Annotated in this window: 104 protein-coding genes (1 of these 104 only partly in view); 40 read left to right on the forward strand and 64 right to left on the reverse strand. The window is 68.9% G+C overall.

The window, feature by feature from the left end; genetic code table 11:
* The 3 genes in view from GC106_RS23125 to GC106_RS23135 are tightly spaced (each overlapping or abutting the next) and all read right to left on the reverse strand, a layout consistent with a single transcriptional unit that may run on beyond the window.
* Positions 1–1,135, reverse strand: the start of a protein-coding gene (locus tag GC106_RS23125) for a family 78 glycoside hydrolase catalytic domain (protein WP_173134380.1). It extends 1,589 nt beyond the left edge of the window; only the first 1,135 of its 2,724 coding nucleotides appear in the window; the start codon lies at positions 1,133–1,135; the stop codon falls past the left edge of the window.
* Complete coding sequence (locus tag GC106_RS23130; RefSeq protein ID WP_173134383.1) at positions 1,132–4,689, reverse strand: 2-oxoacid:acceptor oxidoreductase family protein; 3,558 nt, start codon at positions 4,687–4,689, stop codon at positions 1,132–1,134. The genes GC106_RS23125 and GC106_RS23130 overlap by 4 nt, the downstream gene beginning before the upstream one ends.
* Complete coding sequence (locus tag GC106_RS23135) at positions 4,686–5,963, reverse strand: MFS transporter (protein ID WP_246366630.1); 1,278 nt, start codon at positions 5,961–5,963, stop codon at positions 4,686–4,688. The genes GC106_RS23130 and GC106_RS23135 overlap by 4 nt, the downstream gene beginning before the upstream one ends.
* Positions 5,964–6,160: 197 nt before the next feature.
* Here GC106_RS23135 and GC106_RS23140 point away from each other — a divergent pair, with 197 nt between their 5' ends.
* The gene (locus tag GC106_RS23140) at positions 6,161–7,753 is read left to right on the forward strand and encodes an alkaline phosphatase D family protein (protein ID WP_173134386.1); all 1,593 of its coding nucleotides are present in this window, start codon (positions 6,161–6,163) and stop codon (positions 7,751–7,753) included.
* A 5-nt stretch (positions 7,754–7,758) separates the two neighbouring features.
* Here GC106_RS23140 and GC106_RS23145 read toward each other — a convergent pair whose 3' ends face one another.
* The 13 genes from GC106_RS23145 to GC106_RS23205 all read right to left on the reverse strand — a co-directional run bounded on the left by GC106_RS23145 (position 7,759) and on the right by GC106_RS23205 (position 23,278).
* A complete protein-coding gene (locus GC106_RS23145) occupies positions 7,759–8,985 on the reverse strand; it encodes a sugar ABC transporter permease (RefSeq protein ID WP_173134389.1) in 1,227 nt (408 codons plus the stop codon).
* Positions 8,978–9,754, reverse strand: coding sequence for an ATP-binding cassette domain-containing protein (locus tag GC106_RS23150; RefSeq protein ID WP_217280875.1), 777 nt, complete (start codon positions 9,752–9,754; stop codon positions 8,978–8,980). The genes GC106_RS23145 and GC106_RS23150 overlap by 8 nt, the downstream gene beginning before the upstream one ends.
* Positions 9,751–10,797, reverse strand: coding sequence for an ABC transporter substrate-binding protein (locus GC106_RS23155; protein WP_173134395.1), 1,047 nt, complete (start codon positions 10,795–10,797; stop codon positions 9,751–9,753). The genes GC106_RS23150 and GC106_RS23155 overlap by 4 nt, the downstream gene beginning before the upstream one ends.
* 11 nt (positions 10,798–10,808) lie before the next feature.
* On the reverse strand, positions 10,809–11,423 hold the full coding sequence (locus GC106_RS23160; protein ID WP_173134398.1) for a histidine phosphatase family protein: 615 nt from the start codon (positions 11,421–11,423) through the stop codon (positions 10,809–10,811).
* Positions 11,420–12,439: a 2-hydroxyacid dehydrogenase gene (locus tag GC106_RS23165; protein ID WP_173134401.1), complete on the reverse strand. Its 1,020-nt coding sequence runs from the start codon at positions 12,437–12,439 to the stop codon at positions 11,420–11,422. The genes GC106_RS23160 and GC106_RS23165 overlap by 4 nt, the downstream gene beginning before the upstream one ends.
* Positions 12,440–12,442: 3 nt before the next feature.
* Positions 12,443–13,909, reverse strand: a complete 1,467-nt coding sequence (locus GC106_RS23170) for an FGGY-family carbohydrate kinase (protein WP_217280853.1) — start codon at positions 13,907–13,909, stop codon at positions 12,443–12,445.
* Positions 13,902–15,362, reverse strand: a complete 1,461-nt coding sequence (locus GC106_RS49395) for an FGGY-family carbohydrate kinase (RefSeq protein ID WP_173134424.1) — start codon at positions 15,360–15,362, stop codon at positions 13,902–13,904. Before GC106_RS49395 ends, GC106_RS23170 begins: the two co-directional genes overlap by 8 nt.
* A 164-nt stretch (positions 15,363–15,526) precedes the next feature.
* Positions 15,527–16,327, reverse strand: a complete 801-nt coding sequence (locus tag GC106_RS23180; RefSeq protein ID WP_312872797.1) for a DeoR/GlpR family DNA-binding transcription regulator — start codon at positions 16,325–16,327, stop codon at positions 15,527–15,529.
* A gap of 21 nt (positions 16,328–16,348) precedes the next feature.
* Entirely contained in the window at positions 16,349–17,917 is a 1,569-nt protein-coding gene (locus tag GC106_RS23185; RefSeq protein WP_173134427.1) for a dipeptide ABC transporter ATP-binding protein, read from the reverse strand.
* Positions 17,914–18,801 carry an ABC transporter permease gene (locus GC106_RS23190; RefSeq protein WP_173134430.1) on the reverse strand — a complete coding sequence of 296 codons (888 nt, stop codon included), beginning with the start codon at positions 18,799–18,801 and terminating at the stop codon, positions 17,914–17,916. Before GC106_RS23190 ends, GC106_RS23185 begins: the two co-directional genes overlap by 4 nt.
* Positions 18,798–19,754, reverse strand: a complete 957-nt coding sequence (locus tag GC106_RS23195; protein WP_173134433.1) for an ABC transporter permease — start codon at positions 19,752–19,754, stop codon at positions 18,798–18,800. Before GC106_RS23195 ends, GC106_RS23190 begins: the two co-directional genes overlap by 4 nt.
* Positions 19,754–21,379 (reverse strand): ABC transporter substrate-binding protein, encoded by a 1,626-nt coding sequence (locus GC106_RS23200; protein ID WP_173134436.1) that lies wholly within the window; start codon positions 21,377–21,379, stop codon positions 19,754–19,756. Before GC106_RS23200 ends, GC106_RS23195 begins: the two co-directional genes overlap by 1 nt.
* Before the next feature lie 123 nt (positions 21,380–21,502).
* Entirely contained in the window at positions 21,503–23,278 is a 1,776-nt protein-coding gene (locus GC106_RS23205) for a gamma-glutamyltransferase family protein (protein ID WP_173134438.1), read from the reverse strand.
* A 91-nt stretch (positions 23,279–23,369) separates the two neighbouring features.
* Here GC106_RS23205 and GC106_RS23210 point away from each other — a divergent pair, with 91 nt between their 5' ends.
* On the forward strand, positions 23,370–24,254 hold the full coding sequence (locus tag GC106_RS23210) for a LysR family transcriptional regulator (RefSeq protein ID WP_173134441.1): 885 nt from the start codon (positions 23,370–23,372) through the stop codon (positions 24,252–24,254).
* A 15-nt stretch (positions 24,255–24,269) separates the two neighbouring features.
* Here the strand turns inward: GC106_RS23210 and GC106_RS23215 are convergent, their stop codons facing one another.
* From GC106_RS23215 to GC106_RS23225, 3 genes are all read right to left on the reverse strand, one after another.
* Positions 24,270–25,223, reverse strand: coding sequence for a trypsin-like serine peptidase (locus GC106_RS23215; protein WP_173134444.1), 954 nt, complete (start codon positions 25,221–25,223; stop codon positions 24,270–24,272).
* A 123-nt stretch (positions 25,224–25,346) separates the two neighbouring features.
* Positions 25,347–25,592: a hypothetical protein gene (locus GC106_RS23220; RefSeq protein WP_173134447.1), complete on the reverse strand. Its 246-nt coding sequence runs from the start codon at positions 25,590–25,592 to the stop codon at positions 25,347–25,349.
* Positions 25,593–25,740: 148 nt separating this feature from the next.
* Positions 25,741–26,028, reverse strand: coding sequence for a hypothetical protein (locus tag GC106_RS23225; protein WP_173134450.1), 288 nt, complete (start codon positions 26,026–26,028; stop codon positions 25,741–25,743).
* A gap of 233 nt (positions 26,029–26,261) precedes the next feature.
* Between GC106_RS23225 and GC106_RS23230 the strand changes: the two genes are divergently transcribed.
* The gene (locus GC106_RS23230) at positions 26,262–27,473 is read left to right on the forward strand and encodes a cytochrome P450 (protein WP_173134452.1); all 1,212 of its coding nucleotides are present in this window, start codon (positions 26,262–26,264) and stop codon (positions 27,471–27,473) included.
* A 309-nt stretch (positions 27,474–27,782) separates the two neighbouring features.
* A complete protein-coding gene (locus tag GC106_RS23235; protein ID WP_217280854.1) occupies positions 27,783–28,346 on the forward strand; it encodes a CAP domain-containing protein in 564 nt (187 codons plus the stop codon).
* Positions 28,347–28,421: 75 nt separating this feature from the next.
* Here the strand turns inward: GC106_RS23235 and GC106_RS23240 are convergent, their stop codons facing one another.
* The 3 genes from GC106_RS23240 to GC106_RS23250 form a co-directional block, all read right to left on the reverse strand.
* On the reverse strand, positions 28,422–28,940 hold the full coding sequence (locus GC106_RS23240; protein WP_173134455.1) for a hypothetical protein: 519 nt from the start codon (positions 28,938–28,940) through the stop codon (positions 28,422–28,424).
* A gap of 144 nt (positions 28,941–29,084) precedes the next feature.
* Positions 29,085–30,233, reverse strand: coding sequence for a hypothetical protein (locus tag GC106_RS23245; RefSeq protein ID WP_173134458.1), 1,149 nt, complete (start codon positions 30,231–30,233; stop codon positions 29,085–29,087).
* Between the two features lie 93 nt (positions 30,234–30,326).
* The gene (locus GC106_RS23250) at positions 30,327–31,313 is read right to left on the reverse strand and encodes a LacI family DNA-binding transcriptional regulator (RefSeq protein WP_173134461.1); all 987 of its coding nucleotides are present in this window, start codon (positions 31,311–31,313) and stop codon (positions 30,327–30,329) included.
* Between the two features lie 109 nt (positions 31,314–31,422).
* On the opposite strand from GC106_RS23250, the gene GC106_RS23255 reads away from it, so the two are divergent.
* The 10 genes from GC106_RS23255 (at position 31,423) to GC106_RS23300 (ending at position 43,762) form a co-directional block, all read left to right on the forward strand.
* The gene (locus GC106_RS23255) at positions 31,423–32,913 is read left to right on the forward strand and encodes a sugar ABC transporter ATP-binding protein (RefSeq protein ID WP_173134464.1); all 1,491 of its coding nucleotides are present in this window, start codon (positions 31,423–31,425) and stop codon (positions 32,911–32,913) included.
* Positions 32,914–33,049: 136 nt separating this feature from the next.
* A complete protein-coding gene (locus tag GC106_RS23260) occupies positions 33,050–34,042 on the forward strand; it encodes an ABC transporter permease (RefSeq protein WP_173134465.1) in 993 nt (330 codons plus the stop codon).
* Positions 34,035–35,054, forward strand: a complete 1,020-nt coding sequence (locus tag GC106_RS23265; protein WP_173134468.1) for an ABC transporter permease — start codon at positions 34,035–34,037, stop codon at positions 35,052–35,054. Before GC106_RS23260 ends, GC106_RS23265 begins: the two co-directional genes overlap by 8 nt.
* Positions 35,018–36,082, forward strand: a complete 1,065-nt coding sequence (gene rhaS / locus GC106_RS23270; RefSeq protein WP_173134471.1) for a rhamnose ABC transporter substrate-binding protein — start codon at positions 35,018–35,020, stop codon at positions 36,080–36,082. Before GC106_RS23265 ends, rhaS begins: the two co-directional genes overlap by 37 nt.
* Complete coding sequence (locus tag GC106_RS23275; protein WP_173134474.1) at positions 36,082–36,399, forward strand: L-rhamnose mutarotase; 318 nt, start codon at positions 36,082–36,084, stop codon at positions 36,397–36,399. The genes rhaS and GC106_RS23275 overlap by 1 nt, the downstream gene beginning before the upstream one ends.
* A gap of 10 nt (positions 36,400–36,409) precedes the next feature.
* Complete coding sequence (gene rhaI / locus GC106_RS23280) at positions 36,410–37,576, forward strand: L-rhamnose isomerase (RefSeq protein ID WP_173134477.1); 1,167 nt, start codon at positions 36,410–36,412, stop codon at positions 37,574–37,576.
* Position 37,577: 1 nt separating this feature from the next.
* Entirely contained in the window at positions 37,578–38,948 is a 1,371-nt protein-coding gene (locus GC106_RS23285) for a BNR repeat-containing protein (protein WP_173134480.1), read from the forward strand.
* A gap of 9 nt (positions 38,949–38,957) precedes the next feature.
* Entirely contained in the window at positions 38,958–40,979 is a 2,022-nt protein-coding gene (locus GC106_RS23290; protein ID WP_312872798.1) for a bifunctional aldolase/short-chain dehydrogenase, read from the forward strand.
* 12 nt (positions 40,980–40,991) lie between these two features.
* Positions 40,992–42,392, forward strand: coding sequence for an L-fucose/L-arabinose isomerase family protein (locus tag GC106_RS23295; RefSeq protein ID WP_173134483.1), 1,401 nt, complete (start codon positions 40,992–40,994; stop codon positions 42,390–42,392).
* Entirely contained in the window at positions 42,392–43,762 is a 1,371-nt protein-coding gene (locus tag GC106_RS23300) for a rhamnulokinase (protein ID WP_173134485.1), read from the forward strand. Before GC106_RS23295 ends, GC106_RS23300 begins: the two co-directional genes overlap by 1 nt.
* Positions 43,763–43,806: 44 nt before the next feature.
* On the opposite strand, the gene GC106_RS23305 is transcribed toward GC106_RS23300, so the two are convergent.
* On the reverse strand, positions 43,807–45,321 hold the full coding sequence (locus GC106_RS23305) for a serine/threonine-protein kinase (protein WP_312872799.1): 1,515 nt from the start codon (positions 45,319–45,321) through the stop codon (positions 43,807–43,809).
* Positions 45,322–45,624: 303 nt separating this feature from the next.
* Between GC106_RS23305 and fusA the strand changes: the two genes are divergently transcribed.
* Positions 45,625–47,658: an elongation factor G gene (gene fusA, locus GC106_RS23310; protein WP_173134488.1), complete on the forward strand. Its 2,034-nt coding sequence runs from the start codon at positions 45,625–45,627 to the stop codon at positions 47,656–47,658.
* 38 nt (positions 47,659–47,696) lie between these two features.
* Here the strand turns inward: fusA and GC106_RS48010 are convergent, their stop codons facing one another.
* The gene (locus GC106_RS48010) at positions 47,697–49,934 is read right to left on the reverse strand and encodes a tetratricopeptide repeat protein (RefSeq protein WP_246366632.1); all 2,238 of its coding nucleotides are present in this window, start codon (positions 49,932–49,934) and stop codon (positions 47,697–47,699) included.
* 143 nt (positions 49,935–50,077) lie between these two features.
* Between GC106_RS48010 and GC106_RS23320 the strand changes: the two genes are divergently transcribed.
* Positions 50,078–51,889 (forward strand): fibronectin type III domain-containing protein, encoded by a 1,812-nt coding sequence (locus GC106_RS23320; RefSeq protein WP_173134491.1) that lies wholly within the window; start codon positions 50,078–50,080, stop codon positions 51,887–51,889.
* 19 nt (positions 51,890–51,908) lie between these two features.
* Here GC106_RS23320 and GC106_RS23325 read toward each other — a convergent pair whose 3' ends face one another.
* The 4 genes from GC106_RS23325 to GC106_RS23340 all read right to left on the reverse strand — a co-directional run bounded on the left by GC106_RS23325 (position 51,909) and on the right by GC106_RS23340 (position 56,829).
* Positions 51,909–53,201, reverse strand: a complete 1,293-nt coding sequence (locus GC106_RS23325) for a calcium:cation antiporter family protein (protein WP_173134494.1) — start codon at positions 53,199–53,201, stop codon at positions 51,909–51,911.
* Between the two features lie 66 nt (positions 53,202–53,267).
* Entirely contained in the window at positions 53,268–55,340 is a 2,073-nt protein-coding gene (locus tag GC106_RS23330; RefSeq protein WP_173134497.1) for a xanthine dehydrogenase family protein molybdopterin-binding subunit, read from the reverse strand.
* Positions 55,337–56,329 carry an FAD binding domain-containing protein gene (locus tag GC106_RS23335; protein WP_173134500.1) on the reverse strand — a complete coding sequence of 331 codons (993 nt, stop codon included), beginning with the start codon at positions 56,327–56,329 and terminating at the stop codon, positions 55,337–55,339. The genes GC106_RS23330 and GC106_RS23335 overlap by 4 nt, the downstream gene beginning before the upstream one ends.
* Complete coding sequence (locus GC106_RS23340; RefSeq protein WP_173134503.1) at positions 56,326–56,829, reverse strand: 2Fe-2S iron-sulfur cluster-binding protein; 504 nt, start codon at positions 56,827–56,829, stop codon at positions 56,326–56,328. Before GC106_RS23340 ends, GC106_RS23335 begins: the two co-directional genes overlap by 4 nt.
* A gap of 269 nt (positions 56,830–57,098) precedes the next feature.
* On the opposite strand from GC106_RS23340, the gene GC106_RS23345 reads away from it, so the two are divergent.
* From GC106_RS23345 to GC106_RS23355, 3 genes are all read left to right on the forward strand, one after another.
* On the forward strand, positions 57,099–58,730 hold the full coding sequence (locus GC106_RS23345) for a cellulase family glycosylhydrolase (RefSeq protein ID WP_312872800.1): 1,632 nt from the start codon (positions 57,099–57,101) through the stop codon (positions 58,728–58,730).
* A gap of 93 nt (positions 58,731–58,823) precedes the next feature.
* Complete coding sequence (locus GC106_RS23350) at positions 58,824–59,117, forward strand: Rdx family protein (protein ID WP_173134506.1); 294 nt, start codon at positions 58,824–58,826, stop codon at positions 59,115–59,117.
* 25 nt (positions 59,118–59,142) lie between these two features.
* Complete coding sequence (locus tag GC106_RS23355) at positions 59,143–60,396, forward strand: kynureninase (protein WP_173134509.1); 1,254 nt, start codon at positions 59,143–59,145, stop codon at positions 60,394–60,396.
* Here the strand turns inward: GC106_RS23355 and GC106_RS23360 are convergent.
* The 4 genes from GC106_RS23360 to GC106_RS23375 all read right to left on the reverse strand — a co-directional run bounded on the left by GC106_RS23360 (position 60,338) and on the right by GC106_RS23375 (position 64,470).
* Positions 60,338–61,351: a YncE family protein gene (locus tag GC106_RS23360; protein WP_173134512.1), complete on the reverse strand. Its 1,014-nt coding sequence runs from the start codon at positions 61,349–61,351 to the stop codon at positions 60,338–60,340. The two genes, GC106_RS23355 and GC106_RS23360, sit on opposite strands and share 59 nt — an antisense overlap.
* Positions 61,348–61,965, reverse strand: coding sequence for an MBL fold metallo-hydrolase (locus GC106_RS23365; protein WP_173134515.1), 618 nt, complete (start codon positions 61,963–61,965; stop codon positions 61,348–61,350). The genes GC106_RS23360 and GC106_RS23365 overlap by 4 nt, the downstream gene beginning before the upstream one ends.
* Before the next feature lie 51 nt (positions 61,966–62,016).
* Entirely contained in the window at positions 62,017–63,513 is a 1,497-nt protein-coding gene (locus GC106_RS23370) for a protein kinase domain-containing protein (RefSeq protein ID WP_246366633.1), read from the reverse strand.
* Positions 63,514–63,729: 216 nt separating this feature from the next.
* Positions 63,730–64,470, reverse strand: coding sequence for a cytochrome P450 family protein (locus tag GC106_RS23375; RefSeq protein WP_173134518.1), 741 nt, complete (start codon positions 64,468–64,470; stop codon positions 63,730–63,732).
* 74 nt (positions 64,471–64,544) lie between these two features.
* Here GC106_RS23375 and GC106_RS23380 point away from each other — a divergent pair, with 74 nt between their 5' ends.
* Both GC106_RS23380 and GC106_RS23385 read left to right on the forward strand, forming a co-directional pair.
* Positions 64,545–65,252 carry an ArsR/SmtB family transcription factor gene (locus GC106_RS23380; RefSeq protein ID WP_173134520.1) on the forward strand — a complete coding sequence of 236 codons (708 nt, stop codon included), beginning with the start codon at positions 64,545–64,547 and terminating at the stop codon, positions 65,250–65,252.
* Positions 65,239–66,225: a prenyltransferase/squalene oxidase repeat-containing protein gene (locus GC106_RS23385; protein WP_173134523.1), complete on the forward strand. Its 987-nt coding sequence runs from the start codon at positions 65,239–65,241 to the stop codon at positions 66,223–66,225. The genes GC106_RS23380 and GC106_RS23385 overlap by 14 nt, the downstream gene beginning before the upstream one ends.
* Before the next feature lie 54 nt (positions 66,226–66,279).
* Here the strand turns inward: GC106_RS23385 and GC106_RS23390 are convergent, their stop codons facing one another.
* Positions 66,280–67,191 (reverse strand): hypothetical protein, encoded by a 912-nt coding sequence (locus GC106_RS23390; RefSeq protein WP_173134526.1) that lies wholly within the window; start codon positions 67,189–67,191, stop codon positions 66,280–66,282.
* A gap of 112 nt (positions 67,192–67,303) precedes the next feature.
* Here GC106_RS23390 and GC106_RS23395 point away from each other — a divergent pair, with 112 nt between their 5' ends.
* The 8 genes from GC106_RS23395 (at position 67,304) to GC106_RS23430 (ending at position 74,789) form a co-directional block, all read left to right on the forward strand.
* Positions 67,304–69,481 carry a HAMP domain-containing protein gene (locus tag GC106_RS23395; RefSeq protein ID WP_173134529.1) on the forward strand — a complete coding sequence of 726 codons (2,178 nt, stop codon included), beginning with the start codon at positions 67,304–67,306 and terminating at the stop codon, positions 69,479–69,481.
* 2 nt (positions 69,482–69,483) lie between these two features.
* The gene (gene pgsB / locus GC106_RS23400; protein WP_173134532.1) at positions 69,484–70,902 is read left to right on the forward strand and encodes a poly-gamma-glutamate synthase PgsB; all 1,419 of its coding nucleotides are present in this window, start codon (positions 69,484–69,486) and stop codon (positions 70,900–70,902) included.
* Positions 70,899–71,381 carry a poly-gamma-glutamate biosynthesis protein PgsC/CapC gene (locus GC106_RS23405; protein WP_173134535.1) on the forward strand — a complete coding sequence of 161 codons (483 nt, stop codon included), beginning with the start codon at positions 70,899–70,901 and terminating at the stop codon, positions 71,379–71,381. Before pgsB ends, GC106_RS23405 begins: the two co-directional genes overlap by 4 nt.
* Positions 71,382–71,399: 18 nt before the next feature.
* Positions 71,400–72,416: an NlpC/P60 family protein gene (locus GC106_RS23410; protein ID WP_173134538.1), complete on the forward strand. Its 1,017-nt coding sequence runs from the start codon at positions 71,400–71,402 to the stop codon at positions 72,414–72,416.
* Positions 72,417–72,495: 79 nt separating this feature from the next.
* Complete coding sequence (locus GC106_RS23415) at positions 72,496–73,341, forward strand: LLM class flavin-dependent oxidoreductase (RefSeq protein WP_173134541.1); 846 nt, start codon at positions 72,496–72,498, stop codon at positions 73,339–73,341.
* Positions 73,338–73,766, forward strand: a complete 429-nt coding sequence (locus GC106_RS23420; RefSeq protein WP_173134544.1) for a nucleoside deaminase — start codon at positions 73,338–73,340, stop codon at positions 73,764–73,766. Before GC106_RS23415 ends, GC106_RS23420 begins: the two co-directional genes overlap by 4 nt.
* Before the next feature lie 59 nt (positions 73,767–73,825).
* The gene (locus GC106_RS23425) at positions 73,826–74,233 is read left to right on the forward strand and encodes a tetratricopeptide repeat protein (RefSeq protein ID WP_312872801.1); all 408 of its coding nucleotides are present in this window, start codon (positions 73,826–73,828) and stop codon (positions 74,231–74,233) included.
* Positions 74,234–74,243: 10 nt separating this feature from the next.
* On the forward strand, positions 74,244–74,789 hold the full coding sequence (locus GC106_RS23430) for an isochorismatase family protein (RefSeq protein ID WP_173134547.1): 546 nt from the start codon (positions 74,244–74,246) through the stop codon (positions 74,787–74,789).
* Positions 74,790–74,837: 48 nt separating this feature from the next.
* Here GC106_RS23430 and GC106_RS23435 read toward each other — a convergent pair whose 3' ends face one another.
* Both GC106_RS23435 and GC106_RS23440 read right to left on the reverse strand, forming a co-directional pair.
* Positions 74,838–75,797, reverse strand: coding sequence for a glycoside hydrolase family 6 protein (locus GC106_RS23435; RefSeq protein ID WP_173134550.1), 960 nt, complete (start codon positions 75,795–75,797; stop codon positions 74,838–74,840).
* 52 nt (positions 75,798–75,849) lie between these two features.
* Positions 75,850–76,662 (reverse strand): SAM-dependent methyltransferase, encoded by an 813-nt coding sequence (locus GC106_RS23440; protein ID WP_173134553.1) that lies wholly within the window; start codon positions 76,660–76,662, stop codon positions 75,850–75,852.
* A 225-nt stretch (positions 76,663–76,887) separates the two neighbouring features.
* On the opposite strand from GC106_RS23440, the gene GC106_RS23445 reads away from it, so the two are divergent.
* Complete coding sequence (locus GC106_RS23445) at positions 76,888–77,094, forward strand: hypothetical protein (RefSeq protein WP_173134556.1); 207 nt, start codon at positions 76,888–76,890, stop codon at positions 77,092–77,094.
* 5 nt (positions 77,095–77,099) lie between these two features.
* On the opposite strand, the gene GC106_RS23450 is transcribed toward GC106_RS23445, so the two are convergent.
* Genes GC106_RS23450 through GC106_RS23495 form a run of 10 tightly spaced genes read right to left on the reverse strand, consistent with a single transcriptional unit; the run spans position 77,100 to position 87,260 of the window.
* Positions 77,100–78,572 (reverse strand): amino acid adenylation domain-containing protein, encoded by a 1,473-nt coding sequence (locus GC106_RS23450; protein ID WP_312872802.1) that lies wholly within the window; start codon positions 78,570–78,572, stop codon positions 77,100–77,102.
* Positions 78,569–79,486 carry a hypothetical protein gene (locus GC106_RS23455; protein WP_173134559.1) on the reverse strand — a complete coding sequence of 306 codons (918 nt, stop codon included), beginning with the start codon at positions 79,484–79,486 and terminating at the stop codon, positions 78,569–78,571. The genes GC106_RS23450 and GC106_RS23455 overlap by 4 nt, the downstream gene beginning before the upstream one ends.
* Positions 79,483–79,980: a 4'-phosphopantetheinyl transferase family protein gene (locus GC106_RS23460; RefSeq protein ID WP_217280856.1), complete on the reverse strand. Its 498-nt coding sequence runs from the start codon at positions 79,978–79,980 to the stop codon at positions 79,483–79,485. The genes GC106_RS23455 and GC106_RS23460 overlap by 4 nt, the downstream gene beginning before the upstream one ends.
* Positions 79,959–81,044, reverse strand: coding sequence for an acyl-CoA dehydrogenase family protein (locus GC106_RS23465; RefSeq protein WP_246366634.1), 1,086 nt, complete (start codon positions 81,042–81,044; stop codon positions 79,959–79,961). The genes GC106_RS23460 and GC106_RS23465 overlap by 22 nt, the downstream gene beginning before the upstream one ends.
* Entirely contained in the window at positions 81,037–82,185 is a 1,149-nt protein-coding gene (locus GC106_RS23470) for an acyl-CoA dehydrogenase family protein (protein WP_173134561.1), read from the reverse strand. Before GC106_RS23470 ends, GC106_RS23465 begins: the two co-directional genes overlap by 8 nt.
* Positions 82,182–82,436, reverse strand: a complete 255-nt coding sequence (locus GC106_RS23475) for an acyl carrier protein (protein ID WP_173134564.1) — start codon at positions 82,434–82,436, stop codon at positions 82,182–82,184. Before GC106_RS23475 ends, GC106_RS23470 begins: the two co-directional genes overlap by 4 nt.
* A 3-nt stretch (positions 82,437–82,439) precedes the next feature.
* Positions 82,440–83,630 carry a type III PLP-dependent enzyme domain-containing protein gene (locus GC106_RS23480; RefSeq protein ID WP_173134567.1) on the reverse strand — a complete coding sequence of 397 codons (1,191 nt, stop codon included), beginning with the start codon at positions 83,628–83,630 and terminating at the stop codon, positions 82,440–82,442.
* Positions 83,623–85,107, reverse strand: a complete 1,485-nt coding sequence (locus GC106_RS23485) for a class I adenylate-forming enzyme family protein (RefSeq protein WP_173134569.1) — start codon at positions 85,105–85,107, stop codon at positions 83,623–83,625. The genes GC106_RS23480 and GC106_RS23485 overlap by 8 nt, the downstream gene beginning before the upstream one ends.
* Positions 85,104–86,222 carry an acyl carrier protein gene (locus tag GC106_RS23490; protein WP_173134571.1) on the reverse strand — a complete coding sequence of 373 codons (1,119 nt, stop codon included), beginning with the start codon at positions 86,220–86,222 and terminating at the stop codon, positions 85,104–85,106. Before GC106_RS23490 ends, GC106_RS23485 begins: the two co-directional genes overlap by 4 nt.
* 9 nt (positions 86,223–86,231) lie before the next feature.
* Complete coding sequence (locus tag GC106_RS23495) at positions 86,232–87,260, reverse strand: methyltransferase (protein ID WP_173134574.1); 1,029 nt, start codon at positions 87,258–87,260, stop codon at positions 86,232–86,234.
* Positions 87,261–87,446: 186 nt separating this feature from the next.
* On the opposite strand from GC106_RS23495, the gene GC106_RS23500 reads away from it, so the two are divergent.
* From GC106_RS23500 to GC106_RS23510, 3 genes are read left to right on the forward strand one after another with little or no spacing between them, the layout of a single operon-like run.
* Positions 87,447–88,244 carry an SAM-dependent methyltransferase gene (locus GC106_RS23500; RefSeq protein WP_173134577.1) on the forward strand — a complete coding sequence of 266 codons (798 nt, stop codon included), beginning with the start codon at positions 87,447–87,449 and terminating at the stop codon, positions 88,242–88,244.
* Positions 88,245–88,259: 15 nt separating this feature from the next.
* A complete protein-coding gene (locus tag GC106_RS23505) occupies positions 88,260–88,586 on the forward strand; it encodes a TcmI family type II polyketide cyclase (RefSeq protein WP_173134579.1) in 327 nt (108 codons plus the stop codon).
* A gap of 2 nt (positions 88,587–88,588) precedes the next feature.
* Complete coding sequence (locus GC106_RS23510) at positions 88,589–89,557, forward strand: acyltransferase domain-containing protein (RefSeq protein ID WP_173134582.1); 969 nt, start codon at positions 88,589–88,591, stop codon at positions 89,555–89,557.
* A gap of 69 nt (positions 89,558–89,626) precedes the next feature.
* On the opposite strand, the gene GC106_RS23515 is transcribed toward GC106_RS23510, so the two are convergent.
* The 14 genes from GC106_RS23515 to GC106_RS23580 form a co-directional block, all read right to left on the reverse strand.
* A complete protein-coding gene (locus GC106_RS23515) occupies positions 89,627–90,709 on the reverse strand; it encodes an FAD-dependent monooxygenase (RefSeq protein ID WP_173134586.1) in 1,083 nt (360 codons plus the stop codon).
* Positions 90,710–91,534 carry an LLM class flavin-dependent oxidoreductase gene (locus GC106_RS23520; protein WP_173134589.1) on the reverse strand — a complete coding sequence of 275 codons (825 nt, stop codon included), beginning with the start codon at positions 91,532–91,534 and terminating at the stop codon, positions 90,710–90,712.
* A gap of 10 nt (positions 91,535–91,544) precedes the next feature.
* Positions 91,545–92,123: an NADPH-dependent FMN reductase gene (locus GC106_RS23525; RefSeq protein WP_173134592.1), complete on the reverse strand. Its 579-nt coding sequence runs from the start codon at positions 92,121–92,123 to the stop codon at positions 91,545–91,547.
* A gap of 3 nt (positions 92,124–92,126) precedes the next feature.
* Entirely contained in the window at positions 92,127–92,291 is a 165-nt protein-coding gene (locus GC106_RS48015) for an acyl-CoA carboxylase epsilon subunit (protein WP_173134595.1), read from the reverse strand.
* Positions 92,288–93,844, reverse strand: coding sequence for an acyl-CoA carboxylase subunit beta (locus tag GC106_RS23535; RefSeq protein WP_173134598.1), 1,557 nt, complete (start codon positions 93,842–93,844; stop codon positions 92,288–92,290). The genes GC106_RS48015 and GC106_RS23535 overlap by 4 nt, the downstream gene beginning before the upstream one ends.
* Positions 93,845–93,858: 14 nt before the next feature.
* The gene (locus GC106_RS23540) at positions 93,859–94,611 is read right to left on the reverse strand and encodes an SDR family oxidoreductase (protein ID WP_173134600.1); all 753 of its coding nucleotides are present in this window, start codon (positions 94,609–94,611) and stop codon (positions 93,859–93,861) included.
* An 11-nt stretch (positions 94,612–94,622) separates the two neighbouring features.
* On the reverse strand, positions 94,623–95,999 hold the full coding sequence (locus tag GC106_RS23545; RefSeq protein ID WP_312872803.1) for an FAD-dependent monooxygenase: 1,377 nt from the start codon (positions 95,997–95,999) through the stop codon (positions 94,623–94,625).
* Between the two features lie 6 nt (positions 96,000–96,005).
* The gene (locus tag GC106_RS23550) at positions 96,006–96,956 is read right to left on the reverse strand and encodes an aromatase/cyclase (RefSeq protein WP_173134603.1); all 951 of its coding nucleotides are present in this window, start codon (positions 96,954–96,956) and stop codon (positions 96,006–96,008) included.
* 16 nt (positions 96,957–96,972) lie between these two features.
* On the reverse strand, positions 96,973–97,746 hold the full coding sequence (gene fabG / locus GC106_RS23555) for a 3-oxoacyl-ACP reductase FabG (protein WP_173134606.1): 774 nt from the start codon (positions 97,744–97,746) through the stop codon (positions 96,973–96,975).
* A 16-nt stretch (positions 97,747–97,762) separates the two neighbouring features.
* Positions 97,763–98,023, reverse strand: a complete 261-nt coding sequence (locus GC106_RS23560) for an acyl carrier protein (RefSeq protein WP_173134609.1) — start codon at positions 98,021–98,023, stop codon at positions 97,763–97,765.
* 31 nt (positions 98,024–98,054) lie between these two features.
* Positions 98,055–99,266: a ketosynthase chain-length factor gene (locus GC106_RS23565; protein WP_173134612.1), complete on the reverse strand. Its 1,212-nt coding sequence runs from the start codon at positions 99,264–99,266 to the stop codon at positions 98,055–98,057.
* Positions 99,263–100,534 carry a beta-ketoacyl-[acyl-carrier-protein] synthase family protein gene (locus GC106_RS23570; RefSeq protein ID WP_173134616.1) on the reverse strand — a complete coding sequence of 424 codons (1,272 nt, stop codon included), beginning with the start codon at positions 100,532–100,534 and terminating at the stop codon, positions 99,263–99,265. The genes GC106_RS23565 and GC106_RS23570 overlap by 4 nt, the downstream gene beginning before the upstream one ends.
* Positions 100,531–102,027 carry an FAD-dependent monooxygenase gene (locus tag GC106_RS23575; RefSeq protein WP_173134619.1) on the reverse strand — a complete coding sequence of 499 codons (1,497 nt, stop codon included), beginning with the start codon at positions 102,025–102,027 and terminating at the stop codon, positions 100,531–100,533. The genes GC106_RS23570 and GC106_RS23575 overlap by 4 nt, the downstream gene beginning before the upstream one ends.
* A gap of 235 nt (positions 102,028–102,262) precedes the next feature.
* On the reverse strand, positions 102,263–102,952 hold the full coding sequence (locus GC106_RS23580; protein ID WP_217280857.1) for a response regulator transcription factor: 690 nt from the start codon (positions 102,950–102,952) through the stop codon (positions 102,263–102,265).
* Positions 102,953–103,680: 728 nt separating this feature from the next.
* Between GC106_RS23580 and GC106_RS23585 the strand changes: the two genes are divergently transcribed.
* Positions 103,681–104,130 (forward strand): nuclear transport factor 2 family protein, encoded by a 450-nt coding sequence (locus GC106_RS23585; RefSeq protein WP_173134622.1) that lies wholly within the window; start codon positions 103,681–103,683, stop codon positions 104,128–104,130.
* Between the two features lie 88 nt (positions 104,131–104,218).
* Here GC106_RS23585 and GC106_RS23590 read toward each other — a convergent pair whose 3' ends face one another.
* On the reverse strand, positions 104,219–104,641 hold the full coding sequence (locus tag GC106_RS23590) for a PPOX class F420-dependent oxidoreductase (RefSeq protein WP_173134625.1): 423 nt from the start codon (positions 104,639–104,641) through the stop codon (positions 104,219–104,221).
* 704 nt (positions 104,642–105,345) lie between these two features.
* Between GC106_RS23590 and GC106_RS23595 the strand changes: the two genes are divergently transcribed.
* Positions 105,346–106,674 (forward strand): MFS transporter, encoded by a 1,329-nt coding sequence (locus tag GC106_RS23595; protein ID WP_173134628.1) that lies wholly within the window; start codon positions 105,346–105,348, stop codon positions 106,672–106,674.
* 66 nt (positions 106,675–106,740) lie between these two features.
* Here the strand turns inward: GC106_RS23595 and GC106_RS23600 are convergent, their stop codons facing one another.
* Positions 106,741–107,151 carry a winged helix-turn-helix transcriptional regulator gene (locus tag GC106_RS23600; protein WP_173134631.1) on the reverse strand — a complete coding sequence of 137 codons (411 nt, stop codon included), beginning with the start codon at positions 107,149–107,151 and terminating at the stop codon, positions 106,741–106,743.
* Positions 107,152–107,340: 189 nt separating this feature from the next.
* On the opposite strand from GC106_RS23600, the gene GC106_RS23605 reads away from it, so the two are divergent.
* Positions 107,341–108,039 carry an SDR family NAD(P)-dependent oxidoreductase gene (locus GC106_RS23605; RefSeq protein WP_173134634.1) on the forward strand — a complete coding sequence of 233 codons (699 nt, stop codon included), beginning with the start codon at positions 107,341–107,343 and terminating at the stop codon, positions 108,037–108,039.
* Between the two features lie 14 nt (positions 108,040–108,053).
* On the opposite strand, the gene GC106_RS23610 is transcribed toward GC106_RS23605, so the two are convergent.
* Positions 108,054–109,517 carry an FAD-dependent monooxygenase gene (locus tag GC106_RS23610; protein ID WP_173134637.1) on the reverse strand — a complete coding sequence of 488 codons (1,464 nt, stop codon included), beginning with the start codon at positions 109,515–109,517 and terminating at the stop codon, positions 108,054–108,056.
* Between the two features lie 255 nt (positions 109,518–109,772).
* Here GC106_RS23610 and GC106_RS23615 point away from each other — a divergent pair, with 255 nt between their 5' ends.
* A complete protein-coding gene (locus GC106_RS23615) occupies positions 109,773–110,930 on the forward strand; it encodes a cytochrome P450 (protein WP_173134640.1) in 1,158 nt (385 codons plus the stop codon).
* A 31-nt stretch (positions 110,931–110,961) separates the two neighbouring features.
* Here GC106_RS23615 and sigJ read toward each other — a convergent pair whose 3' ends face one another.
* Complete coding sequence (gene sigJ / locus GC106_RS23620) at positions 110,962–111,864, reverse strand: RNA polymerase sigma factor SigJ (RefSeq protein WP_173134643.1); 903 nt, start codon at positions 111,862–111,864, stop codon at positions 110,962–110,964.
* Between the two features lie 115 nt (positions 111,865–111,979).
* Here sigJ and GC106_RS23625 point away from each other — a divergent pair, with 115 nt between their 5' ends.
* Genes GC106_RS23625 through GC106_RS23635 form a run of 3 tightly spaced genes read left to right on the forward strand, consistent with a single transcriptional unit; the run spans position 111,980 to position 113,403 of the window.
* On the forward strand, positions 111,980–112,339 hold the full coding sequence (locus GC106_RS23625) for a DoxX family protein (RefSeq protein ID WP_173134646.1): 360 nt from the start codon (positions 111,980–111,982) through the stop codon (positions 112,337–112,339).
* Between the two features lie 24 nt (positions 112,340–112,363).
* Positions 112,364–112,975: an NAD(P)H:quinone oxidoreductase gene (gene wrbA, locus GC106_RS23630; RefSeq protein WP_173134649.1), complete on the forward strand. Its 612-nt coding sequence runs from the start codon at positions 112,364–112,366 to the stop codon at positions 112,973–112,975.
* A complete protein-coding gene (locus GC106_RS23635; RefSeq protein WP_173134652.1) occupies positions 112,972–113,403 on the forward strand; it encodes a nuclear transport factor 2 family protein in 432 nt (143 codons plus the stop codon). The genes wrbA and GC106_RS23635 overlap by 4 nt, the downstream gene beginning before the upstream one ends.
* Before the next feature lie 101 nt (positions 113,404–113,504).
* Here the strand turns inward: GC106_RS23635 and GC106_RS49400 are convergent, their stop codons facing one another.
* A complete protein-coding gene (locus GC106_RS49400) occupies positions 113,505–114,800 on the reverse strand; it encodes an ABC transporter ATP-binding protein (RefSeq protein WP_173134655.1) in 1,296 nt (431 codons plus the stop codon).
* Between the last annotated feature and the right edge of the window lie 219 nt (positions 114,801–115,019).

Raw genomic sequence — 115,019 nt, forward strand, 5'->3', positions numbered from 1 at the left:
GGAAGCCATGGAACGTCAGGGACGGCTCAAGCACGACCTCCTGGGCGTCATCCAGCAGATAGGTGTCGGTCGCCTCGGCACTGCGTAGCGGACGAGTACCGAGCTCGTCGTTGTCAAGCACCTCCGCGTGCCGCACGACGACCTCATCGCCCGCGCGGGTGTTCCGTGCCGTGAGCCGGACCCAGCCGACCACGTTCTGGCCGAAGTCCACCAGCGTCCTGCCGGACGGCGACTGCCAGACCCGCACCGCGGGCAGCACGTCGGTGACCCGGATCGGCGGGCCTTCGGGCGCCACCAGCCTGCTCAGATCTCCGGGCACCACCACCACGGTGTCTACAGTGGATTCCGCTGGCCGCAGGTCGGTCCGTTGCCCGTCGTAGAGGTCGTTGGCGAGGATTCCGCTGGTGCGTGCTGACCACGTGGTGTCGGTACCGATGACCTCGATCGAGCCGTCGTCGTAGGTCACCTCCAGTTGTGCCAGCAGCGCCAAGCGGTCGCCATACAGGGCGCGCTTTCCGGTCCACGCGAGCCTGCCGCGATACCAGCCGTTGCCCAGCAGGAACTCGATCTTGTTGTCGCCCTCTCGCAGCAGGGACGTGACGTCGTGGGTCTGGTAACGCAACCGGTGGTGATAACTGGTCCAGCCGGGAGCCAGGATCTCCTGTCCGACACGGTGACCGTTCACAGTCGCGGAGTAGACGCCGTGCGCGGTGGCGTAGAGCCGTGCTGAGGCGATGTTCGCCCGAACCGTGATCTGCCGGGACAGGATCGGTGCGGGCGAGTCGAGATCATCGCGCGTCGGGCTGACGAACTGTGCCGCCCAGTCTTCCGGCGCGAGAAGACCAGCTTCTACAGTGGACGGATCGCTCCAGTCCGTCCACTGGTTGCCAGAAGCGACCCGTACCCGGACGTCGGCCCGGCCGCGTGCGGCGAGCGGCTCGAACGGCCAGGGCACCAGCACCTGTTCGGCTGAATCCACGCGCACGACGTCGCCGTTGGACTCGAGTTCGTACGCGGTCTGTGCCCAGTCCGGATCGTCCGTGACCACCTGCCACGACAGCCTGGGCGTGGCGGTTCCGATCCCGAGTGCCGCGTCCCGGTGCTCGAACCGGACGGGAGTGACGGCCGTGCTCATGGCGTCTCCTTGTGCTGTACCAGGGTCACGGGACCGAACAGGCCGGTACGGACCTGCCCGGCGGCGACCGCGGTGGTGGGGGAGGCGTCGTCGAGGTAGCCCGCGAGAGTGCCACGGATGACGACTTCCAGTTCGTTGGTGCCCGGCCGTAGAGCGTGGGTGATCTCGGTGCGCCACGGCGCCCATACCAACTGGTCGACGAGCGTGCCGTTGACCAGAACGTCCGCGGTACCACGGACTTCGCCGAGATCCAGCACCACTCGTCCGCTCGGCGCCGGGAACGTGGTGCGGTAGCGCACGTGCCCGCCGAGAACGCGCAGGCCCAGTTCTTCCCAGCCTGCCAACGGTGTGTCGACTTCGGTGACGTCTACTTCGATCGCCGAGTCGAGCAGTGCTCCACCACGACGGCCGTCCACCGCGTGCACCTCCAGAGTCACGAAAGTGCCTGCGGGCAACGGTTCAGGGAGCCGCACGCGCTGATCGACAGGGTGGTACTCGGATTCGCCGATCCGAACGGTCACAGCCAGGTCTGTGGGAATCCGTAGCGCGGTGGTTCCCAGCGGTGCCAGGAAACGGAGTTGCTCGACTCGTTCCGGGCCAGGTCTCATGTCCGGGATGATCGGTATCACGGTGTCACCACCGGCCGCCGCGGGCTCCAGCCAGTGCGCCCCGGGCAGCGGATGCGGACGTGCGGAGGCGCAGAGGAACCTCGGGTCGCGTGGCTGGCTCCGGCGCACTTTCGCGCCTTCCCAGCCAGGGCCGCTGATCAGGCCGAGCCCGGGCGAGTCCACAGTGGCCGCGGCGTCCCCGGTGAGCCGCAGGGCGATGGTGTTCTCGCCGACCATCAGGAAGTCGGCCAGATCGTACGGGTGCACACGGATCTCACGATGACCGGGATAGGGGTTGAAATCGCCCTGACGCCCCACCTCCACGCCATTGACCACGACACTGCACGCGCACTCGCTGGCCACCATGGCCGTTGTGTCGCCCGGGATCGTGTCGAGCCGGAACGTGTGCGTGATCTCGTTGCCGGTCAACCACTCCGGACGGCGGTAGGCGGCCGGATCGGCCACCACGGCGAACGAGGCACGCAACGGCCCGTCCTGCTCCGCGATGAACTCGATCTCCACCGCGACGGTCCGGCCGTGCGGAAGCGGGCTGAACGACTGGTAACCGTCGCCGTGTATCGGCAGTTCCCGGCCGTCGACCACGACTCGGCGTGCTGCTCCGGCGCCGACCGCCAGGTGCAAGCCGCGACGGTCCGGCAAGGCCAGGTGCGTACGCACGGCGACCCGTTCGCCGGTCCGGACGTGGCGCCAGTCGAGGAACTCCTCAGGGACGTATCCCTTCGGGCCCAAAGTGTTGTTGTGCACGGGATCGTTACGGATGCCCCGCGACAGCGACCACTCCACCGGGTGCCACTGGCCGCCGGGGTCGCGTGCTTCGGCGAAGGGGCCGTAGCCGGCGATCGTTCCGTCTTCGAAGCGCCAGACCTCGATCGGCAGCACGCCGGTGCGTGTCGAGGCAGCGAAATCGCCATCCCGGTTGTCCAAGGTGGACTCGGCGAGAGCCCGCCACGGTCCGTGCACCGGGATTCGGTCCATGACTTCGCCAGGCGGCTGTGCGGTCGGTTCGGGCAGGTTGTCGCCGAAGATCACCAGGGCGATCGAGCCGTCGTCGAACGGAACCTCGACCATCCCCTCCGCGCTCACCGCCAGCCGGGTGCGCTGCCCGGTGCGGGGATTCCACCGCTGTGCGTGCCGGGGGAGGTGTCCGGCGTCGATCCGGGCGACCCGACCCGTCGGCGGAACGAACCGGTACCCGTTCTCGCGCAACTGCCGCCAGTACTCCTCCCAGGGGAATCCCTTGGTGGTCCAGTCATCCAGATCGAGCGAGACTATCGGCGCCATCGTCCCGCTGTGTTCGTCGTGCGCTGTCACCATCATCACGAACGTGTCGTCATATCGCCGCAGCAGGAAGGGGGCATCCGCGCGAACCAACGCTGCCGGGAGCACATCGGGCACCTCATCTGGACTGTCCACAATGGTCGCGTTGGGCAATGGTGCTGTGCCTACGCAGACCACGGTACCACCAGCTCGGGCGAACTCGGAGAGCCTCTGGGCCGCGTCCGGGTGCAGGACCTCGGCATTCGGCAGGATTACTGTGCGGTAGACCTCGTCACCGATCTTGAGGCCGTGGTCCACCACGACGCCGCCCGCGATGGTGGTTTCGTCCAGCGTGTCGTGGTCGATCCCGGCTCGTTCCAGGACTCCCGGCTGTTCCGCGAACCACGCGCTGACCCCGTTGAGCCTGTGGAAGCAGTCCGCGGCGCGTTGGGCGGGCGGCAGAGGACCGTCAAGGGTGGTGTAGGCCTGCACCGTCGACGTCGGCGAGAGCAACACGGTGTCGCAGACGTGCGTGCCTCCGCTCAACACCGAGCACAGCCGGGTCACCGCGGTGGCGAACTGGTGGTACGACGGCCAATAAGGCTGCCGCCAGCAGGTGGACGGCGGCGCCCACTCCCACCAGCCACCCACGGTCGCGTAGTACACCGCGTGCGGGTCGTAGAGAGTGGCGCCGCGCCGCAGCAAAGGCGCGAGCCAGTCGTAGGTCTCCTCAAGCGTGCCGCCCCAGCCGGACGAGTGGAACGCCTCGACCCATGTACGCGGCTTGCCATGGGCGTGTGCCAAGGAGCTGTGCACTTTCGGGTCGCCCCAGTGGTCGCTGCCCGGTGCGCCGAACGTCGAATGTGTACCCAGATAGTCGCCGTACAACTGGACGCCGCCGACGGGGTCACCCTCTCGCGCCGGGCTGGCCTGGTCGAACCCGCAGATCAGCCCGCGTTCGGCGAACCAGGCGGCCAGTGGGTCGAAGAACGCGCGGCGGGCGAGCCGAGCCCGGTGCTCGTGGTAGTCACGGCGTATCCGTGCCGACATTTCATCGGCTCCCTCGAACAACGCCGGCAGCACGATCTCGTACCCGTAGTGCTCGGCGAACGTCTCCGCGAAGTCACGGCCCCACGTCGGCATCGGAGGGAGCTCGTCCTGGAAGAACCCGGGAATCACGGTGCCGAACCAGCGGCCCACGTGTTTGTCCAGCGTTCCGTGCACCTGGTCGAGCAACGCAGCGCACGCGTCGGCACCGAAGTAGTCGAAGCCGCTGACGCGCTGTGAGATCCCGCCGGCATCCCGGTACAGCGCGAGACCGGCGTACTGCGGGTTCGCCGCGGTCAGCCTGCCTTGGAAGTTCGCGCCGGAGAAGCCGATCTGGTCGTACATCCAGAGCTGGAACCCGAGTTCGGCGGCGTCCGAGCAGGCCCCGTCCAGCAGTCCGATCCACTCCGGACTCAGGAACGGCGGATCGTCCGCCACCGAGCCGAACATCGGCCCGGTGGGTGCGAGGCACATCACCACCGCCTGCCGGACACCTTGGGACACCAGCTGTTCCATCTGCCGGCGCACCCGGTCGCGGGTGACCCTGGCCCCGCTCCACCACCAGATCGGCAGCGGACTGTACCCGGGGCCAGGGCCGGTGAAGCGTTCGAGCAGACTCATGCCTGAGTGCGCTCCTGTTCGATCTGCTCGAGCGACTTGCCGGACGTGTCCGGCATGAAGAAGAACCCGACCGCACCGCTGATGACCAGGCATGCCGACAGCAGCGCGGCGACCGGGCCGATCCCCGCGCCGGCCAGGACGGGCACGAAGAAGCTCCAGATGCCCAGGAACGTCCGTGCGACACCGAAGGTGAAGCCCTGTGCCGTGCCGCGCAGCATGGTCGGGAACAGTTCCTGGCTGAAGGTCTTGTACATCGCCTCACCGGCGAAGGCGGCGCCGACGGCGAACAGCACGATGTTGGCGATCACGACCGGGATGGTGAACGGGAACAGCAGGAACAGCACGTATGCGGCGATCTGGAGCACCGCGCCGAGGCCCCACAACAACTTCCGGGTGGCGTGTGACTGGTCGACCAGCCGCATGAAGATGACCGTCATCACGATGCCGATCACGAAGCCCGCACAGGACAGGGCGACACCCGCGGCCTGGCTGCCCGCGTCGAGCGTCTCGACGATGTACGGGGTGAAGATCCCGGCCGTGCCCGCGGCGATGTTCCAGAACAGGTAGATCGTGCCGGTCCAGAGCAGCGCCTGCAGGTTCGCGCCGCTGAACAGCGCACGCAGCCGGTGTTTGGTGGCCACCGCACTGCCGGCGGCCGTCTCCCAGCGTGCGGACTCCGACAGGCCACGGCGCAGTGCCCAGGTCACCAGGGCGGCGACGAACAGGTGCAGGAACACGATCCGGACGCCGAGCAGGTCCAGTGAGGACAGTGCCAGAGCCAGCAGGAGCACGACCACCGGGCCGAGGTTCCAGGCGATCTGGGTGAACGACAGCAGCTTGCCGCGGGCCTTCGCCGGCGCGAACTCGCCGACCAGCGCCAGTGACGTCGGCACGTCCGCACCGACCGCGACGCCGACGACGAAGGTCCCGATGAACAGCATGGGGGAGTTGACCGCCAGCGCGATGCATAAGATGCCCGCGGCGTACACCAGCAGGTCGTACTTGTAGATCCGCTTGCGGCCCAGCTTGTCGCCCAGCCTGCCGCCGATGAACGCGCCGATCGCGCAGCCGATCGCGTTCGGGCCGATCGCCGCGAGCAGGCCGACCGCGCCGCTGGACAGTCCCAGGTACGACTGGAAAAGGGTGAGACCGGCGCCGAGCGCGACGATCGATCCGGCGTCCAAGTAGGACGCCATGCCGGCCAGGACCGACCACTTCCACTGCTGGCGGGTGATGGTGTTCTCGGCGGTGACCGCGCCACGGGCTGCTGTCATGTTCCTGCTCCTCGTCGACGGTGACGGGACGGGTTGAAACGTATCAATGTCCTAGGGTAAACAGAACCGTAGCGCTCGCACAAGAACCTTGGTACAACAGGGAAACTGAACATAAATCGTTTCAGTCGGTTGTAGGTTTCTTGTATCGGCATGAGTGATGCTGCCCTGCGTGTCCCACCACCACTGGAGGTCTTGACGTGACGCGTACCGGACGGGTTTCCCGTCGGCAACTGCTGGGTTTCGGCGGCGCGAGTGCCGCGGCCGTGCTGCTGGGCAACGGGGTTTGGGACGCGGCGAGTGCCTATGCCGCGCCGGCCGGGACCGGCAACCCGTTCACCCTGGGGGTCGCTTCCGGTGATCCGTCGGCGGACGGTGTCGTTCTGTGGACCCGGCTGGCCCCGGATCCGTTCGCTGTGGACGGTGCGGGTGGGATGCCCGCGACACCGGTGCGGGTGGAGTACGAGGTCGCCGTGGACGAGCGGTTCCGGGGCGTGGTGCGCCGCGGCAGTGTGATCGCCATGCCGGAGCTCGGGCACTCGGTGCACCCGGAGATCCACGACCTGGCACCGGGACGTGAGTACCACTACCGGTTCCGGGTGAACGGGGAGATCTCGCCGGCCGGGCGGACCAGGACCATGCCCGCCCTGTGGTCCGAACCACGGGAGCTGAACTTCGCCTTCGCGTCCTGCCAGGCGTGGCAGGACGGGTACTTCACCGCGTACGACCACATGGCCGCCGAGGACCTGGATTTCGTGGTGCACCTCGGCGACTATATCTACGAGTACGGTGTGCGCACGAACAAGCGCGGCGTCACGACCGATTCCCGGTTCCACACCGAGACCTTCGACCTGGCCCGTTACCGGCTGCAGTATGCGCTCTACAAGGCGGAAGCACCGTTGCAGGCCGCACACGCCAGGTTCCCGTGGATCATGACGTTCGACGACCACGAGGTGGAGAACAACTGGGCGAGCGACCTCTCCCAGGCGGACACCGAGCCCGATCAGGACCCGGCGGTGTTCCGGCAGCGCAGGGCCGCGGCTTTCCAGGCCATGTACGAGAACGCTCCGCTGCGGCGCGCGCAGATGCCGTCCGGCCCGGACGTCCGCATGCACCGCAGGCTGAACTACGGGCGGCTCGCGGACCTCACCATGATCGACACGCGGCAGTACCGCGACGACCAGCCGTGCGGCGACGGCATGGGCACCGGCTGCGCCGACCGGCTCGACACCGAGCGCACGATTCTCGGTGCCGAGCAACGGAAGTGGCTGCTCGACGGGTTCAGCTCGTCGCGGGCCCGCTGGCAGATCCTGGGCAACCAGGCGCCGATCGGGCAGACCGACCACGATCCCGGCCCGGGCGTCACGGTCTGGTACGACCCGTGGGACGGTTACGTGGCCGACCGCAACCGGGTGCTGGCCGCCGCGCAGGACCGCAACGTCCGCAACCTCGTGGTGATCACGGGTGACCGGCACCAGAACTACGCGTGGGACCTCAAGCGTGACTTCGAGGACCCGGATTCGCCCACTGTGGCCAGTGAGTTCGTCGGCACGTCCATCAGCAGCGGTGCCGACGGCGCGGACATGAACGACGACGGTGTCAAGTTCCTCGCCGCCAACCCGCACATGAAGTTCTTCAACGCCCAGGGCGGATACGTCCGGGTGAACGTCGACCGGCGGCGCTGGCGCAGCGACTTCCGGGTCCTGCCGTACGTGACCAGGCCGGGTGCGCCGATCTCCACGAGGGCGAGCTATGTCGTGGAGGACCGGCGTCCCGGCGTGCAGGAGGCCTGACATCGTCAGGCGCGGCCGTGCGCCGCTCGGGATCGGCGTGCCACCGAATCCAGTGAGACCGCCAGGGCGAGGACCAGACCGGTCACCATGAACCGGAAGGACGAGTTGAGGTCCAGCAACGTGAGCCCACTGGAGATGGACTGGATCACCACGATCCCGAGCAGCGCGGAGAAGGCGCTGCCGCGCCCGCCGAACAGGCTCGTGCCGCCGATCACCGCGGCCGCGATGGCGTTGAGGTTGACGTCACCGGCACCGGTCGCCTGGTTCGCCGCCGCCAGCCGCGCGGCGGCGAGCAGGCCACCGAGCGCCGCGAGCGTCGAGCACAGCATGAACACCGAGGTGTACATGCGCTTCACGTTGATCCCGGCGCGGCGTGCCGCTTCCACATTGCCGCCGATGGCGAAAACCGAACGGCCCCAGCCGGTTCGGGTGAGGACGTAGTTCATCACCAGCACCAGCGCCACGAAGCTGACGACCATCCAGCCGACGCCCCTGGCCTCGTTGAGGTACCAGACCGCGAAGCCGAGTCCGATCAGGACCGCCAGGCTTCGGACCACCAGGACCTTGGTCGAACGCGCCGAAAGCCCCGCGGCACGGCGGGCCCGGGCCAGCGAGTACCCGGTGATGAAGATCCAGACCGCGGCGACGGCGACGAGCACGTACGACAACCACGCCGGCACGAACGCCAGTTGCGCGAAGTGCACGAGGTCGGAGTCGAACGGCAGGTTGACCGCGCCCTTGCTGCCGAGCAGCCACAGTTGCAGGCCAAGGAATCCGAGCAGACCGGCGAGCGTGGCGACAAAACTCGGCACACCGAGCCGGTTGACCATCTGCGCGTAGATCCAGCCGATCACCGCGCCGGAGCCGATGGCCGCGGCCATCGAGAGCCACAGCGACCAGCCCGCGTTGACGTAGGTGATCGCGGTGATGGCCGCCGAGAGCCCGCTGACCGAACCGACCGACAGGTCGATTTGGCCGACCAGCAGGACACCCACGATGCCCAGCGCGATGACACCCACCGACACGCTTTCCATCAGCAGGTTCACCAGGTTGGCGCTGGAGAGGAAAACCGGGTTCAGCGCCTGGAAGACCGACCAGATGACCGCGAGCCCGACGACGATCGGGAGGACCCCCAGGTCTCCCGAGCGGATCCGGTCGAGCACAGCGGTCGGCCGGAGGCGTTCGTCCCGCATGTCCAGAGCCCGCTCAGGAAGCACTGTTGTGTCAGACATCGGCCTTGCTTTCCCTTCGGCTCGCGCGCCTCGTCACCACGTTGTCCGTCGCGCCGGTGATCGCGGCGATCAGCGTTTCGTTGGACACCTCGGCCGCGTCGAAGACGCCGTTGTCGCGGCCCAGCCGCAGCACGGCGATCCGGTCCGCGACCGCCCGGACGTCCTCCATGTTGTGGCTGATCATGATCACGCCGAGACCACGGTCCCGCAGGCGTTCGATGAGGTTGAGCACCTCGGCCGTCTGCTCGACGCCGAGTGCCGCGGTCGGCTCGTCCAGGATGATCACCTTGGGATCGCCCAGCAGCGACCGGGCGATCGCCACCGTCTGCCGTTGCCCGCCCGACAGTGACGCCACCGGAATGCGAACCGTCGGGATCTTCGCCGACAGTTCCCGCAGCAGCTCCCACGACCGCGTCTCCATGGCGACCTCGTCGAGCCTGCCGCGGCGCAGTTCCCTGCCGAGGAACAGGTTCTCCACCACGTCCAGGTTCTCGCACAGCGCGAGGTCCTGGAACACGGTCGCGATGCCCAGGGTGTGCGCCTCGGCCGGGCTGCCGATCGTGACTTCCGCACCCGCGAACGTGATCGTCCCGGCGGACGGGCTGTGCACGCCCGACAGCACCTTGACCAGAGTGGACTTCCCGGCTCCGTTGTCGCCGACGACGGCGACCACCTGACCTGCCGCCACGTCCAGGGAGACGTCCGTCAACGCGGCGACCGCGCCGAAGTTCTTGCTGATGCCCCGCAGTGAGAGGATGGCTGACATCAGGCGACACCGTGCTTGCCGCACGCGGCGGCGTACTCGGGCGTGCACACGTCGGCCGGCTTGATCTGCTCGGACTTCTTCAGCACGTCGGCGATGTTGTCCAGGGTGACCACGGTCGGGTCGAACAGTTGCGACGGCGTGTCGAACAGGGTCGTCCTGCCGGCGGGCTTCTCGCCCTTGACGAACTGGTACGCCACTTCGGCCGCGGCCTCGGCGACGATCTTGATCGGCTTGGAGATGGTGTTGTACTGGTCACCCGCGACGATCCGCTGTGCCGCGGCGACCTCGAAGTCGTTGCCGGTGATCGGCGGGACCGTGACCCCGGCCGCCTTGAACGCGGCGATCGCGCCGCCGCCCGTGCCGTCGTTGGCGGCCACCACACCGGCGATCTGGGTGCCGAAGCGGGTGATCTGACCGCTCACCCAGTCCTGTGCCTTGGCCGGGGCCCAGTCCGGGGTGTCGAACTCGGCCAGCAACGGGAAACCGCTCGAGTCGATGGCGGTGTGGATGCCCTTCTTGATCAGACCGGCGGCCGCGTCCGTGGGGGAGCCGTTGACCTGCAGCAGGCCGCCGGTGGCGCCGGACTTCCTCAGCCTGTCCACCAGGGACTGGCCGATGCTCTGGCCGATCTTCTCGTTGTCGAAGGAGATGTAGTAGTCCGCCGGGGTGGCGGGGATCGGCCGGTCGTACGCGATCACGGGCACGCCCTGCGACCGTGCGGTGTTGACGATGCCCGCGGCGGCGGCCGAGTCCACCGGGTCGATCACGATCGCCTTGACGCCCTGGGCCAGCGCCGAGTTCGCTTGCTGCTGCTGGCGGGACGCGTCGGCGTTGGCGTTCTGGTAGATCACTTCACAGTCCGCGCACAGCTGCTTCATCTTGGCCTTGAACAGCGGACTGTCGTACAACTCGTAGCGGGTCGACGCGATGTCCGGCATCAGGAAGGCGATCTTGGCGCCTTGCGCGCCGCCGCCGCTGTCGTTCGGCGAGGAACAGGCGGGCACGGCGAGGGCGAGCGCGGTGACGAGAACGGCGAGTCGGCGCATGGGATTTCCTTTCAAGGCACGATCACGCGGTTGAGCGAGAGCAGGGCGGCGGGTTCGGCAGGATCGGCGGGCAGCTTGATCTCGGTGACCTGGACGTTCTCCAGGCGCGGGAAGACACGCCGGTACGAGGACAACGGCAGGCCGAGCAACGAGCACAGCGCGAGCCGCAACAACGTGCTGTGCGCCACGACCAGGACCGTGTGGCCGTCGTGTTCGGCGTTCAGCTCACGCAATGCCGCGACAGCACGAGCGGCGGCCTCGGCGGGCGGCTCGGCTTCTGGAAACACGTTCGCCACGGGATCGGCCCGGAACTGCCGCACCAGCTCCGGGTCCATCTCGGCGATCGTGCGACCTTCCAGTTCGCCGAAGTCGGCCTCGTGCAGCGAGGGGACCACCTGAACGGTCAGGCCGAGCGCTTCGGCGGCCGGGGTGGCGGTGCGCAGTGCCCGCTCCATCGGGGAACTGGCGACGACCTCCACACCCTCGGAGGCGACACCTTTGGCGAGCGACTCGACCTGGCGCAGTCCGTTCGCCGACAGGCCGGGGTTGCTGCGCGCACCGGCGTACCGGTTGTCCTGGTGCCACAGGGTTTCCGCGTGCCGGACCAGCAACAGCCGTGCGCTCATCGCAGCACCTCCGGGTTGGCGCAGTTGGCCGGTGGTTCGCCACGCAGCCAGCGCGCCGCCTCGGCGGTGACCATGCGTGCCGCATTGGCCGCCACAGCACGGCTCGCGCCGGCGAGATGAGGTGTCATGACGACGTTCGGCGCGCTGCGCAGCGGATGATCAGCGGGCAGTGGTTCGACGTCGTACACGTCAAGTCCCGCGGCGAACAGATGCCCACTGTTCAGGGCCTCAGCGAGCGCGGTGTAGTCGAGAAGACCGCCACGGGCGCAGTTGACCAGAACCGAGCCAGGCGGCATCGCAGCCAGTTCGTCCGCACCGATGATCCCCTCGGTCTCCGGTGTCAGCCGCGCGTGCAGCGAGACCACTGTGGACGAAGCGAGCAGCTCCTTCAGCGGCACCACCCGTACACCCTCAGGCAACTGCTTGGCATATGGGTCCGCCACGAGCACCTTGGCGCCCATCGCCGTCAGCGCCGCTGCCACCCTGCCGCCGATGGCACCCGCGCCGATCAGGCCGACGGTGCTGCCGGAGATCTCCAGCCCGGTCTCCTCGTACGCGAACAGACTGCTCTCCCAACGGCCGGCCGCCAGGCCGTTGTGTGCCTGCGGGATGCGGCGCATGGCCGCGAGCATCAGTCCGATCGTGTGCTCGGCGGTCGACTCGGCGTTGCGGCCCGGCGCGAACGTCACCGCGACGCCGTGTTCGGTCGCCGCGGCGAGATTGGCGTTCACCGGCCCGCCACGGGACACCGCGAACAGCTCCAGATCCGGGCACGCCTTGAGGACACGTTCGGTCAACGGAGCCATCTGTGTCAGGCAGACCTTGACGCCTTGCAACGCCTCGATGAGCTCGTCCTCCGAGCCGGACGCCTCGTCTACTTCGGACACGCGGCCGAACGGCACGTGCGGCCACGGCAGCTCCAGCTCGCGGATCGCCCACTCCGCCGGGTCGAGCCGCGCACGCAGCAGCCGGTTCAGCACGAAGTGGTCACCGGCCAGCAGGATCGGTCGTGTCACTGCTCATCCCTCCCGCACGACGATTCGGTGGTCGAGCCAGCCACGTTCGGCCAGCTCGGCGACAAAGGCCCGATACGCGGGCGTGAGCGCCTCATGCCTGGTGAGATCCGGTTCCAGGGTGCGGCGCAGCCGGACGAGGTCGCGTGCGGCGCCTGGTATGTCGCCGGAATGCGCCCCCGCGGCCAGCACAGCCATGCCCAAAGCCGGTTCCGGGTTCTCCGGCAGCCGCACGGGAACCCCGAGCACGTCACAGCGCAACTGGTTCCACCACTCGTTGCGCGCGGCGCCGCCGGTCAGCGTCACAGGCCCACCGACGTCCGCTCCCGCCTCGGCGAGCAGGGCGAACGACAGTCGCTCGATGTGCGCCACGCCGGTGCACACCGCCGCGAAAAGCTCAGCGGGATCTCCGGTCGCCACAAGCGGTCCGGCGCGGTAGAAACCCCGCGCTTCCGTTGCCACGAAGGGAAACCGCTCGCCCTGACCGACTAACGGATAGCACAACGGCACGTCCCGCACCTTCGCCGCCGCGGCCGTCAACGCATCGAGGTCCGCGTCGGGGAACAGCGCACGAATCGCGCCCGCGCCGGTGCTCGAAGCGCCGCCAGGCAGCCAGTAGTCGCCGTGCGGAGCCCGATGCGAGTACACAGCTCCCGTAGGATCGTGCGGCAGCGACTTGCTGACGCCCTTGAGCGCCAACGTCGTACCGAGCACGGAGTTCCATTCGCCGACGCCCAGAGCGCCCGCCGCGAGTTGCGCGGCGCACCCGTCGGTCATCCCGGCATACACAGGCGTGCCGACTGGCAGTCCGGTACGGGCCGACGCCTCGGCGCACACCTCGCCCAGCACGGTTCCCGGCCGCACGACATCAGGCAGGACCGCCGGATCGATCCCGACGCGGTCGAGGATTCCGGCCGGCCACCGGTCGTCGATCAGGTCGTACCCGGTCTTCAGCGCATGGCTGGAATCGCTGGCGACCGGATGACCGACGAGTCCCGCGGTCACCACATCGGGCTGGTGCGCCAGTCGCGCGCCGCCGCCGAGTTCGCCTTCCTGGAGCCACCACAGCAACTTCGGCAACGCCCACGCGGGCTGCATGCGGTAACCGAGACGGCTCCACAGGTCGCTGCCCGCGTCCTGGGCGATCGCGGCCAGCGGGCCGGCGCGTGAGTCGTCGTACATCAGACCGGGCGAACGGTAGCTTCCGTCAGGTCCTGTCAGCAGCACGGTTCCGGACGTGGCGCATGTCGCTATCCCGCCGATCTGCTTGCTCCGCAGGGAAACCGTCAACTCGGCCAGTGCGTCGGCGGTCAGGTTCCACCACGCTGCGGGGTCCTGCTCGTGACGGTTTCCGTCGTGCGAGCCGGTCAGTGGGCGGGACGTGGCCGCGAGCGTCCGGCCGTGGGCGTCGACAGCCAGTGCCCGGATGCTCTGCGTGCCAAGGTCGACGCCGATCCACACGAGGTCAGACACCTGAGGACCGCCAGTCTGCCCAGCGTGTGGCGGCAAGCTCCCGGGTGGCGAGGAACTCGGCGTGCTCACGGTCGTGGAACTCGCGGACGGTCTCGTCCGGCAGGAACCGGTGCCGTTCCCGGACCAGCGCGGCGGCGGCCGCACTGAGATCCGGATAGTCGCCCAAAACGGTCGACGCGAACACCATCGCGCCCTTCGCGCCGACCTGAGTGTCCTCAGTGCACACCGCGGGCACTCCGCAGACGTCCGCGATCAGCTGGCACCACAGGGCACTTGCCGTGCCGCCGCCGCACAACCCGAGTTCGACCGGCCGATGCGGCGCGGCTTGCAGGCAGTCGCGGATGACGTGCGCGAGTCCTTCGAGGGTCGCCCTGGCCAGGTGTGATCGCCCGTGGCCGAACATCATCCCGGTGACGAGCCCGCTGGCCGCCGGATCGAGGAACGGCGCTCGTTCACCCGCGGGCGACAGGTACGGCAGAACCCTTAAACCGTCGGCACCCGGCGGTGCTTGCGAGGCCAGTTCGGACACTTCCGCGTGGCTCGTCAGCCCCAGCAGGCCGACCAGCCAGTCGATCACGCCCGTCCCGGCGAGCGTGGGAAACGACCGCATCAGCAGGCCGGGCACGCCGAAGTCGAGCGTCAGACCGGACGGCTCGCCTGACGTGTCCGGCGCGTCGACCAGGGTTTCGGTGCACAGCGTCGTGCCGAGGATGCATGTCGCCTGGCCCGCGACGGTGGTTCCGGTGCCCAGTGCGGTGGTCACGATGTCGTACGGCGCCAGGACAACCGGTGTGCCGAGAGGAAGGCCCAGCTCGGCTGTGGTGAGCTCGTGTACCTGGCTTTCCAGGATCGGCGGTAACAGACGCCGGGGAAGGCCGTAGAGGTCCATGAGCGCGTCCGAGTACTCGCCGGTCCGGATGTCGAGCCACGGCGCGGACGCTTCTGACTTCTCGATGCCGAGCGTTCCGGTGAGCCGGAGGAACAGCCAGCTGCCGCACGTCAGTACGGCATGTGTGGACTCGTCCACCTCGATGGCACGCAGGATCGCGTTCGGCAGACCGGCGTTGGTCAACGAACCGTTGATCCGATAGGCCTCGTCCAACACCCCGTCGGCCCGCCACCGGCGCACGACATCCGCGGCACGCCCGTCGTTCCACAACACCGCGGGCCGCACTGGGCGGTGGTCACGGTCGACGAGCCAGGCACCATCTCCCTGTGCCGTAAGAGCAAGGAGCCGGACGGGTCGCGGAACTCGTCGCACCGCCTCGTTGACAGTGGCCACGACCGCGGCCCACACCTCGTGCATGTCCTGCTCGGCGTGCTCCCGGCGCGGGTGCCGCACCTCGGTGTCGCGGTGGGTGACCAGAAGTTCCCGGCCGGCCGAGTCGAACACGACCGCCTTGATCACGGTGGTGCCCGCGTCCACGCACACCACGACCGGCTCGTCCTGCACCACCGCGCACCTCTTCCGCCTCGAAGGGATGCGGTATTACAAGCCGAGCACGCAGAACTTCGCAAGTTTTAACATTGATCTTGATCGTGTCAGTGCGACATCAGCAGGTAGTGGCTGTTATGCCTGGATAACAAGGTGGTAGAACTTCACATCACTTCGCAGACCTACTCGACAACGTCGACCTGGGCTCCCCGCGCCCGCAACTGCCGGACAGTGGACGGTGAGGTGCCGTTGTCCACCACCACCCGGTCGAGCCGGGTGAGGTCGACGAGGCGGTGCAGGGCCCGTCGTTCGAACTTGGTGTGATCGATCATGGCGACGCTGCGTGCGGCCGACGCGATCAGCGCGCGCCGGGTGATCACTGTGTCGAGGCCCTGGATGTAGCAGACGCCGTCGCTCACCGCGGTGGTCGACAGGAACAGCAGGTCGGTACGCAGTCCCGCGGCCGCGTCCGCCGTGGCCTGTCCCAGGAACGAGTCGTACGCGGCGTCGTAGTGGCCACCCAGCCCGATCAGGTCGATCCCCGGCTGTGCGGCCAGTGCGCGGATCACCGGCAGGAAGTGCGTCACCACCGTCAGCGGAGCCCGTTGGGGCAGCAGGCGAGCGAGCATGAGCGACGTCGTGCTGTCGTCGAGCGCGATGACCTGGCCTGGCTCGACCTCGGTGGCGAGCACCTCACGGGCGATGGCGAGCTTGGCGTCCACCTGGGCCTGCATGCGGTGGTCGAGGTCGCCGTGGAACGTCTTGGTCGGCGCGCTCGTCGCACCGCCGCGGACCTTGTGCAGGAAGCCTTGCTTCTCCAGTTCGTCCAGGTCGCGGTGCACGGTCATGATGCTCACGCCGTACTGCTCGGCGAGCGTGTCCACCCGGACGAACCCCACCTCGGCCACCTGACGGCGCATGGCCGCGCGCCGCAACTCGGGGTTGCGGCGCGCGCCGTCCGCGTCGAAGAGATCACCAACCACGCCACCAGCATGACACGCCAGTCAGCTGAACACGGTCGCACCGGGAATGGCGTCCAGCAGTTGCCGGGTGTACGGGTCCGCAGGCGAATCGAGCACTTGCCCGACCGGTCCCTGCTCGACCACGCGACCGCCGCGCATCACCACGACATCGTGCGCGATGGACCGGACGACCGCGAGGTCGTGCGAGATGAACAGGTAACTCAGGCCGAGTTCCCGCTGGAGGTTCTCCAGCAGCCGCAGAATCTGGTCCTGCACAAGCACGTCCAGCGCCGACACAGCCTCGTCACAGACGACCAGCCGTGGTTCCGGCGCGAGGGCCCGTGCGATGGCGACTCGTTGCCGTTGCCCGCCGGACAACTCGTTCGGATACCGCTGGGCCATCGCGGGCGAGAGCCCGACCTGGTCCAGCAGTTGCGAGACACGGGCCCGGCGCGAGGCGCGGTCGCCGATACCGAAGATCCGCAACGGTTCGGTGATCAGACGCTCCACAGTGAACATCGGGTCGAGCGAACCGTACGGGTCCTGGAAGACCGCCTGCATCGCCCGGCGCCTGCCACGACGCGTGCCGTCCGTGCCGTTCAAGCGGATCGTCCCGGCGGTCGGCGTGACGAGACCGAGCACCATGTGGGCGGTGGTGGTCTTGCCGGAGCCGGACTCGCCGACGATCGCGGTCGTCTGCCCGCGCTGCACGGTGAAGGAGACGTCATCCGCGGCACGCAGCGCGCCACCGCCGCCCCGGATCCGGTACTCCTTCGACACCCCAACGACTTCCAGCACGGGCTCGGCTGTCCTGCGGTCGCGGGGCGGGGTGGTGGTGAGTGAGGGCGCGGCGGCGACAAGCCGTTTGGTGTAGTCGTGGTCCGGGGCGGTGAGGATCTGACGCGCCGGTCCGGCTTCGACGACCTTGCCCTCGGACATCACCACCACGTGGTCGGCGCGGTCGGCCGCGAGGCCGAGGTCGTGGGTGACCAGCAGCAGCGCCGTGCCCAGGTCCTGGGTCAGTTTCTCCAGGTGGTCGAGGATCTGGCGTTGCACGGTCACGTCCAGCGCCGAGGTCGGTTCGTCGGCGATCAGCAGATCGGGGCGGCACGCCAGGCCGATCGCGATCAGCACTCGTTGCCGCATGCCGCCGGAGAACTCGTGCGGATACTGCCGGGCGCGCCTGCCGGGATCGGGCAGTCCGGCCTCCGCCAGGATCTCCACGGCACGGTCCTTGGCCTCCCTGCGACTGGCCAAACCGTGTGCCACCAGGGTTTCGGCGACCTGACGGCCGATCCGCGCCACCGGGTTCAGGTTCGACATCGGGTCCTGCGGGACGAGCCCGATCTGACGTCCCCGTAAGGCACATAACCGTTTCTCCCCGGCGTGGGTGATGTCCTCGCCGCGGAAACTGATCCGCCCGCCGGTCACCCGGCCGGCTCCCGGCAGCAGCCCCATGACCGCGTGCGCGGTCGTCGACTTGCCTGACCCGGACGCTCCGACGACCGCGACCCGTTCCCCGGGCATCAGCCGCAGACCGGCACCCCGTACGGCGGGCACGTCGCCGAAGGACACCTGGAGATCGGTGACTTCCAGCAGCGGCTCGGTCATCGGCCCTCCCTGTGGGACGTCTTCGGATCAAGGGCGTCCCGCAGCGCGTCGCCGAACAGGTTGAACCCCAGGCAGATCAGCGCGATGGCGATGCCCGGGAACACGCCGGGCCAGACCGTGCGGAACAGGTACTGCTGGGCGTCGGACAACATGATGCCCAGGCTCGGGTCCGGCGGCTGGATGCCCAGGCCGAGGAACGACAGGATGGCCTCACCGAGCACCGCGGACGGCATGATCACCGTGGCCTGCACGATGATCGCGGACAACGCGTTGGGCAGGACGTGCCCGCCGAGGATCCGGCCGGCGCCCGCGTCCATCGTGTGCGCGGCCAGGACGAAGTCGGACTCCTTGAGCCGCAACGTCTCGGCTCGCACGACACGGATCATGGTCGGGATGTTGGCGATCCCGAGCGCGATGGCCGCGTTGCCGATGCCACCGCCGTTGATCGCGGCCAGGCCCACCGCCACGATGAGGAACGGGAACGCGAGCATCACGTCGGCGAGCCGTGACACCACCGCGTCCAGCCACCGCCAGTAGCCCGCCAGCAGTCCCAAGGGGACACCGACGACCACGGCCAGCAGCACCGACAACACGCCGACCTCGAGCGAGGCCCGCGTTCCGTGCAGCACACGGGACAGCACGTCCCGGCCGAGATCGTCGGTGCCCAGCGCGAACCCGACGGTGAACGGCTGCTGGAACGGCGTGGTGAAGTGCACCTGGGACGGTGGGTAAGGCGCGAGCCACGGCGCGAACACCCCGGCGACGATCACGATCAGCAGCAGCACGCCGCCGACCACGCCCAGCGGGTTGTGCCACAGCTTGCGCAGCACGCGGCCGCGAACACGCCCGAGTGCGACGGGTGCCACCGGATCGACGGCCGTCATGACGTCCTCCCAGAGACGCGCATCCGCGGATCGATGACCGTGTAGAGGAAGTCGACCAGCAGGTTGATCACGATGTACGCGGCGGTGATCACCAGCACGACCGCCTGGATCACCGGGTAGTCGCGGGTGAACACCGAGTCGAGGGTGAGCTTGCCGATGCCCGGCAGACTGAAGATCCGCTCGGTCACGACCGCGCCGGCGATCAGCCCGCCCAGTTGCAGGCCGACGATCGTGGTCACCACGATCAGGCTGTTGCGCAGGCCGATCCGGAAGATCACCGCGGCCCGGCCGAGGCCTTTGGCCCGCGCGGTGCGCACGAAGTCGGCGGTGAGCGTCTCGACCATCGAGGACCTGGTCTGCCGTTGCACCACAGCGGCATGCGTCAGGCCGAGGATCAGCGCGGGCAGCGTGAGGTAGTAGACGCCACGCAGCGGATGCTCGAAGGGGGAGACGTACCCGGACGCGGGAAACCACCCCAGTTGCACGGAAAGGTACAGCACGGCCAGGATGCCGAGCCAGAACGTGGGCACGGACAAGGCGAACAACGAGAACCCGTTGGCCGTCCACTCCGGCCAGCGACCACGGAACACCGCCGCCACCACGCCCGTGGCCAGGCCCAGCAGCAGCGCGATCAGCATCGCGTAGATCGCGAGCTGGATCGTGACCGGCAACGTGGCCCCGAGCATCTCGCTGACCGGCGTGCCGGTGCGGATCGACTTGCCGAAGTCACCGACGACCGCGTTGCCCATGAACTTCAGGTACTGCACCACAATGGACTCGTCCAGGCCCAGTTCGGCGCGGACGGCGGCGACGGTGGCCGGGTCCGCCTCCTCACCGGCCATGGCCAGCGCGGGATCGCCCGGCAACGCGCGGACACCGATGAACACGATGATCGACGCGAGCACCAGGGTGAGCGCGGACTGCCAGAGCCGGTGGAACAGGTAGCGCGCCACTATCCCTCCTGACTTTCGACGAACGCGGCCTTGCCGAGGCGCACCACGCCGTCGGAGTAGACCTCGACACCGGCGACCCGCCGGGTGTGCACGGTCAGATTGCGCAGCCGATAGGTGTAGACGATTGGATTCTGGCGCTGGATCACCTCGACGGCCCTGCCGTACAACTCGGCCCGCTGCTTGACATCCGTGACGCGGGACGCCTGGGCCAGCAGGTCGTCCAGCTCCTTCGAGGAGAAGCCGCCGTAGTTGGCGGCCGCGCCGGTGGTCAGGAAGCGTGTCATGTTGCCGTCCGGGTCGATCCGGCCGGACCAGCCCAGTTGCAGCAGTTCGAAGTCACCGCGTTTCTGCACGTCCAGCAACGTCGAGTACTCGACCGGGGTGATCCGCAGGTCGAACCCGCCCTCCGCGACACTGGCCTGCAGTGCCTGCGCGTACCGCAACTGGTCCTGCGAGTTGGTGACCTGGAGGTTCACCGGGTACGGGATCGGCACGCCGGCCTCCGCCAGCAACTGGCGTGACCGCGCCGGATCGAACTTCTGGCACGCGTTGCTCGCGGTCGAGGCGTACGGGCTCTGCGGTGCGATGGGCGAGCACGCGGCGTCGAACCAGTTGTTGAACACGGTGTTGACGAGGGTCTCGCGGTCCACAGTGAGCACGAACGCCTCCCGCACCCGGGGATCGCGCGCCAGCGGGGTGTCGATCGGCTTCGGCGGCTTCCCGGCACCGTCCACATTGCCCGTGTTGATCGTGACGCCCTGGTAGCCGAGCGATCCCGCCTGCAGCACCCGCAACGACTTGTCCTTGGCGAGCGCGTCGACGTCCTGCGGCGAGATGGTGTCGGCGACCTGCACGTCGCCCGAGCGCAGGTTCGCGGCGCGGCTGTTGGCGTCCTGCATGATCCGGTAGACGATCCGGTCGAGGTGGACCTTGGCCGCGTCGTGGTACAGCGGGTCACGGGTCACCTCGATCGAGGTCTGCGGAATCCGCCGGACGAACTTGAACGGGCCGACGCACACCGGCGCGTCGCCGAAGTCGTCCCCCTTGGCGGCCAACGCGGCCGGCGACATGATCATCCCGGCGCGGTCCGCGAGCGCCGCCGTGATCGGTGCGAACGGCCGCTTGTAGCGGATCACCACGGTGTCCGGGCCGGGCGCCTCGATGCTCTCGATCGGCCCGATCTCGCTGGCGCGCTGGGATGTCTTCAGGGTGAGGTGCCGGTTCAGGCTCGTCCGCACGGCTGCCGCGTCGAACGGCGCGCCGTCGGCGAACTTGATCCCGGTACGGACCGGGATCGTCACCGTGAGGCCGTCCGGGGAGATCGTCGGCAGTGCGCCGGCCAACTGGGGCACGACCTGCCCGCGGGAGTCGAGGTCGTACAGCTTCTCGCAGATCGAACTCATCACGTAGCGCGTGTAGAGCGAACTGGAAGTGGTCGGGTCGAGCCGGTCGGGTTCGGACGACAGGCCCATCACCAGCTCACCGCCCGGCTGGACCCGCTGGTCGCCGAGGGGTGTGCCGAAGTCGTCGGTGTGCTCGCCGCTGGAGGTGACCGCCTGGATCGGGACACAGGCGGCCAGGGTGGCGGCGGCGGTCGCGATCACGAGCACCCGGGAACGTCGCATGGCCAGTAACGTACGACACTGTTTCGCCGTTTTGCATTTCGAAAGAGTTAAAATATTTCGCCTGGAAAAGGGCATGGAAAATAGCGGTCCGGCGGAGAGGGACCGCTATTTTCCAGCGCGGCACTAGCGCCCTGCGGCGTAGCCCTGCATACCGCGCGGGTTCGCGCCCGCGGACAACACGCCGGTTTCCGGATCACGGGCGACGGCGCACAATCTGCCTTCCGACCAGGGCTCGTCAACGGTCACCTGATGTCCGCGACGGGTGAGCCCGGCGATCGCCTCGTCGCCGATCCGCGATTCCACCGTGACGCTGCCCGGCACGGTCTCACGCGGGTAGAAAGAGCTCGGGAAACTGTTGGTGTGCCAGTTCGGTGCGTCGATCGCGCCCTGCAGGTCGAGCCCGCCGCGGACGTTTTCCCGGAGTGCGACCGCGACGAAGAAATTGAGGCTCCACTGGTCCTGCTGATCGCCGCCCGGCGTGCCGAACGCCAGCACCGGTTCGCCGCCGCGCAGCGCCAGCGAGGGCGTCAGCGTCGTGCGCGGCCGTCGCCCGGGTACCAGCGAGTTCGGCAGTCCCGGCTCCAGCCACATCATCTGCAGCCTGGTGCCGAGCGGGAAACCGAGGCTCGGCACGACCGGGTTGGACTGCAGCCAGCCGCCGCTCGGCGTGGCCGCGACCATGTTGCCCCAGCGGTCGGCCACATCGACGTGGCAGGTGTCGCCGCGAGTCTGGCCGTTCTTGGCCACTGTCGGTTCGCCGACGCCCGCGACCGAAGGCACGTCGATCAGGCTGCCGTCGGTCACGGCCTTGGGCAGCCGCGGCGCGCGTCCGTCCGGGCTGCCCGGCCTCAGCTCGAACGACGCGGTCTCGCCGATGAGCGCACGGCGGGCGTCGTTGTAGTCCTTGGCCAGCAACGCGTCTGTGGTCACGTCGGCGCTGTCGCCGTACCACGCCTCACGGTCGGCCATCGCGAGCTTCGTGCCCTCGATGAGCGTGTGCAGGTAGTCCGGCGTGCCGTATTCCAGGCCGTCGGGCAACAGTGCGAGTTGCTGGAGGAAGGCCGGGCCCTGGCTCCATAGCCCGGCTTTGGCCACCGTCCACCCGTTCCAGTCGTACGTGACCGGATCTTCGTAGGTCGCCTCGAACCCCGCGAGGTCGTCGGCGGTGAGGGTGCCGGCGTGCCGTTCGCCCGACGTGTCCAATGTGGGCTGTGCGGCCGCTTCGGCGAGCGCCTCGGCGATGAACCCCTCGCGCCAGACCTGGCGGGCCTTGTCGATCTGGGCCTCCCGGGTCGGGCCGGTGGCCTCCTTGACCACCCGCCGCCAGGTGTTCGCCATCGCCGGGTTGCGCAGCAGCGCGCCGGGTGCCGGGGCCTTGCCGTTCGTGAGGTACACCTCGGCCGAGCTGTGCCATTCGGTTTCGAACAGCTCGCGGACCGTTTCGACGGTCGCGCCGATCCGTTCGACGGCCGGGTGGCCGTTCTCGGCGTAACCGATGGCGTACTTGAGCACGTCGGCCAGCGGTTTGGTGCCGTGGTCACGAAGCAGCAGCAGCCAGGCGTCGAACGCGCCGGGAACGGCCGCGGCCAGCGGGCCGGTGCCGGGGACCAGGGGCAGTCCGAGCGACGTGTAGTGGTCGATCGTGGCGCCCGCCGGCGCGCCGCCTTGTCCACAGAGGACCTGCGGGCGGCCGCCCGCGGGGGCGATGATGATCGGGACCTCGCCGCCGGGTCCGTTGAGGTGCGGTTCGACCACGTGGAGCACAAAGGCGGCGGCGACCGCCGCGTCGAACGCGTTGCCGTCGTCCTCCAGCACCGCCATGGCCGTGGCCGAGGCGAGCCAGTGGGTGGAGGACACCATGCCGAAGGTGCCCTGCAGGGTGGGCCGGGTCGTGAACATCGGGTCCTTTCGCCTTCTTGCCTGGCAGTACACACCCCGGCCCGGTCGTGTGTCCAAGACATCTAAGACACCAGTCCTATAGCGTCTTGCTATGGAACGTCGTCAGCTTGAGTACTTCGTGGCCATCGTGGAGCAGGGCGGGTTCACCCACGCCGCTCGTGCGCTGCGCGTCGCCCAGCCGTCGTTGTCCCGGGCGATCACCAAGCTCGAGCACGAACTCGGCGTCGAACTGTTCCACCGGGTGGGCCGCAACGTCGTGCTGAGCAGCGCGGGGGAGATGCTCGCCGACCGGGCGCGGCTGGTCCTGCGTGACCTCGACGCCATGCGGGCGGCGGCACGGTCCATCGGTGAGGGCGCGGTCGGCCGGGTCGACGTCGCGGCGACGTCGTCCTCGGCGCTGGAACCCGTCACGAGCATCATCGCCGAGCTGCGCGAGCACCACCCGGGCGTGGTCGTCAGCACCTCGTCCGCCTTATCCGCGGCCGAAGTGATCGCCATGGTCGTGCAGGGCCGGTGCGAAGTCGGCGTCTGCGGCAACGCCGAACGCCCGACCGGCCGCGGGCTCGTGGCGCACCACCTGCGGGACGAGGAGTTCCTGCTCGTGGTCCCGCCGGGGGCGATCGTCTCGTCCGGGCCCGCGGTGTCGCCGGATCAGCTGCGCGGCATGCGGTTCGTGGTGACCAAGCCCGCGACGGCGGTCCGTGCGCTGTTCGACCGGCTCGCCGCGACCATCGGAGACATGGCCATCGCGGCCGAGGTGGGTGACCGCAGCGTGGTGCTGCCCATGGTGCTCAAGGGCATTGGCGCGGGACTGATGCCCGACGGCTGGGCCGACCTGGCACGGCGGGCTGGTGCCGAGGTCTACCGGTTCGACCCGGCGGAACGGCTCCCGCAGTGGCTGGTGCACCGGCGCGGCCAGCTGACCGCGGCGACCCAGGCCTTCGTCGACACCACGCTGGCGTCCGGGCGGGACTGACCGGCCGGTTCGGCGTCAGCCCTTCTGTGCGGCGTCGTACACCGCTTGGGCCTCGGCGCCGAAATAGGGGCCGAACATCAGGAAGCTGATGATGCCGTACTTGAAACTGTTCACCGAGTTCACCGCGCCCTTCCCGGTGGCCTCGTCGAACCTGAGGAACCAGGGGCCGCCGCTCGACCCACCGGTCTGGTTGCAGCGCATGCCGTGGTCCCGGGTGAGCAGGAAGTCGGTGAAAGTCTGCCCGCTGCAGAAGATCAGTCTGGTGCCGTCGTAGGGCGCGGCCGCGGGATAACCGAAGGCGTGCATATGCTGGTTGCGCGGCTGGTTGAAGGCGATCTCCTGGGCCCCGACCACGTCGGTGAGGTTCTTGCCGTCCAGCTGGTTGAGCACCGCGGCGCCGACGTCGAAGTTCAGCTCTTCCTTGTCCACCCACTGCGGCGTGGTGTGCAGTTGCCTCGCGGCCCACTTGCCGTGCGGAGCGTTGCCGTTGTCGTAGGCCGGCACGAACAACCAGTCGGGGTGCCAGGTGCCTTTCATCCGGACACAGTGCCCGGCTGTGATCACCACGCTCTTGTTCGCGCTGGTGACCGCACTGCCGCTGCACGAGGCCTCTTTGCCCTCGAAGGTGAAGAAGACCCGGCCCGTCGTCTTGACGACCTCACCGCTGCCCGTCCACGGTCCACCGTGGTTGGCCGGTGCCTGAGCGGTGCTCGGTGTCGGCCACGTCTGCGGTATCTGCTGTCCCGCAGGCAGGTTCGCCACGACTATCTCCATCGGCACGGCCTGGCGCATTCGCTCGGGCGTCCAGAAGGCCAGCACCGCGGCGACGGCTTCCGGGGTGTTCGCCGCTTGGTGGCTCACCGCGGACGGATCGTCGGGGTTTGCGTGGACCGGAACGACCGCCAGGGCCAGCAGGCCCAGACCGGTCGCGGCGGACGTCAGACGCCACCGCCAGTGTGATCGCCGCATGGCGACCCCCTCTCCAACCGTGTTCACACGTACAGTCAGGACTTGACTACCCCGTGTAGTTCGATCCAAACTCGACGGTCGGCGGCGCCGGTGCGGTTCACGCTCGGCAAGACGCGATGGCGGTCACACCCACCGGCGGTAGACGACAAGCGATCGCGTTGTCGGTGAGCTCGGTGACAAGCGCAGCAAGGGCCGTGTCGTACACGAGCGCTTGCTGACCGCCCAACGACAGCGCCACTGCCTCGCCGGTCGTCGCGGCTGCCGGGCCATGATCTGTTTGTCCTTGCGCTGGGAAAGGGGCACTTCGATGTACTCCATGCCCAATGCCAGCAGCATGATCATCAACGGTGTCAGAAGTGCTACCCACATGTCCTGTGTGTACCCGGCAAGGGCTGCTGCAACCTTCTGAACTGCGGTTTTGTCGTTTCCGGGACCGGCGGGCGGCCGGCGGCGCGCGGGAACGCCGCGCCTGCGGAGCGGCTGTCCGCGGGCGCGGCGTCACGTCGTCAGCGTGGCGTCACCTGCCCTCGCCGGGAGGCGGTGGCTCTTCCTCGCCGGCGTCCTCCCGCAGGACCTCCAGATTCCAGACGCCCTTCTCGAAGTGCAGGCGGCACCGGTAATCGATCCAGGCCTCGCCCACGAGGCCGACGATGCCGTCCACCCGGCAGTCGGCCTGCGTCTCGTACGTGCGGACGAGCTCCCACTTCTCTTCGTCGGCCCGTTCGGCCGCCGAGGCGACAGCCGGGAACATCGCCATGGCTGCGGCCGCCAGTGTGAGGACGCCCGCGGACAACGTTGTGCGCATCGAAGGCCTTTCTGTCTGAACAGGACTCAGCTCAGGTGTACCCGGGCGGTACGGCGCTATCGGGGCCCCGCGTGACCCACACAGGTGATTCCGGGTCACTGTCCGTAGTGGACCGTCTTCGGTGGACAGCTGACGAAAAGTTCACCCTTTCCGGTGGTAGGCCGGTGGACCACATGTCGGCGGCTCGCGGCGGGGCAATCCATTCATGCTGCTCGCCGACGGACGGAGTGCTCATGACGACCTTCCCCACGTCCACATGGGAGTGTCCGGTCAGTCAGCCCGCCGGCCTGGAGTTCGACCCCGTTCTGCGGCGGACGGCCACCGTCGGCCCGGTCGCCCGGGTGCGCTTTCCCTACGGAAAGGGCGTGGCCTGGCTGGCGACCCGGTACGAGGACGTCCGCACGGTGGTGACCGACCGGCGGTTCAGCCGGGCCGGCGTGCTGGACCGGGATTTCCCCCGGATGACGCCGCAGCCCGTGGGGCGCAACGAGGAGATGTCCGTCCTGGACCCGCCTGTCTCCAGCAGGCTGCACCGGTTCGTCGCCAAGGCGTTCCACGTTCGCCATGTGGATCGGGTGCGGCCGAAGACGCAGCTGCTCGCCGACAAACTCGCCGACCGGATGGCCCGGCACGGCCATCCCGCCGACCTGGTGGAGCACATGCCGTTCCAGTTGCCCCGGTACACCGCCTTCGCGATGTTCGACATTCCCCGCGAGGACCACTACCGGCTGCGCAGCCGGGTGGCGCACGTGATGTCGACGTCGACAGTCGACCGTGCGCTGGTCGCGGCCGCGAAAGCGGAGCTACGTGCGTACTTCGGCGAACTCGTCGCCCGGCGCCGCGACGATCCCGGCGAGGATGTGCTCAGCGTGCTGGCCGCGGCGCACGACGAGGGGGATTACCTCACCGACCACGAACTGGCGCTGCTCAGCACGGTGCTGCTGACGTCGGGACACCACACCATCACCTATCAGATCTGGAACATCGCCTACACGCTGCTCACCCATCCGGTGCAACTCACCTGGCTGCGCCAGAACCCGGAGAAACTGCCGCAGGCCATCGAGGAGCTGCTGCGGTTCGTGCCGTTCCGGCAGGGACTCGGCATTCCGCGGATCGCCACGGAGAACGTCGAACTGGGCGGGGCGAAGATCCGGGCTGGGGACTTCGTCCACGTGTCCTATGTGGCCGCCAACCGGGATCCGGCGGTGTTCGGCCGTGCCGACGAACTTGATCTGCACCGGGCGCCAAGCCCGCACATGGCTTTCGGATGGGGAACGCACCACTGCGTCGGCGCGAATCTGGCCCGTATGCAACTCCAGGTCGCCATCGGCACGCTGCTACAGCGTTTCCCCGCCCTGCATCTGGCCATTCCGGCCGCACGAGTGCAGTGGCACACCGGTGCCTCCCTGTGGCGCATCCCGGAGGCCTTGCCCGTGAAGTGGTAAGCGTCGGTGTCATCCGGCCGGCGGGCCAGGCAGCCCGCCGGCCGACCCCTGTTCCGGGAAGGGGAACGGCAACCGGCCTCCGGGACACACTCCAGTGAGGGGATTCCCGGTGCCGGTCCCGCCATTCCCCAAATGACGGCCGGATCGCCCATGTCCACCGGGTCGAAGGAAAACGGCTCATTCCCGCCTGTTTTCCGGCTAGGGCCGAGATGAGCGGGAAACCGATGGCCACGCGACCGAATCGGCAAGGCGCACAGCCTGCGGCCGTTGACAGCGTGCGTCCCGCCGAAGAGGAAAGGAGCATTCACGGTGAAAGGGAAACGATTCAGCGCCCAGCAGAACAGAGACGCGCCCGAATTCGGTGAACGGCGGAAAAAGCAGGCGCCCGCGCGGCTGCCCCGCGTTCTCGCCACCGGTGCACTGATGGTGACCGCGTTGGCTGTGGCGCCGTCGGCAGACGCCCAGGCCCTCGCCGCCGCGCGAACTGTGTACGACGACGTGGTGAATCTGACCAACGCCGAGCGCCAGAAAGTGGGGTGCCCGCCGCTGACCCCGGTGGCTGAGCTCGGCCGCGCCGCCCAAGCCCACTCGGAGGACATGGCGGCTCACGACGTCATGAAGCACGAGGGGTCGGACGGCAGCACGATGAGGACGAGGGTCGAGCGCTCCGGCTACACGGGCTGGCGAGGGCTCGCCGAGAACGTCGCAGCCGGGTACCAGTCGGCGGAGGCTGTCGTCACCGCGTGGATGAGCAGTTCCAGCCACCGCGCGAACATCGTCAACTGTCAGCTCAAGGACGTCGGTGTCGGTTACGCGACGAATCCCAACAGCGCTTACGGTTCCTTCTGGACGCAGGACCTCGGCATCCGATGAGCCCGTCGTCCGCGCGGCTCGTGAGTGCGTAGCCCGCTGTGTGTCCGGGCTACGCACTCAGCGGCGGTGGGCAGGTCACTGCTCGGGCCGGGTCTCGCGGTACTTGACGTACTCGTTCACCCAGTGGCGGGCCCATTCCCGGGACTTGTCCGTGATGGCCGGATCCGCCAGCGCGGCCTCGAACTCCTTGCAGAGCGCGGGCAACTCCGGAACGTACTCGGGGAAGACCTCCGTCAGCAGACCTCGTTTGACACACGCGACGAACTCGGTCAGGTCCGGTTTGGCGGTGCCCTGCCCGGCCTGGTAGCAGTCGTCCGCCAGTCGGACCAGATCGGGCTTGGCCTGTGTGGCGATGCGTTTCGTGTTCGGCAGCCAGTCGGGCACCATCTTCTCGACGTTGTCCTTGACCCACGTCAGGTCCCGGCTGTCCGCACCGGCCTTGTAGGGCGCCAGGGCGGCCAGTTCCTCGCTGACCGCGGCCCGCGCCGGAGCAAGGTTCTCCACCTGCGGGTCGCAGGTCGCGTAGGCGTAGGTCGGGGCCACCGCGAGAACCGCGGCGACCCCGGCGACGGCCAGCACTGATCTGGTTTTCATGGAGGTCCTCCAGGCGAATCCGGAAACCAAACGCCTCCCGTGTACCCCTGGCCGGATGTCCGGACGTCCCTTTTGGAGGAAATCACTCAGTAGTGTCAGCAGGGACGACCGTGAGTGACTGTCGTGATGGCGCGTGACGCGTCGTCACGAGCACACATTCATGGTGCTGTTGTTCAGCTGGATGTTGCGGAAAGTGGTGTTGGTGCCGCACGGGCTTTCCCGGACGGCGGAGTTGGTCACCGTCAGGTTCTGGACGGTGATGTCGGAGTTGTTCGGGAACTCGGACCGTGCGGCCAGCCGGATCTCGCCGCCGCCCGACACGGTGCCGCTCTGCGCCGCGACGGTGACGTTGTGGCAGTTCTCGATCAGGATCGAGTTGTTGCCGGTGTTCGCGATGTCGATCCGGTCGATCGTCAGCCCGCCGCTCTCCGACACGCAGAAGACGCCCCGCCCGCCGCCGCGGGCCCGCACCGTGCCGACCCGGACGTTGGTGGGATAACCGCTGCCGACGCGGCCGTTGCGGTTGGCCACCCGGAAAGCCGCGTACCCGGTGCCCGCGCCCGCGTTCTCGGCGTCCACAGTGGTCACTGTGGCGTTGATGGTGTCGTTGAGCAGCAACCCGGAATGCCCGACGTTCCGGGCCGTGACCGTGCCGATCGTGATGCCGTCCACACCGTACGTCTCGACCGCGTGGCTGCCCGCGCCGGAGACGAACACGTTGTCGATCCTGATGTTGCGGCTGCGGACGCTCGTGTTGCCGCGGTTGTCGATGCGGACGCCGAGACCGCCGGACAGCCGCATGTCGATCTGCCCGAGGACGACGTTCTCGACGTTGCGCATGAACACGCCGTACAGCGGGCTGCCGGAAACGTTGAGGTAGCGCACTTCCACGTCACGGGTGCCGCGGGAGTAGATCGGCGCCTGGTCGCCGGAACCGGAGCCGGTCACGGTGATCGTTCCGCAGACGTCGATCCCGGTGTAACTGGGCAACGAGATCCGCGCGCCGGCGCTCATCGAACCGGAGCCGCGCACCAGAACCCACTGCTTGGACGTACGGCCCGAGGAGAGGCTGTTGATCGCGGCCTGCACGGCGGCCCGCATGTCACCACCGGTGTACACCGTCGTGCCGCCGTTGCGGGAAGTCCATGTGCTGCCACTGAGCACGGCTTCCGCGTTGAACGAACGATCGCCGCACGCCAGGATCCGCGGCTCGGCCGAAGCCTGGGACACACCGCCGGCGATCGTGGTCAGCGCGGCGGCGGCCACGGCCATCCGCCATCTGGATGAGAGCATGACAAATCCCCCTTGGGAAGGGAATGCAGGGTAAAGGTGGAAAGCGCTTTCCGCGCACCCACGGTAGTTGATACGTTTCAGTCGTGTCAACAGTCAGTGACGGGTCGACTCCCGGACGACCAGCTCCGGCTTGAACACCACCTGCTGGTGCGCGTGATCGGCGGGGGAGTCGCACTCCTCGAACAGCAACTGGGCCGCTGTCCGTCCGATGTGGATTCTCGGTTGCCTGATCGACGTCAGCGGCACGGCGGCGTCCGCGGCGAACTCGATGTCGTCGTAACCGATCAGGGCGACGTCGTCAGGGACGCGCCGGCCGGTGCTGATGGCGGCCCGCAGGACACCAAGGGCGAGCAGGTCGTTGGCGCAGAACACCGCGTCCACGTCCGTGGTCTCGAACAACCGGAGCGCGGCCTGGTAACCGAGACCGGCTTTGAGGGCGGCCGTTTCCGCCACTTCGACGGTCCGGCCTTGGGTGGCACGCCGCAGGCCGGTCAACCGGTCGGCGCACTGTGGCAACGTCAGCGGCCCGGTGATGTACGCGATACGCTTGCGGCCCAACGACATCAGATGGGCTCCGGCCAGTTCGCCGCCCGCGACGTCGTCGACCGCGACGGAACAGCAGTCCGCGCCGGGGATGGTTCGGTCGACCAGCACGGCCGGGGTTCCGCGCTCGCGCAGCGCCGTCAATCGCTCCGAGCCGCCCGCGACCGGTGTGATGAGCAAGCCGCGGACGCGCTGCTCCTCCAGTACCTGTAGGTACCAGTTCTCCCGGGATGCCTGCTCGTCGGAGTTGCACAGCAGCACGGCATAGCCCTGTTGGACGGCGACGTCCTCGACGCCCTTGGCGACGTCCTGGAAGAACGGGTTCGCCATGTCCAGGACGAGCAGGCCGAGTGAGCGGCTGGCGCCCGCGCGCAGCTGCGCGGCTGACGAGTTGCGGACGAAGCCCAGTTCCGCGATCGCGGCCAGCACGAGTGCCCTGGTCGCGGGCGAGACCTTCGCCGGCCGGTTGAGCACGTTGGACACCGTGCCGACCGACACGCCCGCCCGTACGGCGACATCCTTGATACTCGCGGCCATGGACTGAATCGTATCAATTACGCAACCCGCTGGTGGGGCCTTGACCCGTGCGGCCGTCCCGGCCTAGGTTGGGCGCAACCGCCGTGAAACGTTTCATCGAGGAGGCGTCGTGGCACCGTCGCTCGAGCTGATCGGGGTGAGCAAGGCCTTCGGCGCGGTCCAGGCTCTCCGCGGCGTGTCGCTGGCCCTGCACGCGGGCGAGATCCATGCCCTGGCCGGTGAGAACGGGGCCGGGAAGTCCACAGTGGTCCGGATCATCGGCGGCGAGCACCAGCCGGACGAGGGTGAGGTCCGGCTGGACGGCGAGCCGGTCCGGTTCGGTGGTCCGCGCGACGCCCAGCACCGTGGCGTCGCGGTGATCCACCAGGAGCCGACCCGGTTCCCCGACCTCAACGTGGCCGAGAACGTCTTCATGGGCCGTCAGCCGCTGCGGAAAGGGCGACGGGTCGACCGCAGGGCGATGTACCGGCGGACGGCCGAGCTGTTCGAAACCCTGGGCGTACCGCTCGATCCGGCCCTGCCGACCCGTGGGTTGTCGATCGCGGACCAGCAGATCATCGAGATCGCCAAGGCGCTGGCCACCGAGGCCCGGATCATCGTGATGGACGAGCCGACGGCGGCATTGTCCAATGTGGAGGCCGAACGGCTGTTCCGCGTGGCCCGCACGCTCGCGGCGAACGGCGCGGCGCTGCTGTTCATCTCGCACCGGCTGGAGGAGATGTACTCGTTGTGCCAACGAGTCACCGTACTCCGGGACGGTTCACCGGTCACCAGTGAACGGATGACCGACATCGACCACGACACGCTGGTGCGCAGCATGGTCGGCCGGTCGGTCGAGCAGCTGTTCCCGAAGCGGGAGACCAAGGCCGGCGCCGAGGTGCTGACAGTGCGGGGACTGACCCAGCCGGGCGTGTTCCGCGATGTGTCCTTCGCTGTGCGGCAGGGCGAGATCGTGGGCCTGGCCGGTTTGGTGGGGTCGGGCCGTTCCGAGGTGGCACGGGCGATCTTCGGCATCGACGACCGCGAGTCCGGGACGGTGACCGTCGCGGGACGCGTGCTGCCCAAGTCGAACCCGCGGGCGGCGATCGCGGCGGGCCTGGCGATGGTGCCGGAGGACCGGCGGGAACAGGGCCTGATCCTCGAGTTGCCCATCGACCGCAACACGAGCCTGGCCCAGCTGGGCGCGGTCTCCCGGTGGGGCCTGGTCCGGTCCGGCCGGGAACGGTCGGTCGCCGCGGAGTGGGCCCGGCGGCTCGGCCTGCGGTTCGGCGGGCTGGGCGACCCGGCGGGCACCCTGTCCGGCGGGAACCAGCAGAAAGTGGTTCTCGGCAAGTGGCTGGCGACCAAGCCGGAGGTGCTGATCGTGGACGAGCCGACGCGGGGCATCGACATCGGCGCGAAGGTGGAGGTGCACGCGCTGTTGTCGGATCTCGCGGCCTCGGGGATGGCGGTGTTGATGATCTCGTCGGAGCTGCCGGAAGTGCTCGGCATGGCCGACCGGGTCCTGGTGATGCACGAGGGCCGGATCGCCGCGGAGTTGTCGCGGACCGAGGCGAACGAGGAGGCCGTGATGCGAGCGGCGACGGGGAGTGCGGCATGACGGCAGATGTCCACAATGGAGTTAATGGAATGGCTACCGCATCGCCGGACGTGTTCGGCTGCGGCGTCGAGGCAGCGGATACCCGTGGTGAGCGCGGGTGCCGGGCTGTCGGCGAGGCGGCGAGGGGGCGTGCGGCGTGACGTCCTTACTCCGGAGCCGTGAGAGCGGAATCGTCATCGCGTTGGTGGCCGTCGTCGCCGTCACCGCCATCGTCAACCCGGGCTTCCTGTCCGGCCAAGGCGTCCACGACCTCTTCCTGAACGCCTCGATCATCGCGCTCCTGGCCGCAGGTCAGTGCCTGCTCGTCATCACCCGCAACATCGACCTGTCGGTCGGGTCGGTGATGGGGCTGACCGCCTACATGAGCGGCCAGATGTTCCTGGGCAACCAGGGCATGCCGATGATCGTCGTGATCCTGGCCGGGATCGTGCTCGGTGCCGTGTGCGGCGCGATCAACGGCGCACTCGTGGCCATCGCGAAAGTCCCGGCCTTGGTCGTCACCCTGGGGACGCTGTACGTCTTCCGCGGCCTGGACTACGCGTGGGCGTCGGCCACCGGCGTCCAGCAGGTCAACGCCTACCAGATGTCGCCGAGTTTCCTGGAGTTCGGCAGCGGGTCGGTCCTGGGCGTCCCGAACCTCACGCTGATCGCCGTCATCGTCGTCGCCGTGATCGCGTACTTACTGAAGAACTTCAGGTCGGGCCGAGAGCTCTACGCGATCGGCTCGAACCCGGACGCGGCCCGGCTGGCCGGTATCCCCACGGGCCGAAGGGTGTTCACCACCTTTGTCATCTCGGGTGGCCTGGTCGGCCTGGCCGGAGTCCTGCACGCCGCCTACTTCGGCACGATCAACGCCGCGGTCGGATCGGGCAAGGAACTCGCCGTGGTGGCCGCGGTCGTGGTCGGCGGCGTGGCGATCTTCGGCGGGAGCGGGACGGTGCTCGGTGCCGCACTCGGTGCGTTGCTGCTCACCACGATCACCAGCGCGCTGCCGATCCTCGGCGTCCCGGCGTTCTGGCAGCGGGCGGTCGACGGCGCCGCGTTGCTGGTGGCGATCTCGTTGGACCGCACGGTGATGGTGCGGCTTGCCGCCCGGCTGCAACGGGAAAGGAACCGGGCCCGTGCGTGACCGACTTCTCCGTTGGGAGACCATCCTTCTGGTGCTGTGCGTGCTCGTGCTGGCCTACGGCGCGATCAGCACGGACGGGTTCGCCGAAGCGGACAACATCAGCTTCCTGCTGCTGGACTACAGCGAAGTCGCCCTGCTGGCGTTCGCGTTGCTGCCGATCGTGCTCACCGGCGAGATCGACCTGTCGGTGGCGTCCGTGCTCGGCTTCTGCTCGGCGCTCACCGGCGCGTTGTGGAACGGCGGCATGCCGTTCGAGACGATCGTGCCGCTCGTCCTGGTCGCGGGCGTGGTCCTGGGTTTCATCAACGCCGTGCTCATCGTCCGGTTCGGACTGCCGTCGCTCGCGGTCACCATTGGCACGCTGGGCTTGTACCGGGGGCTGGCGTACGTCGTCCTCGGCGACGGCGCGGTGACCGGCTTCCCGTCGACCTACCGGCCACTGGCCACGGCATCGATCGGATTCCTGCCGTACGTGACGATTCTGGTGATCGTCATCGGAATCATCGCCATGGTGGTCGTGCACTACACGCCAGTCGGCAGGGCGCTGTACGCCATCGGGCTGGGCGAGCAGACGGCGCGGTTCTCCGGCATCCGGGTCGACCGGATCAAGATGTCGCTGTACCTCGTGTCCGGCGGGCTCGCCGCGTTGGCCTCGCTGGTCTTCACACTGCGCTACAACAGTGCTCGGGCCGACAACGGCAACGGCCTTGAGCTCGCCGTGGTGGCCGCGGTCCTGCTGGGCGGTGTCTCGATCTTCGGTGGCCGCGGCACGGTCTTCGGTGTCGCCACCGCGGTCCTGCTGATGGCGGGCCTGCGCAACGTGTTGTTCCTGGGGGACGTCAGCAACGAGATCCAGAACGTGATCACCGGACTGCTGCTGATCGTCTCCGTGCTCGTCCCGGCCTCGGTGCGACTGCTCGCCCGCCGCCGCAGAGAGCGCCCCGCCGCTGAACCCACCCTCGACGAGGAGGAACCATGTCCCACACCAACCGTGTCCTCACAGCGCTCTTAGCGGTCGCGCTCGTCGCCGGGTGCGGCAGCACGACCAAGGGCTCGGACCCCGGCGCCGCCGGCGGCGGCACCGGCACCAGCCGCGCCGCGGACCCGAACGCGCCGATCAAACAGGGCCTGAAGATCGCGTTCCTGCCCAAGGAGATCGACAACCCCTACGAGGTGATCGTCGACAACGGCGGGATCGCCGCGGTCAAGGAGCTCGGTGGTGAGGGCAAGGAGGTCGGGCCGTCCGACGCGTCGGCGTCCTCGCAGGTCTCCTACATCAACACGCTGATCCAGCAGCGGCAGGACGCGATCGTGATCGCCGCCAACGACCCGAACGCGGTGGCGCCCGCGCTGAAGGACGCCATGGGCAAGGGCATCCCGGTGGTGACCTACGACTCCGACGCCGCGCCCGACGCCCGGCAGGTCTTCGTCAACCAGGCCGACTCCGAGGAGATCGGCCGGTCCCAGGTCAGGCTGATCTCGCAGCAGATCGGCGGCAGCGGCAAGATCGCCATCCTGTCGGCCACGCCGAACGCCACCAACCAGAACACCTGGATCCAGTTCATGAAGGACGAGCTGACCAAGCCGGAGTACAAGGGCATCGAGCTGGTCAAGATCGCCTACGGCGACGACGACGACCAGAAGTCCTTCCAGGAGGCGCAGGCACTGCTGCAGTCCATTCCGGACCTGAAGGGCATCATCTCGCCGACCACCGTCGGCATCTCCGCGGCGGCCCGGTACATGTCCACGTCGCCGTACAAGGGCAAGGTCAAGCTGACCGGTCTCGGCACGCCGAACCAGATGCGGCAGTTCGTCAAGGACGGCACGGTCACCGAGTTCGCGCTGTGGGACCCGGCGGAGCTGGGCTACCTGGCGGGCTACGCCGCCGCGGCGCTGGCGTCCGGCCAGATCAGCGGCGCCGAGGGCGAGACGCTCAAGGCCGGCAAGCTGGGTGAGCGCAGGATCGGCAAGAACGGCGAGATCATCCTCGGCCCGCCGACCGTGTTCAACGCCGGCAATATCGACAAGTACAACTTCTGATGCGGCGGATCTGCTTCCTGTTGAAGGTCCGGCCCGGCAGGCTGGAGGAGTACCGGCGGCGGCACGCGGCGGTGTGGCCGGAGATGCTCGCCGCCCTGCGGGAGACGGGCTGGCACAACTACTCGTTGTTCCTGCGCCCGGACGGCCTGCTGGTCGGCTACTTCGAGACCGACGACCTGGAGGCCGCACTGGCCGGAATGGCCGCCACCGGCGTCAACCGCCGGTGGCAGGCCGAGATGGCGCCCTTCTTCGAAGGCCTGGACGGACAGCCGGATGAAGGGATCATCCCGCTCGAAGAGGTGTTCCACCTTGACTGAGGAGGACAGCATGCCTGACCGTTCGGCGGTCCTGGCGGCATTGCGTGCCCAGCACATCGAGACCCCGTCGTGGGCGTACGGCAACTCGGGCACCAGGTTCAAGGTCTTCGCGCAGGAAGGCGTTCCGCGCGACGCGTACGAGAAGATCGACGACGCGGCGACCGTGCACCGGTTCACCGGCGTGGCGCCCACAGTCGCGCTGCACATCCCGTGGGACATGGTCGACGACTACGCGGATCTGGCGGCGCACGCGCGTAACCAGGGCATCGGGATCGGCGCGATCAACCCGAACGTCTTCCAGGAGGACGACTACCGGCTGGGCAGCGTGTGCAACCCGGACCCGGCCGTCCGCCGCAAGGCCCTCGACCACCTGCTCGAATGCGTGGACATCATGGATGCCACGGGTTCCCAGGACCTGTCGTTGTGGTTCGCCGACGGCACCAACTACCCCGGGCAGGACTCGATCGCGGGCCGGCAGGAGCGCCTGGCCGAGGCGTTGCGCGCGGTCTACGACCGGCTCGGCGCGGACCAGCGGATGTTGCTGGAGTACAAGCTCTTCGAGCCCGCCTTCTACACGATGGACCTGCCGGACTGGGGAACCAGTTACGCGCACTGCGTGGATCTCGGCCGGCGGGCCAAGGTCCTGGTCGACACCGGGCACCACGCGCCCGGCACCAACATCGAGTTCATCGTGGCGTTCCTGCTGCACCGGGCCAAGCTCGGCGGGTTCCACTTCAACTCCCGGTTCTACGCCGACGACGACCTCATGGTCGGCGCGGCCGATCCGTTCCAGCTGTTCCGGATCATGGCCGAGATCGTGCTGGGCGGCGGCCTGGACAAGGCGTCCGGGGTGGCGTTCATGCTCGACCAGTGCCACAACATCGAGCCCAAGGTCCAGGCCCTGATCCGCTCGGTGCTCAACGTCCAGGAGGCCACGGCCAAGGCGCTGCTCGTGGACGCGGAGGCGTTGCGCAAGGCCCAGGCCGAAGGCGATGTGCTCGGCGCGAACGCCGTGCTGATGGACGCGTACAACACCGATGTGCGGCCGATGCTCGCCGAGTTGAGGGAGGACATGGGCATCGACCCGGATCCCGTCGGGGCGTACCGCCGGTCCGGGCACTTCGACAAGATCCGTGCGGAACGGGCGGATGGTGCCGCGGCAGGGTGGGGAGCGTGACATGCGCTTACGAGCCCTGCTTGTCGCCTGCCTCGTCCTGTTCAGCACACCAGCCGCCGCGGTCGCCGCACCGACGGTTTCGCTGTTGCGGGACACGGAACTCGATCCCACGGCGCTGTACTTCGTCTCGTACGACGGCCTGGTGAACAACGAGTCCTACCAACAGGACGCGATCCTCAGCTATGCGGGATACCAGTACGCGACTTGGTACACCGCAGACCGCAGTGCCGTCATCGCGCGGCGGGCGCTGCCGAGTGGCGCCTGGCAAAAGATCGTACTGCCGCACAAGCTGAGCGCGAACGACTCGCACAACGTGATCTCGCTGGGCATCTCGCCGACCGACGGGCGCCTGCACGTCGCCATGGACACGCACAACACGCCGGTGTTCTACGTCAAGTCCGAGCCCGGCCTGGTGACGTCGCCGATGTGGTCCGCGGCCAGGTTCGGTCCGGTGCAGCGAACGCTGGACGGCGTGGACCTCGGCGCGATCACGTACCCGCAGTTCGTGGTCACGCCGGAACGACGCCTCCAGCTGAGCTACCGGACGGGCGGCTCCGGCAACGGAACCAACGAACTCGCCGAGTACGACGGAACGGAGTGGCGCAAGCTGGGCAAGTGGTCGTCCGCGACCGGGTCGTGGACCGCACCCAACGGTGTCACGAGCACGACACGCAACATGTACCTGCACGGGCTCACGTATGATCACAAAGGACGGTTGCACGCCGCGTTCACGTGGCGCGAAGGCAACACCGGCGTGCTGTGCAACTCAGGCGGCCTGACCAACCACGACACCGGGTACGTCTACAGCGACGACCGTGGCCGGACGTGGCGCAACAACACCGGAAACGCCGTCGCCACACCCGTGGCCGTGTCCCCGAACCTGGTGGTGGATCCGCTCGGTCCCAACCACGGCTTGATGAACCAGGAAAGCCAGGCGGTCGACTCCACCGGCACCCCGCACGTGATCATCAGCTACGTGCCGGGCCGGTTCACCCAGTGCGTCACCAGCTACGCGGCGGACCGCAACCGCTGGGCCCGTTCGTTCCACCTGACGCGCAAGGCCGACGGCTCGTGGACCAAGCGTGAGATCCCGATCCCGCCGAACGCCACCGGCCGGACCCGGATCGTCTTCGACCGCAACGACAACGCGTACCTCGTGATGCCGTACGGACGGATCGTCACGGCGTCGAAGGCCAGCGGCTGGACCGACTGGACGCTGGTGTTCGACCGGCCGGGCATGAACGTCTTCGGCGAGGTGACCGTCGACTACTCCAGAGTCGCCAGTGAAGGCGTGCTGTCCATGTTCTACCAACAGCGATCCGGCGGAACCACGCCGTCGCCGATCCGGGTCGCCGACTTCCGTCTGGGATAAGGAGAAATCGTGACCACACCGGTGACCGACCTGCTCAATCGGGCGCACGAGCTCGGGGCGGACCGGCGCAACACCAACTACGCGGGCGGCAACGCGTCGGCGAAGGGACTCGCGCCCGACCCGGTGAGCGGCAAGGACGTCGAACTGATGTGGGTGAAGGGGTCCGGCGGTGACCTCGGCACGCTCACCGAGGCCGGGCTGGCGGTGCTGCGGCTGGACCGGCTGCGCTCGCTGGTGGACGTCTATCCCGGTGAGGACCGGGAAGACGAGATGGTCGCCGCGTTCGACTACTGCCTGCACGGCAAAGGCGGCGCCGCGCCCAGCATCGACACCGCGATGCACGGCCTGCTCGACGCGTCCCATGTGGACCATCTGCACCCGGACTCCGGGATCGCGCTGGCCACGGCGGTCGACGGCGAGGAGCTGACCGCCAAGGTCTTCGGCGGCAGGGTCGGCTGGGTGCCGTGGCGGCGCCCGGGATTCCAGCTCGGGCTGGACATCGCCGAGCTCAAGCGGGCCAACCCGGACATGATCGGCTGCGTCCTGGGTGGCCACGGCATCACGGCGTGGGGCGACACGAGCGAGCAGTGCCAGGCCAACTCGCTGGAGATCATCCGGACGGCCGAGCGGTACCTGGCCGAGCACGGCAAATCCGACCCGTTCGGTGCCGAACTGCCCGGTTACGGCGCCTTGCCGCAGGACGAGCGGAGGGCCAAGGCCGCCCGGCTGTTCCCGGTGCTGCGCGGGCTCGCGTCCACCGACGTCCGGCAGGTCGGTCACTTCACCGACAGCCCCGAGGTGCTGGAGTTCCTGTCCCGCGCCGAACACCCGCGGCTGGCCGCGCTGGGCACGTCCTGCCCGGATCACTTCCTGCGCACGAAAGTCGCGCCACTGGTGGTCGACCTGCCCGGCACGGCGTCGGTCGACGAGATCATCGCGCGGGTCACCGAGTTGCACGCGTCCTATCGCGACGACTACGCGGCCTACTACCAGCGCCACGTGACACCGGACTCGCCGCCGATGCGCGGCGCGGACCCGGCGATCGTGCTCGTGCCGGGCGTGGGCATGTTCAGCTTCGGCCGTGACCCGCGGACAGCGCGGGTGGCGGGGGAGTTCTACGTCAACGCGATCAACGTGATGCGCGGGGCCGAGTCGGTCTCCCGCTACGAACCCATCCCGGAGTCGGAGAAGTTCCGGATCGAGTACTGGGAGCTGGAAGAGGCCAAGCTGCGCCGGATGCCGGAACCCAAGCCGCTGGCGACCCGGATCGCCCTGGTCACCGGCGGTGGCTCGGGGATCGGCAGGGCGATCGCGCACCGGCTCGCCGCCGAGGGAGCCGCGGTGGTCGTCGCCGACGTCAACGCCGAGGCGGCGTCCACAGTTGCCGGTGAGATCGGGGGCGTCGCGGTCACCGCGAACGTGACCGACGAGGACGCGATCGCCGAAGCGGTGAGCGCCGCGTGCCTCGCGTACGGCGGGCTCGACCTGGTGGTCAACAACGCCGGGCTCTCGGTCTCGAAACCGTTGCTGGACACGACGATCGAGGACTGGGACCGTCAGCACGACGTGATGGCCCGCGGCTCCTTCCTGATCTCACGCGAGGCCGCACGCGTGATGATCGCGCAGAAGATGGGCGGCGACATCGTCTACATCGCCAGCAAGAACGCGATCTTCGCGGGTCCGAACAACGTGGCGTACGGCTCGGCGAAGGCCGACCAGGCGCACCAGGTCCGGCTGCTGGCGGCCGAGCTCGGCGAGCACGGAATCCGCGTCAACGGCGTCAATCCGGACGGTGTCGTACGCGGTTCGGGCATCTTCGCGTCCGGCTGGGGCGCCCAGCGGGCTGCCGTGTACGGCGTGCCCGAGGAGAAGCTCGGCGAGTTCTACGCCCAGCGGACGCTGCTCAAGCGGGAGGTGCTGCCCGAACACGTCGCCAACGCGGTGTTCGTGCTGACCACCGCCGAACTCTCGCACACCACCGGCCTCTTGGTCCCGGTCGACGCCGGCGTGGCCGCGGCGTTCCTGCGCTGACGGGAGGGAATCATGGACCGCACACCGAAGATCGGACTGGTCGCGGGCGGGCTGGGCGCCTACTGGCCCCAGTTTCCCGGCCTGCTGCCCACTTTGCGGCAGTCCGCCGGGTATGTGAGCGAACGCATCTCCGGCTACGACGCCGAAATCGTCGACGTCGGGTTCATCTCCAACGCCCAGGAAGGCGCCGCTGCCGCGGAAAAGCTCAGGGCGGCCGGATGCGACCTGATCGTCGGGTTCCTCACGACGTACATGACGGCGACCATGCTCATGCCGATCGCGCAGCGGTCCGGCGCGCCCGTGCTGCTGATCAACCTGCAACCGACCGAGTCGATGGACCACGCCAGTGTCGACACTGGACAGTGGCTGGCGTACTGCGGTGCCTGTCCGTTGCCCGAGATGGCCAACGCGTTCACCCGGGCCGGCGTCGAGTTCCGCAGCGTTTCCGGCTATCTGCGGGATGAGCGGGCGTGGGCCAGGATCGGCAACTGGATCAAGGCCGCCGGCGTCCGCAAGGTCCTGCGCTCCGGGCGGCACGGGCTGATGGGCCACCTCTATCCCGGCATGTACGACGTCTCCACGGACCTCACCATGGTCAGCGCCCAGTTCGGCGGCCACGTCGAGGTGCTGGAGTACGACGACCTGCGGGTGCGGGTGGAGAAGGTGACCGACGCCGAGGTGGCCGCGAAGATCGCCGAGGCCGAGTCGGTCTTCGAGGTGACCGAGTCGGTGAACGCCGACGACTTCGCCTGGGGTGCCCGCGTGGCGGTCGGGCTGGACCGCCTGGTCGCGGACTTCGACCTGGACAGCCTGGCGTACTACCACCGAGGCCTGGACGGCGAGCAGCACGAACGGCTCGCCGCCGGGATGATCCTCGGCGCGAGCCTGCTGACCGCGCGGGGCGTCCCGGCGGCAGGCGAGTTCGAGCTGCGCACCAGCATGGCCATGCTGATCATGGACGTGCTGGGCGCGGGCGGCTCGTTCACCGAGTTCCAGGCCTTGGACTTCGACCGGGGACACGTCGAGATGGGCCACGACGGTCCCGGGCACCTCGCGATCAGCGCGGGGAAACCGTTGCTGCGCGGGCTGGGCGTGTTCCACGGCAAGCGTGGCTGGGGAGTGTCGGTGGAGTTCGACGTCGCGCACGGGCCGGTGACCCTGCTCGGGGTCGGGCAGACCCGCGACGGCCGGTACACCCTGGTGACCGCCGAGGGAACCGTGGTCGACGGCCCGCACATGAAGATCGGCAACACCACGAGCCGCGTGGACTTCGGCCGTGATCCCGGCGAATGGACCGACGACTGGTCGGCCAGCGGGGTCGGGCACCACTGGGCGCTGGGGACCGGCCACCAGGTCGCCGCGCTGCGGGCGGTGGCGAGCCTGATGGACCTGCCGCTGGTCGAGGTCGCTTGATGCGTTCGTTCGTCGCGGTCGATCTCGGGGCGAGCAGTGGCCGGGTCATGCTCGGCCACGCCGGCTCCGGGCCGATCGAACTCGAGGAGCTGCACCGGTTCGCCATCGGCCCGCAGTCCCGGCCCGGCGGCGGGCTGCGCTGGGACATCGCGAAGATCCACGCGGAGGCCGTCCACGGCATCCGGGCGGCCGCGCCCGCCGATCCGGTGTCGATCGGCCTGGACTCGTGGGCGGTGGACTACGGGCTGGTCGACGCGGACGGCAAGCTTGACGGTGACGTGCGCTGTTACCGTGATCCCCGGACACAGGGAGTTCGCTCCGGCATCGACGACCGGACCCTGTACGGCATCAACGGCCTGCAGCACCTGCCGTTCAACACGATCTACCAGTTGCTCACCGAGCCGCCGGAACGGCTCGCCGATCACACCATGCTGCTCGTCCCGGACCTGCTCGGCTACCTGCTGACCGGCGTGATGGGCGCGGAGGTCACCAACGCGTCCACGACCGGCCTGCTCTCCGCGTCCACCCGGTCGTGGTCCACGGAATTGCTTGCCCGCAGCGGCATCCCCGCGAGCCTCCTGCCGCCGCTGCGGCAACCCGGCGAGCACATCGGCCTGTACGAGTCGACACCTGTGGTGGCGGTCGCCTCACACGACACAGCGTCGGCGGTGGCGGCCATTCCCGCCACCACCTCGAAGTTCGGCTACATCTCGTGCGGCACGTGGTCGCTCGCCGGGTTGCGCCTCGACGCGCCGGTGCTCACCGAGCAGGCCAGGCTCGCCAACTTCACCAACGAGTCCGGTGTGGACGGAACAACCCGGTTCCTGCGCAACACCATGGGACTGTGGCTGCTCAGCGAATCACTGCGGGTCTGGAACGCCGAGCTGGCCCCGCTGCTGTCGGCCGCCGCCGCGCAGCCCGCGTTCGCCGCCGTGATCGACCCGAACGACGACGCCTTCCTGGCACCGGGCGACATTCCCGCTCGTATCGCCGGCCAGTGCCGCCGGACCGGGCAACCGCCACCGGCCACCCCGGCCGCGTTCGTCCGGACGATCCTGGAATCCCTGGCCCTGGCCCACGCCGCGACCCTGCAGACGGCGGCCGCCTTGGCCGGCCGGGACCTGGACGTGGTCCATCTGGTCGGCGGCGGTGCGCGTAACGAACTGCTGTGCCAGTTCACCGCGGACGCGTGCGGCCTGCCCGTGCTGGCCGGGCCGGTGGAGGCCAGCGCGACCGGCAACGTGCTGGTCCAGGCCCGGGCAGCCGGAGTGCACGCGGAGCCCCCGCCGCCCTTCAGCCGTTATGAGCCGAGCGGCGACCGCACCCGATGGCTGGCAGCGGCCCGCCGAATCGCCCTGCCCCTCTCGTGAGTGTTTATCAGTGTTCTAACCCTGATAAACACTCACGAGGGGGTTTACAGGGTTCGGCTGCTGAGGACTGCGGATTCGTCGATCTTCCAGCTGCCGTTCTGGCGGACCACGGTGTACCGGTGCCGTTCGCGCATCACCTTGCCGTCCTTGAAGTGGTACTCCACGGTGGCCTCGAAGTTGTTGCCCGCCACAGGGCTCACGCCGGACACCTGGACTCGCGCGATCCTGTTCCAGAAGCGTTGGTAGCCGCTCCGGCCGCCCGCGGGGTGCTGCTGGTACTTCGGCGTCAGCCGGGTCCACGCCTGGTCCAGGTTGCCGGGCATCAGCGCGTAGTACGCCGTGATCACGTCCGGCGTCGCGGTCAGGGCGTCGACGGGCGGAGGCTGGCTGGCGGCTGGAGGCTGGCCGGCGGGCGGGGGAGTGGCCGGCGCGGCGCCGGTGCTCCCGGTCGACGGTGCCGCGGGCGGGGAAGCGGTCGCGCTTGACGAAGACGGCGGAGCGGCTGTCTGCTCTGTCTGGTTTGACGGGATCATCAGGAAAGCCAGTACGCCTCCGGCGACCAGCAGCACCGCGGCGGCGATGAGCGCCGCGAGCCGTCGTCGCCGGGGTGGCTTGTCCTGCTCCTTCGGCTTTTCCTGCGGTGTGACGGGTTTGAGTTCGGTCGTGGGCTGCTCGGTGAGCACGGGTAACGCGGCGAGGGCGTCGCGGACTTCGCTCATGGTCGGCCGCATGGCCGGATCGGTGTGCAGCATCCGTTGCAGGACTTCGGTCAGCGGACCCGAGTTGGACGGTGGCGTGATCTCCCCGGACGCGGCCCGGTACAGCAAGGCGATGGTGTTGCCGCTCTGCCCGACCGGGGGCGTGCCCTCGGTGGCCATGTAGAGGCTCGCGCCGAGCGAGTACACGTCGGAGGCGAACGTCGCCCGCTCGCCTTTGGCCACCTCAGGAGGCATGTACGCGGGCGTGCCGAGAACCGTGCCGCTCGATCCGGTGGTGGCGTCCTCGACCGCGCGCGAGATGCCGAAGTCGGTGATCTTCGCCGTGCCGTCGTAGCCGAGCAGGATGTTGCTGGGTTTGACGTCGCGGTGCACGATCCCGGCGGCGTGCGCGGCGTCCAGTGCGTCCGCGAGTTGCGTACCGATCCTGCGCACGGCATCCGGCGGCAACGTGCCCTGGTCCTGAAGCACCTGCGACAGGCTGTGCGACCGTAAGTACTCCATGATCAGGTACGCCGTGCCGTCGTGCTCGATCACGTCGAACACCGAAACGACGTTTTTGTGCTGTAGCCGGGCGGCGATCTGGCCCTCCCGGACGGTCTGCCGCACCACCTGGTCGGTCCGCTCCCCGTCCAGGTGCGCGGGCACGAACAGCTGTTTCACCGCCACCTTGCGGTGCAGCCGCTCGTCGTACGCCTGCCATACGTCGCCCATGCCGCCGCGTCCCAGCTGTTCGGCCAACCGGTATCGCCCGGCGATGAGCTGGTCAACCTCGCCCATTTCCTGGGGGTTGCACTCGAAGGCGGCGCTGAAACGGGCCCGTTCGGCCCAATGCCCTGCCACCCGGGTAGTGGACGGTCGCGGAAAAACCGGTTCACCGTCCACTCGGGATCCCCTACACTCCTGCCGGACCACGCGCCGCGACGAGTGAAGGGAGCCGGCCATGCGTACTCAGCTGGTCGTTCTTGCTCCTCGGTCGCGCTACGAGGTGATCCTGATGTCTTCGGGCCGCCGGTGACGGCGGCGCGGCCGTCCCCGGACTCCGTGACGAAATCCTGACCTCCGCCCGCGCTCGCGCGGGTGCGGGCCGGTTTCGCCCGGTGAATCGCGCCGCCAGAGATCACTTCCCCGAAAGGGCTTTGTGCCGTGCGTACCGACCTGCACCTGACCGGCGTCCGGAATCTGGGCATCCTGGCCCACGTCGATGCCGGCAAGACCACCGTCACCGAAAGGATCCTCTATGCCACGGGCATGACCCACAAACGCGGCGAAGTCCACGACGGCACGACCGTCACCGACTTCGACTCCCAGGAACGCGATCGCGGCATCACCATCTTCGCCGCGGCCGTGAGCTGCGCGTGGGACGGCCACCGGATCAACCTGATCGACACGCCCGGCCACGTCGACTTCGCCGACGAGGTCGAGCGGTCGCTGCGGGTCCTGGACGGCGCGATCGTCGTTTTCGACGCCGTGGCGGGTGTCGAGCCGCAGAGCGAGTCGGTGTGGCGGCAGGCCGATCGCCACGGGGTGCCGCGGATCGCCTTCGTCAACAAACTGGACCGTGCCGGTGCGGATCTGGACACGGCCGTGCGGTCGATCCGGGAACGGCTGCACCCGGTGCCGCTCGTGGTGCAGTTGCCGATCGGCGCGGAGGACGGGTTCGTCGGCGTGGTCGACCTGCTGCGGATGCGGTCACTCACGTGGACCGACGAAACGGTCGAGGAAGGACCTGTTCCCGGTGCCCTGCTCGACGAGGCACGCCGTCGCCGTCGGCTGCTGGAGGAGACCATCGCCGAGCTTCACCCGGCGGCGCTGGAGGAGTTCTGCGACGAGTCGTCGATATCCGCGGCCACGATGGCGGCGGCACTGCGGGATCTGACCCGCACCGGTGAAGGACTGGTGGTGCTGGCGGGTTCGGCGTACCGCAACCGCGGTGTCGAGCCGTTGCTGGACGCCGTTGTGGCTTACCTGCCGTCTCCGGTGGACGTTCCGCCGGTGCGCGGCACGTACGACGGCGTCGACCGGGAGCGGGCGGCTGACCCGGAGCTGCCGTTCGCCGCACTGGTGTTCAAGGTGGATTCGGCCGCCACCGGCCGGATGACGTACCTGCGGGTGTACTCCGGCACGATCCGGAAAGGACAGGAGGTGAGGGACGTGGGCGCCCGGCGCGCCGAACGGATCGCGCGGATCCTGCGCGTGCAGGCCGACCGGCAGACCGAGATCGACAAGGCGACAGCCGGGGACATCGTCGCGGTGATCGGCGTCAAGGCCGCCCGCGTCGGAGCCACGCTCTGCGCGCCTTCGGCTCCGCTGGTGCTCGAACCGCCGCCGGTGGCCGATCCCGTGGTGACCGTCGCCGTCGAAGCGCGCCGCAGCGCCGACACGGAGAAGCTGGCGTCGGCGTTGGCGCGCCTCGTCGAGGAGGACCCCTCGCTGGTCGTCCGGAACGACGCGCAGACCGGCCAGACCGTGCTGTCCGGGATGGGCGAGCTGCACCTGGAGGTGTCGGTGGAGAAGATCCGCCGCGACCGTGGGCTGGACGTCATTGTCGGCCGGCCGACCGTGTCCTACCGGGAGACGGTCGTCCGCGGGGTGTCCGGGCTGATTTACCGGCACGTCAAGCAGGACGGCGGCGCCGGCCAGTTCGCGCACGTCGTGATCGGCGTCGAACCGTCCGAAGAGGACTTCGCGTTCGAGTCGGTCGTCGTCGGCGGGCGCGTGCCGCGCGAGTACGTCCGGGCGGTCGAGGCGGGGTGCCGGGATGCCTTGTCCGAAGGGCCGCTGGGCGGTCACCCGGTGACCGGGCTGAAGGTCACCCTGACCGACGGGGCGACGCACTCGAAGGACTCGTCGGAGATGGCGTTCCGCACCGCGGGCCGGTTCGCGCTCCGGGAAGCGTTGCGGTCCTGCGTGATGCAACTCCTGGAGCCGGTGGTCGAGGTCATCGTCACGGTGCCCGAGGACGCCGTCGGCGGCGTGATCGGCGACCTGTCGGCACGCCGTGGCAGGGTGTCGGGCTCGGTCACGCGATCCGGCACGTCGGTGGTCACCGCGGTCGTGCCATTGGCTGAACTGTTCGGTTACTCGAACAGGCTCCGCAGCCGTACGCACGGCCGGGGCACGTTCACCACCCGGCCGGCCGGCTACGCCCCGGTGTCCATCGAGGCGTCCGTCCGGTAGAAGCGCTGCCGGTTGCCGCACTGCGCGGCAACCGGCAGTCAGCCGTGGTCAGGCAGCTCGGCCCGGACGTCGGTGACCAGCCAATGGTCGTCGCCGAGCAGGGGCGCACCGTCGGCGAGGACCTCTTCGTAGAGCGCGACTGCCGCGGCCTCGTCGCCGCAGGCTCTGGTCCAGTCGGCCAGAAAGGCCTTGGCCTGCAGTGTCGTCAGGTGCGTCGGGCCCAACGTCCGGCTGGAGTCCACGACCAACTCGCCGGCCAGTTCCCTTGCCCTGCTGTGGTCTCCGGCGACGCCCACCGCCCGCATGTGGGTGAGCCGGTACGGCAGCGTCTGAGCGTGACTGTGGCCGTATGCTTCGTCGTTGAGAGCTATGAGTTGTTCCAGCACGGAGACCGCTTCGGCGGCGTCACCCGAATCAAGCAATGATCCGCCGAGGTTCCAGGCTGTGTCCGCGACGAAGGACCACGGAACGGCATCGATCGATTGCACCTGCTCCAGCAGGTCGCCGAACGCGGTCACACCGGCCGAAGACCCGTGCAGGTGCCGGGTCCACACCGCTTGTTCGAACCGGGCGTTCAGCGTCAGCAGATCGTCGGGACCAGTGCTCTCAGTGCTCCGGGCGACTACGTCGGTGGCGATACCCAGTGCCTCCTCGGCACTGCCACAGGCACCCAGTTCACGAGCCAGCGTCAGCCGCGAACCGAGTACCTGGGGATGATCGGGTCCCAGCAGGCGCTCGGCCTCGCCGGCGACTTGCCGGATCAGGTCCAACGCCCGTTCCGGATCGCCGTGCCCGCCGATCCGCTCGCCGATCATCCACGCCAGTTTGTGCCGCAACGCCACCATGTCCTCGGCAGGCACGCCGTCCTGGCCGTCAGCCAGACTGATCGTCCGCTCCAGCAACGGCAACGCGTCGGGGTGTCCGGCTTCGTCCAGGCTCTCGATCAGGGCCGCGGCGGCGGAGAACGATCCGGCGTCGATCGCTCTGCCGACGGCGGGAACGACGTGGTGTGCGTACCCGGCGTCCGCGGCGCGCCAGCCGATGTCGGCCAACTCGTCAGGGGCCAACCGCTCCAGCAGCGTCCGCCATGTCGCTTCCGGGATGACCGGGGCCGTCGGGTCGTTCGAGGTCTCGTTGACGAGGTAGTCGAACGCCTGGTGGGTTTCCGGGTCGATCAGGCTGCTGGTGGCGTGCAACGGTGTCGTCGCCCAGTCGTAGGCGTTCTCCCATGTGCCGGGCCGCAACACCGTGCCGCCGCGGTCGGCGAGGTACACCTCATGCAGGTCACGGAGCAAATCCAGATCCACGGGGCCATGACAGCCCGCCCGGCGGACATCCACTGCCGCTGACACCAACGCCGCTCCGCGTGGATCGGCGTGCGTCCGGCCCACCGGACGAGCCGACGCGGACCACGCGTCGTGCCAGTCCCGCAACAACGCGGGGCCGGCAGCCATCGTCTCGGCCACGCCATGGCGATCCGCGATCTCGACGGCCAGCGCGATCCGGGGATCGCCCGATTCGCGCGCCGCGGCCAACTCGGTTGACGACCACATGCGTTCGAGCCGGATCTCGGTGGTGATCGCGTCGAACACTTCGCGCGCGGCGCGCGCCGTGAGGCGTTCGGTCGTGCCCCTCCCGGAGTCGTAGCGGGAACTGAACTCGTCACGCAGATGCGCGCGCATTGTCGCCAGTACGACCACCCGATCACCCAAGTCACGGAGTGCGGCCCGGCTCAAGCCGCCGCCCGCGAGGTATTCGTCCAGATCGTCCAGCCACAGCACACTGGGCCGCTTCTGCCTGGCGGCGGCGATCCCCGCCGCGAGCGCGACCGAGTCCGCCGGCCGGACGCAGACGTGTCTCGGCAGACAGGCACGCATCGCCTCGAACGCCAGCCTGGTCTTGCCGGCGGTGGAGTCACCGACCACGAGCACAAAACCGCCGGTTCGTAACGCCGCTTCGAGTTCCGGCATGCGATCCCGCCGGACGAACGGGGGAACCTGGTCCGAGCCGTTGATCCGGGCCGCCGGGTGGACGCCGAGCCGGATCGGATCGGTGATCCTGTTGACCCGGGACACGTACAGCGAGCCCGGTTTCCGGTTCGCCCGTTCGGCGATGTGCGCACGTCCGCGCTCGGCGATCACGGCGACGATCGCGCCACCCGCGGCGACCGCTCCGGCAACCACGGCGCCGGTGTAGATCTTGCCGAGCCAGGTGAGGACCGCCGTGATCAGCGCGGCCCCGGCCACCAGCCACCAGCCCCGGACGATCCGCCGCATCGGCGCCTCCTGCCACGTGCCCGATCCGTCACCTTACTGACCCCGGCACAGACCGGGCGGCGAAGGTGCACAACCGTGTTGCAGATTCGCCGACGGGCTTGGTTCGGGACCACTCCCGGGCACGCGCGGTAACGTGTCACCCCGTGTTGGAGCGCAGCCGGCCGTTCGCGTTGATCGTCGTTCTCGTCGCCGGAGTCGTGGTCGCGGTGCTCACGGGGACCGCCAAGCCGGTGCCTGCCGGGCAGTTCGCCCTGACCGGGCACTGGGTCTTCAACTCGTTGCTGCAGACGGTCTTCCACATCGACGGCGCCACCAGCGGTATCGACGCGCACGCCGAGGTCCCCGGTGAGCCGGGCAGCCAGGTCGTGCAGGGCGACACCAGCGGTTATGTCGTCGGCCGGACCGGCATCACCGAGTTCGACAAGGCGACGCTGTCGGTGCAGCAGACCATCAGCCCGCCCGCGGTCGAGGTGCCGGTGAGCATCGAGGTCGTCGGCGGGCCGTATGTCGTGTACCGCAACGCGGGCAAGATCGTGCGGCTGGGCGACCCGCCCGTGGTCGTGTCAGTCGGTGGCGCGGTCGGCACTCCCGTTGTCACCACCGATGGCACGATGTGGGTGCACCGCCAGGACGCCGGCCAGATCTGCACCCTCGCCAAGGACGCCGCCGAGATCTCCGGCTGCCCGGTCGCCGCTCCGCCCGGCCACCCGGGCGCTTTGACCATTGTGGACGAGCGGGTCGCGTTCGTCGACACGTTCAGCGGGGCGGTGCACATGGTCGAAGGCGACAAGCTCGGCGCCGCGGTCCCGATCGGGGTGCCGGTCTCGCCCAACGCCCGCCCGGCCACGCACGACCTCGGCGGCCGGGTGGCCATCCTCGATCCACAGCGGCAAAGCATGCTGCTGGCCGACACCAGGAACCCGCCAGGCAAGCCGGTCACGGTCGCGCTGCCCACCGGCGACTACGACGGCCCGGTGTCGACCGGTGACGTGGTCGTGTTGGTGGACAGGCAAAGCGGCACAGTGCTGACGTACGGTGCCGACGGGGTGCGTAAGGACTCCAAGCCGGTCAAGCAAGGATCATCCGGCGGGCAGCCTCGCCTCAGCCGGGGCGAGGACAGCCGGGTGTACGTCGAAGACGGCGACGGCACGCAGGTCGTGGTGGTCGGCAAGGAGGGCACCGTCCGGGACGTGGCCACCGCCGAACGCCCGACTGCCACGCCCTCACCGCCGCCGCCCCCGCCCACTGCTCAAACGTCGACGCCTGACGTCCGTATCGCCGCACCGCCACCGGCTCAGCCGCAAACCCCACGGACGCCCCCACGGCGGCAAGAGCCGACCAAGGCGCGTCCCCCGACTCCGACCACACCGTCCGCGGTGCCTGCCGGCCGGCCAGGCGCCCCGCCTTCAGTCGCCGCCCAGCCAGGCGACGGCATGGCGACCGTGACCTGGGGCGCGGCGCCGGACAACCGTGCGCCCATCACTTCCTATGTGATCACGTGGCAAGGAAACAACGGCCGGACAGGCTCGTTGACGGTCGGCGGAGCACTGCGCCGGGCGACGGTCACCGGCCTGACCAACGGCGTCCGGTATGTCTTCACGGTCGCTGCGACCAACCGCGTCGGCACAGGCCCCGGGGCGTCCTCCAACCCTGTGCAGCAGCCGACCCGGACCGTCACAGTGACCCGTGGCACGACCGAGACCTACAACGACACGTGTGAGGCCCCCGCGTGCGGGAAGATGCGCGTCACGTTGCGCGGCTTCGAACCGAACACGCGGTACAAGATCGTGCCGCACGCCAACGTCAACTACTCCAACGAGGGCTCGACCCAGACCACTGACCGCAACGGCAACCGCACGTTCGAAGCGTTCCACTTCGGCAAGCCGGGCGCCGTGGTGTGGGTCATCGTCGACGGCGAGTACCAGTCGAACAGGTACACGTGGGTGTCGGGCTGATCTGTCCGCCTGGCACCGGTCAGTGGCTGCCCAGTTTGTCGAACGGGGTCGTGACACCGTCCTTGAACGTGCGGCCGGTGTCACGGTAGCGCACGGCGATCTGGCCCAGGGCGAGGACGATGTAGACGCCCGACAGCACGATGGCCACCCAGCGGTTCGCCGTGGCGGACAGCACGATGCTGGCGGCGAACTGGAGGCCGAACAGTCCGAAGAGGACCCCCGCGCCCAGCCCGGTGAGCCTGCGGTCGAGCATGATGCTGACCGCGAACAGCGACTGGGCCGCGGTGAGCAGCAACTCGACGCGCTGGTGGCCGTCGAGGGGCAGTCCGCTGAAGGTGCCCGCCGACAGCGCGAACACGATGGGGATCGTGCCGACGAGCAGCGTCCACTGGTTGACCTTGCTGGACAACAGCGTGCCCAGGGACTGTGAGGCCTTGAGCCGGGCCGCGTACAGGCAGGCCACGATGAGCTCCGGCGATTCGCTGGCCAGCGGGGCCACCCACTGCACCAGCAGGAACTTGTCGACGCCCAGATGTTCCCCGGTCGCCACGAGGTTCTCGGCGAAGTGCTCGGCGCAGGCCAGGATGACCAGGCCGGCGACGACGAACAGCGTGATCACCGACCATCGGCGGCGGGTGGCCGGTTTTGCGCCGACCCAGTCGGCCACCCCGATCAGGTCCGGCTTCTCCGCCGGTGCCTGAGCCAGGCGCCAGGCGTAACACGCGAAGATCGCGACGAACACCGCGGCGTCGACAAGCGTCAGCGACGTCCGCAGGGGCAGGGTGAGCGAGTAGACGGTGGCGATGCCCAGGAACGCGAGCTCGACCGACACCGCGGGCTTGAAGTCGACCGTGCCGGGTCGCGGGGCACGTGCGCCCGCACGCGCCGCGGCGATGCCCGCGACCAGGACCACCAACGGCCAGCCGAAGCCGACCAGGATGCGGTTCGCCCCGGTCATGTTGGCCAACGCCAGCGAACACGGGCTGGCCCCCTCGGTCACGCAGTGTCCCTGCTCGGCGAAGACCTGGCCGGCCTGGTACGTGAAGACCAGGTCGACAGCGTATTCCGGGAGCACCGCGACGACCGCCAGCAGGGCGATGGCCAGCCCGGCGGAAATGTCCATCTGCGCCGCCTCCGCGGCCCACGACAGCAGGAACGCGGCCCCGACGATGGCCGCGCCGAAGATCACGGCGGCCAGTGGCGCGGGCAGTCCGGGATGGGCCAGGCCCAGGTAGTCCGCGGCGCCGAGATACGTCCCCACCAGCGTGACGCCGACGGCGAGGGGGAGTTGAACGGGAAGTTTCGCGGACAACCCTTACCTCTTCCGGGACATGGTCAAGTCCTTGGTGGTGTTGCCGGAACGCCGGCAGGCGAAACGTCAGCGCCGGGCGTCGGCCAGGAACTTGTCAGCGGTCAATGGCAGGTCACGGACCCGGATGCCGGTGGCGTGGTGCGCGGCGTTGGCGATCGCGGCCGCGGTGCCGACGATCCCGATCTCACCGATTCCTTTGGTGCCCAGCGGGTTGACGTGCGGATCGGTCTCGTCCACCCAGTGTGCCTCGATGCCGGCGACGTCCGCGTTGGCGGCGATGTGGTACTCGGCGAGATCGTGGTTCACCACGTGACCGAACCGCTCGTCGAGCACGCTCTGCTCGTGCAGTGCCATGGACATGCCCATGGTCATCCCACCGAGGAACTGTGATCGCGCGGTACGGGGGTTGATGATCCTGCCCACGGCGAACACCCCGAGCAGCCGGGGCACGCGGATTTCGCCGGTGGCGGCGTGCACACGCACCTCGGCGAACTGGGCACCGAAGGCACGCATGGCGAAGCGTTCACCGGCGGAGTTGCCGGGCGTGGTGCCCTGGGCCTCGTCGCCGGGGTTCGGTCCGGTGCCGAACTTGTCCCGGAACGCCCGCGCGGCGTCCACAACGGCCGAACCCCACGAGTTGATGCCGGACGAGCCGCCCGCGACGGTGGCCGGGGGCAGATCGGTGTCGCCGATGCGCAGGTCGATGGCGTCGACCCGGACGGACAAGGCGTCCGCGGCGATCTGCGTGAGCGCGGTCCACGTGCCGGTGCCGATGTCCGTGGCGCCGATCTCGATCCGGTAGCGCCCGTCCGGCTGGAACCGGACCGTCGCCGACGAGCCGGGCTTGACGTGGACCGGATAGGTCGACGCGGCGACGCCGGTGCCGACCCACCAGCCGTGCTCCCGCCGGGTTCTGGGCGCGTGCTCGCGGTCGGCCCAGCCGAACCGGGCCGCGCCTTCGCGCAGGCACGCGACGAGGTTGCGGCTGGAGAAGGGTTTCCCGGACTCCGGGTCGACGTCCGGTTCGTTGAGCACCCGCAGGTCGACCGGATCCATCCCGCACGCGTTCGCCAGCTCGTCCATCGCCACCTCGGGACCGAACATGCCGGGGCACTCGCCCGGCGCACGCATCCACGACGGCACCGGGACGTCCAGCGCCGCCAGCCGGTGCGTGGTGCGGCGGTTCGGCGCCGCGTACATGTGCCGGGCGGGGATCGCGGTCTGCTCGGCGAACTCCTTGATCCGCGAGGTCTGTTCGACCACGTCCATGCTGATCGCGGTGAGGCGGCCGTCGGGTCCGGCGCCGAGCCGGACGTGCTGGACGGTCGGCGTCCGGTAACCGACGAGGCTGAACATCTGCTGACGGGTCAGTGCCAGCTTCACCGCCCGGCCGGGCATTGCCTGTGCGGCCATCGCGGCCAGCACGAGATGGGCGTGTGCCTGTCCTTTCGAGCCGAATCCGCCGCCGACGTGCGGCGCGATCACCCTGATCCGTTCGGGAGCGAGGCCCAGTGCCTTCGCCAGCGACTGACGCGTCGAGTGCACGCCTTGCGTCGAGTCGTAGAGGGTCAACTGGTCGTCGTGCCAACAGGCCACCGTCGTGTGCGGTTCCAGGGGATTGTTGTGCGTCATCGGTGTCGTGTAGACGTGATCGACGACCACTGGGGACTGTTTCAACGCGGATTCCACGTCACCCTGGGAGGTGTCGGTGGGGAAGGACGGGTTGACGGTGTCCGGGGTGTAGAGATCGTCGCGGTCCGGTGTGAACACGGCGTCGTGGGGCGATGGGTCGTACGAGACCTCGACAAGGCCCGCGGCATGCCGCGCGGTCTCCGAGGTGTCCGCGACGACCGCTCCGATGACCTGTCCACGGAAGGCGATTTCGGTGGACTGCAGCACGGCCAGCTCGGCGTCCTCCGTGGACGCGAGATGCGGCGCGTTCTCGTGCGTGATCACGGCGAGCACACCGTCGACGGCTTGTGCCGCCGAGGTGTTGATCGCGGTGATGTGTCCCCGTGCGACGGTCGCCTGAAGCGGGTACGCGTACGCCGGATCGGCGACCCGGTGTTCGAAGGCGTACCTGGCCGTACCGGTGACTTTGGCCGTTCCGTCCAGGCGGGGGAGTGGTGAGCCGATCATCGGTCCGCTCCGGTCAGGTGCTGAAGGGCCGCGACCAGTGCGCCACGTGCCATCCGCAGCTTGAAGACGTTGTCCCGCAAGGGCCGGGCGTCCCGCAGTTCGGCGTTCGCGGCGTCGTCGAAGGCTTCCGCGGTGGTGGGCCGGCCGCGCAGGGCGTCCTCGGCCCGATACGCACGCCAAGGCTTGTGTGCCACACCGCCGAAAGCGATCCGGACGTCCCGGATCGTGCCGTTGTCGAAGAGATCGACCGCGGCGGCGACGGACACCAAGGCGAAAGCGTACGACGCACGATCACGGACCTTGCGATAGCCCGACCGCGCGGCCATGGGCAACACGGGCAGGTCGATAGCCGTGATCAGTTCGCCGCGTTCCAGGACAGTGTCCCGTTCGGGCGCGTCACCCGGCAGGCGGTACAGATCGGTGACGGGCACAGCACGGTCGCCGTCCGGCCCGGACACCTGGACCACGGCATCGAGAGCGACCAGCGCGACCGCGAGGTCCGACGGATGGACGGCGACGCAGTGTTCGGACGCGCCCAGGATGGCGTGATACCGGTGGTAGCCCCGCAAAGCCGAGCAGCCCGAGCCGGGAACCCGTTTGTTGCACGGCGTGGTGACGTCCTGGAAGTACACACACCTGGTGCGCTGCAACAGATTGCCGCCCATGGTGGCCAGATTGCGCACCTGTGCGGACGCCCCGGACAACAGTGCCTCAGCGAGCATCGGGTAGTCACGGCGGATACGCGGATCAGCCGCGGCATCGCTGTTGCGGACCGCCGCGCCGATCCGGAGACCGCCGTCAGGCAACGATTCGACGCGGTCCAACGGCAGTCCGCTGACGTCGACCAGCAGGTTCGGCGTGGCCACCCCGAGCTTGAGGTGATCGACCAGGTTCGTCCCGCCGCCGAGGAACGCTGCGTTCTCGTTGCCACTGACGGTCGCGACGGCCGTGGCCACATCCTCCGCGCGCTGGTACTCGAAGGGATTCATCGCGCGGCCTGCTGGATCGCGGCGACGATGCCCGCGTAGGCACCACATCGGCACAGGTTGCCGCTCATCCGTTCGCGGATCTCGGCCGGGCTCAGCCGCACCTCGGCGGCGGCGAGATCACTGACCGCACTCGGCCAGCCCGCCTCGGCCTCCTTGAGCATGCCGACGGCCGAACAGATCTGTCCTGGCGTGCAGTACCCGCACTGGAAGCCGTCGTGGTCGATGAAGGCCTGCTGGACCGGGTGCAGGTGGTCGTCCTGAGCGAGGCCTTCGGCGGTCACGATCCGCGCACCGTCGTGGGCCACCGCCAGCACGAGGCAGGTGATCACCCGGCGGTCGTTCAGCAGGACCGTGCACGACCCGCATTGCCCGTGGTCGCAGCCCTTCTTCGGCGCCATCACGCCGAGCCGTTCCCGCAACGCGTCCAGCAGGGTGGTGCGAGCGTCCACCGTGACGTGCCGCGCCGTGCCGTCCACGTGCAGCGTGATCTCCGCGTCCATGTCCGCCTTCCACCACCCGGGGCTTTGCTGACGGCTTCCCGTTCCCGGCGGGGATAAACGATCATCCCGCGTTCTTGCCCCTGACGTGCGACGCCGGCTTGTCCGGTGGACAGGCTGAAACTTTCGTATTGACTTCCGGCAGATCACGTGGCCAGACTGGGAGCGCTCCCAGAAGGCTTCTCGTCGTAACCCGAGCGTCACACCAAGGCGACACCTCACCGGCGAACGAGGTGCACGCCGTCGTGCGTACCCACGACGGAGGTGGATTTGTGAGGAAGAGACTCGCACTGTCAACCCTGCTGGCGGTGCTGGCGACGATGCTGGTTCTCGTGCAGCCCGCCCAGGCGGCGGTGGGACTGAGAGTGAGCGGGACCCGCGTCGTCGAGGCGAACGGAACCCCGTTCGTCATGCGTGGGGTCAACCACGCGCACGTCTGGTACCCGAGCCAGACCAGTTCGTTCGCCGCGATCAAGTCCTATGGCGCCAACACGGTTCGTGTGGTCCTGGGCAGCGGGCAGCGGTGGGGACCGACGTCGGCCGGCGAGGTCGCCAACGTCATCTCGTTGTGCAAGCAGTCGCGTCTGATCTGTGTGCTGGAAGTCCATGACACGACCGGTTTCGGCGAGGAGGCCGCGGCCGCCAGCCTGGACCAGGCCGCCGGCTACTGGATCAGCGTGGCAAGCGCGCTCGCCGGCCAGGAGAACCACGTCGTGATCAACCTCGGCAACGAGCCGTTCGGCAACAACCAGCAGGTGAGCGCCACGTGGGCGACGGCGACGTCGAACGCGATCGTCCGGCTGCGCAACGCCGGACTGGACCACCTGATCATGGCCGACGCGCCGATGTGGGGCCAGGACTGGCAGAACATCATGCGGGACAACGCATCCACGGTGTTCAACGCCGACCCGGACCGCAACACGGTGTTCTCCGTGCACATGTACGGCGTCTACGACACCGCGGCCGAGATCAACGCCTACTTCGACGCCTTCCGCACGGCCGGGCTGCCGCTGGTGGTCGGCGAGTTCGGGCACAACCACTCCGACGGAAACCCGGACGAGGACACCATCATGGCCCAGGCGCAGGCCCGCGGCCTCGGCTACATCGGCTGGTCGTGGAGCGGCAACAGCGGTGGTGTCGAGTACCTGGACATGGTCACCGGGTTCAACCCGAACAGCCTGACCCCATGGGGTGAACGAATCCTCAACGGTGCCAACGGGATTCGGCAGACCTCACGGGAGGCGACCATCTACGGCGGCGGTGGCGGGGACACGGAACCGCCGACCACGCCGGGCACGCCGGTCGCCTCGAACGTGACCGCCACCAGTGTGACGCTGAACTGGGCGGCGTCGACCGACAACACCGGGGTCGCCGGTTATGACGTCTACCGGGCAACCGGGGCCAGCGGCGGAACGTTCGCGCTGGTCGGCTCCCCGACCACGAACACCTTCACCGCCACCGGCCTGGCGGCGGCCACCACTTACCGGTTCTCCGTGCGGGCACGTGACGCCGTGCCGAACGTGTCGGCCAGCTCCGGCGCCCTCACGGTCACGACGGCGTCCGGCGGCGGTGGCGGTGCCTGCCGGGTGACGTACTCCGCGACCAACTGGGGTGGTTCCAACGGATTCACCGCCAACGTCACCGTCACCAACACCGGTTCCAGCGCTCTCGACGGCTGGACCCTCGATTTCGCCTACGCGGCAGGGCAGCGGGTGATCCCGCCCGGCTGGGGCGCTGTCTGGTCCCAGTCCGCCGGCGGCGACGTCAGCGCGGTCAATTTGGACTGGAACGCTCGCCTGGCACCGAACGCCTCCACAGGCATCGGTTTCACCGGAACGTACAACGGGTCGAATCCTGCGCCGACCTCGTTCACCATCAACGGGAACGCTTGTACGACCGGCTGAAACCCTCATGGTCCTCAGGCGGCGGACCGTGCCTCTCCCGGCACGGATCCACCGCCTGAGGACGCGTTCGGTCCTCCCGTCATACTGGCTGGCGTGACCACGCGACAGCCCCGCCTTGAGATCGAGTACTGCACCCAGTGCCGGTGGCTGCTGCGTGCCGGGTGGACCGCGCAGGAACTGTTGACCACGTTCACGGTCGAGCTCGGCGAGGTGGCTCTGATTCCCGGCACCGGTGGCGTCTTCGACGTCCGGCTCGACGGCGAGACAGTGTGGTCACGGGCGGAGCAGGGCGGTTTTCCCGACCTGGCCGAGCTCAAGCGGGCGGTGCGGGACCGGGTCGCGCCCGGCCGGGACCTCGGCCACACCGACCGGCGCAGGCCTTCATGATCGCCGTCGCGACGATAATGGCGGAATGAATCCCACCCTCGATCAGGCCGAACGCCTCGACGCCGACGACGAACTCGCCGTGTACCGGGATCGGTTCGTCCCCATCGAAGATCCGGGTGTCGTGGCCTACCTGGACGGCAACTCGCTCGGCCGTCCGCTGCTCGCCGCGGCCGAGCGGCTCCAGGATCTCGTGCGGCACGACTGGGGCTCCCGGCTGATCCGGTCGTGGGAGGAGGGCTGGCTCACGCTGCCCGAGCGCATCGGGGACGAACTCGGCCGGGTCGCCCTCGGTGCCGCGCCCGGCCAGGTGATCGTCGCCGACTCCACGTCAGTGTGTCTGTACAAGACGGTCAGGGCCGCGCTGGCGCTGCGGGCGGGCCGGACGGAGATCGTCACGGACACGGCCAACTTCCCGACCGACCGCTTCATCGTCGACGGTATCGCCGAGCAGACCGGCCACACGGTCAAGTGGATCGCGTCCGACCCGTGGTCCGGTGTGCGCACGGAGGAAGTCGCGGCAGCCGTCAGCGAGCGCACCGCCGTGGTCGTGCTGTCCCATGTGGACTACCGGTCCGCGGCGATCGCGGACATGACGGCCGTCAGCCGGATCGTGCACGACAACGGCGGGCTTGTGGTGTGGGATCTGTGCCACAGCGTCGGCGTGCTTCCGGTCGAGCTGGACGCCGCCGGTGCCGACTTCGCCGTCGGCTGCACCTACAAGTTCCTCAACGGCGGCCCGGGTTCTCCCGCGTTCCTCTACGTCAACGCCCGGCACCACAACGACTTCCGGCAGCCGATCACCGGCTGGATCGGCGCAGCCGACATCTTCGGCATGACCGACCGGTTCCAGCCCGCGCCCGGTATCCGGAGCGCCTTGTCCGGCACGCCGACGATCCTCGGGATGGCCGGCCTCGAAGCGAGCGTCGCGCTGCTGGCCGAAGCGGGCATCCCCCGAATCCGGGCCAAGGCGCGGGCCCTCGGCCGGTGGGTGATCGAACTGGCGGACGCGTGGCTCGTCCCGTTGGGCTTCACGGTCGCCTCACCGCGATCGGACGAGAAGCGGGGTGCCCACGTCACGCTCAGGCACCCCGCCGCCGAAAGCCTGTCCCGGACTCTGATCGACCACGGCGTGATCATCGATTTCCGCAACCCGGACGGGATCCGGATCGGCCTGAGTCCGTTGACCACCGGCTACGCCGAGGTCTGGCACGCCATGAGCGTCATCCGGGAATCAGCACGGACACGTCCGGCTGCCGCAGGGTCGGGAACGTCCCGGTGATCTGCCTGCGGCTCAGGTCCACCACGGCCACCTGCTGGGTGTCCAACAGCGACACATAGGCGACCGGCTTGCTCGGGTGGAACGAGACCGCGGACGGCTGACCCGGCACCGGCATCGTCCAGATCGGCTGCAATCTCGTACTGATCAAGGAGATCGCCTTGTTCGCCAGGTCGGTCACCAGCAGTTGGTCCTGCGACACGGTGTAGACGCGCAGCGGGTCTCCGGCGACCTTGAGCTGGCCACGGACAGACATGGTGTTCGCGTCGATGGCCACGACAGCGGGAGTGCGGCGCGCTCCGACGAAGAGCGTCTGTTCGTCGGTGCTGAGGCACGCGCTTTCCGGTAATTGGCCGGGAGTCATCATGACAGGCGCGGCGGCCGCGTCGTACGGTCGCACCAGACTCACGGTGTGTGAGAGCAGACCGGTGACGTAAGCACGTTCTCCGTTGCGGGTGATGGCGAACATGTGCGTCTTGATGCCGCCGGTGTTGACCGCCCGTGACGGACCGTTCCCGATCGAGGCGTCGAAGCCGAGCAGGACTGCTTTCTCTTCGCTCAGTGCGTAAAGCCGGTTCGTACTGTCCATTCCCACACCGTGGATCCGGTTGAACGGAGCGAGTTCGATGGTCCGGACGAGAGTGCGGGCGCGCAGATCGACGACCCACAACGCGGATCCGCCGGGACCGACCACAGAGGAGAACTCCACACCGTAGTGACCGATGTAGGCGAACCGGCGCTCACGGTCGGCGACGAGCTCGTGCGGATAGTCACCCAACACGATTTCCGACAGCCGCTTGCCGGTGCCGGCTTCGAAGAACGCCAGCCGCCGGTCGCCTTTCTCCACCACGGCCAGCACGTCGCCGAAAGCAGTCTCCTGCTGCATCGCCGGAAGCGGCAGGCCGGCCATGCCGGCGAACTTCAGCGCGGTGCGCCTGCTGATCGCATGGTCTTTCATCCACGGGCTCCTTCGGAGAGTTCGATGGTCATGTCGTCGTGTGCGGTCTCGAACACGGCGTGCTCCAGGTTCGCGAGCAGACCGGCCGGCATGGGGGTCACCACGATCCGCTCACAGTCCACTTCGTTCCGATGATCATTCAAGGTGTCCAAGATGTACGCCTCGGCCACGAGCAGGTCCGCGCCTGCCGCGGCGCGCGGGATCGCCTCCGTCCACGCAGTGTCACCGGTGTGAGCGACGACAACGCCATTGATGTTCAGGCGCAACGCCGATGCCGGTGCGCCCCTGGGATGATCGACTTTCCAGGCCCGAACGTCAATATCCGTCACCCGGATCGGCCTATCAGGACACAGTTCGGCAACGTCTACATCGAACTTCCGCCGAACACCGGTGGAACCGGGGTAGAACACCTCCATCGCGCCGGTCAGCCGCTGCCGCGGTCCCCGCGGTCCGGCGACCACCAGCGGCCCGGTCCGCCGGGCGAACTGGTCGTCGAGGATCAGGAACGGCGGCCCTGGGCCGCGCTCGATGTGCAGGCACGCCTGGAAGCGCCCGCCGCTGCCGGAAGCGTCACCGGAGCCCGCGAACGTGACACGTACCCGGACATCCGACATTGCCCCACACTGTCACACCGGGGTCGGCGTCGCCCATACCCGATCTGGTCGTCAGCCGCAGCTGACGGCTCGGTCGACAGGTGAGGTGTTGTCAAGCCGGCGGACGAAGGAATCGCCACCCACAGCGGCCTTCTTGGCGCACGCGGATTCCTTGTCCGTGTACGGGCCATAGTAGACGGAGTAGATCTCCACGCCGTTGAGGTGTGTCCGCAGCGAGTCGCACCCGGTCGACGGGGCGTGCAGGTACTTGGCGCCTGGGTTGGCGGCCAGGAACTGCTGGATGTCCGAGGTGTAGTTCTGCTCGTTCACCGCCGAGCCGACGATCACGATGTACGAGTCGTCGCACGGCGGGTTGACCAGGCCGCCGGCCGTGGCCGTGGACGTGGCCGTGGACCTGGGTGTGCTGGTCGCGGTGACGGGGGACGTGGGCTGTGTGTTGTGGGTGGTGGAGCCCTTCGGCCAGAACCACACGGCGGCGGTCGTGATCCCGGCCGCCACGATCACCGCGGCCACCGCGGCCACGATCCGGAATCCGTACGGCGTCGCCGGTCGCTTCCTCTCCGGCGGTCGCTGCGCCTGTGCCTGTGGTAACGGCTGGGGCGGGGGCTGAGGCAATGGCGGTGGCTGTGCCTGTGGCGGGCGCTGGGGCTGGGGCTGGGGCAACACCGGGACCGTGGACAGGCGCTGGGTAGCCTGCCCCTTCAGCGCCTGGCGAGCCGCGGCCGCGAGTTCACCGGCTGTGGCGAACCGGTCCGCGGGGGTCTTGGCCATGCCCGTGGCGACGACCTGGTCGAGGCCGACCGGCACGCCCGGGCGTCGTTCGCTGGGCTTGGGCGGGTCCTCGTTGGCGTGCGCGAAGATCACCGCGAGGGCGTTCTCCGAGGTGTACGGCTTCTCGCCGGTCAGGCACTGGAACAACAGGCAGGCCAGCGCGTAGATGTCCACCCGGTGGTCGGTCGGGCCCCGCCCGAACCGCTCCGGCGCCATGTAGGCGACCGTCCCGACGGCCTCACCAGTGCCGGTGATGTCGGTGTTCGAGGTGAGCGGCCGCGCGATGCCGAAGTCGACCAGGTAGGCGAAGTCTCCCTGCAGGATGACGTTCGACGGTTTGACGTCCCGGTGGACCAGGCCTTCGGCGTGCGCCGCGTCGAGCGCGCCCGCCACCTGGCTGACGATGTCGACGGCGGCGGACGGGCTCAGCGGCCCGCGGGCGGTCAGCGTCCTGCGCAGGTCCTCGCCTTCGACGAGACGCATGTCGAGGTACAACCGGCCGTCTATCTCGCCGTAGGCGTGGATCGGGATCACGTGCGGTTCGCGCAGCCGCGCGGCGGCGTGCGCCTCACGCTTGAACCGCTTGCGGAACTCCTCGTCGTTGGCGGCGTGATCGGTGAGCAACTTCAGCGCGACCACGCGGTCGTGCCGGGTGTCGTACGCGCGGTGGACCTCACCCATGCCGCCGCGCGCGAGCAATCCCTCCACCCGGTACGGGCCGAACTGCCACGCCACGTGTTCCCGCTCCCCTGCTCGTCCGGTCGGCATCATAGCCATGACCAGGCAAGCTCAGTGGGAGCCTCACCCCCGCGGCGCGGGCACCGCAGGCCACTGCTCGCACGCGTCCCCGGGACACGAGTGGTCCTTGACGAGCGAAGACACCCGCAGGGACCCTCGGATGGCACGATTTTGCCAGAAGCAACTCGATGCCCGCCCCGCACCCAGCCGTTGTCCGACGTGAACACGGCGGCGGTGAGCGTCGACGTCTGCTGGTCAGTCTCGGGGCGAACGGGTACCGCGAACGGGAGAGTTGTGGTTGGGATTTCCCATACCCGCCAGGACACCGGCGACGATGGCCATGGCGTGAGCACGCCCGGGACACTGGTGTGGGCCTGCGCCAAAGGGAATCCCGTTCGCCGCGAGGTCGACCTCGATGACCGGGTCAGCACCGGCCGCCACACGGCGGGTGGCTCGGACCGGCGGGTCGTTCCGCAATGTCTCAGCGAGGACAGCGTCGATCGTTTCGTCGCCGTCCCGCATCGCCCGTGCGGCGTTGCGGATGAGGCCCGCGGTCGCGGCATAAGCCTGCACCAGCACGGAGATCTTCGCCGCGGTCAGTTCGTCCGGCACGCCTCCGAAAACCTCGACAAGCCAGGCGACGGCCTCGTCGGCCGGTTCTTCGCGACCTGTGCCGGGTTGGTACGCCGCCGCCGTCACGGCGACCGCCTCGACCGGGACCGGCGGGAAATCCAGGACCTGGCCGAGGACCTCCACCGGAACGATGCGCGCGACCAGGTCGGGGGAACGTCCTGTCAGGACACGGGTCCGTTCGGCCGCCAGGTCGCGAAGCGCGCGGACATCGACCGTGGCCAGCATCTCGGTGATCAGCCGCCGTCGGCGGGTGTGGTCCGGCCCGTCGGTGAAACGGGCGATGGTCCTTCGTAGCCAGCGAATTCCCACTGCCGGGCCACCGGCGGGCACGGGCGGGATGGTGTACGTCGGATCGGTGAGCATGGCGGCCACCCTAAGGCCGTGTCGGTTCGGCGTGCGCCGAACCGACGACGGCCCAGAATGGTGGGGTGACACCGATGGCGCGCGGAGCCGATCTCGCGAAGCTGGCCGCCCTGCTGGCCGACGAGACCAGGGCGGAGTTCTGCCTGGCCTTGCTGGACGGCCGGGCGTGGACCGGCCGGGAACTGGCCCGGCACGCCGGGGTCGCGCCGTCCACGACGACCGAGCACCTCAACCGGCTGGTCGCGGGTGGACTGCTGACGGAACGGCGCCAAGGACGCCACCGCTACGTGCAGCTCGCCGGTCCGCACACCGCTGAACTGCTGGAACACCTCATCGGCCACATCCAGCCGGGACCGGGCCGGCCCAGGACCCTCCGGTCGGCGGCGACCTCGGCCGCGCTGGCCCGTGGCCGCACGTGCTACGACCACCTCGCGGGCCGGCTCGGCGTGGCGATCACGGACGCGATGCTCGGCAACGGCCTGCTCGACCACGCCGCGGAGCTGGCGCTGACCAGCACGGGCCGGACATGGCTGACCACCGCGCTCGGCGTCGACCCAGCCGATCTGCGGCCCGGGCGACGGCCGCTGACGCGGGCCTGCCTGGACTGGACCGAGCGACGGTCGCATCTCGCCGGGCTGTCCGGCGCGCACATCTGCCGCCGTCTGCACGAGAACGAGTGGATCAAACGAATCGGCACCAGCAGGGCCGTACGCCTCACTCCGGCCGGGGAGCAGGCCCTGCACCGGCTCCTGGGTTTAGAGTCGCTGAATGACGACCAGTGACCTGACAGGCTGGCTGCGTGACTCCGATCCGGCGTTGCGGTGGCAGGTCGAGCGCGATCTGATCGGCGAACCGTCCGAGGTGTGGCAGGCGACGCGGACACACATCGCGACCGAGGGCTTCGGCGCCCGCCTCCTCGCCTTGCAGGATTCCGACGGGCAATGGGCGGGTGGCGCGTTCTTCCCCGCGGGCTTCCGCTCGGAGCAAGGCGCCGGACAGCCGTGGACGGCGACGACCTGGACGCTGAACCTGTTGCGGGAGTGGGGTCTTGACGCGGGCGTCCTGCGCGAACGCCGCACGGCCGAGCTTCTCGGCCGGAACAGTCGCTGGGAGTACGACGATCTGCCGTACTGGGGCGGCGAAGTCGACTGCTGCATCAACGCCTGGACCGTCGCGAACGGACTGTGGCTCGGCGCCGATGTCACCGGCATCGTCGACTGGCTGCTGGCGCACCGGTTGCCGGACGGTGGCTGGAACTGCGACTGGGTCGAGGGGTCGACGCGGTCGTCGTTCCACTCGACGCTGAACGTGCTGAAAGGCCTACTGGCCCATGACATCGCGACCGGAGGCACGGAGGCGACACGCGCCGCCCGGCGTTCCGGCGAGGAATACCTCCTGGAGCGTGGGCTTTTCCGTCGGCTGTCCACGGGAGAACCAGTGGCACCATGGGTGAACCACTTCGGCTACCCGTTCTTCTGGCGCTACAGCGTCCTCAACGCGGCCGACTACTTCCGCCAAGCCGCACGGTTCGACGGCACGAAGCCCGACCCGCGGATGGCTGAGGCGATCGAAATGGTCCGTGCCGCACGGCAACCGGACGGCACCTGGCTGCAAGGCGGCCGGCCAACCGGCCAGATGTGGTTCGAGGTGGACGTGCCCGCGGGAGAGCCGTCGAAGTGGCTGACTCTGGTCGGCACACGTGTGCTCACGTGGTGGAACTCCTGGTCACCGGCCACTGCGGCGCGACCCTCGTGAGTGTTTATCAGTGTTAGAACACGGATAAACACTCACGAGGGCTGGCCTGCGCGCCTACTTCGGCAGTCCGTCGGCGATCGGCTCGATGAGCTTGGGCCACTGACTTTCGTCGTCACGGACGCTCCGGCTCAGCTCCAGGTGGACGAAGTCGGCCTCGTGCTCCGCGGCCACCTTGCCTTGTTCGTTGCGAGTGCCTTCCAACCGGCCGCATTCGCGCTCCCACGAGCGGCAGGTCGCCAGGCCTTCGTCGGCCATGCCACCGGCGATCCGGCGGATCATGGCTCCGGCCTTTCCGGCGCCGGGCGAGATCACCACGTCGGTGTCCGGCAGGCTGTCGTCGTGGAACCCGTGCACCTGCACCTGCGGGATGTCCCGTTCGGCCAGATCGGTGGCCACGGCGTGGAACGCGGAGTCGGTGCGGTGCGCGACGTCGCCGCGTTCGACCCGGCGGTGGGTGCCCGCGACCAACAACGCCGCGCCAGGCATCGCGCGGAACAGCGCCAGCCCGATCCGTTCCGTGCCCAGGTCGGAGTTCGGGTGCGGTACTTCGACGGCCACCCGCACCGGTTCGGAGAGATCGACCAGGTACAGGCCCCATGCCCGATCGTCGGCGACCAGTGCGTACTCCCGGCCGGTCGCGGGATCTCGGCCCACGGTCAGCGTGAAGCCCAGTGGGCGTAGGGAATCGGCCAGCCGGGGCCGGTCGATGCCCCGGCCGTCCTCGATCAACGGGCGCAGCGCGGCGACGATCTCCTTGCGCTCGTCCGCGCTCGGCGGCTCATACCGCGCGTCCGGCCGCAGCGTCTCGGCGAAGCCCGCGAGCACGTCGTCGAGATCCGAAGGCGGCCGGACGACCGCCGCCGGGGCTTCGTCGTCGCCACTGATTCCCACCAGCACCCCCACTCCTGCCAGGAGCGCGACGGTGATGGCCACCAGCGGTATCCACTTGCGCGCACTGAACGTCATCGCCGCGCAGTTTAGGGGCACCAAGTGATTTCGCCGCCTTATGAACCACCGTGCGCATGAATCCGTATGCGAGGTGTGCCACCGCAGCCGACATATCGGAGTGGCGTTGAGGATGTTCGACAGAAGGCGCAGGCGGACGGATCTGGAGGGCCAGCTGGCGGAAGGCGGGTTCCCCGCCGGCGTCGGTGTGCCCTCGGCCGTGCTCGTGGGCCTGTTGGTACTGCTCGCCGGGTTCTGCGTACTGCACCTACGCGAGCCGGAGGTGTCCGCACCCCGGGCTGTCGTGGAGTCGCAGCAGGCGTTGGTGGACAGCCTGGCGAGATCCCTCGCCGCCACGGCCGCCCAGAACGTCGCGGACCTGCGCACCGCCGTCACGGTGTCCGATCCCGGGCGGGCGCCCGCGGACCTGCTCGCCGACGTGAACCAGAGCCAGCCGAAATGGCGTGGCATGGCGGTGCTGGAGCGATCCACCCGCAAGCAGGTCGTGACCCGGGGCGAGCCGATCCCGGTCCCGGCGTCGATCACCGACTCGGCGGTCGTTCCGGTGGCCAGGCCGGACGGCACCCTCTGGATGCTCGTCACCGTGCCGATGCCCGGCGACTCGCAACGTGTGGTCATGGCGGCCACCGCGGCGGGCATCCCCGCTGTGCCGCTTGACGCCGACCTGCGGCAAGGGCTGGTGCTGGCCAACCAGGAGGACAAGATCGTCGACTCCCGGGGCACGGTGCCGAAGGTCGAGGACACGGCCGCCCAGTCGCTGCTCGGCAGCGCGGCCGCGGCGGCGAGCACCGGGCAGACCGGCGCTTACGTGGGCGAACCCGGGCTGGAGCCCGGTGGGCCGGATTCGGCGCGGGAACGTGCCGTGGTCGTGGCCTACGCCCCCGTGGGGACCGGCGAGCTCGGCCTGTCCCTGCTGTCGGTGGCCCGTGCGCCCGTGGCCGAGGCCGGGCCCGCCCAGCAGGGAATCCGGCCGGCGCTCGCCTTGGTCGTGGTCGCGCTGCTCGGGTTCGGCCTGATCCGCGCGACGCTCGTCGGTCCGGTACGGCGACTGCGGTCGGACGCGTTGCAGGTCGCGAGCGGCGATCTGAAGCACCCGGTCCGGCTCCCGCATTCGGCGGAGACCCGCCGGATCGCCGCGGCCGTCGAGTACTGCCGCACGAAGCTGCGTGGCGAACCGGAACCCGTCGTCCGGCGCTTCCCGAGAATGTCCGCGCGTCTCGCGGTCGTCCTGGCCACCCTTGGTCTGCTCGCGTGGTCGGGATGGGTCGCGGTGACCGTGGGTGGCGGGACCGCGCGGGTGCCCGACTCGGTGGTCAGCGGCCATCGGAGCCAGGTCGGCAACGCCGCCGAGACGATCCACCGGACCGTCCGCGACGGGCTCGCCGACCTGCAGTCGGTCGCCGGGCTCAGCGGCTCGCAGGACCCCTCGTCGCTGGTGCCGGTCGTGCGTGAGCTCGCCGGGCAGGAGCGGTTCCGCAGCGTCTACCTGGTCGACAAGTCGGGAGTCGTGACGGGGGAGTCAGCAGGCAGGCCACCGTTGCGCGGTGTCAACGTGTTGCCGCCCGATCCCGGCGTCCGGTTGCAGGACACCGCCGGCCGGGTGCCGGTGTTGTTCGCGCACGCGGCGTTGAGCGGCGGCGACTACACGCTGGTGGGGGAGTTCGACGTGGACCACCTCGCCGATCTGCTGCGCCGCGCGCCCGGCCGGGTCCGCCTGGTCAACTCGGAGCTGCGCACCCTCGCCGCCACGGACGGCTTTGTCGCGTTCGAACAACTGCCCGGCGAGGACGCCAGGCGCGGTGTCACGGACGCACTGGCCGGACGGCCCGCCGCCCGGGTCGACGGCGAAGGGCGGAACCGCACGGTGATCGTGGCCCGGTCGGTCGACGACCTGCCGTGGGCCGTGGTGTCCGAGAAACCGGTGCGCGAGCTGAGCCTGCCCGGCAACGAGGTGCGCAACGGCGCGATGCTCGTCGCCCTGATCGGAGCCTTGCTCGCGGCGTTGTTGTTCGGCTGGCACTACCTGGTGCTGATCCGGCCGCTGCGCAGGCTTGCCGCCGCGGCGAAGTTCGAGGACGTGATCTACCCACAACGGCAGGACGAGATCGGAACCATCGCGTGCTGCCTGGAGATCTGCCGGCAGGCGTTGTCCGAAGGCGTGGGCAGGCTGGGCGCGGTCCGCAGGCCGCGCGGCGCCGCCACCGACCAGACCGTGCGACTGCCGCGGATTCCCGCCGACGACCCGCTCGCCGACCCCGAACCGCGCCGCCGATCCCGAGCCGAGGTCTGATCTTGCTGTTCCTGTTCGTGGTCTTCGCGACCGGTTGCCTGTCGTTGCTCGTGCTCGGCGTGGCCGAGCAACGCCGCCACTACGCCAACCTCCGTCGCATCCCGACCCGCGTGCTGGTGAACGGAATCCGGGGCAAGAGTTCGATCACCCGGCTGTGCGCGGGTGCGCTGCGCGGCGGCGGGCTGGTGACCGTGGCGAAGACGACCGGCACGGCGGCCAGGTTCATCCATCCCGACGGCAGCGAGGAACCGGTGTACCGGAAGTTCGGGATCGCCAACGTGGTCGAGCAGATCGGCATCGTGCGCCGGGCGTCGGCCTACCGGCCGGACGTCCTGGTGATCGAGTGCATGGCCGTGCAGCCGGACCTTCAGGAGATCAACCAGAGCAAGCTGATCCAGTCCACCATCGGCGTGCTGTGCAACGTCCGCGAGGACCACCTGGCCGAGATGGGGCCCACGCTGGACGACGTGGCCCGCTCGTTGAGCCGGTCCATGCCGGTCGGCGGTATCTGCGTGACCGCGGAGCGGGAACGTCTGCACATCCTCAAGGAAGAGGCGGCTCGCCGGGACTGCGAACTCGTGCCGGTCGACCCGTCGTCGGTGACCGACGAGCAGATGGCCGGGTTCGGCTGGATCACCTTCAAGGAGAACGTGGCGATCGCGTTGGCGGTCGCCGACCTGCTGGGCGTGAACCGGCAGTCCGCGCTGGCCGGGATGTGGGCCGCGGCGCCCGATCCCGGTGTGCTGTCGGTGCAGCGCTACCAGGTGGGAGACCTGCGGCTGCGGTTCGCGAACGTCTTCGCGGCGAACGATCCGGAGTCGACGCTGATGAACATCGAGCAGCTGCTCGGCACCGGTGCGATCGCACGGCCGCTGCACGTGGTGATCAACTGCCGGCCGGACCGGGTCGAGCGGAACGGCCAGATGGGCGCGCTGATCCCGGAACTCGCGCCCGCCCGGGTCGTGCTGATCGGCGAGCCGACCCGCAGCGCGCGGGTCGCGATTCCGGGGGACTGGCAGGGCGAGGTGGTGGACCTCGGCGGCAGGCGCGACCCGGACAAGCTGCTGGCCGGTGTGCTGGCAGGGATGACGGGGTCGGTGTCGCTGGTGACCATCGGCAATATCCACGGGCAGGGCGAAGTCCTGCTGGACCACCTGGCGACGCTGCAACAGGCACCCGCCGACGCCGGGGATCAGGCTTCCGGTGCGCCGCAGCCGGTCGGAGCCGGACGGTCACTGGCTGGAAGTCAGTCCGCCGGTGAGTCGCGGCCTGGTGTCGTGCCCGCCTCGGAACCTCAGCCCCGCGTGCGAGCCCGGCCAGCCGGGTTCCGGCCCAGCCCGGTGCCGCGCCGGCCGTCGCAGATCCACGACACGACACCGTTGCCCCGCATCCCGGCGAGCGACCCGAGGAGCGGATCATGATCGCGGGCGGCCTGCTCAGCGAGATCGCCACCCTCGGACTCGCCATCGGCCTGGTGTTCTCCCTGGTCTGCTACCTCGCGACGAACCTGTCGCCGGGCGGCATGATCACGCCGGGGTGGCTCGCGCTGACGATGGTCGAGGACTACCGGCGGGCCGGGATCATCGTGGCCACCACGGCGCTCACCTTCGTGCTGACCAAGATCCTGCAACGCGTCGTGATCCTCTACGGCAAACGGCTGTTCGCGGCCGTGGTGCTGACCGGCGTGTTGTTGCAGACCGGGCTGTTCGTGCTGATCCAAAGCGACTACCCGCTGTTGTTCGCCCACCAGACGCTTGGCTTCGTCGTGCCGGGGCTGATCGCGTACCAGCTCGTGCGGCAGCCGCCGGTCGCCACCGTGCTGAGCACGGCGGCGGTCAGCCTGGCCAGCTACGGGGTGTTGATCAGCGGTGTGCTGGCCGGCCTGGTGCCGACCACGTGACGAAAGGCAGGAAGTGACATGTCGAAGACCAGCACGGCCGTACGGGCAGGTGCCCTGCTCGGGGTGATCGGCGTGGCCGCCGCCGCGTTCGTCTACTTCGACCAGGAGCCGTCCGCCTCGGCTCCCGCGGCACAGCAAGCAGCCGCCGCCCCGGTGCAGCGAACCGCGGACTACACCTTCGAGCGCCTGGACGATCCGGCACGCACCATCGTGCGGGACAGCCAGTCGGTCGTCGCCACGATGACCGACGGCGCCCGGACCGTGGTGCTGAGCGGGCCGAGCCGGACCTTCCGGGAGCCGAAGGCCACCAAGGCCGAGGTCACCACGACCGCGTGGGTCCGCCTCGCGCCGCAGGCGTGGCGGGAAGGCGAGGAGTCGGCCGGCTGGTTCCGGCCATGGCTGGCCAAGGCGTTGAGCGACACCACACCGGACGTCCTGGCCGTGGCGATGGAGTACGTCGACGGCGCCGCGGACGAGAAGAACGCCGAGGGCGTCCGGTTCCGTGGCGACGCGGCGTTCGGGCCGGTGGCGGCGACCGGTACGGGCAGGCTGGAACGGTCGGACTTCTACGACTACTTGGGCGTACCATGGTCCTTTGTGGACGGTACACGGACCACGCCGGACAGCAAGCATTACGGTGCCGTGGACTGTTCCGGGTTCGTGCGGTTGGTCTACGGCTACCGGATGGAGTACCCGTTGCTCGGCACGAACACCCGCGGTCCTGGCCTGCCGCGGCGGGCGTACGCGATGGCGGAGTTCGGCCCTGGCGTCACGCCCGTTCCCAACACCGGCCGCCGTGTCACCGCGTACGACTCCCTGCAACCAGGAGACCTGCTCTTCTTCGAAGTCGAAGGCGGCGCGGACGAACTCGACCACGCGGGCATCTACCTCGGCGTCGACTCCGACGGACGCCACCGGTTCATGTCCAGCCGTGAACGCGTCAACGGCCCGACCCTCGGCGACGTCGGCGGAACATCGCTGCTGGACGACGGCGGCATGTACTCCCGAGGTTTCCGGGCCGCCCGCCGCATCTGAAACCCCTGCTCACCCCTCGTGAGTGGTTATCAGGGTTAGAACACGGATAACCACTCACGAGGGGGATAGCCTGGGGCTCGTGAAAATCGGTGTGAACGTTCCCAACTACGGCCCGGGCACCGATCCGGGTGTCCTGCGTGACTGGGCGCGGACCGTGGAAGGACTGGGGTTCGACCTGCTGATGATGTCGGACCACGTCGCCGTCACGCCTGACGTGGCCGAGAAGTATCCGGCGCCGTTCTTCGAGCCGTTCACCGCGCTTTCCTGGCTCGCCGGGGTCACCCATCGCGTCCGGCTGGGCACGACCGTGGTCATCCTGCCGTATCGGCATCCCCTGGTCACCGCGCGAATGGCCGCGAACCTGGCCGACATCAGCGGCGGCCGGTTCATCCTCGGTGTCGGCGTCGGCTGGGCACGGCAGGAGTTCGAGGCCCTGGGTGTCCCGTTCACCCGGCGCGGGAAGCTGACCGACGAACACCTCCAGGTTATCCGCGACGCGTGGCGGAACGAGGACGACTACCGCGCCGGACGAATCCCGATCTGGGTCGGCGGCAACAGCGACGCCGCGCTGCGCCGGTCGGTCCTGCTCGGCGACGCGTGGCACCCGTTGCGGGTGCCCGCGGCCGCGCTGGGCGAGGAGGCTTCCCGGTTGGCGGCCGTGGCGAAGCAGGAAAACCGTCCGGTGCCCGGGTTGGCGCCGCGGATCGTGCTGCAGCCCGCCGCCGAACCGGTGACAGGCCCCGATCGCCTGGCGGGCGAAGGGAATCTCGAGCAGATCGTCGGTGATCTCGCCACCCTGCGGTCACTCGGCGCGGAGGCGGTGCTGCTCGACACGTTCGGCGGCGACCCGGAAGAACTGAAGCACCCGGAAACGGCGTGGCGTGATCTCGCGGCGGTCGCCGCGGCCTGGAAGGAGCGGACGTGAACCCGGCCGAGGAAGCCCTGCTGCGGCAAGCGATCGAGCTGGCCCGCGAGGCGCGCGAGGTGTACGGCAACCCGCCGTTCGGTTCGCTGCTCGCCGACGCGGACGGCAACGTGCTCGTGAAGGAGCGCAACACCACGCTGACCGACAAGGACATCACGGCGCACCCGGAGCTGAAACTGGCCCGCTGGGCCGCGCGCGAGCTGGACCCGGAGACCGCGGCGGCGACCACGATGTACACCAGCACGCAGCCGTGCGGCATGTGCACCGGCGCGATCGAGCGGTCCGGGCTGGGCCGCGTGGTCTACGCGTTGTCCACCGAGCAGTTCCTCAGCCTGCGGCCGCCTGTCGTGGGCGGCGAGTACCGCCTGGAAGGACCGGCGTTGTTCGACGAGGCCCGCGTACCGGTGGACGGCTACTACCAGTGAGCTTCGGGGAATGCGGCAGGCTGGTTGAATGTTGAACGAGTCGATCGACAGGAGGACCAGTGATCGACAACTTCAACGACTACCAGCCCAACGGTCAGGTGGCGGCGGACCGGTGGGTGACGGCGACCCACCTCTTCGACCTGTCGCACGAGGAGACCACGGCGGACCGCTGGGAACGGGCGGAAGCGTTCTTCGCGGCGAAGGACTACGTCGCGGCGGCCAAGCTCCTCGGTGAAGTCGTCGACGAGGTGCCGGACCAGATCGGCCCGCGGCTGCTGCTGGCTCGCGCGTACTACCACTCGGCACAGCTGCGGCGGGCCGAGGAGCAGTTGCGCGAGATCATCGACCGGGACCCGGTCGAGCACTACGCCTACCTGATGCTCGGCCGCACCCTCGAGCGGCAGGGACGGCACGACGAGGCCGGTCCCTGGCTGCGGATGGCCGACGCGTTCGGCGGCACGCGCTAAGGTCCGTGGCATGAACACGGCGCTGCTGATCGTGGACATGCAGGAAGTGCTGATGCCGCTCGTGTGGCGCGGTGAGGAACTGGCCGACCGGATCGCGTCACTCGCCCAGCGGGCACGTGAGCACGAGGTTCCGGTGGTCGCGATCCAACAGATCGGGGCCACCGGAACGATGTTCGACCCCGAGTCGCCGGGTACCCGCCTGGCCGATCGCCTCGACCTGCGGCCGACCGACGTGGTGCTGCGCAAGACGGCGACCGACGCCTTCTACGGCACCAACCTCGCCCCGATGCTCCTCGAGTGGGACGTGGACACCGTCGTGCTCGCCGGTGTCGCCACGGACTACTGCGTCGACGCGACCGCGCGGTCGTCGTTGAGCCACGGGCTGGACGTCGTGCTGGTCGGCGACGGGCACGCGCCGGCGGCGGAAGGCGATGCCGAGGCGGGCCTGAGTGCCGAGCAGATCATCGACCGGCACAACCGGATTCTGAGCACCGCTATTCACCCGGGTGGGTCGGTTCAGGTCCGCCCGGCGGCGGAGGTCGTTTTCACCTCGTGAGTGTTTATCGGTGTTCTAACCCTGATAAACACTCACGAGGGTGACCAGTCACTTGCCTTCGATCAGGCCCATCGCGAGGTCCGGGCTGAACGTCCCCGCGGGGATGCCCCTGATCGCGCCGCAGTCACCGTCGGAGTCACCGGGGACCTTGACCCACAACAGCATTTCGGCGCCCCCGCCGACCTGCGACGGCGTGCCGAGTTTCCGTCCCGAGGGGTTGCACCACTCGCCGTCGGAGCCGTTGCCGTTGCGGCTGGTGTCGACCACGAACGGCTTGGTGTAGCTGAACTTCCTCGACAGGTTCGCGTTCACCTCGTTGCCGTACGCGGTGGACGCCGCCGTGGTGTGGAAGTTCGAGACGTTCAGCGCGAAGCCACGGATCGCACTCACGCCGGCCGCGTTGAGGCGCTCGGCCATGATGTCCGCGGCGATCCACGTGGCGTTGCCGCCGTCCAGGTAGGCCCAGGTGTTGGGTGCCTTCTGCGCGAACTGGTCCGCGGCGTAGCGCAACAGGTCCAGTCGCGTCTGCTGTTCCTTCAGCGGCAGGCAGGCCAGCTGGGCGACCGCGTCCGGCTCGATGATCACGATGGCCGGCTTGCCGCCGATGCCGTCGGCGAACTGGGAGATCCACGCCTTGTAGGCGTCCGGGCTGCCCGCGCCGCCGCTGGAATGCCCGCCACAGTCACGGCCCGGGATGTTGTAGGCGACCAGGATCGGCAGCTTGTCCACGACGTCGGCGGCCCAGGTGAACGAGTCCACCGCCGCCCGGACGTCGCCGCTCCAGTTGCCGAACCACCGGGCTCCGGCCTTGGTCGAGATGGCCGATCTGATCATGTCCACCCGGGGCTTGTCGTTCGGGTGCTCACTGACCCAGACGGCCGGGTTCGAGTCCGGGTCGACGTAGAAACCGTTGGTCTTCTCGAGGGGATTGCCGTCGGCGGCCTGCGCCACCGGGACGGTCATGAGCAGCAGGGACGCGGCCAGCAGCCCGAGGCTTTTGATACGCATGACCGCCAACATGGCAGTCACCCGTACAAGATCGGTATAAACCCGGGCGGCGTCAGGGCTTCCGGGCGACGGCACCCAGCGCGAGGCGTTGCACGGGGTCCTGGGCCTTGATCCGCGGACCGTCGGGCCACCAGTCGGACACGGCGACCAGGCCCGGCTCGATCAGCTCCAGCCCGTCCAGGTACGAGAGGATCTCCGACCGGGTACGGAAGTGCCCGAGCCCGACCTCGCTGTCCTGGTAGATCTCCCGCAGCTCAGGGGTGAAGGACCCGTCTTCGGGGTCGTAGGCGTGCGCGAGCACGACGTAGGACCCGGACGGCAGCCGGTCGATGTATCCGGCGAGGATCTCCGCGGGCCGGCGGGCGTCACTGACGTACTGGATGGTTCCGATATGGATGACCGCGACCGGCTCGGACAGGTCCAGGCACTTGCGCACGGTCGGGTGGTCGAAGAGCTGGTCCGGGGACCGGAAGTCGGCCTCGATGAAGTGCGTCCGCTCGTTCTCGGCCAGCAGCGCCCGGCCGTGCGCCAGCACGATGGGGTCGATCCCGGCGTAGACCACCGTCGCCTCGGGGTTCTGGCGCTGGACGACCTCGTGGGTGTTCTCGGTGTTGGGCAGGCCGGGCGCGCAGTCCAGGAACTGCCGGACGCCGCCGTCGCGCGCCAGGAACCGCGTCACCCGGCCGGCGAACGACCGGACGTCCCACGCCAGGTCGCCCAGTGCCGGCGCGCGTTGGAGCAGCCGGTCCCGCACGTCTCTGTCGACCTGGTAGTTGTCCTTGCCGCCGAGCAGCGCGTTGAAGATCCGCGCCACGCTGGGGCGGTTGGGGTCGATGAACGGCGCAGGGGTCTGGGGATCCGACATTCGCTGTGTTTCGTTGGCCGACGACAGTGCTGGTTAGGGTCACCGTACCCGATCAAGGTCCAAGGTCCGGACCGGCGTGACTCCGGCACAGATTACGCTATGAAGCCTGGCGGTCACCTATGGTCGTGGATGTTCGGGCTGTCACGTCGCGCAACCGGCGATTCGGCTCGACGGTGGCCTCGCACTGCCTTAGCTTCGTCAGGTCAGTCCGGTGAGGAGGCGAAGGTGACCAACGGCGGGAGAGCGGTGTTCGGACCGATTGATCCGTGGGCGCTGTTGCCCACGGCGGCGCTGGTGAGCGTGGCTGTTGTCCTCTTCGTCAACGGTGTGGTCCTCGGCGGGCTGATCCCGGCCGTGCTGGCTGTGCTGATCGTCGCGTTCGACTCGTGGGCGAACCGGAGCGAGCGTGCAACGCAACGCCGTTCTCGCTGACGTCGTCACGGCGCCGAGAACGTGGCGCTCAGGGCCCGGCGGTCGATCTTGCCGTTCTGGTTCAGCGGGAACGTGTCGAACGCGGTGACGGTCCGGGGCATCATGTACGGCGGCAGGTGGCGGCTCAGGTCAGCGAGGAGTGCCTCCTCGTCCTGCGGGGTGCCGGTGTAGGCCGCCACCAGTTCCGTTTCGTCCTTGCCGGGCAGGGCGAGGACGACCGCGTCGGTGATTCCGGGTCGCTGCCGCAGGACTGCTTCTATCTCGCCCAGTTCGACGCGGTAGCCGCGGATCTTCACCTGATGGTCGATTCGGCCCAGGTGCACCAGTTGCCCGTCGTGGTAGGTCACGCGGTCGCCGGTGCGGTACCAGTGGGCGGCGGTCAGTTCGCCCGTGCCGTCGTAGATTTCCTTGTTCTCGGTGAGGAAACGGCCGATGTTGTCCGCCGGGTCGAGATAGCCCGGGAAGCGCTGGGGGCCGCGCAGGCACAGTTCGCCGTCGTCCAGGACGAGGTGTTCGAGCTGGGGGTACGGCGTGCCGATCGGAACTGTGCCGTTCGGGGGTTGGGGCCAGTTGTCCGGCGGCAGGCGGTATTCGGTGCAGGTCACGGTCATCTCGGTAGGGCCGTAGATGTTCTCCAGCACGCTGGCGGGCGCTGCCGTGTGCCACGCCGAGGCCTGCTGGAGCGTCAGGGGCTCGCCGCAGAACATGCTCCACCGCAACGACGGCATGCTGCCGGGCTTCAGCGCCTTCATCCGGTGCGCCAAGGAGATCACCGAAGGGACTGAGTTCCAGTGCGTGATCCGGTTGCGGTTGACGAAACGCACCGGCATCACCAGATCGCCGCGAGTCGGCACGACCAACGTCGCCCCGGAGCCCCAGGCGATGAACATGTCGTACACCGACGGGTCGAACGTCAGTTCGAAGAACTGGGAGAACCGGGCTCCTGGACCGGCTTCGTACCGCGGAATCACGTGCGACAGGTACGAGCTGACGTTCCGGTGCGCGATGCGGACGCCCTTCGGTGCGCCGGTCGACCCTGACGTGAACAGGATGTACGCGATGTCGTCCGGCCCCGCCGCGGATGCGGGAAGCGCGGGCGGAGGGCCGTCGAACGACCGCGGAGTCACCGTGGGAACCGGCAGCTCGGCCGAGTCGGCCAAGGCGACGTCCAGTGCGGACATCCGGGCGATGGTGGCGTTGCGGGCGGGCGGGAACGACGGGTTCAGCGGAACCACGGTCGCGCCGAGCCGTTGGATCGCCAGGTAACCGGCATACGCCAGAACGCTGCGAGCCGCCAGCAGGCCGACCCGGCGCGGAACACCGCCACAGTGCGCGATCAACTGGCCGGCGACGTGCGCGGCCAGATCGGACAGCTCCCGGTACGTCAGCCGGGCCGGCCCGATCTCCAAGGCGATCCGGTCCGGGCCGTCGGCCGCGGACGCGGCGAACCAGTCGTACATGGTCTGCACCGTGATCACACCTCCGCGGCCAGGTCGGCGCACAGTTTCTCGGTCGCCGTGATGAGCCGGTCGAACGCGGGCACGACCAGATCCGGCCGTGGCTTGCCGCGTTGCGCGGACTTGGCGGCGAAACGCAAGGACCGTGCCAGTTTGCTCCACGCCGCCAGCACGGGTTCCACCAGCGAGACGGACGTGAGTCCCCGTTCGGTGAACGCGGTCAGCCGGAACCGCTGGTGCACTCCGGCTGCCCACAGGTCGTCCACAGCGTCGACAACGGCCTCGTCGTCCACGGTCAGGCGGTCGGCGAGCAGACGCAGCGTCGGCAAAGCGTCAACAGACCAGTCCTCAGTGGATGGTGCGGACGCGGGAACCTTGGCGAGCCACCGGTACGAGGTGTCCGGAGGCAGCGGGACCCGAGTACCCAAGGCGTGCGCGTCCCGGTTCCGGACGGCCACAGGAAGTCCAGGCATCGGCTTCATCGCACGCCGCAGTTGGGCGTCGGTCAGCCAACCCTCGAACGGGTACTGCCTGCCGTGCATGGTCATCGTGCTGAACCTGTCCACCACGAGCCACGTGTCGTTCCGCCGAGCACGCACCAGAATCCAATGAGGACCGTGCTGATCCTCGGGATACGGCGACCACGGCAGATGTGCGGCATCAGTGACCACGAGCACCTGGCCCGATCGAGCCAGTTCCCCGGCCACCAGCTCCCGGGCCACGTCCCAGGACGCGCTTGCCCGGTAAGCCAGCTCCTGGTCCTCGCGGTCCTGATCCATCCGGGTGTGCTGGGAGAAGACCAGCCGGGAGCCGGGGGCGGCACGAACCCCGAGCCGGATCGCCGAGGCGATGTGCCACTGGAGGTCGGCGACCTCCCGGGACAGGTACTCGGCGAGGTTCGTGGTGTAGCAGCTCAACTCGGCCGACGGGGTCATGGGCCTTCCTTCCGGTACGCGTAGCTGACCGGGATCGGCGACCGGCCGCGCAGGCTCACCCAGTGGCACGACCGCCACGTGCCCGAACCGCGTCCCGGTGGAACGTCGATGTCCCACGGCCTGCCGGCCAGTCCTTCCCCGGTGGTCTTCACCAGTGCCTCCCGGACCGTCCACGCCCACGCCCGTTCCGGCGAGCCGTCCGGGAGTTGCACGTCGATCCCGACGGCCCTGTCGACGCCGACGCACACGGCGAGGGCTCCCCGGTCATGTGACACGCTGATGCCCAGCCGTGGGTGTTCACGCAGGTACGGCTTGCCGCCGGGCTGGGTCACCACCTCGTCGCCGGCAGCCGCGGGAGCCACCGCGCGCAGCAGCGTCCGGAGCAAGGCCCTGCCTGCCAGGGACTCCCGCTCCCGAGATCCGGGCATACGGATCGGTGCGGTGGCGATCCACATCCCGTCGGCGACCTGGGTTATCCGAGTGCGGCGGAACATTCCGGGTCCGTCCCGTTCAGGATCGCCACGGCATCATCGGCCACAGTGGACAGGACGATCTCGGTGGCACCGCCGCCGATGCCGAACAGTCCGGCCTGTGCACGAAGCTGTTGGATGCCGCCCGCCGTGAAGCCGTCCGCGCCTTGCAGGTGCGCGCATTCGGCGAGGACGTAGTCGACCGTGCTCGCGGCCGATGCCTTCACCAACGCGGCCGCGCCGGCGTCATGCTCGCGCACGATCCGGTCACCGACATCGTTGGCCAGCGACTCCAGTTGCCGCAGACGAACGAGGCATTCTGCGAACCGTTGCCGAACACTTTCCAGATGCCACAGGGTGTTCTCGCCGTAGGAACGCGCCGAGAGCCGGTGCAGGGTGTCGGTCAGAACCCGGCGGCACAACGCGACCGACCACAGAGCACCGGCCAGGCGCTCAGTGCCGATGTGGCGGGCGAACGTGGCCAGACCACGGCCGGGACGGCCGACGACCTCCCCGGACCGCACGCGGTCGAACCGCACGTGACCGGTGCCGGAGCCGTCGAACAACGTGGTGTCCGCCGGGGTCACGGTCACGCCTGGTGCCGACGCCGGGACCAGCACCCACGTGAAGCTGGCGAAGTGCCGTCCCGGCTTGTGCCGGGCCAGCACCAGGAACGCGTCGGCCGTGGTCGCGTTGGTGATCCAGCGTTTCTCGCCGGTGACCTCGATGCCTTCGCCGGTGATCCGAACCTCGGTGCGCAACGCGGTCAGGTCCGACCCGGCGCCGACGTCTGTGGCCGCCAGGGCGATGGTGTCGATGCCTGCCAGAAGCCTCCGGAACACCTCGACGGGCCCTGTGGCCAGGACGGGCAACACGGTCGCCAGTTGCACGCACACGGAAAGCGTTGTGCCGATGGAGAAGCGGCGGTCGACTGCGGCGAGGAGAGCCCCGAGCCGGGCCGGGGCGACCGGATGGGCCCACTCGATCAACCCGGCCCGGCCGAGAGCGCGCCACACTTCGCGCCCTGACGCGTCGGACGGCAGGTCCAGTGCCTCGGTCCACGTGGGTGCCACCAGCAGGTCAGACAAAACGGACCTCCGGGTCGAGCAGGGCCAGCCTGCCGTCCGCCAGGTGCAGCCGGTCGTTGCTGTAGTTCAACGCGGCCGACCGCAGGTCACGCAGGGCCAGTTCCAGCCGGGTCGGCGAGTCCCTGAGGTAGCCGTGCCGCAGGCCGACCGCGTCCACCAGGTCGTTCACCGCCGCATGGCACTGTTCAGCCGCGGTGATCTTCAACGCGTTCAGCAGCAACTGGTGGTTGGGCACGGACAGATCCGGCGAGGCGAAGACGGTCTGTTCGGCCCGGCGCAGCAAGGCGTGCACACCGTCAAGGCGTTGGCGTGCGGTGGAAAGCCGGGTCAGCAACAGTTCGGACCTGATGTCGAACCGGTCGCGTCCTTCCTTGCCGCGGATCATCCGCAGCACGCGGGACAGCGCGCCCGCTGCGGTGCCGAGCCACGCGGCGGACCAGCCGAGATGGGCCAGCGGTGCGAAGATCGTGGTGGCGATGTCCGGGAACGTGCCGTGCTCACCGATCACCTGCTCCGCGGGAACGCTGCCGACGAGTTTCATCGGCACGCTGTGGCTGGCCCGCATGCCCATCGGCTGCCAGTCGCCGGACGCGGTGACCTCCAACTGGTCCCGGTCGGCGTAGACCAGCGAGACCTGGTTGGGCGAGCCGGCGTCCGGGCTGCGCATCGTGATCAGGAATCCGTCCGCGTACACACCGCCGGTCACGATCGGCGCGAAGCGGTCGATGGCCAGCGTCGTGTCGCCGCTGAGCGCTGACTCGGCGCTGAGCAGGTGCCCGCCCTTGCCTGCCTCGGTGGTCACCGAAGCCAGGTAGATCCTTCCCTGCCCGATGCGTTCGAGCAGGTCGGTGCGGAACGGCTCGCGTGCGTGCCGGACCACCGCGGCCACCTGCTGGCAGTGCATCACGAAGATCATCGCCAGTGACATGTCGGTACGGCCGAGCCTGATCCCCAGATCGACCATGTCGGTCACGGTGCCGCCCAGGCCGCCGTGCCCGGCGGGCACCAGCAGGCCGAGCAACTTCGTGCGGCGCAACTCGTCCAGTGCTTCGACCGGGAATGTCGCGTCCCGGTCGGTCGTGGCCACGTGCCGTTCGGCGGTCCTGACAACCTGGTCGGCGAGTTCGCTCAGGGTGGTCATGCGACGGCTCCGGTCTCGCCGGGCAGTTCCGCCGCGATCGCACGCCACAAGTTGCCCGCCGTGGCGAAAGTGGTGTCGCCCATCTCGTCGTCCGGCAGCATGACGCCGAAGGTGTCCTCGATGGCGAACAGCAGCTCGATGGACTGCATTGAGTCCAGCCCGAGTGCCCGCAGGTCGGAGTCCTCGGTGATCGGTTTGCCGTTCGCGAACTTCAGGAACCTGGCCAGCAGTTCGGTGAAGCGCTCGTCCATGGGTCATGTCTCCGTTGGATTGCGGGTGAGGGCGAGACGGGAGATCCGGGGCGGTGCGTCGCCGTCGACGACCACTTCGATGGGCAGCGGGTGGCCGAGGAACGCGACGAGGCTCGCGTACAGGCCGTAAGCGCCGACGTTGGGAATCGCGAGCACGTCACCCGGTCGCACGTCAGGCACCGGGGCCGATCGCGCCCACAGGTCCAGCGGTGTGCACAGTGGACCGGCCAGCATCGCGTCGGTGAGATCATCGCCGGGCGACCGCACATCCGGGACCAGCGGCGGCAGCCGGCGCAGACCGGACATCCCGCCGAGGTGGTTGATCCCCGAGTCGAGGACCAGAACCCGTTTGCCGTGTGACTGCTTGACGTCCAGCACGGTCGTGTACAGCGTGCCCGCGGTGCCGGCCAGGTAACGGCCCGACTCGAACGCGATGGTCAGGTCGTGTCCACTGAGCATCCGGTCGAGTTCGTCCCGCAACCCGGTGAGGTCCACCGCTTCGCCCGCGCGGGCGAAGGGGGCGCCGAACCCGCCGCCGAGATCGAGCATGTGCATGTCGGCGCCGTGCTTCCGCAGCACCTCGCACAGCCGGACTCCGGTGTCCAGTGACCGCTGGAACTGGGCCACCAGATCGTCCACTGTGGTCAGATTGGTGCCCATGTAGAGGTGCAGCCCGGACACGGTCACGTGTGGCCTGCTCGCGAATTTCTCCGGCTCGGCGAGCACCCACGACGTGTCCGCGCCGAACTGGGACGCGACGCCGGTCATCGCCAGGCCCTGGCCCGGGCTTGGCTGGTCGTCGTTGATCCGCAGCAGGCAACGGACCTCGACGCCGTGGATGGCGGCGATGCGGTCGAGCTGGTCCAGACCGGTCACCGAGTCCACGGAGAACCTGCGGATGCCCGACGCGATGGCGTGCGCGAGATCCTGGTCGCGTTTGCCAGGGCCCGTGTAGAGCACCTCGTCGGGGGGCCAGCCCGCCGCGAGTGCCGCGTCGAGCTCACCCGCCGAGCACACTTCCGCGCGGGCGCCGCCTGTCCGGATCTCGGCGAGCAGATCCGGATGCGGGTTGGCTTTGAGCGAGTAGTACAGGATGGACTTGGCAGGCAGGGCACGGACCAGGGCAGCCTGGTTCGCCCGGACCTGTGCCAGGTCGTAGACGTACGCCGGGGTTTCCGGCAGCTTGTCATCCACCGTCGGCCTCCACGAGCATCGCGGCTACCGCCTTGCGGTCGACCTTCCCGTTGCCGTTCAAGGGAAGACGGTCGGCCACCAGGCAACGGCCGGGGATCTTGAACTCCTCGATCTCCTGGCGCATCCCGGCGAGGACGTGCTGCGGCGCGTGTTCGGTCACGACCACGAGCACCGCCGCGCGCCCATCCTTGGGCGGCAACACAACGGCGGACTGCACGCCGGGGACCCGCCGCGCCGCCGCTTCCACCTCGGTCGCGCTGACCCGCAGCCCTCGTTCCTTGTAGATGTCGTCGAGCCTGCCGACGAAGTGCAGGTGCCCGGACTCGTCCAGCCAGCCGTGGTCCCCGGTGCGCAGTTCCGGGAACAGCCCGTCCCGGCGGACGAACCTCTGCGCGGTCATTTCGGGCTGCCGCCAGTAGCCGGACATCACGTTCGGCCCGCGGACCGTGATCTCGCCGATCTCGCCCACGCCCAGGCGGTTTCCCGATCCGTCCACAGTGAACACTTCGGTACCGGGCAGCGGCACGCCGCACGTCCCAGGGTTCGCCAGATCGGCGTCCGGCGGGGCGATGGTGGCGCGTTTGCACTCCGTCAGGCCGAACATCAACTGCACCGACAGGCCCGGTATCGCGGCACGCAACGCCGACAACACCGAAGCGGGCATGGCGGCGCCGGTGTTGGTCAGCAGGCGCAGCGCGGGTTTCGGCCCTTTGTGCCTGGGCAACAGCCTGGCGAGCGCCTCGGCCACGGCAGGAACCGCGGGCAGCACCGTCGTGCCTGCCGTGACGAGCTTGCGGACCAGGGAAGGACCGACTTCGGCCGGGCGGCCCAGCCAGATCCGGGCGCCCGACGCGGCACCGAGGAACAACTGGTACATGCCGTAGTCGAAGGACAGGGGGAGCGGGCAGTAGACGACGTCCGTTTCGGCGTAACGCAGCATCGACTGGATGGCGTTCACCGCGAAGACGACCGGCTGGTGCGTGCTGACCACGGCCTTCGGCGCGGACGTCGTTCCGGAGGTGTAGAGCAGGAACAACGGGTCCACGGCCACCGGCTCGGGCCCGGTGTCCACGTCCCCGCGCTCCCGCAACGCCGGGTCGGTGACCTCCTCGATGCTCGCCACCCGGATGCCTCTGGCCTTCGCGGGTGTGGTGAGCTCGCCGGAGATCAGGAGCACCGGTTCGCAGTCGTCGAGGACGTGCGCCAGCGACGGTTCGGTGGTCTGTTCGTGCAGCACCGAGATGACCGCACCGATCCTCGACGCCGCGTAGATCAGCACCGGGTGCAAGACCGACGACGGGCTCAGCAGCACAATCCGGTCGCCCCGCCGTACACCCGTGTCCCGCAACCAGCGAGCTGTGCGGCGACTGGCCGCCGTCAACTCGCGATGCGTGAGGGTGGTGTCGCCGCCGGTGATCGCGGGACCGTCCGGCCAGCGCACGGCGGCCGTGTCGATGATGTGGTGCAGCAGAGTCATGCGCGAACTCCGGTCTGCTTGGCGATCCGGCACAGGTCGTCGACCCGGTGCAGGTTCTCGGGGACCAGGTCGGCGGGATCGAGCTCGACGCCGAGCTCGTCCTCCAGCCGCTCGAGGATCTCCACCAGCCGGAACGAGCTGAACCGCGGCAACGCGGTGAACTCAAGGCCGTTGAGCAGCTTGGCCTCGGTCACGCCGAGCACCGCTCCGGCGATCGCGGCGACCGCGCGGCGAAGCGCCTCGCCGATCAACGGGCCACTGTGGACATCCTGGCCGGTGGACGGTTCGGCGAACACCACACGGTCGGCGGCCAGCATCTCGCCGAGCCTGCTCACCAGCCATGGCGGCTCGTCCCGGCCACGCAGAACCCGTCGATACGCCAGGTAGGTCTGTTCGGACAACGAATCCCAGGCACGCAGGTGACCGGCGAGATCGTCGGCGGGACGGCCGTTCAGTCGCCGGAACTTGGCGTGCAGCTTGCGTGACCGCGTCAGCAGCCACGTCTCCAACGTCAGCCGCTCCACGGCTCGGGTCCGGTTCGGATTCCGTTCGTACGCGGCGAGGTAACCGTCGACGGCGACGTCGTTGATCGACGGTGTGAGACGGGGCAGCCCGGTGAAGGTGGGCTCGAAGTGGAACACCTCGGCCTTGGGCAGGCACAGCTGTTCCGGGCTGAGCTTCCACTTGCCGGGAGTGGCCGTGCCCCAAGGCGTTTCGTTCGCGTACGCGTCGACGACCGTGCAGTCCGGCGCCAGCAGGAAACTGTGCTCCATGTGCTGATGCCCGTGATACGGCGCCCACGGCAGTTCGTAGGCGTCAGCGACCACGTAAACGAGGTCACGGCCGCTCGACCACTCGAACAACTCCGGTCCGGTGACGGTGGCCCGGTCTCGTGCCACCAGGCCGAGCACGTCCTCGGCCGTGGCGATCTGCTCGGCCAGGGTCGGCTCGACGGTGGGCAGGTCACCGGGCCGGTGCCGCCAGTGGAAGTTCAGCTGCGCGCCCAGGTTCAGGTGGGCGTCCGGGCCGTAGTGGTGGTCGGCGAGCACCGCGAGGTTGGTCTGCACGCAGTCCATCAGGTCGGCGTGCACGGACTCCGGCGACGGTGTGGCCATTGTTCTCTCCTAACTCCGGGTGGCTGGGACGGCTTCGATCAGGTGGTCGTCTGACTCGCCCACCCGGACCGCGTGCCGCGGCTGGAAACCAGCCGCCGTGAGTAAGGCGTGGAACTCGGCCTCGGTGCGTTCCATGCCGCCGAAGTTGACCAGCATGTTGATGTCCATCAGGTAGTCGTCCGGCGGGGACTGCGGATCGACGTGCGCGGGCAGGACCGACTCGACGAGCAGCACCCGGCCGTGACCGGGCACCGCGCGCCGGCAGTTGGCCAGGATCGCGGCCGCCCGTTTGTCGTCCCAGTCGTGCAGGATGTTCTTGAGCAGGTAGACGTCGCCGTCGCCGGGTACTTCGGCGAAGAAGTCGCCGGAGCGGATCTCGCACCGGTCCGCGACGCCTGCCGCGGTGAGGACTTCGTGGGCTTGGGCGACGCCGTCCTCGCTGTCGTACACGATCCCGCGGAGATCCGGTTCCGCCGCGAGGATCGAGGCGAGCAACGTCCCGTTCCCGCCGCCGACGTCGACCACGGTGCCGAACCGGGAGAAGTCGTACTGCTTGGTGATCGCGTCGGCGATCTCCTGGGTGCCTTCCCCCATCGACGCGTGGAACATCGCGGACAGCTCGGGGTCGGCCGCGATGTGGGTGAAGAAGTCCGTGCCGTGGATGCGGGGGAACGCCGACTGTCCAGTGCGGACACTCCAGTCCAGGTCACGCCAGCCGGACAGGATCGTCTCGTCCGTGCTCACCCGCACGATGGCGTACAGTGAGCCGGGAACGTCCCGGCGCAGCAATGACCCCGCCGCGGTCAGTTTGTAGTGTCCTGCCGTGGTCTCGGTCGTGAGGCCGATCGCGGTCAATGCCCGCAGCAGACGGCGCAGCGACGGCTCGTGCACACCGATGTCCGCTGCCAGGTCCACTGTGGAGCGGGTGTGGTCCGCGAGCCGCTCCGGCAGGTCGAGCCGGATGGCCGCGACGACCAATGAGGTGCTCGTGTAGCCCCACACCAGCCGCATCAGCGCCTGCCCTGGATCCTGCTGCATCTCCTGGCCTCCCTTGGCGATCCGCCCGTGTCAGCCAGCTTGGGCGGGGTACCGAAAAATGTTCAACACCCGGTGCGCCAGGAAAGTGACAGGACTGTGTGAGACGTTGGTCAACACTACAAATGTCCTGGGATTGCCCGGCCGTGCGCTCGACGCGGGCGAAACGGCTCGGTTAGAAACGATGACATGACCGGCAATCCAACGACCACGCTGAACACCGAGGTCCCGCATTCCGCGAGGGTGTACGACTACATGCTCGGCGGGACGGACAACTTCGCGGCCGACCGCAAGGTCGGCGACGACCTGATCGCCGCCATGCCGTGGATCCGCGGCGTGGTCCGGGCGAACCGCGCGTTCCTGCAGCGGGCGGTGCGGTTCGCGGCCGAGTCGGGCGTCGGGCAGTTCCTCGACCTCGGCGCGGGCCTGCCGACCTCGCCGAGCACGCACGAGGTGGCCAGGCAGGTGATCCCGGACGCCCGGGTGGCCTATGTGGACACCGATCCGATTCTGCTCGACCACGCCCGTAAGCTGCTGGGCGGCGGCACCGGCGGCACCGCGGTCGTGCGGGCCGACGTGCGTGACCCGGCCGCCACGCTGAGCCTGCCGGAGCTGCGGCGGACCATCGACTTCGACAAGCCGGTCGCCGTGATGCTGATCGGCCTGATGCACCTGTTCCACGACGCCGACGACCCGTACGGCATGGTCGCGAAGTACCTCGCCGCGGTGCCGTCCGGCAGCATGCTGCTGTTCTCCCAGTTCACCGCGGACTTCACCCCGGAGACCGCCGGGGAGTTGCAGCGGATCTCCAGCGAGGCGGGCGAACCGGTGGCGATGCGCACCGGTGCCGAGATCGCCCGGTTCTTCGACGGCCTGGACCTGGTCGAGCCCGGTCTGGTGCAGATGCCGCACTGGCGTCCGGACGGCGAGCCGCCTGCCGGCTCGGACCACGTTTTCCTGTACGCGGGTGTCGCCCGCAAGCCCTGAGAGGAAAGGAATCGGATGTACACCACACTGATCGTCGGGCGGATGAACCCGGACGAGAAGGAGCTGATCGCCGGTCACTTCGCGGAGTTCGACAAGAGCGAGATGCCGCACCTGATGGGCACCCGGCGGCGGGAGCTGTTCAACTACAACGACCTGTACTTCCACCTGCAGCAGTTCGACGACGACCACGACTCGGGCAAGGCCATCCGCAACGCGATGGACCACCCGCTGTTCGTCGACATCAGCAACAAGCTGGTCGCGATGATCGACCCCTACGACCCGAAGACGTGGAAGCAGCCGACCGACGCGATCGCCAAGGCGTTCTACCGCTGGCAGCCCTGAGCATGACCAGCCCGATCGCTCTGCTGCTGCCTGGGCAGGGCGCGCAGTACCCCGGCATGGCCGTGGAACTCTACGGCGCCGAACCGGTCTTCACCGCGGCCATGGACGAGTTCTTCTCGCTCATGGGCGCGGTGGGGGCCGGACTGCGGGCCGACTGGCTCAGCGATCACCCCGTGGTCCCTCTCGACGACGCGTCGCGCGCGCAGCCGTTGCTCTTCGCCATCGGCTACGCGCTCGGCCGCGCGCTGATCGCGCGCGGCATCGTCCCTTCTGTCCTGATCGGACACAGCGTCGGCGAGCTGGCCGCGGCCGCCCTGGCGGGGGTGTACGACCCGCCGGGCGCGGCCCGGATCATCCTGGCCAGGTACGAGGCGATGGCGACCGCACCAGCCGGTGGCCTGCTCGCGGTCTCGGCCGCGGCCGGGGACGTGGAACGCCACCTGGACGCCCGGAGCCACGAAGGCGGAGTGGGCATCGCGGCGATCAACGCGCCGGGGATCACGGTGCTGGCAGGCCCGGAAGCCGAACTCGTCCGGATCAGGGAAGTGCTGGCGGGCAACGGGATCAGCGCCATGCGGGTCGGTTCCCGGCAGCCCTTCCACTGCCCGGCGGTGGCCGCGGCGGGTGAGAAGTTCGAGGCCGGCTTCGCCGGCGTGACACTGCGCCCGCCGCGAATCCCGATCGTCTCGACCCGCACCGCCCGGGTGGTCACGCCGGAAGAAGCCGTCACACCGGGTTTCTGGGCACGGCAACTCGACGCGCCGGTGCTGTTCTGGCCGGCCCTGGACACCCTGCTCAGCGCGGGGGCGTACACCGTGGTGGAAGCGGGCCCAGGAAAAGGACTGTCCATGCTGGCCAGGAAACACCCGGCCGTCCGTGCCAAGCGAAGCACGGTGGTCTCACTCTCGCCGTCACGTGCCAGCGGCACCCTCACAGCATGGCATGCCGGTCTCGACCACCTGACCACGTAACCTTCCCCCACCTCCCCCTCGTGAGTGTTTATCCGGGTTCTAACCCTGATAAACACTCACGAGGGGTTTTCAGCGGGACAGGATGGTGCGGAGGGTTTTGGCCATGGCTTCGGCCGCGTCGGTGACCGGTCCTGGGCTGCGCCACGCCACGAAGCCGTCCGGGCGGACGAGCAACGCCCCGTCCGGCGTGATGCCGTGAGCCGCTTCGAGGTCCGTCTCGCTGTGCAGGTGAGTACCGAAGCGATACGCCTGCACCGGCAGGCCGTGGGTGGTGTGCTGCCAAGTTCCGTTGGAGCCGATCAGGGCGACGAAGTCACGGCCGTAGAGGTCCAGCGTCGAGATCGGCCGGCCGATGAACGTGACACGGACGTGTGGCGCCCGGCTGCCGGGCTGCCCGCGGAGCTGGTGGGCAAGCAGCGGCGTGTTGTCGCCCGGGTCGACCACGGCATCCGAGGAGTACCGGTAGCCGAGAACCATGGCCTCCGCTGGAGCCTTGGGCGGCACGGTGTCCGGGTGCCGTTCGGTCTGGTACGTGTCCACCAGCGTCGGCCCTGCCAGGCCTTTGACCACGGCGGCCAGTTTCCACGCCAGATTCTGGGCGTCTTGCAGGAAGATGTTCCCGTCGTCATGCGGCATGGTGTTGGCCGACTTGCCCACCAGGAACACCTTCCCGGCCCGGCACGTCCGATCACCCGCTGCCAGACCGAGCGCGACGCGGGTGCCGCTGTCCGGGCCGTCCGCGGCGACCAGGTAGTCGGCATGGATCTCGTAGTCGCCGTCCCCGTCCACAACGGTGGCGGTCACTCCATCCGCGCCCTGGCTGAACGAGCGCAACGACGTACCGAAGCACATCGTGACACCGAGCGCTTCGGCCCGGTCCCGCAGGACGGCTTCAACACCGGCGAAAGAAACGGCCGTACACGGACTGGCTTCCGTGGACGGCCCGGCAGCACACTGCCGCATGATGGTGTATTCGAGACCGATCTGACGTAGCAGCTCCATCGTCCGTGGGTTCAGCGTGCGCCGCGTGCCGGGCGGCAGTTGCGGTTCACGTTCCACGACGACACAGCGAACGCCGTGCCAGGCGAGGAACACCGCTGCCGACAGGCCGCTCAGGGCACCGCCGACGACAAGGACCTGGGTGCGTGGCATCTACTCCTCCTCCAGCAACGCGCGGACGGCCGGGACGACCTCGGCGGCGAACATGTCGATCTGCCTGGCGTGATCGTCCCGCGGCCAGTAGACGAATCCGTTCATCCCGCACTTCTCGGCAAGCTGCACGATCTGGTCCGTCCACTGCGCCACCGAGCCGTGGAACGGCTCGGCCGAGGGCGGACCGATGATCCCGGCGAGGTTGTAGACCTTCCTGATCGATCCGGGCGCGCGGCCGGCGAGCGTGGCGGCGGTGTCGATCCGTGCGGAGGCCCGTGGCAGCCGGTCGAGTCCCAGGTGCAGCAAGGACGGCTGCCAGCCGTCCGCCTTGGTGCCGACCAGATCGAGCATCCGGGGCCCGTTCGCGCCCAGCCAGATCTCCAGCCGGGGGCTCGGGCGCGGGCCGAAGTGCTCGGACGTCCACAGCGAACGGATCAGGTCGATCGCGTCGCTCAGCGCGTCCACCGCTTCGGCCGGGGTGCGGCGCGGACCGCCCATCGACACGATGTCGTCCCAGAACGCGCCCGCGCCAAGCCCGAGACGCAGCCTGCCGCCGGTGAGGCAGTCCAGGCTGGCCGCGGACTTGGCGAGCATCGCGGGCGGCCGCAACGGCAGATTGGCCACGGTGGGGACAAAAGCGACGCGGCTCGTTCCGGCCGCGAGGTACGTCAACAGTGTCCACGTGTCGTAGTACGCCGGACGGTACGGGTGGTCCTGAATGGTCACCAGGTCGAGACCGGCCTGGTCGATCCGGGCCGCCAGCCGCAGGGACTCGTGCGGATCGGCATGGGTGGGATTGACGTTCGCGCCGAAGATCAGGTCCACGTCGCACTCCTCAGGTCTGGTACGGGCGCGCGGCCCGTGCTTCGCGCAGTGCCGTGGCCCACCAGATGAGCTGGTCCAGCATGCCTTTGGCGGCGGCGTCGCATCCGTCACGGTCGCGCGGCACCCCGGCTTCGTCGAAGCAGCTGCCGTGGAAGCTCACGACGTCCCTGATCGGCACCGCGTGCAGTTCGCCGAAGACCAGCCGGAGCTGCTCGACGGCCCGCAGCCCGCCGGATCGCCCGCCGTAGGACACAAATCCGACCGGTTTGGCGTGCCATTCGGTGAAGTGCCAGTCGATGGCGTTCTTCAGCACCGCCGGGAAACTCCGGTTGTACTCCGGTGTCACGATGACAAACGCGTCGGCGGCGGCCAGCCGTGGCGTGATGCCGCCGAGTGCGTGGGCGTCGGCGGTCTCCGGCGGCCACGTCGGACGGGCCATGCTCAGCGGTGGCCCGGTGGTCAGGTCCACGACGTCGAGGCACACGTCGTCGCGGTGGCCCGCTTCACCGACGAACCACTTGGCGACGACCGGGCCGGTGCGGCTGCCCGGCACGCTGCCGACGATCACGGCCAGCCGGATGGGATGCATTGGTCAGCCTTTCCATGTGGGTGGCGTCCACGCCGGTGGCCGCCAGGTCGCGGGCCGCCGGGCCGGAGCGGGCTCGTGCTCGGCCCTCGCCGTGCCGAGCAGGACCAGGACCAGCGCGGCGAGTTCCTCGGCGGACGGATCGCCTTTGACCACCCGGATGCCGGTCACTGCGGCGGGTTTCCGTGCTTACGGGCAGGCAGGGCGGAATGCTTGGCGCGCAGCATCTCCAGCCCGGAGATCAGCACCGCCCTGGTCTGCCGCGGGTCGATGACGTCGTCGATCAGGCCACGCTCGGCCGCGTGGTACGGGTGCATGAGCTCGGTCCGGTACTCCTTGATCTTCTGCTGACGCACTGCCTCGGCGTCCTGCGCCGCCGCGATCTCCCTGCGGAAGATGACGTTCGCCGCCCCGTCGGCGCCCATCACGGCGATTTCGTTGGTGGGCCACGCCAACGCGAGATCCGCCCCGATGGACCGGGAGTCCATCACGATGTACGCGCCGCCGTACGCCTTGCGCAGCACCACGGAAATCCGGGGCACGGTGGCGTTGCAGTAGGCGTACAGAAGTTTCGCGCCACGGCGGATGATCCCGTCGTGCTCCTGGTCGACACCGGGCAGGAACCCGGGCACGTCGACCAGCGTGACCAGCGGGATGTTGAACGCGTCGCAGAACTGGACGAACCGCGCGCCCTTCTCGCTGGCCTTGATGTCCAGCGCACCGGCCATGGCCGAGGGCTGGTTGGCGACCACACCCGCCACGTGCCCGCCGATCCGGGCGAGCGCGCACACGATGTTGGGCGCCCAGCCCGCGTGCACTTCCAGGTAGTCGCCGTCATCGACGACCTCGGTGATCACCTCGCGGATGTCGTAGGCCTGGTTGGGGTTGGCCGGCACGAGGTCAAGCAAGCGATCGGTCGTGCGATCGTCCGGATCGGCGGTGCCGGACGACGGCGGCAGCTCACGGTTGTTGGCCGGTAGCAACGAAATCAGGTAGCGAACGTCATCGAGACACTCCTGTTCGCTGTCGTACACGAAGTGCGCGACGCCCGAGGACGTCGCGTGCACGTCCGCGCCGCCGAGACCGTTGTGCGTGACCTGCTCGCCGGTGACCGCCTGGACCACGTCCGGCCCGGTGATGAACATCTGCGAGATCTCCCGGACGGCGAACACGAAATCGGTCAGCGCGGGGGAGTAGGCCGCGCCACCGGCACACGGCCCGACCATCACGCTGATCTGCGGGATCACCCCGGACAGCCGGACGTTGCGCTGGAAGATCCCGCCGTAACCGGCGAGCGCGGTGACGCCCTCCTGGATACGGGCGCCCGCGCCGTCGTTCAGCGACACCAGCGGCGCGCCCGCGGCCTCGGCCATGTCCATGATCTTGTGGATCTTCATGGCGTGTGCCTCGCCGAGCGACCCGCCGAAGATCCGGAAGTCGTGCGCGTAGACGAACACTGTCCGGCCGTACACCGTGCCCCAGCCGGTCACGACTCCGTCGGTGTACGGCCGTTTCGCCTCCAGGCCGAAGCCGGCCGCCCGGTGCCGCCGCAGCGGCTCGATCTCGCGGAACGTGCCGGGGTCGAGCAGGAGGCCGATCCGTTCCCGCGCGGTCAGCTTGCCCTTGTCGTGCTGGCGGCGGGTGGCTTGCGGATCGGCGCCCGCCACGGCCAGGGCCTTGATGTCGGCCAGCTCGGCCAGCCGTTCGGAGTTGGTGGTCGGCATCGGTCTCACCCGGTTCAGTCGAGCAGCGCGCCACCGCTGGCGTTGATCAGCGCGCCGGTGATCCATCGCGCGTCGGCGCCGGCGAGGAAGCCGACGATGTCGGCGATGTCGGTGGTCTCGCCGACCCGCTTGAGCGCCGCCATCTCCGACAGGTGCGCCCTGATCTCCGGGTTCCGGAACACCGGCTCGGTACCGTTGTCGGTGACCCCGGGCACCACGCTGTTGATGGTGATCCCGCGTGGCCCCAGGTGTTTGGCGAAATGCAGGGACAGCTGTTCGACCGCGCCCTTGCTCATCGCGTACCCGATCTCCTGCGGGTTGCCGAAACGCGTGATCCCGGACGAGATGTTGATGATCCGCGCCCCGTCGGGCAGCAGGCCCAGCGCCCGCTGGATGATCAGGAACGGTGCCTTCGAGTTGACCTCGAACAGCTCGTCCAGCTGCTCGGCCGTGACGTCCTCGGGCTCCTGCACGGACTTGATCCCGGCGTTGTTCACCAGGATGTGCAGTTCGGCCGTGCCGGTGCGAGCCTTCAGCCCGCTCTCCAGCGCGTCGAACAGGTCGTCCACGTACCCGGGCGCACCGAACTGCGACCGCAGGGCGAAAGCCTGGCCGCCGTCCGCCTCGATGCCTTTGACCACCTCGTCGGCGGCGTCGGCCTCGGTCGCGTAGTGCACGGCGACCAGCGCGCCGTCCCGGGCGAGGCGCTGGGCGACGGCTCGGCCGATGCCCCGGCTGGCCCCGGTGACGAGTGCTGTCTTGGTCATGGGTCCTCCTGTCAGTTCGGCTGGCCGAACCAGCGATGCAGTGCGGCTGCCAGCTCCTGCCGGGTGCCGTCGACCCAGGCGATGTGGCCGTCCGGCCGGATCAGGGCGCGGTCGAACGGCAGACCGTCCACGCCGGTCAGCGTCAGCACGCGGCCGGCCCAGCGTTCGGCGCCGGAAGTGTTCAGCAGCACGCCTTTGCCTGTGCGCAGCGCGTCGATCGGGGGCGTCCGGGTGCCGAGCAGCGGATGGCCGCCCGGGCCCATGTCGTAACGGATGCCGAGACCGCTGATCATCTCGGCGAGATGGGCGCGGACCGGCTCCATCGCCATCAGCTCGGCGAGGACGGTACGGACCGGCTCGACGTCCCGGTCGCCGAACAGCAGCTGCGTCTGCGCGGCGATGTTGGTCAGCACGTGTTCGCCGACCGGATGCCGTTCCTCGTGGTACGTGTCGAGCAGATCCACGTCGCCACGGACCTTCGCGGCGAGCTTCCAGCCGAGGTTCATCGCGTCCTGCAGGCCCAGGTTGAGCGCCTGCCCGCCGGTCGGCAGCTGCTGGTGCGCGGCATCACCGGCGAGCATGACCCGGCCCTTGCGGTACCGGGCAGCCTGCCGCCTGGCGTCGCCGAAGGCATTGAGCCACACCAGCTTGGCACCACTGATGTCCTCGCCGGTGACCCGGGACCAAGCCCCCACGAGATCCCCGAAGGCCGGCTCGGTCGTCCGGGGACGGGCGCCGAACTCGTGCACCATCACCCGTGTCAGGCCGTCCGGATAGCGGTACGCCGTCGCCACACCGCGCGAATGCCGTTCGAACCTGCGGTTCGGGATCTCGATGCCCACGATGTCGGCCCGGATCAGCTCACGTCCGGCGTCCTGTCCCGGGAAGTCGAACCCGGCCAGTCGCCGGACCGTGCTCTGCTCACCGTCACAGCCGACCACGTAGTCCGCCCGCAGAACGTCCACACCGGAGGTCTCCACATCGGACACCTCGACCTCGACACAGTCCGCCGTCTCGGTGAGCCCGGTGACCTCACGGCCACGGCGTACCCGGGCACCGAGCCGAGTGGCCCAGCGCTCGAGCAACGCCTCGGTCCGCGTCTGCGGCAGCTTCCACTGGCCCGGATAACGTGTGCCTGCCGTCAGGTCGAGCGGGATTCCGCCGAAGTGCCCCATCGGCAGGCACGGCAGGGTGCCGAGCTCGTCCAGCAGGCCGCGTTGGTCGAACAGTTCCATCGTGCGGGCGTGCAGCGCGGACGCACGGGACTCGGTGACCGGTTCGGTCAGCCGTTCCAGCACGATCACGTCGGCTCCGCCGAGCCGCAGCTCACCGGCCAGCAGCAGGCCCACCGGACCCGCGCCGGCCACGATGACGGACGTGTCCCGCACCTGAGCTCAGCTCCGCTTCTCGGCGTAGTCCTTGGCGTGCCCGAGGGTCGCGCGGCTGTTGGTGCTCAACGCGTTGCGAACGAACTGCTTCGCGTCGGCGACCGTGGCGTCGGCACCGAGGATCTCGGTGACGTTCGCCGTGTTGATCACGACCGTGTGCTCGGAGGTCGCGGTGACCCCGGCGTCGTGCTCGACGAACTCCCAATAGCCGGTGTGCAACGCCATCAGCGCGGGCAAGGTGGTCTGCTTGTAGACGATCTTCTCGTTCGGGAAGCAGACCCGGACCGACTTGGTGGTGTGGGTCGAGCCGTCCTTGGTGCGCGTGTCCATCTCCAGGATCTGCAGGCCGGGCGTGTCCTCCTGGAGCGAGACCCTGGCCACGTGCGGCAGCCGCTCGGTCCACTTGCCGGCCTCGTTGACGAACTCGTAGACGTCCTTGGCGGAGCCGGCGATCTCGACGGTGTCGGTGAACGACAGCAGCAGATCCTCCTCGGCCGTCACTGTCGCGCGTTCGATGTTCGCCTTCAGCGCGCCCAGTTCCTTGCGGCTGTTGCTGTCCACCGCCTCGTCGATCCACTTGAGACTTTCCGGGTCGTCGTCGATCGCCCGGTAGTCGTGCCGCAGCCGGACGCGGCTTTGCTTGTCCGACAACGGTTCGATGATCCAGCCACCGCCCATGGACGCGACCGGGGGCGGCGAGACCTCCTGGCGGAAGTCGATCCGGCGCTCGGCGGGCTTGAGCCACCGGCGTGAGGTCCAGTTCTTGGCCTCGCCGTTGGCCGTCGCCCAGATCCGGATCCGCTCCTCCTCGGCCGAGATCCCGGTCCGGTCGACGTACACCGTCGGCGGGAACAACCGAGGCCAGTGCACGCACTCGGCCAGCAGCCGGTAGACCTCGTCGGCACCGGCGTCCACGGTGATCTCGTGCTCGACCTCGCGCACGTTCTGGTTCGACACGTCCTTCTCCCTCTGCTCAGAAGTTGCCGAGGCCGCCGCAGACGTTCAGCGCCTGCGAGGTGATGGACGCGGCCGTGTCCGAGACCAGGTAGCCGACCAGACCGGCCACCTCCTCCGGCGTGGAGTACCGGCCGAGCGGGATCTTGGCGTTGAACTTCTGCAGGATGGCGTCCTCGGTGGTGTTGTACGCGGTCGCGTACCGCTGCCGGACACCTTGTGCCATCGGCGTTTCGACGTAGCCGGGGCACACGGCGTTGACCGTGATGCCGGTCGGCGCCAGCTCGTTGCCCAGTGCCTTGGTGAAGCCCACGACACCGTGCTTCGACGCCGAGTACGGCGCGCCGAGCACCACGCCCTGCTTGCCCGCGGTGGACGCGATGTTGATGATCCGGCCGCTCTTCTTGTCCCGCATGCCACCCGTGGTGAGCACCTCCCTGGTCATCAGGAAGACGCTGTTGAGGTTGGTGGCGATGACGTCGTGCCACAGCTCGTCCGGGATGTCGGCGGTGGTGCCACCGCCCGGCCGGCCGGCGTTGTTGACCAGGATGTCGACCAGGCCGTAACGGTCGACGGCCGCCTGCACGAACCCGCGGATGTCGCCGGGCTCCCGCACGTCGCAGGCCGTGCCGTCGACGTCGAAGCCCTCCTTCTGCAAGGACTTGACGGTCTCGGTGACGTTGTCGGCGGTCCGTGCGCCGATGAAGACCTGGTGGCCCAGCCCGGCGAGCGCACGGGTGATGGCCAGGCCGATACCGCTGGTCGCGCCGGTGACAAGGGCTACTTTCGGCATGCCTTCTGTCCTTTCCTCATGCCACGCTGAGCAGGCGTGCGTTGACGATGTCGAGCAGTGCGCGTGGGGTGCTGGCCTCGTTGAGCGCGTCGTCGCCGAGCGAGATCCCGTACTCGCGTTCGATCCGGCTGGTGGTCTCGAAGATGGCCAGCGACTCGTAGCCGAGCTCCTCGAACTCCGTGTCGAGGATGTGGCTGTCGAGGTCCACTCCCTCGTCCTCACCGGCGCACTCGCGCAGGATCGACTTGAGGTCCTCGATGGTGAACTTCTCCGGCATGCTTCCTCCCTAACGGATTCGCCGTGCTGGTCTACCGGGCCGATCGCACGACCACGGCCGAGTTGAAACCACCGTGGCCACGGGCGACCACGAGCGCGGTGCGCACCGGGCCGCCGCGCGTTCCGGTCACCAGATCCAGCTGGTAGTCCGGGTATGGATCACTGTGGACAGTCGGTGGCAGCACGCTGTCCCGGATGGCCAGCAGTGCCGCGGCCACGTCCAGCGGTGCCGCGCCCGCGTACAGCCGTCCGGTCATCGTCTTCGGCGCGGTGACAGGCACACCGCGCGGACCGAACACCTCGTTGATCGCGTCGGCTTCCTGACGGTCGAGTTCCGGCACGGCGACCGCGTCGGCGAACACCACGTCGACGTCGCCCGGCGTGACGCCCGCGTCGTCGAGGGCAAGCGTGATCGCGCGCTTCAGGGCCGGTGGCCGTCCGGTGCCCGGTCGAGGGTCGAAAGTGGACGCGTAGCCGGCGATCCGGCCGTAGATCTCGGCTCCGCGTTGCCGTGCGGCGGCTTCGTCTTCGAGCACGAACAACGCGCCACCTTCACCTGGCACGTAACCCGAAGCCGACGCGTCGAACGGCAGATACGCCCGGTCAGGGTCGGTGGCCGTGCTGATCTGGCCGCTCGACAGATGCGAAATCCAGCCGTACGAGGAAAGTGAACCGTCCACACCGCCGGTGACGGCCAACGGCGTGCCCTTGCGGATCTGCCGTCGTGCCTGGCCGATCGCGTCCAGCCCGCCCGCGTGGTCACTGACCAGCGCGGCGCTCGGGCCCTGCATGCCGTTGCGGATCGAGATCTGCCCGGTGTTCACCGCGTAGAACCAGGCGAAGGACTGGTACGCGCTGACGTACTTGCTTCCCTTGCTCCACAACGCCTGCAGTTCACGTTCACCGAACTCGAACCCGCCGGCCGAGCTGGCTGTCACGACACTCATGTCGTACCCGTCCAGCTGGTCGGGCTTGACCCCGGCGTCGGCCAGGGCCCAGTCCGCGGTCACCAACGCGAGCCGTGTCATGTGGTCGGTCTGTGGCAACAGCCTGCTGGGCAGGTGTTCCTTGGCCACGAAGCCGGGCACCTCACCGGCCAGCTGAGCGGGATAGCCGCTCGGGTCGAAGCGGGTGAGGCGGCCGATGCCGCTGGTGCCGTCCAGCGTCGCGGCCCAGTAGTCCTTGGTGCCCAGGCCGTTCGGCGCCGTGACGCCGATCCCGGTCACCACCGCCGACGGGGTCATGCGTGGTCCTTTCCCGGTGCGGTGAGCACCATCGCGCTCTGGAACCCGCCGAACCCGCTGGCCACCGTCAGTACCGTGTCGGTGTCCTGTTCCCGTGCGGTCACGGGGATGTAGTCCAGGTCGCATTCCGGATCGGGGGTGTGCAGGTTGGCGGTCGGCGGCAGGACGTCGTGCTCCAGCGCCAGCACGGACGCGGCGACCTCGATCGCGCCGATGGCGCCGAGCGAGTGGCCGATCATGGACTTGATCGAGCTCACCGGGATCCGGTACGCCTGGTCACCGAGGCTGCGTTTGAACGCCGCCGTCTCGTGCCGGTCGTTCTGTTTGGTGCCCGAACCGTGTGCGTTGATGTAGTCGATGTCCTCGGGGTTGACCCGCGCCTCGGCCATCGCCACCCGGATGGCCTCGGCCATCTCCCGGCCGTCGGCTTTCAGGCCCGTCATGTGGTAGGCATTGCACCGTCCGGCGAAGCCGGAGACGATCGCGTGGATGTGCGCGCCGCGTCCGCGTGCGTGCTCCACTTCTTCGAGCACGAACATGGCCGCGCCCTCGCCGAGCACGAACCCGTTGCGGCTGGCGTCGAACGGACGCGAGGCGTGCTCGGGGTCGTCGTTGCGTGGGGTGGTCGCTTTGATCGCGTCGAAGCAGGCCAAGGTGATCGGTGTGATCGGCGCGTCCGTACCGCCCGCGATCACGATGTCGGCCGAGCCTTCACGGATCAGGTCACAGCCGTAGCCGACGGCGTCCACACCGGACGTGCAACCGTCGGAGATCATGGCGGCGTGGCCTTCCGCGCCGACCGCCCACGCGACCTCGGCCACGATCGAACTGGGCACGAAGTAGTTGTAGAGATGCTTGGCCGCGTAGTTCTCGTCCAGCAGGTCCAGCCTGCCGTCGTCGCTGGCGGCCCGGTACTCCTCCTCCAGCCCGACGGACGCGCCGATCGCGCTGCCGACGCTCACCGCGACCCTGCCCGGGTCCACAGTGGACATGTCAAGTCCGCTGCCGGTCACCGCCTCCCGTGCGGTCACCACGCCGAACTGGGCAGCCCGGTCCATCCGGCGGATCTCCTGCGGGCCAAGGCCGAACGCGGCCGGATCGAAGTCGGCCTCCGCGGCGATCCGGGACCGGAACGGCGCCGGGTCGAAGTGCGTGACGAGCCTGGTGGCCGTGCGGCCCTCGGTGAGCAACCGCCAGAAGTCCGGTACGCCGATCCCGCCGGGGGAGATGACCCCGATGCCGGTGATGGCCACTTCCCTGCGGCTCATGGCGTTTCCTTCGGGCCGAACCAGCGCTCCAGCGCGGTGGCGAGGTCGTCGCGGCTCTCCGGCGTCCAGGCCACGTGCGAGTCCGGCCGCAGGAGCACGGCAGCGGTGCCGTGCAGCGGCCCCGCCGGGTCGGCACCGTCGTGCGGCGAAGCGGTGATCACGTTCACCCGGTCGCTCCACGCCTCGGCGACCTGGCGCAGCCCGGCGTCGTCCGCGCAGTCGATCAGCACGCCACGGGCCGGGCGCATCAGTTCGGTGGTGCTGGTCTTGCCGTCCGCAGTGATCAGTTCGACGTGCGGCATCCGCTCGCCGAGCAACGGATGCCCGCCCTCGCCGACGTCGTACCGGACGGCCAGCCCGCTGACCATCCGCGCGAGGTGCCGGTGCACCTCCGGGTACTCGACCAGCTCGGCCATCACCTTGCGCAGCGGCAGCATTTCCTCACCGCGCAGGAACAGCAGGGCTTGGGCGCGGGTGTTCATCGTCAGCCGCTCGCCGACCGGGTGCCGTTCGCTGTGATACGTGTCCAGCAGGCTTTCCGGGCTGGTGCCGCGGACCACCGCGGCCAGCTTCCAGCCGAGGTTCACCGCGTCCTGGATGCTGGTGTTCATGCCCTGGCCGCCCGCGGGCAGGTGGATGTGCGCGGCGTCGCCCGCCAGCAGCACACGGCCGCGCCGGTACTCGGAGACGAGCCGGGTGGCGTCGGTGAAGGCGCCGATCCACACCGGGGTCGCGGCCGAGATGTCCTCGCCCGTCAGGCGTTTCCACGCCCCGGCGGCCTCCGCGAACGTGACCGGTTCGGTGCGCTTCTTCGGCGGGTTGTCCCGTTCGCAGATGGTGATCCGGAAGACGCCGTCGCCCAGCGGGCCGCCCATCACCATGCCGCCGGGGACCTTCTCGCCGATCTCCCTCGGCCGCATCTCGATGCCCTTGAGGTCGACCTGGAACATCTCCATGGTCCCCTCGACACCGGGGAAGTCGAAGCCGCACTGCTTGCGGACGCGGCTCCGGCCGCCGTCGCAGCCGACGAGGTACTGGCACCGCAACGTCCGCACGGTGCCGTCCGGCCCGGCCACCTCGACGTCGACACCGTCCGCGTCCTGCCTGACCGACTTCACGTCATGGCCCCGGCGAATGTCGGCCCCGAGTTCGGCGGCCCATTCTTCGAGCACGGTCTCGGTCTGCGACTGCGGCACCGTGCGGTTGGCGAGATGAGGATTGCCCAGCACGCTGAAATCCAGCGGAATCCCGCCGAAATGGCCGAGCGAACTGGTCTCCGGATTGCCGAATCTCGGCAGCAGGCCGCGCTGGTCGAACACCTCCATGGTGCGGATGAACAGCCCAAGCCCGCGGGATTCCCCGGTCCGCTCGGCGAGCCGCTCGAGGACGATGACGCCTGCCCCGCCGAGCCGCAGTTCGGCCGCGAGCATCAGGCCGGACGGCCCGGCGCCGACGACGATCACGGGAGCGTCAACGGGCTTCCCCTTGACCATGAGCTGTCGTTCCTTCCGTGCGATTTTCTCCGCGGCGCGAAAACACCCGCCGAAATGTTCGGTGATCCCCGTTCCGGCACTCGGTCAGTGCTGCCGGTTGCTGATATCGAGTCTTGTCGCCGGCCGTACTCCGCGTCAACGCGGTCGCTGCAAGAACAACCGCAAAGCTTTGTCAAGCGCATGTCAGGAAATGGCTCAGGATGACAAATCCCCGGTACCGCGACCGTCGCCCGGCCTATCGGCAGGCGAAACGAAAACCGACACCGCGAACCGTGCGAATCCAGTCACTGCCGCCCAGTTTGCTGCGCAGCGAACCGACGTGGGTGTCAATCGTGCGGCTGGCTCGCACGCTGGCGGCGTGCGGGGTTTGGTCGCCCCATACCTCGGCCATCAGCCGTTGGCGCGTGACGACGGTGCCGGCGTTGCGCGCCAGGTAGTGCAGCAGTTCGAACTCCTTGCGGGTCAGTTCGACGTGCCTGCCGTCCAGCCGCGCCTCGCGGGCGGTCGCGTCGATCTCCAGCGCGCCGATCGACAGGCTCAGTTCGACCGCGCGGGTCCGCTGACGCGGCCGCAGCCTGCGCATCAGCGCCTCGATCCTGGCCAGCAGCTCACGGAACTCGCACGGTTTGTCCATGCAGTCGTCCGAACCGGCCTGCAACGCGAGCACCCGCTCCAGCTTCGCGTCGCCGCCGGTGAAGGCGATCATCGGAGTGTCACTGCGCTGGCGGATCCGCCGGCACAGCTCCACCCCGTCCATGTCGGGCAGTTCGAGGTCGAGCAGGATCAGGTCGGCGTCGCTGTCGGCCGTCAACGCCTCGCCGCCGGTGCCGACCGTGGCGATGTCGTAGCCGTGGCGGGTCAGGTTCTGCGGCAGTGAACTGGCCTTCTGCTGGTCCTCCACGAGCAGGATGCGCAGCGATTGCATGATCGATTTCCCCAGTGGTGGTTTCGGTACGATGCCTGCCTGCGAAATCATTCCCCAGGTATTGCTTTCCGCTTTCGGGCGCGCCGGGCCGTGGCCTTGTTTCCGCGAGGTTACGTCCACGCGCGGGGATGTCCCATTCGTCCAGCTGACCCGTGGCGTCGCGGAAACTTCTGGCAGACGGTCAATGATCTCCCCAGTTTTGGCAACCGGAACGGCGGTCCTGTCAACCGTGGTAATCGAGAAGTGACACCGTGTCAAGTGACTGTCCACTCGCCGGTATGACTGTGCGTAGCCGATAAGCGGGCGGCCGTCCCGAGGATCATCCGATGTGGCGTTGACATGCGGGCGAGATTGCGTGATGTGAACGCAGCGTGGCTGGTGACAGTGTCACGTACTCGGCCGAAGGGTCAGCCTTTTCGCAGAGACACGCAGTGTGATGTTCGCCCCTGAATGGCGGCGAATGTGCGAGCCGGGTAAAGGATGTCAGGTCTTCGGCCGTCCATTGCGGGCGGCTGGCCGCGCCTTTTGTCTGGTTTCGGTGACGACGTCTTGTTCCGGTGGTTCGTTGGCGGACCGTCAAAAGACTTCAAACGTTCCGCCAAGTCGGCACGAGCGGGTTGTCACCCTTCGGCGATCGCGCCAAGCTCGGCTACGAGTCCCGCCCGGTCGTGCGGTGTTCTCCGACCCCCGGCCGGCGCATCACCCGTGAATCCGATGGGAGCGAGCCGATGACACACGCGATCGAGACCGAACACGACACGCTGCTGCGTGAGCTGTCGCACCGAGCCGAGATCTCCGACCTGCTCGCCCGGAACTGGCGGACGATGGACGAGAAGGACTTCGACAGCGCCGCCGAGCTGTTCACCGACGACATCGTCCTGGTGATGGCGGGTGGCGAGCCGATCGTCGGTGCCGCCGAGGTGATCGAGTGCACCCGCGCCTTGAACGTCCCTTACGGGGCCACACAGCACAATGGCTGCAGCATCGGCATCGACCTGGACGGCGACCGGGCGACCGTGCACGCCAACGTGATCGGTGTGCTGGTCGGTGCGACGGACGATGTGCCGCCGGTCAGCGTGACCGCCGTCGGCGCCCGGGTCGGCGTTGTCCTGACTGAGCAGGGCTGGCGGATCAACCGCATCGAACTGACGCCGCGGTATCGGTATCCGGTCCGCTGACCGGTCCACTGCGGACGGACACGGTCACCCTGGACACCCCGCAGCGGATCGGCGTGGGATCGCCGATCCGCTGCGGGGTCTTTGCGGGTCAGCCGACGTCGCGGCGGTTGCTGGTGAACGGGGGCGCGTCCGGGTCGATGCCGAAGCTGATGACGCGTCGCGGGTGAATCCGGATGATCGCGCCGTCGAACCCGTTCGGCACACCGGCCCAGGCCGAGTCCGTGGCGTCGACGAGCGCCTCGCCGCGTCCGCGGATCTCCAGGCACCGCGGCTCCCACGACTCGTCCGACACGAGGTCGTCGATCACGAAGGCGACACGGTCGTTCTTGGTGACGTTGCGGAACTTCTGGCTGCCCGCCATCCGGCGCCCGCCGATGTCGATCGTGCCGGTACCGCTGTTGTAGCGAAAGGTGACCGGGTTGATCTGCAGGGTGCCGTCGGGTTGCGCGGTGGCCAGCCGGCCAAGTCGCTGACCGGTCAGGAAGTCGAACTCGATATCGGTGAAAACCATGACAGTTCCTCGTGATCCGGGTGGGTGATCGATGTGTCGGCGAACGGACGGCGAGTCCTGTGCCACAGTCGGCGACGATCCCGGCACAGTGCCCGGGAATGCTCCCGCTTGTCGTGGAGCACGCGGACGCCGGGCCATCGCGGCGATGCCCGTCCGCTTTCAGACAACCGCAGGAAGGGTCACGGCGCAACCTGTGTGAGGCGGTCAGTCGGGCGGATTCCGGTTCGTGCGCACGACTTCGCGGCACGGACGGGTGGCGGGGAGTGCTTGGCCGGGACGGGATCTTCGCGTTCTGCCCGCGTTCGGCGGTTCGGTCATGAACGGCTCCAGCAAGATCCACCGACTCCGATCCCCAGTCGTGCTCGCTCCGGACCCTCCGGCCCGACGTTCGACCATAGTGCGGTCCGGCCGCCGCCCGCCAGTGGTTCGCCGGTTTCCCCACCGGCATCGGAATCGCGGGCAGCATCGTGACGTAACAGACGGAACCACCCAAACTCCGACCGGTATCGGCAGCCTTGACGGGAACCGCGAAGGCTGCGACTCTCGATGGAGACTGCGGTCGAGCGATTTCGCCTGGGGGAGACCAGCGCCCGTGCGTGCCGACAAGCCTGTGGCTGTCCCGGAAACGCCCCTGGGTTTGCGTGCCGCAGCGTCCGATCAGCGTTCTGGCTGGGTACATCTGTCCTGAAAGGAATGGTCAACCCGTGGAACGAAGCCGATGGGGCCTGGTCGTGGCCGCCGGGCTGGCGGTGTTCGTCGTCCAGCTGGACGCCACGATCGTGAACATCGCGTTGCCGTCCATTGAGGACGATCTGCGGACGTCCACCTCGTTCGTGCAGTGGGTCGTGCTCGGCTACCTGACGCCGATCATCGGCTTGGGGCTGTGCGCCGGGCGCTGGGTGGACGCCGTCGATTCCCGCCGCGCGCTGACGCTGACGTGCGCGGGATTCGCCCTGTCGACGGCGGCGGCCGGGCTGGCGCCCGGGATCGGGTGGCTGGTGGCGGCCCGGTTGGTCCAGGGCACGTTCGGTGCCATCCTGATGGCGCTTTCGTCAGTACTCGCGACCGTGTCGGTACGGCCGGACGCGCGAGCGCGGGCGTACGGCCTGATCATGCTGTTCGGCACCACCGGCGGGGTCACCGGGCCGGTGGTGGGCGGGCAGATCGTCGAATCGCTCGGCTGGCCGTGGATCTTCTACCTGTCCATCCCGCCGGTCGCGGCGGTCGCGTTGCTCGCCGCCGGGCAGTTGCCGCTGGGCGACCGGCTGACGTGGCCCCAGCGTCGCTGGCTCGTCGAGGCGGCCACGTTCGGCGGCGGCGCCGTGGCGGTCCTCTTCGCGCTGTCCCTCGCGGTGACCGAAAGTCCTGTGTGGATCGTCGTGGCACTGCTGGCCGTTCCGCTTGTGGTGGCGTGGTATCGAAGCCGCGACGCGGTACCGGTCCGTGAACTGCTGGGCACCCGGGGCGTCCTCGGCCCGCACGCGGCGCTTGTGCTGGTGTACGTGGGCCTTCACGTGCTGATCTTCGTGTTGCCCTTCTTCCTGCAGCACGGCCTGGGCACCACGCCGGGCACCGCCGGTCTCGTCCTGCTGGCGTATCCGGTCGCCGCTCTGGCGACGAGCTATGGCGCGGGCATGGTCGCCGACCGGGTCGGTACCCGGCCGGTCGCGGTGGCCGGTGCCGCGGTCATCACCGTGGGCTTCGTCCTGCTCCTGCTCGCCGGTGGCGGGCCGGTCGACCTGTTCTGGCGGCTGGCCGTGGTCGGCGCCGGGTTCGGGCTGTTCAACGGGCAGTTGCAGGTGTTCCTGATGGGCAACGTGCCGCGCTCGCAGCTGGGGCTGACCGCGGCGACGTCGAACCTGGTGCGCCAGATGGGAAACGCGTTCGGCACGGCGACAGGTGCCGCGTTGTGGGCGCTGTCGGGCTCTTCGGCGTTGAGGTGGGGCGCGGCCCTGGCGGCGGTGTCCATGGTGATCGCGGGCGTGACCGTGGCGCGTTCCCGCTCCGGGCCGAAGGTCGAAGTTTCCTCGTAGGACATGACACAGGAACCGCCAGGCGGGTTCCGCCTGGCGGTCCTTCGCGCTCCGATGCCGCCGGCATCAGGGTGCCGTGCCGGTGCGCGTCCGGTGCTCGCGGATCTGGCCGTGGTGGTCCGCGACCCATGTGATCAGGGACGTGACGATCTGGTGGAGGCTGCGGCCCAGGGGAGTGAGGGCGTACTCCACACGCGGCGGCACCTCCGCGTAGGCGGTCCGGGTCACCAAGCCGTCCTGCTGGAGCTGGCGCACGGTGAGGGTGAGCATCCGCTGGGAGATCCCGGGGACTTCGCGCCGCAGGTCGGTGTAGCGCAGCGGGCCGGCCGCCAGCACGGCGATCACCAGCATGCTCCACTTGTCGCCGACCCGGTCCAGTATCTGCCGGACGAAGTCCATCTGCTCAGCGGGGATGGCGGCGCACGGCCCTCGGCCCGCGGCGGCGTCGGGTCGGTCTGCGGTGTCCATGGCGCACATTCCCCTCCGGCACGCACATCGATGTGCCTTTTGTACGGGCTTCCATACTGGTCCATCATGGCGCTACGCACAAAAAGTAGGAATTGAAGGGCGGCTGCGCGGTTCCCGCCGCCCACGCCTGATCCACCCACCTGCCGGGCAGCTGATCCGCGCATGTCCCGGCGGTCACGACACGAAAGAGATCCGACTGTGCCCACTCTCGCCATCGTCGGCGCCGGTTCCGGCATGGGCCTGGCCATCGCCCGCACCTTCGGCAGCCGCGGCTTCGACGTAGCCCTGATCGCCCGCACCGAGCAGAAGCTGGAAGCACTGGTCGACCAGCTCGGCCAGGAAGACATCAAGGCCGCCGCGTTCCCCGCCGACGTCCTCGACCGCGCCTCACTGACCGACGCCCTGGACGCGGCCAAGGCCCACTTCGGCGGCATCGACGTACTGGAGTACTCGCCGGCCCCGCATTCCCCGGTGCCGGGCATCACCATGGCCGCTCCCTCGGAGGTCACGGTGGACAACCTGCAGCCGCAGATCGAGTACAACTTCTACGGCGCCGTCACGGCTGCCCAGGCGGTTCTGCCCGCCATGCGGGCGGCCGGCGCCGGGACCCTGCTGTTCACCACGGGCGGCGGCTCCGTGGACCCGGTGCCGATGCTGGCCAACATCAACGCGGCCGCGGCGGCTCTGCGCAACTGGGTGATCAACCTGAACAAGGAGCTGGCCGGCAGCGGCGTGTACGCCGGCCACGTGGTGATCAGCGTCTGGATCGGCGGGGGCGCCGTCGCGCGCGGCGGCGCCCCGGATGGCGTCCCGACGGCCACGCCCGAGCAGATCGCCCCGCTGTACTGGGACCTGTACGAGAACCGCGACCGGCCGGAGGCCATCTTCAGCGCGTAACCGGGGCAGTACGCCTACGCGGGGCCGAACCACCGTTCGAGTGCCGCGGGAAGACCGGCTTTGCTGCCGGTCGCCCAGGCCAGGTGGCCGTCCGGACGGATCAGGTACGCGTCCGCGCCGTGCAACGGGCTGTCCGTGCCGTTGTCGACAGGTGCCGCCGTGACGATCTCCACTCGGTCCGACCAGGCAGCGGCGGCCTTGCGCAGCCCGGCGTTGCCGGCGCAGTCCAGCAACACACCGCGACCCGCGTGCAGCAACTCGGTGGTGCTGGTCTTCCCGTCCTCGTGCACGAGATCGACGTGTGGCACCCGGCGGCCCAGCAGCGGGTGGTCGCCCTCGCCCATGTCGTACTGGATGTCCAGGCCGCTGACCATGCGAGCCAGGTGCCTGCTGACGTCCTCGTACTCGATCAGTTCGGAGATCACGTCCCGTAACGGCTGGATTTCCGTGCCGCCCAGGAAAAGCAGCCCTTGGGCCTGGGTGTTGGTCAGCAGGCGCCGCCCGACCGGGTGCCGTTCACTGTGGTAGGTGTCCAGCAGGTCGGCCGGTGCGGTGCCGCGGACCACGGCGGCGAGCTTCCAGCCCAGGTTCACCGAGTCCTGGATGCTGACGTTCATGCCCTGGCCGCCGGCGGGCAGGTGGATGTGCGCGGAGTCCCCGGCGAGCAGCACGCGGCCCATGCGATAGCTGGTCACCTGCCGGACCGCGTTGCCGTACGAACTGGTCCACACCGGGGTGCCGCCCGAGATGTCCTCGCCGGTGAGCCGCTTCCACGCCGCCACGACCTCGTCGAACGTGGCCGGGCTGGTGCGTGGCTTCGGCACGGCCGCGTGTTCGCAGATGACCAGCCGGGTCAAGCCTTCCGGCAGGTGACCCGCCATGACGAGGCCGCCCGGCACGGTCTCGCCGTACCTGCGCTCCCGTACCCGCACGTCCTTGACGTCGGCGAGGAACATTTCCATCGTCGCGGGAATTCCGGGGAAGTCGAAACCCGCGCTCTTGCGCACCTTGCTACGGCCGCCGTCGCATCCCACGAGGTAGGCGCCACGCAGGCGATAAGCGCCCTGTGGGCCGTTCACCTCGATCTCAACCCCCGCGTCGTTCTGGGTCAGCGACACCAGTTCGTGGCCGCGGCGGATTTCCGCGCCGAGTTCGGTCGCCCATTCTTCGAGAACCTTCTCGGTCTGCCATTGCATCACTGTCTTGTTGGCCAGGTGCACGCCGTCGAGGACGCCGAGATCGAGGGTCAGGCCGCCGAAATGGTGGTAGGAGGTGGTCGTCAGGTCCCCGAACCGCGGCAGCAGGCCGCGCTGGTCGAAGACCTCCATCGTCCGCACGGTGAACCCCAGGCCACGGGATTCCCCGGTCGGCCTGGCGAGCTTCTCCACGACGACGACGTCCACGCCGGCGAGCTGCAGTTCGCCGGCCAGCATCAGGCCTGCCGGACCCGCGCCCACGACGACAACGGCAGTGTCCATGTCTTCTCCTTGACGGTGATTCGAGGCCAGATTCGACAGACCCAGCCACAGTAGGCCGGCGCGCGGAACGACGGAAAGAGCCGTCGCCCATTTTTGTGGCCGGTCCAGCAGAATTGACGTTTCCGTGGCCGGCTTGGCGATTCCCTGACAGATTCTTGGCGCAGTCCTTGACGTGATCGCTTGACGCGGAATCCCGCTGCCGGAGAAGCTGTCATCGAATTCTTTCGTCGATTCTCGCAGTGCGCGGAGGGGACAATGACGACAACACAGGCGACTCCGCCACCGGCCGGGGACATCCGGGAAGTCGGCCCGGTGGCGCTGGTGACCATCCCGACCGGACAGACGGCGTACCTGGTGACCCGCTACAACGAAGCGGTGTTCGTGCTGTCGGACCCGATCTTCAGCCGCCAGGAGGTGTTCCGCACCCGGGGGACGAACTACACCGGGCCGGGCGCGAGCAGCACCGGCGACATGCTGCTGGACATGGACCCGCCGCAGCACACCCGGATCCGCGGGCTGGTGGCCAAGGCGTTCTCCCGCCGCAGGACCGAGATGATGCGGCCGGGGATCCAGCAGATCGTGGACGAGCTGCTGACCGGCCTGGCCGACCACGGGCCGCCCGCCGACCTGGTGGACGCGCTCTGCCTGCCGCTGCCGATCACCGTGGTGTGCCAACTGCTCGGTGTGTCCTATGACGACCGCGCCTGGTTCCAGGAACGCTCGCTGGTGCTCGCGTCCACAGCGGACACGGCGGAGAGCAAACTGAACGCGGTGAACGAGCTACGGGCCTACCTGACCGAGATCATCGCCGAGAAACGCAAGGACCCGAAGGAGGATCTGCTCAGCGAGCTGGTGTCGGCCCGTGCCGAGGAACGGCTGACCGAGGAGGAACTGATCAACCTCGGTGTCCTGCTGCTGCCCGCCGGTTACGAGACCACGGCGAACCAGATCTGCAAGAGCATGCACGCCTTGCTGTTGCACCCGGACGAATATTCGCGGCTGTGCGCCGAGCCGGCCGGCGTCCCCGCGGCGTCGGAAGAGCTGATGCGCCTGTACCCCTCCGTGCTGACACCGGGTTTCCGGGTGGCGACCGAGGACGTGACCGTCGGCGAGGTGACCATCCCGGCAGGCAGCCTGGTCATCGTGTCCGACGCACTGGCCAACCGTGACCCCGAGATCTTCGCCAGGGCGGAGGAGATGGACCTCAGGCGGACGAAGAACCCGCACCTCGCCTTCGGTCACGGCCTGCACTTCTGCCTCGGCGCCGCACTGGCCCGCGTGGAACTGGAGGCGGCGATGACCGGCCTGGTCACCCGGTTCCCCGGCCTGCGGCTGGCCGTCGACCCGGAAACCATCCGCTGGCACACCGAGCGGCGCTTCCGCGGCCCGTCTGAACTGCCCGTCACCTGGTGAGGTCGCGGACCGGCCGCACGGCGTGACCCGGTTATCCGGCCGTCCACGGGCGGAGCTTCTCCGGGTTGAGCACGGCCCAGATGCGGGTGATCCGGTCCTCGGCGATGTCGAAGGCGAGCACCGCCACGGTGGCGCCGTCCTGCTGGGCCACGAGGCCGGGCTGGCCGTTGACCGTGCGCTCCAGGAAGGTCATGTTCCCGGGGGCGCGGCGGGCGAGGTCGATGAAGTACTGGGCGACGTGCTCGTTGCCGCCGATGGGCCGTGGCGCGGCGGTGACGAGGCCGCCGCCGTCGCCGGTCGCGGTCACGGCCGGGTCGAGCAGGCCGATGAGCGCGTTGATGTCCTTGGTCTCCCACGCCTCTTTGAAGCCCCGGACGATGTCGGCGCGCTTGGCCGGGGGCGCCGGGGGCGCCTGCGACGCGTCGATGCGGCGGCGGGCCGAGGAGGCCAGCTGGCGGCAGGCCGCCGGGCTGCGGCCGACGATCTCGGCCACTTCGGCGAAGGAGTAGCGGAAGACGTCGTGCAGGACGAACGCCACCCGCTCGGCCGGCGTCATCGATTCGAGCACCACCAGGAACGCCATGCTGACGGACTCGTCGAGGGTCACGCGGTCGGCCGGGTCGGCGGTGACCCACTCGGACGGCTCGGGGACCGGCTCCGGGATCCACTGGCCCACGTAGCGTTCCCGCCGCATCCGGGCTGAGCCGAGCAGGTCGAGGCAGACACGGCTGGCCACCCTCGTCAGCCAGGCGCCGGGCGAGTCGATCGCCTTCCGCTGCTGCGGGGACATGGCGTACCAGCGGGCGTACGTCTCCTGCACGACGTCCTCGGCGTCGGCGAGCGAGCCGAGGAGCCGGTACGCCAGATTGATCAGCTGACGCCGCTCCCGCATGATCGCGCTCAGGCTGTCTCCTGCCTCGGACTGCGTGCTCATGGTGGTGCCGGCTCCCTTGGTCGCTTCCGCCTTACCCAGTCCGACGAAACGTCGCACCGGAGTGTGAGGTCAGCGCGTCACCTCACATTACGGGGCGTTGTGTCGTCGGACGGGCATGGACATCGCACTGTGGATCATCGCGGCCCTGCTGGCCGTGCTTTTCCTGGCCAGTGGCGCCGCGAAGCTGTTCGTCCCCGGCAAGGCGGTCGTCGAAGGCTTCAGCGTGGGCGCCGTCAAAGCCATCGGCGTGCTCGAGGTTCTGGCCGCCGCCGGCCTCGTCCTGCCCGCCGTACTGGGGATCGCGCCGGTGCTCGTGGCACTGGCCGCCGTCGGCCTGGCGCTGCTGATGGCCGGCGCGATGGTGTTCCACCTGCGCCGGCACGAGAGCCGGCAAGCCGTGGTGACACTGTCGCTGCTCGCTCTCGCCGCCTTCGTCGCGTGGGGCCGTTTCGGTCCCGCGCCGTTCGCCGCCTGACTCACCAAAGAAGGACATCAACCCATGGAACCGGTCAACGTCTCGATCATCTACTACAGTGCCACCGGCACTGTGCACGCTCTGGCACAGGCCGCCGCCGAGGGCGCCGAAAAGGCAGGCGCCCGCGTGCGGCTGCGCAAGGTCGCCGAACTGGCGCCGCCGGAGGCGATCAGCAGCAATCCCGCGTGGAGCCAGCACATCCAGGACACCGCCGACATCGCGGAGGTCAGCCCGGACGACCTGGCCTGGGCCGACGCGGTCCTGTTCGGCACGCCGACCCGATTCGGCACCATCTCCAGCCAGGTGAAGGCGTTCATCGACACGACAGGTCCTTTGTGGTTCGCGGGCAAGCTCGCCGACAAGGTGTACTCGGCCTTCTCCGCGTCCAACACCGCCCACGGCGGACAGGAGTCCACCATTCTGGCGCTGAGCAACGTGTTCTACCACTGGGGTGGCGTCATCGTGCCTCCTGGCTACACCGACCCTGTCCAGTTCAAGACTGGCAATCCCTACGGCACGTCCCATGTGGCCGGTGACGGCGCGCCCAGTGAGGTGACCTTGCAGGCAGCCCGTTACCAGGCGCAGCGCGTCGTCGACACCGCGGCGGCACTCAAGATTGGTCGTGCCGCGTCATGACCACGTTGCAGGACATCACTGACCGAGTCGAAATCGAAGCACTGCGCGGCGAGTTCACCGACGCCGTGATGACGCGTGACTACGACCGGTTCGCCGCGCTGTTCACAGTGGACGGCGCGATGCGGATTCCCGAGGTCTCCGAGCTCGTCGGCCGCACCGAGATCCGGGCGGGAATCGAACGGATGCAAGGGTTCTGGGACTACTTCGTCCAGACCATCCACCCGGGCACGATCCAGCTCGCCGGGGACACCGCGACCGGGCGTTCGTACATCTCGGAGTTCGGGCGCCTCCGGGACGGCAGCTCACACCTGAACTATGCCGTGTACCACGATCGTTACCAGCGCACCCAGGACGGCTGGAAGTTCACGGAGCGCGTCTACGAGATACGGTACATCGACAGCGCTCCGCTCACCGGCTCGGTTCCCTAGCGCCGTCGCTCGGGCGGCACGTATTCGAAGGCCGGGCCCGCGGTCGTCCGCCTCGTGAGTGTTTATCCGTGTTCTAACCCGGACAAACACTCACGAGGGGGTCAGCGGAAGCCGGTGTCGATGCGGTCGCCACGGGAGTCGAAGAAGTGCAGCAGTTCGCGCCGGATGACGACGTTGATCGTGCTGCCCCTGGTGACGTTGGTCCTCGGCGGAAGGCGCATGACCAGACCGGCTTTGCGTTTCTGGTGCCTGCCCGCCGTCGAGGTGGCCTGAGTTGTCTCGGGTTCCTCCGGTTTCGTCCCGCTGACGCGTTTCCAGACGCCGCGCATCGCCGTCAGCGGCCGTTGCCGGAACTGCTTCAGCTTCGTGGCCGGGGGAGTCCGGGGCGGCGGCGCCAGGTCGACTTCGATGCCCACCGCGCCGATGTCGACGAACGCGAGGGACTCGTGCCCGTGGTGTTCCAGGTACTGGACCTGCCCGCGCAGGGTGCAGTCCGCCACCGGCTCGGCGGCCGACAGCAGGGCCTCGGCCCGTATCCCGACCACGACCCGTTCGCCGTGGTAGTGCGCCAGTTGCCGGGCACGGGGATCCTGCCACGGCAGGGCGATCGTCTGCTCGCCGATCCGCAGCGAGACGTGACTGTCCACAGTGTTCCAGACCCAGGCCTCGAGCAGGTTGATCCGCGGTGTGCCGAGGAACGAGGCCACGAACATGGTCGCGGGCTTGTCGTAGACGCGGCCGGGCGTCCCGATGTCCTCTATGCATCCGCCGCGCATCACCGCGATGCGGTCGGCGAGCGTCAGCGCTTCGGTCTGGTCGTGGGTGACGTACACGGTGGTGATCCCGGACGACCGGATGGTCGAGGAAATCTCGGCGCGCAGCTCGGAACGCAGCCCGCTGTCCAAGTTGGACAGAGGTTCGTCGAGCAGCAGCAGCTGCGGATCACGCACCAACGCGCGACCCATGGCGACCCGTTGCCGTTGGCCACCGGACATCTGGTTCGGCCAGCGCCCGAGCAGCTCCTGCAGGCCCAGGGCCGCCGCCGATTCGACGACGAGTTCGTCTCGCTCGTCCGGAGGCAGTCCGGAAGCCCGCAGGGGAAAGCCGATGTTCCCGGCTGCCGTCATGTGCGGGTACAGCGCGAAGTTCTGGAACACCATCGCGACCTGACGCTGTTGCGGGGTGAGGTTGGTGGCGTCGGTGTCGTCCAGATACAGCGTGCCCGACGTCGGCTCCTCCAGACCGGCGATGATGCGCAACAGCGTCGACTTGCCACAGCCGGACGGTCCGACGAGAACCATCAGCTCGCCGTCGGCCACGTCGAGGTCGACCTGGTCGAGCGCGATGCTGCCACCAGGAAAGACCTTGCTGATGGAGCGTAGTCCGATCGTCGCCACTGTTCGCCTCCCGTCCCCTGCGGTATGCGCGGATCGTCACTGTTTCGGCCTGTCGCCGGTAGGGCAATAGCCCGAACGCGGGAAGCACCCGCAGTGATCGGGCGGATACGCCGACTGTCCGATACCGGGCTCAACGGTACGCCGTTGGGCGCGTCGTCGCGTCAGATCGGCTCTTGGCGGCCCGCCATCACGGTGTCCACGGCCAACTGGCATGTCCCG

The organism is Kibdelosporangium persicum (assembly GCF_013280595.1).
Taxonomy (GTDB): Bacteria; Actinomycetota; Actinomycetes; order Mycobacteriales; family Pseudonocardiaceae; genus Kibdelosporangium; species Kibdelosporangium persicum.

Excerpts from the sequence above, each read along its gene's own strand:
- GC106_RS23130 (WP_173134383.1), bottom strand. The coding sequence starts at position 4,689 with ATGAGTCTGCTCGAACGCTTCACCGGCCCTGGCCCCGGGTACAGTCCG.
- GC106_RS23135 (WP_246366630.1), bottom strand. The coding sequence starts at position 5,963 with ATGACAGCAGCCCGTGGCGCGGTCACCGCCGAGAACACCATCACCCGC.
- GC106_RS23145 (WP_173134389.1), bottom strand. The coding sequence starts at position 8,985 with ATGTCTGACACAACAGTGCTTCCTGAGCGGGCTCTGGACATGCGGGAC.
- GC106_RS23155 (WP_173134395.1), bottom strand. The coding sequence starts at position 10,797 with ATGCGCCGACTCGCCGTTCTCGTCACCGCGCTCGCCCTCGCCGTGCCC.
- GC106_RS23160 (WP_173134398.1), bottom strand. The coding sequence starts at position 11,423 with ATGAGCGCACGGCTGTTGCTGGTCCGGCACGCGGAAACCCTGTGGCAC.
- GC106_RS23185 (WP_173134427.1), bottom strand. The coding sequence starts at position 17,917 with ATGACCGAGCCGCTGCTGGAAGTCACCGATCTCCAGGTGTCCTTCGGC.
- GC106_RS23190 (WP_173134430.1), bottom strand. The coding sequence starts at position 18,801 with ATGACGGCCGTCGATCCGGTGGCACCCGTCGCACTCGGGCGTGTTCGC.
- GC106_RS23200 (WP_173134436.1), bottom strand. The coding sequence starts at position 21,379 with ATGCGACGTTCCCGGGTGCTCGTGATCGCGACCGCCGCCGCCACCCTG.
- GC106_RS23205 (WP_173134438.1), bottom strand. The coding sequence starts at position 23,278 with ATGTTCACGACCCGGCCCACCCTGCAGGGCACCTTCGGCATGGTGTCC.
- GC106_RS23210 (WP_173134441.1), top strand. The coding sequence starts at position 23,370 with ATGGAACGTCGTCAGCTTGAGTACTTCGTGGCCATCGTGGAGCAGGGC.
- GC106_RS23215 (WP_173134444.1), bottom strand. The coding sequence starts at position 25,223 with ATGCGGCGATCACACTGGCGGTGGCGTCTGACGTCCGCCGCGACCGGT.
- GC106_RS23220 (WP_173134447.1), bottom strand. The coding sequence starts at position 25,592 with ATGTGGGTAGCACTTCTGACACCGTTGATGATCATGCTGCTGGCATTG.
- GC106_RS23225 (WP_173134450.1), bottom strand. The coding sequence starts at position 26,028 with ATGCGCACAACGTTGTCCGCGGGCGTCCTCACACTGGCGGCCGCAGCC.
- GC106_RS23230 (WP_173134452.1), top strand. The coding sequence starts at position 26,262 with ATGACGACCTTCCCCACGTCCACATGGGAGTGTCCGGTCAGTCAGCCC.
- GC106_RS23240 (WP_173134455.1), bottom strand. The coding sequence starts at position 28,940 with ATGAAAACCAGATCAGTGCTGGCCGTCGCCGGGGTCGCCGCGGTTCTC.
- GC106_RS23245 (WP_173134458.1), bottom strand. The coding sequence starts at position 30,233 with ATGCTCTCATCCAGATGGCGGATGGCCGTGGCCGCCGCCGCGCTGACC.
- GC106_RS23250 (WP_173134461.1), bottom strand. The coding sequence starts at position 31,313 with ATGGCCGCGAGTATCAAGGATGTCGCCGTACGGGCGGGCGTGTCGGTC.
- rhaS (WP_173134471.1), top strand. The coding sequence starts at position 35,018 with ATGTCCCACACCAACCGTGTCCTCACAGCGCTCTTAGCGGTCGCGCTC.
- GC106_RS23275 (WP_173134474.1), top strand. The coding sequence starts at position 36,082 with ATGCGGCGGATCTGCTTCCTGTTGAAGGTCCGGCCCGGCAGGCTGGAG.
- rhaI (WP_173134477.1), top strand. The coding sequence starts at position 36,410 with ATGCCTGACCGTTCGGCGGTCCTGGCGGCATTGCGTGCCCAGCACATC.
- GC106_RS23285 (WP_173134480.1), top strand. The coding sequence starts at position 37,578 with ATGCGCTTACGAGCCCTGCTTGTCGCCTGCCTCGTCCTGTTCAGCACA.
- GC106_RS23295 (WP_173134483.1), top strand. The coding sequence starts at position 40,992 with ATGGACCGCACACCGAAGATCGGACTGGTCGCGGGCGGGCTGGGCGCC.
- GC106_RS23300 (WP_173134485.1), top strand. The coding sequence starts at position 42,392 with ATGCGTTCGTTCGTCGCGGTCGATCTCGGGGCGAGCAGTGGCCGGGTC.
- GC106_RS48010 (WP_246366632.1), bottom strand. The coding sequence starts at position 49,934 with ATGCGGCGGATCGTCCGGGGCTGGTGGCTGGTGGCCGGGGCCGCGCTG.
- GC106_RS23330 (WP_173134497.1), bottom strand. The coding sequence starts at position 55,340 with ATGATCGGCTCACCACTCCCCCGCCTGGACGGAACGGCCAAAGTCACC.
- GC106_RS23335 (WP_173134500.1), bottom strand. The coding sequence starts at position 56,329 with ATGAATCCCTTCGAGTACCAGCGCGCGGAGGATGTGGCCACGGCCGTC.
- GC106_RS23340 (WP_173134503.1), bottom strand. The coding sequence starts at position 56,829 with ATGGACGCGGAGATCACGCTGCACGTGGACGGCACGGCGCGGCACGTC.
- GC106_RS23355 (WP_173134509.1), top strand. The coding sequence starts at position 59,143 with ATGAATCCCACCCTCGATCAGGCCGAACGCCTCGACGCCGACGACGAA.
- GC106_RS23360 (WP_173134512.1), bottom strand. The coding sequence starts at position 61,351 with ATGAAAGACCATGCGATCAGCAGGCGCACCGCGCTGAAGTTCGCCGGC.
- GC106_RS23365 (WP_173134515.1), bottom strand. The coding sequence starts at position 61,965 with ATGTCGGATGTCCGGGTACGTGTCACGTTCGCGGGCTCCGGTGACGCT.
- GC106_RS23370 (WP_246366633.1), bottom strand. The coding sequence starts at position 63,513 with ATGGCTATGATGCCGACCGGACGAGCAGGGGAGCGGGAACACGTGGCG.
- GC106_RS23375 (WP_173134518.1), bottom strand. The coding sequence starts at position 64,470 with ATGCTCACCGATCCGACGTACACCATCCCGCCCGTGCCCGCCGGTGGC.
- GC106_RS23380 (WP_173134520.1), top strand. The coding sequence starts at position 64,545 with ATGGCGCGCGGAGCCGATCTCGCGAAGCTGGCCGCCCTGCTGGCCGAC.
- GC106_RS23385 (WP_173134523.1), top strand. The coding sequence starts at position 65,239 with ATGACGACCAGTGACCTGACAGGCTGGCTGCGTGACTCCGATCCGGCG.
- GC106_RS23390 (WP_173134526.1), bottom strand. The coding sequence starts at position 67,191 with ATGACGTTCAGTGCGCGCAAGTGGATACCGCTGGTGGCCATCACCGTC.
- GC106_RS23395 (WP_173134529.1), top strand. The coding sequence starts at position 67,304 with ATGTTCGACAGAAGGCGCAGGCGGACGGATCTGGAGGGCCAGCTGGCG.
- GC106_RS23405 (WP_173134535.1), top strand. The coding sequence starts at position 70,899 with ATGATCGCGGGCGGCCTGCTCAGCGAGATCGCCACCCTCGGACTCGCC.
- GC106_RS23410 (WP_173134538.1), top strand. The coding sequence starts at position 71,400 with ATGTCGAAGACCAGCACGGCCGTACGGGCAGGTGCCCTGCTCGGGGTG.
- GC106_RS23430 (WP_173134547.1), top strand. The coding sequence starts at position 74,244 with ATGAACACGGCGCTGCTGATCGTGGACATGCAGGAAGTGCTGATGCCG.
- GC106_RS23435 (WP_173134550.1), bottom strand. The coding sequence starts at position 75,797 with ATGCGTATCAAAAGCCTCGGGCTGCTGGCCGCGTCCCTGCTGCTCATG.
- GC106_RS23440 (WP_173134553.1), bottom strand. The coding sequence starts at position 76,662 with ATGTCGGATCCCCAGACCCCTGCGCCGTTCATCGACCCCAACCGCCCC.
- GC106_RS23455 (WP_173134559.1), bottom strand. The coding sequence starts at position 79,486 with ATGACCCCGTCGGCCGAGTTGAGCTGCTACACCACGAACCTCGCCGAG.
- GC106_RS23460 (WP_217280856.1), bottom strand. The coding sequence starts at position 79,980 with ATGTTCCGCCGCACTCGGATAACCCAGGTCGCCGACGGGATGTGGATC.
- GC106_RS23470 (WP_173134561.1), bottom strand. The coding sequence starts at position 82,185 with ATGACCACCCTGAGCGAACTCGCCGACCAGGTTGTCAGGACCGCCGAA.
- GC106_RS23475 (WP_173134564.1), bottom strand. The coding sequence starts at position 82,436 with ATGGACGAGCGCTTCACCGAACTGCTGGCCAGGTTCCTGAAGTTCGCG.
- GC106_RS23485 (WP_173134569.1), bottom strand. The coding sequence starts at position 85,107 with ATGACTCTGCTGCACCACATCATCGACACGGCCGCCGTGCGCTGGCCG.
- GC106_RS23490 (WP_173134571.1), bottom strand. The coding sequence starts at position 86,222 with ATGGCCACACCGTCGCCGGAGTCCGTGCACGCCGACCTGATGGACTGC.
- GC106_RS23495 (WP_173134574.1), bottom strand. The coding sequence starts at position 87,260 with ATGCAGCAGGATCCAGGGCAGGCGCTGATGCGGCTGGTGTGGGGCTAC.
- GC106_RS23500 (WP_173134577.1), top strand. The coding sequence starts at position 87,447 with ATGACCGGCAATCCAACGACCACGCTGAACACCGAGGTCCCGCATTCC.
- GC106_RS23505 (WP_173134579.1), top strand. The coding sequence starts at position 88,260 with ATGTACACCACACTGATCGTCGGGCGGATGAACCCGGACGAGAAGGAG.
- GC106_RS23510 (WP_173134582.1), top strand. The coding sequence starts at position 88,589 with ATGACCAGCCCGATCGCTCTGCTGCTGCCTGGGCAGGGCGCGCAGTAC.
- GC106_RS23515 (WP_173134586.1), bottom strand. The coding sequence starts at position 90,709 with ATGCCACGCACCCAGGTCCTTGTCGTCGGCGGTGCCCTGAGCGGCCTG.
- GC106_RS23525 (WP_173134592.1), bottom strand. The coding sequence starts at position 92,123 with ATGCATCCCATCCGGCTGGCCGTGATCGTCGGCAGCGTGCCGGGCAGC.
- GC106_RS23535 (WP_173134598.1), bottom strand. The coding sequence starts at position 93,844 with ATGCCGACCACCAACTCCGAACGGCTGGCCGAGCTGGCCGACATCAAG.
- GC106_RS23540 (WP_173134600.1), bottom strand. The coding sequence starts at position 94,611 with ATGACCAAGACAGCACTCGTCACCGGGGCCAGCCGGGGCATCGGCCGA.
- fabG (WP_173134606.1), bottom strand. The coding sequence starts at position 97,746 with ATGCCGAAAGTAGCCCTTGTCACCGGCGCGACCAGCGGTATCGGCCTG.
- GC106_RS23560 (WP_173134609.1), bottom strand. The coding sequence starts at position 98,023 with ATGCCGGAGAAGTTCACCATCGAGGACCTCAAGTCGATCCTGCGCGAG.
- GC106_RS23565 (WP_173134612.1), bottom strand. The coding sequence starts at position 99,266 with ATGACCCCGTCGGCGGTGGTGACCGGGATCGGCGTCACGGCGCCGAAC.
- GC106_RS23570 (WP_173134616.1), bottom strand. The coding sequence starts at position 100,534 with ATGAGCCGCAGGGAAGTGGCCATCACCGGCATCGGGGTCATCTCCCCC.
- GC106_RS23575 (WP_173134619.1), bottom strand. The coding sequence starts at position 102,027 with ATGGTCAAGGGGAAGCCCGTTGACGCTCCCGTGATCGTCGTCGGCGCC.
- GC106_RS23580 (WP_217280857.1), bottom strand. The coding sequence starts at position 102,952 with ATGCAATCGCTGCGCATCCTGCTCGTGGAGGACCAGCAGAAGGCCAGT.
- GC106_RS23585 (WP_173134622.1), top strand. The coding sequence starts at position 103,681 with ATGACACACGCGATCGAGACCGAACACGACACGCTGCTGCGTGAGCTG.
- GC106_RS23590 (WP_173134625.1), bottom strand. The coding sequence starts at position 104,641 with ATGGTTTTCACCGATATCGAGTTCGACTTCCTGACCGGTCAGCGACTT.
- GC106_RS23600 (WP_173134631.1), bottom strand. The coding sequence starts at position 107,151 with ATGTGCGCCATGGACACCGCAGACCGACCCGACGCCGCCGCGGGCCGA.
- GC106_RS23610 (WP_173134637.1), bottom strand. The coding sequence starts at position 109,517 with ATGGACACTGCCGTTGTCGTCGTGGGCGCGGGTCCGGCAGGCCTGATG.
- GC106_RS23615 (WP_173134640.1), top strand. The coding sequence starts at position 109,773 with ATGACGACAACACAGGCGACTCCGCCACCGGCCGGGGACATCCGGGAA.
- sigJ (WP_173134643.1), bottom strand. The coding sequence starts at position 111,864 with ATGAGCACGCAGTCCGAGGCAGGAGACAGCCTGAGCGCGATCATGCGG.
- GC106_RS23625 (WP_173134646.1), top strand. The coding sequence starts at position 111,980 with ATGGACATCGCACTGTGGATCATCGCGGCCCTGCTGGCCGTGCTTTTC.
- wrbA (WP_173134649.1), top strand. The coding sequence starts at position 112,364 with ATGGAACCGGTCAACGTCTCGATCATCTACTACAGTGCCACCGGCACT.
- GC106_RS23635 (WP_173134652.1), top strand. The coding sequence starts at position 112,972 with ATGACCACGTTGCAGGACATCACTGACCGAGTCGAAATCGAAGCACTG.